Annotated in this window: 108 protein-coding genes, 4 tRNA genes, 1 other RNA gene and 1 pseudogene (1 of these 114 running past the window's edge); 20 read left to right on the top strand and 94 right to left on the bottom strand. The window is 44.8% G+C overall.

Translation table 11 applies throughout. The features are described 5' to 3' along the window. The 16 genes from ftsH to DESDE_RS00475 all read right to left on the bottom strand — a co-directional run. On the bottom strand, nucleotides 1-910 hold the beginning of the coding sequence (gene ftsH / locus DESDE_RS00550; protein ID WP_014792104.1) for an ATP-dependent zinc metalloprotease FtsH. Its footprint begins 1064 nt before the window's first position; 910 of the gene's 1974 nt are visible here — the first part of the coding sequence; its start codon is at nucleotides 908-910; its stop codon lies beyond the left edge, outside the window. A gap of 164 nt (nucleotides 911-1074) precedes the next feature. Then, nucleotides 1075-2493, bottom strand: coding sequence for a tRNA lysidine(34) synthetase TilS (gene tilS, locus DESDE_RS00545; protein WP_014792103.1), 1419 nt, complete (start codon nucleotides 2491-2493; stop codon nucleotides 1075-1077). A gap of 25 nt (nucleotides 2494-2518) precedes the next feature. Continuing rightward, nucleotides 2519-4624, bottom strand: a complete 2106-nt coding sequence (locus DESDE_RS00540; protein WP_172637573.1) for a SpoIIE family protein phosphatase — start codon at nucleotides 4622-4624, stop codon at nucleotides 2519-2521. 259 nt (nucleotides 4625-4883) lie between these two features. Further along, on the bottom strand, nucleotides 4884-5270 hold the full coding sequence (locus DESDE_RS00535; RefSeq protein WP_014792101.1) for a S1 RNA-binding domain-containing protein: 387 nt from the start codon (nucleotides 5268-5270) through the stop codon (nucleotides 4884-4886). Between the two features lie 123 nt (nucleotides 5271-5393). Further along, nucleotides 5394-5705: an FtsB family cell division protein gene (locus DESDE_RS00530; protein ID WP_019849135.1), complete on the bottom strand. Its 312-nt coding sequence runs from the start codon at nucleotides 5703-5705 to the stop codon at nucleotides 5394-5396. Beyond that, nucleotides 5689-5928 (bottom strand): sigma factor-like helix-turn-helix DNA-binding protein, encoded by a 240-nt coding sequence (locus DESDE_RS00525; RefSeq protein WP_014792099.1) that lies wholly within the window; start codon nucleotides 5926-5928, stop codon nucleotides 5689-5691. Before DESDE_RS00525 ends, DESDE_RS00530 begins: the two co-directional genes overlap by 17 nt. 179 nt (nucleotides 5929-6107) lie before the next feature. Next, nucleotides 6108-6596: a spore cortex biosynthesis protein YabQ gene (gene yabQ / locus DESDE_RS00520; RefSeq protein WP_014792098.1), complete on the bottom strand. Its 489-nt coding sequence runs from the start codon at nucleotides 6594-6596 to the stop codon at nucleotides 6108-6110. Nucleotides 6597-6671: 75 nt separating this feature from the next. Beyond that, complete coding sequence (yabP, locus tag DESDE_RS00515) at nucleotides 6672-6941, bottom strand: sporulation protein YabP (RefSeq protein ID WP_014792097.1); 270 nt, start codon at nucleotides 6939-6941, stop codon at nucleotides 6672-6674. Nucleotides 6942-7831: 890 nt separating this feature from the next. Then, a complete protein-coding gene (locus DESDE_RS00510; RefSeq protein WP_014792096.1) occupies nucleotides 7832-8104 on the bottom strand; it encodes an RNA-binding S4 domain-containing protein in 273 nt (90 codons plus the stop codon). Between the two features lie 176 nt (nucleotides 8105-8280). Continuing rightward, nucleotides 8281-8556, bottom strand: a complete 276-nt coding sequence (locus DESDE_RS00505) for an HU family DNA-binding protein (protein WP_005814866.1) — start codon at nucleotides 8554-8556, stop codon at nucleotides 8281-8283. 57 nt (nucleotides 8557-8613) lie between these two features. Further along, nucleotides 8614-10095 (bottom strand): bifunctional methyltransferase/pyrophosphohydrolase YabN, encoded by a 1482-nt coding sequence (yabN, locus tag DESDE_RS00500; RefSeq protein WP_014792095.1) that lies wholly within the window; start codon nucleotides 10093-10095, stop codon nucleotides 8614-8616. Between the two features lie 132 nt (nucleotides 10096-10227). Continuing rightward, on the bottom strand, nucleotides 10228-10770 hold the full coding sequence (gene spoVT, locus DESDE_RS00495) for a stage V sporulation protein T (RefSeq protein WP_014792094.1): 543 nt from the start codon (nucleotides 10768-10770) through the stop codon (nucleotides 10228-10230). 310 nt (nucleotides 10771-11080) lie between these two features. Then, nucleotides 11081-12031 carry a peptidylprolyl isomerase gene (locus tag DESDE_RS00490; RefSeq protein ID WP_014792093.1) on the bottom strand — a complete coding sequence of 317 codons (951 nt, stop codon included), beginning with the start codon at nucleotides 12029-12031 and terminating at the stop codon, nucleotides 11081-11083. 36 nt (nucleotides 12032-12067) lie between these two features. Continuing rightward, nucleotides 12068-15661, bottom strand: a complete 3594-nt coding sequence (gene mfd / locus DESDE_RS00485) for a transcription-repair coupling factor (protein WP_014792092.1) — start codon at nucleotides 15659-15661, stop codon at nucleotides 12068-12070. Between the two features lie 152 nt (nucleotides 15662-15813). Beyond that, complete coding sequence (locus DESDE_RS21950; RefSeq protein ID WP_019849129.1) at nucleotides 15814-15990, bottom strand: hypothetical protein; 177 nt, start codon at nucleotides 15988-15990, stop codon at nucleotides 15814-15816. A gap of 76 nt (nucleotides 15991-16066) precedes the next feature. After that, nucleotides 16067-17056 carry a PstS family phosphate ABC transporter substrate-binding protein gene (locus DESDE_RS00475; RefSeq protein ID WP_014792090.1) on the bottom strand — a complete coding sequence of 330 codons (990 nt, stop codon included), beginning with the start codon at nucleotides 17054-17056 and terminating at the stop codon, nucleotides 16067-16069. Nucleotides 17057-17364: 308 nt separating this feature from the next. Between DESDE_RS00475 and DESDE_RS00470 the strand changes: the two genes are divergently transcribed. Further along, a complete protein-coding gene (locus tag DESDE_RS00470; protein WP_014792089.1) occupies nucleotides 17365-17817 on the top strand; it encodes a YtoQ family protein in 453 nt (150 codons plus the stop codon). Between the two features lie 94 nt (nucleotides 17818-17911). On the opposite strand, the pseudogene DESDE_RS22285 reads toward DESDE_RS00470, so the two are convergent. Together DESDE_RS22285 and pth are read right to left on the bottom strand one after the other, a co-directional pair. After that, nucleotides 17912-18063: pseudogene (locus DESDE_RS22285) on the bottom strand (Uma2 family endonuclease); the annotation flags it as partial. 139 nt (nucleotides 18064-18202) lie between these two features. After that, the gene (pth, locus tag DESDE_RS00465) at nucleotides 18203-18760 is read right to left on the bottom strand and encodes an aminoacyl-tRNA hydrolase (protein ID WP_014792088.1); all 558 of its coding nucleotides are present in this window, start codon (nucleotides 18758-18760) and stop codon (nucleotides 18203-18205) included. Nucleotides 18761-18859: 99 nt separating this feature from the next. Between pth and DESDE_RS00460 the strand changes: the two genes are divergently transcribed. From DESDE_RS00460 to DESDE_RS00445, 4 genes are all read left to right on the top strand, one after another. Then, nucleotides 18860-19735, top strand: a complete 876-nt coding sequence (locus DESDE_RS00460) for a PRC-barrel domain-containing protein (protein ID WP_014792087.1) — start codon at nucleotides 18860-18862, stop codon at nucleotides 19733-19735. A 217-nt stretch (nucleotides 19736-19952) separates the two neighbouring features. Next, nucleotides 19953-20747: a DUF3102 domain-containing protein gene (locus DESDE_RS00455; protein ID WP_014792086.1), complete on the top strand. Its 795-nt coding sequence runs from the start codon at nucleotides 19953-19955 to the stop codon at nucleotides 20745-20747. A gap of 84 nt (nucleotides 20748-20831) precedes the next feature. Beyond that, on the top strand, nucleotides 20832-21059 hold the full coding sequence (locus DESDE_RS00450; protein ID WP_014792085.1) for a DUF1659 domain-containing protein: 228 nt from the start codon (nucleotides 20832-20834) through the stop codon (nucleotides 21057-21059). A gap of 37 nt (nucleotides 21060-21096) precedes the next feature. Further along, nucleotides 21097-21336, top strand: a complete 240-nt coding sequence (locus DESDE_RS00445; protein ID WP_014792084.1) for a DUF2922 domain-containing protein — start codon at nucleotides 21097-21099, stop codon at nucleotides 21334-21336. Nucleotides 21337-21440: 104 nt separating this feature from the next. Here DESDE_RS00445 and DESDE_RS00440 read toward each other — a convergent pair whose 3' ends face one another. Continuing rightward, a complete protein-coding gene (locus DESDE_RS00440) occupies nucleotides 21441-21650 on the bottom strand; it encodes a helix-turn-helix domain-containing protein (protein ID WP_014792083.1) in 210 nt (69 codons plus the stop codon). Nucleotides 21651-21922: 272 nt separating this feature from the next. Here DESDE_RS00440 and DESDE_RS00435 point away from each other — a divergent pair, with 272 nt between their 5' ends. Together DESDE_RS00435 and DESDE_RS00430 are read left to right on the top strand one after the other, a co-directional pair. Beyond that, complete coding sequence (locus DESDE_RS00435; RefSeq protein WP_014792082.1) at nucleotides 21923-22291, top strand: helix-turn-helix domain-containing protein; 369 nt, start codon at nucleotides 21923-21925, stop codon at nucleotides 22289-22291. 59 nt (nucleotides 22292-22350) lie between these two features. Next, a complete protein-coding gene (locus tag DESDE_RS00430) occupies nucleotides 22351-22746 on the top strand; it encodes a LytR/AlgR family response regulator transcription factor (RefSeq protein ID WP_014792081.1) in 396 nt (131 codons plus the stop codon). A 223-nt stretch (nucleotides 22747-22969) separates the two neighbouring features. Here DESDE_RS00430 and DESDE_RS00425 read toward each other — a convergent pair whose 3' ends face one another. From DESDE_RS00425 to DESDE_RS00375, 11 genes are all read right to left on the bottom strand, one after another. Further along, nucleotides 22970-23656 carry a response regulator gene (locus DESDE_RS00425; RefSeq protein WP_014792080.1) on the bottom strand — a complete coding sequence of 229 codons (687 nt, stop codon included), beginning with the start codon at nucleotides 23654-23656 and terminating at the stop codon, nucleotides 22970-22972. A gap of 52 nt (nucleotides 23657-23708) precedes the next feature. Then, nucleotides 23709-26063: an ATP-binding protein gene (locus DESDE_RS00420; protein WP_014792079.1), complete on the bottom strand. Its 2355-nt coding sequence runs from the start codon at nucleotides 26061-26063 to the stop codon at nucleotides 23709-23711. Then, the gene (locus DESDE_RS00415) at nucleotides 26044-27000 is read right to left on the bottom strand and encodes a polyprenyl synthetase family protein (protein WP_014792078.1); all 957 of its coding nucleotides are present in this window, start codon (nucleotides 26998-27000) and stop codon (nucleotides 26044-26046) included. The genes DESDE_RS00420 and DESDE_RS00415 overlap by 20 nt, the downstream gene beginning before the upstream one ends. 5 nt (nucleotides 27001-27005) lie before the next feature. Beyond that, nucleotides 27006-27203, bottom strand: a complete 198-nt coding sequence (locus tag DESDE_RS00410; RefSeq protein ID WP_014792077.1) for a hypothetical protein — start codon at nucleotides 27201-27203, stop codon at nucleotides 27006-27008. Between the two features lie 496 nt (nucleotides 27204-27699). Further along, the gene (locus DESDE_RS00405; RefSeq protein WP_014792076.1) at nucleotides 27700-28641 is read right to left on the bottom strand and encodes a ribose-phosphate diphosphokinase; all 942 of its coding nucleotides are present in this window, start codon (nucleotides 28639-28641) and stop codon (nucleotides 27700-27702) included. A 14-nt stretch (nucleotides 28642-28655) separates the two neighbouring features. Continuing rightward, nucleotides 28656-30017 (bottom strand): bifunctional UDP-N-acetylglucosamine diphosphorylase/glucosamine-1-phosphate N-acetyltransferase GlmU, encoded by a 1362-nt coding sequence (glmU, locus tag DESDE_RS00400; RefSeq protein WP_014792075.1) that lies wholly within the window; start codon nucleotides 30015-30017, stop codon nucleotides 28656-28658. 194 nt (nucleotides 30018-30211) lie between these two features. Further along, entirely contained in the window at nucleotides 30212-30466 is a 255-nt protein-coding gene (spoVG, locus tag DESDE_RS00395; protein ID WP_005814955.1) for a septation regulator SpoVG, read from the bottom strand. Nucleotides 30467-30609: 143 nt separating this feature from the next. Then, a complete protein-coding gene (gene purR / locus DESDE_RS00390) occupies nucleotides 30610-31437 on the bottom strand; it encodes a pur operon repressor (protein ID WP_014792074.1) in 828 nt (275 codons plus the stop codon). A gap of 11 nt (nucleotides 31438-31448) precedes the next feature. Further along, nucleotides 31449-32168 (bottom strand): GntR family transcriptional regulator, encoded by a 720-nt coding sequence (locus DESDE_RS00385; protein ID WP_014792073.1) that lies wholly within the window; start codon nucleotides 32166-32168, stop codon nucleotides 31449-31451. After that, nucleotides 32161-33033 carry a 4-(cytidine 5'-diphospho)-2-C-methyl-D-erythritol kinase gene (gene ispE / locus DESDE_RS00380; RefSeq protein ID WP_014792072.1) on the bottom strand — a complete coding sequence of 291 codons (873 nt, stop codon included), beginning with the start codon at nucleotides 33031-33033 and terminating at the stop codon, nucleotides 32161-32163. Before ispE ends, DESDE_RS00385 begins: the two co-directional genes overlap by 8 nt. Before the next feature lie 150 nt (nucleotides 33034-33183). Beyond that, nucleotides 33184-33840, bottom strand: a complete 657-nt coding sequence (locus DESDE_RS00375) for a MerR family transcriptional regulator (protein WP_242831296.1) — start codon at nucleotides 33838-33840, stop codon at nucleotides 33184-33186. Nucleotides 33841-34019: 179 nt separating this feature from the next. Here DESDE_RS00375 and DESDE_RS22935 point away from each other — a divergent pair, with 179 nt between their 5' ends. Together DESDE_RS22935 and DESDE_RS00365 are read left to right on the top strand one after the other, a co-directional pair. Continuing rightward, on the top strand, nucleotides 34020-34205 hold the full coding sequence (locus DESDE_RS22935) for a 4Fe-4S binding protein (RefSeq protein ID WP_427846208.1): 186 nt from the start codon (nucleotides 34020-34022) through the stop codon (nucleotides 34203-34205). A gap of 60 nt (nucleotides 34206-34265) precedes the next feature. After that, on the top strand, nucleotides 34266-34718 hold the full coding sequence (locus tag DESDE_RS00365; RefSeq protein ID WP_014792070.1) for a DUF4405 domain-containing protein: 453 nt from the start codon (nucleotides 34266-34268) through the stop codon (nucleotides 34716-34718). Nucleotides 34719-34845: 127 nt separating this feature from the next. Here the strand turns inward: DESDE_RS00365 and cphA are convergent, their stop codons facing one another. Next, nucleotides 34846-37497 (bottom strand): cyanophycin synthetase, encoded by a 2652-nt coding sequence (gene cphA, locus DESDE_RS00360; RefSeq protein WP_014792069.1) that lies wholly within the window; start codon nucleotides 37495-37497, stop codon nucleotides 34846-34848. 113 nt (nucleotides 37498-37610) lie between these two features. After that, on the bottom strand, nucleotides 37611-38420 hold the full coding sequence (locus DESDE_RS00355; RefSeq protein ID WP_014792068.1) for a cyanophycinase: 810 nt from the start codon (nucleotides 38418-38420) through the stop codon (nucleotides 37611-37613). 135 nt (nucleotides 38421-38555) lie between these two features. Here DESDE_RS00355 and DESDE_RS00350 point away from each other — a divergent pair, with 135 nt between their 5' ends. After that, on the top strand, nucleotides 38556-38903 hold the full coding sequence (locus DESDE_RS00350) for a L,D-transpeptidase (protein WP_014792067.1): 348 nt from the start codon (nucleotides 38556-38558) through the stop codon (nucleotides 38901-38903). A 349-nt stretch (nucleotides 38904-39252) separates the two neighbouring features. Here DESDE_RS00350 and DESDE_RS22235 read toward each other — a convergent pair whose 3' ends face one another. Next, nucleotides 39253-39402 carry a hypothetical protein gene (locus DESDE_RS22235; RefSeq protein WP_207636038.1) on the bottom strand — a complete coding sequence of 50 codons (150 nt, stop codon included), beginning with the start codon at nucleotides 39400-39402 and terminating at the stop codon, nucleotides 39253-39255. 265 nt (nucleotides 39403-39667) lie between these two features. Then, nucleotides 39668-40501 (bottom strand): sporulation peptidase YabG, encoded by an 834-nt coding sequence (gene yabG, locus DESDE_RS00345; RefSeq protein ID WP_014792066.1) that lies wholly within the window; start codon nucleotides 40499-40501, stop codon nucleotides 39668-39670. 157 nt (nucleotides 40502-40658) lie between these two features. Here yabG and DESDE_RS00340 point away from each other — a divergent pair, with 157 nt between their 5' ends. Both DESDE_RS00340 and DESDE_RS00335 read left to right on the top strand, forming a co-directional pair. Further along, nucleotides 40659-41507, top strand: a complete 849-nt coding sequence (locus DESDE_RS00340) for a glycosyltransferase (RefSeq protein WP_014792065.1) — start codon at nucleotides 40659-40661, stop codon at nucleotides 41505-41507. Nucleotides 41508-41654: 147 nt separating this feature from the next. Then, nucleotides 41655-42413 carry a heparan-alpha-glucosaminide N-acetyltransferase gene (locus tag DESDE_RS00335; protein ID WP_014792064.1) on the top strand — a complete coding sequence of 253 codons (759 nt, stop codon included), beginning with the start codon at nucleotides 41655-41657 and terminating at the stop codon, nucleotides 42411-42413. A 56-nt stretch (nucleotides 42414-42469) separates the two neighbouring features. On the opposite strand, the gene DESDE_RS00330 is transcribed toward DESDE_RS00335, so the two are convergent. Further along, on the bottom strand, nucleotides 42470-44197 hold the full coding sequence (locus DESDE_RS00330) for a hypothetical protein (protein WP_014792063.1): 1728 nt from the start codon (nucleotides 44195-44197) through the stop codon (nucleotides 42470-42472). A 35-nt stretch (nucleotides 44198-44232) separates the two neighbouring features. Then, complete coding sequence (locus tag DESDE_RS00325; protein ID WP_014792062.1) at nucleotides 44233-45234, bottom strand: hypothetical protein; 1002 nt, start codon at nucleotides 45232-45234, stop codon at nucleotides 44233-44235. A gap of 283 nt (nucleotides 45235-45517) precedes the next feature. Here DESDE_RS00325 and DESDE_RS22930 point away from each other — a divergent pair, with 283 nt between their 5' ends. Then, nucleotides 45518-45652, top strand: a complete 135-nt coding sequence (locus DESDE_RS22930; protein WP_427846207.1) for a heparan-alpha-glucosaminide N-acetyltransferase domain-containing protein — start codon at nucleotides 45518-45520, stop codon at nucleotides 45650-45652. Here DESDE_RS22930 and DESDE_RS00320 read toward each other — a convergent pair. After that, nucleotides 45642-47408 (bottom strand): methyl-accepting chemotaxis protein, encoded by a 1767-nt coding sequence (locus DESDE_RS00320; protein ID WP_014792061.1) that lies wholly within the window; start codon nucleotides 47406-47408, stop codon nucleotides 45642-45644. The two genes, DESDE_RS22930 and DESDE_RS00320, sit on opposite strands and share 11 nt — an antisense overlap. A gap of 242 nt (nucleotides 47409-47650) precedes the next feature. Then, the gene (locus DESDE_RS00315; RefSeq protein ID WP_014792060.1) at nucleotides 47651-49417 is read right to left on the bottom strand and encodes a methyl-accepting chemotaxis protein; all 1767 of its coding nucleotides are present in this window, start codon (nucleotides 49415-49417) and stop codon (nucleotides 47651-47653) included. Nucleotides 49418-49842: 425 nt separating this feature from the next. Between DESDE_RS00315 and DESDE_RS00310 the strand changes: the two genes are divergently transcribed. Continuing rightward, nucleotides 49843-51429 carry a methylenetetrahydrofolate reductase C-terminal domain-containing protein gene (locus tag DESDE_RS00310; protein WP_014792059.1) on the top strand — a complete coding sequence of 529 codons (1587 nt, stop codon included), beginning with the start codon at nucleotides 49843-49845 and terminating at the stop codon, nucleotides 51427-51429. Nucleotides 51430-51535: 106 nt separating this feature from the next. Here DESDE_RS00310 and rsmA read toward each other — a convergent pair whose 3' ends face one another. The 8 genes from rsmA to metG all read right to left on the bottom strand — a co-directional run bounded on the left by rsmA (nucleotide 51536) and on the right by metG (nucleotide 60748). After that, nucleotides 51536-52393 carry a 16S rRNA (adenine(1518)-N(6)/adenine(1519)-N(6))-dimethyltransferase RsmA gene (gene rsmA / locus DESDE_RS00305; protein WP_014792058.1) on the bottom strand — a complete coding sequence of 286 codons (858 nt, stop codon included), beginning with the start codon at nucleotides 52391-52393 and terminating at the stop codon, nucleotides 51536-51538. Continuing rightward, complete coding sequence (rnmV, locus tag DESDE_RS00300) at nucleotides 52356-52964, bottom strand: ribonuclease M5 (RefSeq protein ID WP_014792057.1); 609 nt, start codon at nucleotides 52962-52964, stop codon at nucleotides 52356-52358. The genes rsmA and rnmV overlap by 38 nt, the downstream gene beginning before the upstream one ends. Before the next feature lie 174 nt (nucleotides 52965-53138). Next, the gene (locus tag DESDE_RS00295; protein WP_014792056.1) at nucleotides 53139-54299 is read right to left on the bottom strand and encodes a glycosyl hydrolase family 18 protein; all 1161 of its coding nucleotides are present in this window, start codon (nucleotides 54297-54299) and stop codon (nucleotides 53139-53141) included. A 540-nt stretch (nucleotides 54300-54839) separates the two neighbouring features. Next, nucleotides 54840-55556, bottom strand: a complete 717-nt coding sequence (locus tag DESDE_RS00290) for an N-acetylmuramoyl-L-alanine amidase family protein (protein WP_014792055.1) — start codon at nucleotides 55554-55556, stop codon at nucleotides 54840-54842. Nucleotides 55557-55767: 211 nt separating this feature from the next. Continuing rightward, on the bottom strand, nucleotides 55768-56937 hold the full coding sequence (locus DESDE_RS00285) for a 3D domain-containing protein (RefSeq protein ID WP_014792054.1): 1170 nt from the start codon (nucleotides 56935-56937) through the stop codon (nucleotides 55768-55770). 93 nt (nucleotides 56938-57030) lie between these two features. Beyond that, nucleotides 57031-57918, bottom strand: coding sequence for a G5 and 3D domain-containing protein (locus tag DESDE_RS00280; RefSeq protein WP_014792053.1), 888 nt, complete (start codon nucleotides 57916-57918; stop codon nucleotides 57031-57033). Between the two features lie 131 nt (nucleotides 57919-58049). Further along, the gene (locus tag DESDE_RS00275) at nucleotides 58050-58811 is read right to left on the bottom strand and encodes a TatD family hydrolase (RefSeq protein WP_014792052.1); all 762 of its coding nucleotides are present in this window, start codon (nucleotides 58809-58811) and stop codon (nucleotides 58050-58052) included. Continuing rightward, nucleotides 58808-60748, bottom strand: a complete 1941-nt coding sequence (metG, locus tag DESDE_RS00270) for a methionine--tRNA ligase (protein WP_014792051.1) — start codon at nucleotides 60746-60748, stop codon at nucleotides 58808-58810. The genes DESDE_RS00275 and metG overlap by 4 nt, the downstream gene beginning before the upstream one ends. 395 nt (nucleotides 60749-61143) lie before the next feature. Here metG and DESDE_RS00265 point away from each other — a divergent pair, with 395 nt between their 5' ends. Next, nucleotides 61144-61413 (top strand): AbrB/MazE/SpoVT family DNA-binding domain-containing protein, encoded by a 270-nt coding sequence (locus tag DESDE_RS00265; RefSeq protein WP_005815009.1) that lies wholly within the window; start codon nucleotides 61144-61146, stop codon nucleotides 61411-61413. Nucleotides 61414-61546: 133 nt separating this feature from the next. Here the strand turns inward: DESDE_RS00265 and rsmI are convergent, their stop codons facing one another. The 11 genes from rsmI to DESDE_RS00210 all read right to left on the bottom strand — a co-directional run bounded on the left by rsmI (nucleotide 61547) and on the right by DESDE_RS00210 (nucleotide 73992). Next, nucleotides 61547-62404 carry a 16S rRNA (cytidine(1402)-2'-O)-methyltransferase gene (gene rsmI / locus DESDE_RS00260; protein WP_169314442.1) on the bottom strand — a complete coding sequence of 286 codons (858 nt, stop codon included), beginning with the start codon at nucleotides 62402-62404 and terminating at the stop codon, nucleotides 61547-61549. A 5-nt stretch (nucleotides 62405-62409) separates the two neighbouring features. Beyond that, entirely contained in the window at nucleotides 62410-62721 is a 312-nt protein-coding gene (locus tag DESDE_RS00255) for an initiation-control protein YabA (RefSeq protein ID WP_014792049.1), read from the bottom strand. After that, nucleotides 62718-63566, bottom strand: coding sequence for a PSP1 domain-containing protein (locus DESDE_RS00250; protein ID WP_014792048.1), 849 nt, complete (start codon nucleotides 63564-63566; stop codon nucleotides 62718-62720). The genes DESDE_RS00255 and DESDE_RS00250 overlap by 4 nt, the downstream gene beginning before the upstream one ends. Nucleotides 63567-63579: 13 nt before the next feature. After that, nucleotides 63580-64428, bottom strand: a complete 849-nt coding sequence (locus DESDE_RS00245) for a DNA polymerase III subunit (protein WP_014792047.1) — start codon at nucleotides 64426-64428, stop codon at nucleotides 63580-63582. Nucleotide 64429: 1 nt separating this feature from the next. Beyond that, on the bottom strand, nucleotides 64430-65848 hold the full coding sequence (locus tag DESDE_RS00240; protein ID WP_014792046.1) for an aminotransferase class I/II-fold pyridoxal phosphate-dependent enzyme: 1419 nt from the start codon (nucleotides 65846-65848) through the stop codon (nucleotides 64430-64432). 66 nt (nucleotides 65849-65914) lie between these two features. Beyond that, nucleotides 65915-67156: a Ger(x)C family spore germination protein gene (locus DESDE_RS00235; RefSeq protein WP_014792045.1), complete on the bottom strand. Its 1242-nt coding sequence runs from the start codon at nucleotides 67154-67156 to the stop codon at nucleotides 65915-65917. Continuing rightward, complete coding sequence (locus tag DESDE_RS00230) at nucleotides 67123-68223, bottom strand: GerAB/ArcD/ProY family transporter (RefSeq protein WP_014792044.1); 1101 nt, start codon at nucleotides 68221-68223, stop codon at nucleotides 67123-67125. The genes DESDE_RS00235 and DESDE_RS00230 overlap by 34 nt, the downstream gene beginning before the upstream one ends. Continuing rightward, complete coding sequence (locus DESDE_RS00225) at nucleotides 68224-69804, bottom strand: spore germination protein (protein ID WP_242831294.1); 1581 nt, start codon at nucleotides 69802-69804, stop codon at nucleotides 68224-68226. Between the two features lie 141 nt (nucleotides 69805-69945). Then, nucleotides 69946-70428 (bottom strand): demethoxyubiquinone hydroxylase family protein, encoded by a 483-nt coding sequence (locus DESDE_RS00220; protein WP_019849106.1) that lies wholly within the window; start codon nucleotides 70426-70428, stop codon nucleotides 69946-69948. Nucleotides 70429-70679: 251 nt separating this feature from the next. Further along, nucleotides 70680-71885: an FMN-binding protein gene (locus DESDE_RS00215; protein ID WP_014792041.1), complete on the bottom strand. Its 1206-nt coding sequence runs from the start codon at nucleotides 71883-71885 to the stop codon at nucleotides 70680-70682. 34 nt (nucleotides 71886-71919) lie between these two features. After that, entirely contained in the window at nucleotides 71920-73992 is a 2073-nt protein-coding gene (locus DESDE_RS00210) for a reductive dehalogenase (RefSeq protein ID WP_014792040.1), read from the bottom strand. Between the two features lie 183 nt (nucleotides 73993-74175). Between DESDE_RS00210 and DESDE_RS00205 the strand changes: the two genes are divergently transcribed. Continuing rightward, nucleotides 74176-74787 carry a Crp/Fnr family transcriptional regulator gene (locus tag DESDE_RS00205; RefSeq protein ID WP_242831293.1) on the top strand — a complete coding sequence of 204 codons (612 nt, stop codon included), beginning with the start codon at nucleotides 74176-74178 and terminating at the stop codon, nucleotides 74785-74787. A 106-nt stretch (nucleotides 74788-74893) separates the two neighbouring features. Here DESDE_RS00205 and DESDE_RS00200 read toward each other — a convergent pair whose 3' ends face one another. The 10 genes from DESDE_RS00200 to DESDE_RS00160 all read right to left on the bottom strand — a co-directional run bounded on the left by DESDE_RS00200 (nucleotide 74894) and on the right by DESDE_RS00160 (nucleotide 84600). Continuing rightward, a complete protein-coding gene (locus DESDE_RS00200; RefSeq protein ID WP_014792038.1) occupies nucleotides 74894-75205 on the bottom strand; it encodes a hypothetical protein in 312 nt (103 codons plus the stop codon). 13 nt (nucleotides 75206-75218) lie between these two features. After that, complete coding sequence (locus tag DESDE_RS00195) at nucleotides 75219-76610, bottom strand: reductive dehalogenase (RefSeq protein ID WP_014792037.1); 1392 nt, start codon at nucleotides 76608-76610, stop codon at nucleotides 75219-75221. A gap of 243 nt (nucleotides 76611-76853) precedes the next feature. Then, the gene (gene nifJ, locus DESDE_RS00190; protein WP_014792036.1) at nucleotides 76854-80384 is read right to left on the bottom strand and encodes a pyruvate:ferredoxin (flavodoxin) oxidoreductase; all 3531 of its coding nucleotides are present in this window, start codon (nucleotides 80382-80384) and stop codon (nucleotides 76854-76856) included. A gap of 460 nt (nucleotides 80385-80844) precedes the next feature. Continuing rightward, a complete protein-coding gene (locus tag DESDE_RS00185; protein WP_014792035.1) occupies nucleotides 80845-81099 on the bottom strand; it encodes a pro-sigmaK processing inhibitor BofA family protein in 255 nt (84 codons plus the stop codon). A gap of 89 nt (nucleotides 81100-81188) precedes the next feature. Then, a complete protein-coding gene (gene recR / locus DESDE_RS00180) occupies nucleotides 81189-81785 on the bottom strand; it encodes a recombination mediator RecR (protein ID WP_014792034.1) in 597 nt (198 codons plus the stop codon). A gap of 10 nt (nucleotides 81786-81795) precedes the next feature. Further along, nucleotides 81796-82128 (bottom strand): YbaB/EbfC family nucleoid-associated protein, encoded by a 333-nt coding sequence (locus DESDE_RS00175; RefSeq protein ID WP_014792033.1) that lies wholly within the window; start codon nucleotides 82126-82128, stop codon nucleotides 81796-81798. Nucleotides 82129-82147: 19 nt separating this feature from the next. Beyond that, on the bottom strand, nucleotides 82148-83818 hold the full coding sequence (dnaX, locus tag DESDE_RS00170) for a DNA polymerase III subunit gamma/tau (RefSeq protein WP_014792032.1): 1671 nt from the start codon (nucleotides 83816-83818) through the stop codon (nucleotides 82148-82150). Between the two features lie 60 nt (nucleotides 83819-83878). After that, nucleotides 83879-84141: signal recognition particle sRNA large type (gene ffs, locus DESDE_RS20865), an RNA gene on the bottom strand. Nucleotides 84142-84214: 73 nt separating this feature from the next. Continuing rightward, nucleotides 84215-84308, bottom strand: a tRNA-Ser gene (locus DESDE_RS00165). A gap of 121 nt (nucleotides 84309-84429) precedes the next feature. Next, on the bottom strand, nucleotides 84430-84600 hold the full coding sequence (locus DESDE_RS00160) for an aspartyl-phosphate phosphatase Spo0E family protein (protein WP_014792031.1): 171 nt from the start codon (nucleotides 84598-84600) through the stop codon (nucleotides 84430-84432). Between the two features lie 156 nt (nucleotides 84601-84756). Here DESDE_RS00160 and DESDE_RS00155 point away from each other — a divergent pair, with 156 nt between their 5' ends. Further along, a complete protein-coding gene (locus tag DESDE_RS00155) occupies nucleotides 84757-85518 on the top strand; it encodes an N-acetyltransferase (RefSeq protein ID WP_014792030.1) in 762 nt (253 codons plus the stop codon). 45 nt (nucleotides 85519-85563) lie between these two features. Here DESDE_RS00155 and DESDE_RS00150 read toward each other — a convergent pair whose 3' ends face one another. The 10 genes from DESDE_RS00150 to DESDE_RS00105 form a co-directional block, all read right to left on the bottom strand. After that, a complete protein-coding gene (locus tag DESDE_RS00150) occupies nucleotides 85564-86901 on the bottom strand; it encodes a B12-binding domain-containing radical SAM protein (protein WP_014792029.1) in 1338 nt (445 codons plus the stop codon). A gap of 3 nt (nucleotides 86902-86904) precedes the next feature. Then, nucleotides 86905-87369, bottom strand: a complete 465-nt coding sequence (locus DESDE_RS00145) for a hypothetical protein (protein ID WP_014792028.1) — start codon at nucleotides 87367-87369, stop codon at nucleotides 86905-86907. After that, nucleotides 87366-87572, bottom strand: a complete 207-nt coding sequence (locus DESDE_RS00140) for a helix-turn-helix transcriptional regulator (protein WP_014792027.1) — start codon at nucleotides 87570-87572, stop codon at nucleotides 87366-87368. The genes DESDE_RS00145 and DESDE_RS00140 overlap by 4 nt, the downstream gene beginning before the upstream one ends. Nucleotides 87573-87850: 278 nt before the next feature. After that, nucleotides 87851-88681, bottom strand: a complete 831-nt coding sequence (locus tag DESDE_RS00135; RefSeq protein ID WP_014792026.1) for an FMN-binding protein — start codon at nucleotides 88679-88681, stop codon at nucleotides 87851-87853. A 133-nt stretch (nucleotides 88682-88814) separates the two neighbouring features. Then, nucleotides 88815-89666, bottom strand: coding sequence for a dimethyl sulfoxide reductase anchor subunit family protein (locus DESDE_RS00130; protein ID WP_014792025.1), 852 nt, complete (start codon nucleotides 89664-89666; stop codon nucleotides 88815-88817). A gap of 15 nt (nucleotides 89667-89681) precedes the next feature. After that, complete coding sequence (locus DESDE_RS00125) at nucleotides 89682-90227, bottom strand: 4Fe-4S dicluster domain-containing protein (RefSeq protein ID WP_014792024.1); 546 nt, start codon at nucleotides 90225-90227, stop codon at nucleotides 89682-89684. Between the two features lie 3 nt (nucleotides 90228-90230). Then, nucleotides 90231-92573, bottom strand: coding sequence for a molybdopterin-containing oxidoreductase family protein (locus tag DESDE_RS00120; protein ID WP_041917176.1), 2343 nt, complete (start codon nucleotides 92571-92573; stop codon nucleotides 90231-90233). Nucleotides 92574-92641: 68 nt separating this feature from the next. Further along, entirely contained in the window at nucleotides 92642-93775 is a 1134-nt protein-coding gene (locus DESDE_RS00115; protein ID WP_014792022.1) for a YncE family protein, read from the bottom strand. Further along, nucleotides 93762-94436: an ABC transporter ATP-binding protein gene (locus DESDE_RS00110; RefSeq protein WP_014792021.1), complete on the bottom strand. Its 675-nt coding sequence runs from the start codon at nucleotides 94434-94436 to the stop codon at nucleotides 93762-93764. Before DESDE_RS00110 ends, DESDE_RS00115 begins: the two co-directional genes overlap by 14 nt. 2 nt (nucleotides 94437-94438) lie before the next feature. Beyond that, nucleotides 94439-95638 (bottom strand): ABC transporter permease, encoded by a 1200-nt coding sequence (locus DESDE_RS00105; RefSeq protein WP_014792020.1) that lies wholly within the window; start codon nucleotides 95636-95638, stop codon nucleotides 94439-94441. 226 nt (nucleotides 95639-95864) lie between these two features. On the opposite strand from DESDE_RS00105, the gene DESDE_RS00100 reads away from it, so the two are divergent. Next, nucleotides 95865-96272 (top strand): DUF4418 family protein, encoded by a 408-nt coding sequence (locus DESDE_RS00100; protein ID WP_014792019.1) that lies wholly within the window; start codon nucleotides 95865-95867, stop codon nucleotides 96270-96272. A 142-nt stretch (nucleotides 96273-96414) separates the two neighbouring features. Here DESDE_RS00100 and DESDE_RS00095 read toward each other — a convergent pair whose 3' ends face one another. From DESDE_RS00095 to DESDE_RS00085, 3 genes are all read right to left on the bottom strand, one after another. Then, nucleotides 96415-96861, bottom strand: coding sequence for a C-GCAxxG-C-C family protein (locus DESDE_RS00095; protein WP_014792018.1), 447 nt, complete (start codon nucleotides 96859-96861; stop codon nucleotides 96415-96417). A 242-nt stretch (nucleotides 96862-97103) separates the two neighbouring features. Continuing rightward, a complete protein-coding gene (locus DESDE_RS00090) occupies nucleotides 97104-98261 on the bottom strand; it encodes a DUF4179 domain-containing protein (protein ID WP_014792017.1) in 1158 nt (385 codons plus the stop codon). Further along, on the bottom strand, nucleotides 98245-98790 hold the full coding sequence (locus DESDE_RS00085) for an RNA polymerase sigma factor (RefSeq protein WP_242831421.1): 546 nt from the start codon (nucleotides 98788-98790) through the stop codon (nucleotides 98245-98247). The genes DESDE_RS00090 and DESDE_RS00085 overlap by 17 nt, the downstream gene beginning before the upstream one ends. Here DESDE_RS00085 and DESDE_RS00080 point away from each other — a divergent pair. Beyond that, nucleotides 98771-99784 (top strand): class I SAM-dependent methyltransferase, encoded by a 1014-nt coding sequence (locus DESDE_RS00080; RefSeq protein WP_242831292.1) that lies wholly within the window; start codon nucleotides 98771-98773, stop codon nucleotides 99782-99784. The two genes, DESDE_RS00085 and DESDE_RS00080, sit on opposite strands and share 20 nt — an antisense overlap. Before the next feature lie 394 nt (nucleotides 99785-100178). Here DESDE_RS00080 and DESDE_RS00075 read toward each other — a convergent pair whose 3' ends face one another. The 14 genes from DESDE_RS00075 to dnaA all read right to left on the bottom strand — a co-directional run bounded on the left by DESDE_RS00075 (nucleotide 100179) and on the right by dnaA (nucleotide 114764). After that, entirely contained in the window at nucleotides 100179-101027 is an 849-nt protein-coding gene (locus tag DESDE_RS00075) for a MerR family transcriptional regulator (RefSeq protein ID WP_014792014.1), read from the bottom strand. Nucleotides 101028-101218: 191 nt separating this feature from the next. Beyond that, nucleotides 101219-102579 (bottom strand): IS3 family transposase gene (locus DESDE_RS20860; protein WP_085938402.1). Its coding sequence is split into 2 segments (ribosomal slippage): nucleotides 101219-102123 and nucleotides 102123-102579, totalling 1362 coding nucleotides; the frame shifts between segments, so codons are not numbered across the junction. 392 nt (nucleotides 102580-102971) lie between these two features. Beyond that, a tRNA-Ser gene (locus DESDE_RS00060) sits at nucleotides 102972-103060 on the bottom strand. Between the two features lie 57 nt (nucleotides 103061-103117). Beyond that, the gene (gene tadA / locus DESDE_RS00055) at nucleotides 103118-103564 is read right to left on the bottom strand and encodes a tRNA adenosine(34) deaminase TadA (RefSeq protein ID WP_014792011.1); all 447 of its coding nucleotides are present in this window, start codon (nucleotides 103562-103564) and stop codon (nucleotides 103118-103120) included. Between the two features lie 15 nt (nucleotides 103565-103579). Beyond that, nucleotides 103580-103658 (bottom strand) — tRNA-Arg (locus DESDE_RS00050). Between the two features lie 175 nt (nucleotides 103659-103833). After that, nucleotides 103834-103922 (bottom strand) — tRNA-Ser (locus DESDE_RS00045). A 241-nt stretch (nucleotides 103923-104163) separates the two neighbouring features. Beyond that, the gene (serS, locus tag DESDE_RS00040; RefSeq protein ID WP_014792010.1) at nucleotides 104164-105429 is read right to left on the bottom strand and encodes a serine--tRNA ligase; all 1266 of its coding nucleotides are present in this window, start codon (nucleotides 105427-105429) and stop codon (nucleotides 104164-104166) included. Nucleotides 105430-105459: 30 nt separating this feature from the next. Beyond that, nucleotides 105460-106026 carry a pyridoxal 5'-phosphate synthase glutaminase subunit PdxT gene (gene pdxT, locus DESDE_RS00035; RefSeq protein WP_028305407.1) on the bottom strand — a complete coding sequence of 189 codons (567 nt, stop codon included), beginning with the start codon at nucleotides 106024-106026 and terminating at the stop codon, nucleotides 105460-105462. A gap of 80 nt (nucleotides 106027-106106) precedes the next feature. Further along, complete coding sequence (gene gyrA / locus DESDE_RS00030) at nucleotides 106107-108584, bottom strand: DNA gyrase subunit A (protein ID WP_014792008.1); 2478 nt, start codon at nucleotides 108582-108584, stop codon at nucleotides 106107-106109. Between the two features lie 13 nt (nucleotides 108585-108597). Continuing rightward, a complete protein-coding gene (gene gyrB / locus DESDE_RS00025) occupies nucleotides 108598-110532 on the bottom strand; it encodes a DNA topoisomerase (ATP-hydrolyzing) subunit B (RefSeq protein WP_014792007.1) in 1935 nt (644 codons plus the stop codon). A gap of 151 nt (nucleotides 110533-110683) precedes the next feature. Beyond that, nucleotides 110684-110941, bottom strand: a complete 258-nt coding sequence (remB, locus tag DESDE_RS00020; protein WP_014792006.1) for an extracellular matrix regulator RemB — start codon at nucleotides 110939-110941, stop codon at nucleotides 110684-110686. Nucleotides 110942-110944: 3 nt separating this feature from the next. Further along, nucleotides 110945-112033, bottom strand: a complete 1089-nt coding sequence (gene recF / locus DESDE_RS00015) for a DNA replication/repair protein RecF (protein WP_014792005.1) — start codon at nucleotides 112031-112033, stop codon at nucleotides 110945-110947. Between the two features lie 14 nt (nucleotides 112034-112047). Beyond that, complete coding sequence (gene dnaN / locus DESDE_RS00010) at nucleotides 112048-113151, bottom strand: DNA polymerase III subunit beta (protein ID WP_014792004.1); 1104 nt, start codon at nucleotides 113149-113151, stop codon at nucleotides 112048-112050. A 254-nt stretch (nucleotides 113152-113405) separates the two neighbouring features. Beyond that, complete coding sequence (gene dnaA / locus DESDE_RS00005) at nucleotides 113406-114764, bottom strand: chromosomal replication initiator protein DnaA (RefSeq protein WP_014792003.1); 1359 nt, start codon at nucleotides 114762-114764, stop codon at nucleotides 113406-113408. 365 nt (nucleotides 114765-115129) lie between these two features. Between dnaA and rpmH the strand changes: the two genes are divergently transcribed. Further along, nucleotides 115130-115264 (top strand): 50S ribosomal protein L34, encoded by a 135-nt coding sequence (gene rpmH, locus DESDE_RS20855; RefSeq protein WP_014792002.1) that lies wholly within the window; start codon nucleotides 115130-115132, stop codon nucleotides 115262-115264. Nucleotides 115265-115343: the final 79 nt, after the last annotated feature.

Genomic DNA, 115343 nt, shown 5'->3' with positions numbered 1-115343 from the left:
GGTTGGTGGCAGCAATAATAATGATCCCTTCATTCCCGTTAAAACCGTCCATCTCAACGAGAAGCTGGTTCAGAGTCTGCTCCCGCTCATCATGGCCGCCCCCCAGGCCGGCACCTCTTTGACGACCTACGGCGTCGATCTCGTCAATAAAGACGATACAAGGGGCATTCTTCTTGGCTTGTTCGAATAAATCACGAACCCGGGATGCTCCCACCCCGACGAACATCTCCACAAAGTCTGAGCCACTGATACTAAAGAAGGGAACCCCAGCCTCCCCTGCCACAGCTCGGGCCAGAAGAGTTTTACCGGTTCCGGGAGGGCCAAAGAGAAGAACTCCTTTGGGAATTTTAGCTCCCAATTCATTGAACTTCTTAGGAAACTTCAGAAATTCCACAACTTCCTCAAGCTCTTCCTTCACCTCATCGGCTCCCGCCACATCGTCAAAGGTGACCTTTTTCTTTTCATCCGTAACCAGCTTAGCCCGGCTTTTCCCGAATTGCATAACCCGGTTGCCGCCTCCTTGGCTCTGCTGCATCATAAAGAAGAAAAAGCCCACGATTAAGAGAATCGGCAGTAAAGTAGTAACCAAACCGGCCCACCAAGGTGTCGTAGCCGGCGGATTGGTCCGCATGCTCACATTATGTTCGAGCATTTGCTGAGACAGAGCAGTGTCACCCGACGGACCGAGTACCACATGCTGTTGACCATCTTTGGTTTTGACTTCATAGGTATTGACATTATCATCGGTACTGATTACAACTTCCGCAACCTGATCTGTAACCACCGCATTATAGAACTTGGTGTAATCCATATCTAAGGGCTGAGTTGCCGGTGGGTTGGCCCATCTTATGAGCATAATCGCAATGAGAATAATCAGTAAATAAACCGCAGCGTTTTTGAAAAATTTCAAACGTCTGGTCCTCCCCTCTTCTGAGAAAAAAATGTCTCATTTTACAAAGACAATATTACATATTATACCACGGGAAAGCCCCTTTTACAACGAATCCGGCCCTTCTTCTTCCCTTTCCTTTTCCCAAGCTTCAAAAAGCTTATCCTTAGATGCTTTGCAACATCTCAGCGTTTAACAAGAACACCAACAGCTCCCCCTCCCTGGCGAAGGGGATAACGATCTCCCCTCTTCACTCCAGGTATCCAGAGAATCTCATTCTCCAGTGCCAGAAGAGGAATCTCCTGTCGTTGATTAGCCGGTACTTTGGCATCCTGGAAAACCTTTTTGAGGGACTTATGCCCTAATCCTGCAATCCACAGGCTGTCTCCATCCCGCCGATACCGCCATTGCAGCTTGTCACCGTTTCTTATTAAACCTTGCCCATCGAAGAAGACTTTATCCACACATTGACCTGGATAATCTTCGTCATCAGCTTCATTTTCCAAGCTGAAAAGACCAACCTGCCAATTCTGCCCCTCTCTATCCCGCCAAGGGATCCATTCACCCCAATTGGCGTCTATAGGTAAAGATGGGGATAGAATACCCGCGGATTCATTAATATATTGCCCCCAGTCCGCCCTTTGAAACCATACCCCTTGATAATCTATCTCGATTTTTAGTCCCGGCAGATCCTGGCTCCAGCCCACCTGGCCCTGAGAAGCCATAACCTGCTCTACATAGTGAAAGGCAATTCCTCGGGGTTCTCCGGAGACCAGCGTGGCAGCTCTGCGAATCAATCGGGATAACATGGCTTTGGGAAGGTCGAAGATTGTCCCCCTCAAACCCACCCTATGCTCTGTGCTAAAGATAGCAAACTTTTTCCAAGCGGCCCGGACTCCCTCTTCCAGGTATTCCTCATCCCAACGTAAAACCTCAGCCGTACGCCCTAGAGTCTCTACAATCTTAGGGTTGTATTCCCGCTGAAGTTCCGGTAACAGCTGTAAGCGGATTTTATTTCTGGCATAGATGGGCTCCTCATTAGAGCAATCTAAAGCATAAGGTAAGTTCTCATTTCGACAATATTCTAGGATATCCTCCTTAGTCACCGAAAGAAGGGGACGGATCAGCTCACCCTTTTGCGGATAAATTCCCGCCAAGCCCGCTGTACCGCTCCCCCGCAGGAGGCGGTAAAGTACGGTTTCTGCTTGATCCCCGAGATGATGAGCCGTCGCAAGCAGGGTGCAATTTTCTTTCCTCATATCTTCCTTCCAGCAGGCATACCGCCATTCACGAGCAGCGGTCTGAAAGGATTTTCCCACCGACTTAGCATATTCTTTGGAATCAAAACGATGAATAAGACAAGGGATCTCCCAATCCCTTGCCATGCTTTTTACCATCTTCTCTTCATCATCCGATTCCTCACGTACCCCATGATGGACATGAGTTATAACGAGAGTGATCTTTTGCTCCTTCATTTCCTTAACATAACGCCACAGTATGTGGGCAAGAGCCATAGAATCGGGCCCTCCCGAAACAGCCATCAAAACCCGGGAGCCGGGCACAATGAGCTGTGGCAATACCTGCTGCTTTAGTTTTTCATACAATGCCCCTGACCCTCCCTGCGGTTATTCAAAAAACGTTCTTTTTCACCACCAGGACGACTCCATCGTCCGCCATGTCATTGCCGCTCATGGCACGCGCTTCCCCCACGATAGCCTCAGCCAATTCCTGGGCGGTCTGTGGATGTTGGCGATCCAAGAACTTTTTCAACCAATCCTTCCCATCTTTTAGTATATCCTGAATTCCGTCCGTAACAAGCACTAAATACTCTTCAGAGCGTAATTTTTCTTCGATAACCGGAATCTCCACATGGTTTAATATCCCTACAGGCAGACTGGAGGACTGAAACATATGAACTTTATCCTCGCGGACAATATAGGAAGGGCAGGCACCTACTTTAATCAACGTAAGATCATCGGACTCACAATCGATGATACCGATATCCAAAGTAACAAAGCTCTCCTCCGGGGAACGCAGGACCAAAATGGAATTCAACGCCTGAATAGCACTTTCCGGTTCAAAACCTGTGGTCAGGAGCTGCTCCAAAAGATTCAAGGCTGTGGAGCTCATCTTGGCAGCCCCCTCCCCTACACCCATGCCGTCACTGACGATGAAGGCGTGCTTGGTGGGGGAAAAGGCCAATGAGGCATAATTATCTCCGGATATACTGTTCCCTTTCTTCGTAAAAGCGGCCACTCCCACATCCAAGAACTGTTTGCGCCGCCGGGCCAGACTGGCCGGTTTGACCTGCTCCACATTGTGGCGGGCATTAAGCTCCTTGGCCAAGTGGCCGATGACTTGGGAAACACTTTGGAATTGACGGGCTAAGGCTTCCTGATTAGCTGTCAGCCTGGAGCGCCAGGATTCTATGCTTTTTTCATGCTCCATAATAAACTGGACCCCCAGCAGCATTTCCTTAAGCTTCCCGCAATGACGCTTCCATTCCACAGGGAGATTCTGTACATTAATATCTTCCTCCCGTTCTACCCATTCGAACAGATTGAACAGCAGGTGGTAGGTCCGATAAAATTCACGAGTCCAGCAGGTGTCAAGGGTGGGACAATTCTTGCAGACTCGTTCCACTAAAACATTCATCAGTTCCGGAATCTCCGGTTTGGACTTTCCTACTTCAGCCTCTGCTGCCTGGGCACTGTAAGCAATTTGATCAAAAATGTCCGCTACCGTCTTCACCTTCGTCACTGTGGACTCTACTTCCGGCATGGGCTTGTCCTTCAAAAAATCGTGTTGGGAGGTTGTGCTGGGGAAAAGCAAAAAGAGCAACAGACCAATCCCCGAAGATAACAACTGTGAATAAAGCACCTCCGGCTGAAGGTAGACAGTGAACATCAGGGTAATACTCATAAAGGCGACCCCAAGCCCCAATTTTCCCAGCTTCTGAAAAGCTCCTGTACCAAAACCCGCCAGACCATAAATTCCGGCAGCCATTAGGTTCTGGGGATTAAACTCCAACTGAGGGAGAAAACCCAACATGGCTCCCACCCCAGCTGCTGCCCCTGCTCCAAAACGCTGGGCAATGAAAAGAATGAAAAAGCTCAGAACCACTACCGAGAAGTTAATCTCTTTAAACATAATGCCATGCAAGCCGCTCAACACCCCGATAAGAATGAGCAGCCAGGCCATTCCCTGTTCACGGGTAAAGCTTCCCCGCCAGAGGGCATCTTGATAACGCAAAGCAAACCAAAAAACCACCGTCAGGCCACCATTAAGGATGCCGAGTACTGCGGCTTTCATCCCCAATGAGACTTCGAATTGTCCGAAACTCAGCACCGCCAAGGCAACACCCCCCGTTACAAGGGCCGTGGAAAGCCCGAGATAAAGGCTCTCCCGTTTGTTGCCGCGAAGCCTGGGCACGAAAAGACTCAGGATGAGCAGAGTCAATAGAATCTCCAACCCGGAAGCCAAGTCCTTCAGGAACAAGGAGGTCACTCCCGCCGTCACCCCCAGCAGTCCCATGATGGTGCCTTTGCGTCCATGAAGCATTAATGCCGCTCCAAAGGCTATCCCAAAGGGGTATAACCCCAAGATACTTCCGCGGGCTATCAGCAATCCTAATAAAAAAGGCCAAAAATGTCCCTCTAAAGTCAGCTTTTCCTTGCGCAAACCCTGCTTGGGTTTCAACGTCGCCCATTCAGCCATAATCTCACCTCTTACCATATAATACCAACATTATACCTGATGACTATGGCAAAGCTTGTCTAGGGAAGGCAGGGATTTGGATTACTTTTCGACTCATTTCATGAATATCGCCTTAATCCTTGTCTTTTCACTCTCAACCTTCAGAATTCTACAACAAAAGATCCTCCGCTCATGTTCAGCATGACACCGTAATGACGGTCTAGTCCTGCTTAACAGAGCGAAGGATGCTAAAAAGACCGCCTTTCAGCGGTCATTTATTCTATAGCACCTCAAGCTTCTAGTATCGGCTTGATCCTCTTCCCCCGCGCTTTGATTCAGTGGCACGACGGAATTCCAGCTGCCGTTCATCGCTATCCTTAATAAACTTGGCTAGTTTGTCTTCAAAGGATACGGTTGGCTGGCGACGTTCCCGTGTCGTATTTCTTGGGCTCGGGTTAGCCTGTTTAATCGATAGTCCAATTTTCCCTTTTTCATCCACATGGATGACTTTGACCTTAACACGATCTTGTTCCTTCAAATAATCCCTAACATCTTTAACATATGCATCTGCAACTTCTGAGATGTGCACGAGGCCTGTGACTTTCTCGGGTAATTCCACAAAAGCACCGAAATTGGTAATTCCCGTTACTACACCCTCAACTATAGTGCCAACCGCAATGGCCATACGAAGCAAACTCCTCCTTGTGATGATTTAAGTCATTATTTTTATTATATCTGTCTGCTGAGAGGACTGTCAAGATAACAAGTCCTGAACAGCTTTACATTTTATACAAAACCCTGGGGTATTTTATTCCATTTTAGGTGCAATACGAATCTCACCCTTACGGACTAAACCTAATTGCTCCCTTGCCAGCTGTTCGATATAACTGGGGGTGTTCAATCGCAGAATTTCTTCCTCAAGGAGTTTTTGTTGCTGAAGTAAATTCTCCTTCTCCTGATTAAGCTGGGCAACGCTCTGATTAACTTCTTTACGGAGTTCGTAAAGCTGATAAGCAGAGCTCAATAATACAAAAAAGGCAAACAAGACAACAAGCGCGGATAGAGGCCGGAAACGGCGCTTTCTGGTCTTGGGGCGGGACTCTTTAATTGTCGGATTCATCTTCGTCAAAATCAAACCCTCCTAGACCTAATTCAGCCTCCGGAATAATACACACAATCTCATAGCCCTTCCCCTTAGCCCGATTAAGCAAGGTTGCTACGGAGCTGGGACTGAGATGCAATTTCTTGGCAATCTGTTCCTGAGACTTTCCGCTTTCCTTTAAGATAACGGCTTGACGTTCCCTAAAGCTCAGCTTCTCCAAACCCCGAATTTCTAAATGCACAACATACACCTGTCTTATGCAAATTATGTCATCTCTATATCCATTCCCACAAGTTATCCACAAGTTGTGCTTAACTTGTGGACAAAATATGGACAAACTGCGGACAAAGACACTACAAACTGTGGACATCTTCTATTATACAGATGCCCACCCCTTTAATCAATCCTCTTCTGTTAATTTTACCCATTAGTCCTAGGCGGAAAGAGACGATCCCAAAGACTTATCATTTTTTTGCGGGTTTTCGCTATGGGTTCTCCAAAGAATGCCTCCGCTATACGAAAAATCAATAGACTGAACCACCGTAAAACAGCATAGGGAGGGATCATGAGTACAGCCAGTATCTTAAAGGGAAACTTCAGCACCTGCAGAATAAGCCAGGCACACCCTTCTATGAATCGGTAGCATTTAAAAAACAACCAAAGAATTATCTTGCTGAGGATTCGTGTATACAGAAACAACCCCAATACACTTCCCCACACAATATAAAACCGAAAATCCAAATGATTGGCCCTGAGAAAGAATTTAAAAAGAAGGAACAGTGCCACAACAGAGAAGATCAAATCTCCGACCATTGTTGTTATTTTTCCCCACCTCAGCCATTTACCCAAGGAGCGATAAAAATCAAAAACAAAGCCCACTGCCGCACCGGCTGCAACGACCCAAATCAAGGCTTCAAAGTCAGAAATCTTTCTCCCCCCTCTCCTTCCCTATCCAATCGCCCTCAGGCATGTCTACCTAGGCAATCAGCGGAAGATTTTAGCCCAAGCATTTTGTCTCGATCCTGAATTGCGGGGATACACCAAAGCATCGATCTGGCCCTCCACCTCCACTTGTCCGGCTTTGAGATCCAGATGCTTAATCCCTAATTTATCCCCTTTGATGCTCAGTACCCCTTGAATGGTCTCCAACAATATTTCCTTCGGATCAAAGGATTGCACTTTGGACACCCCAGTTAATGAAAGGAATTGCCGATTATCCATGGTCAGCCGGTGATTGGATGGATTTTTTTCCATTCCTCCCAGCCCTCCTTTTTCCATTTTTCTTCTTAAACCATATTCCTGGAAGGGCTAATTTATGCCATATTTAGAGCAATACAAAAAAACAAGGCCAGTCTCTCCCTTCATCCGAAAATGAGAAACTAACCTCGTTTATAGCCGGTCACTGAATATACAGCGCCCTTAGGGCTGCTCTGAAAGAGACCTGAAAGCTGATTTTCCAGGATTTTGCTTTCGGCGTTCACTCCATAAGCTGCGCGGAGCAATCTAATCGCTCAAGACCTCCGCTTCGTCGGGTACACCTGCGCCGCTAAGTAGTCTCTGTGGCATTGGCGGCTTGGGCGAAACCCTCGCCCGGGTTTCGTGGCTAAATCGGCTCCTGCCTCATAGCCGGTTGGAAACGTCCTGTTTCCAACCCGACTCCGCTGCAGTCTTTTCGCGAAGATTGCTTACCCGCTCGCTTAGAATCCGTTCTCTGCCTGAAAGCAAAATCCTTGGGCTGCCTTTCAGGCTTGAGCGAGCGGGACGTTATGGGAAATGTGGGGCAAGCCGCCTGACCCGAGCCGCTTTTTCCGTCTTTACCGACGCCGCTTGAGCGGCATGGTCGGCTACCTTAAGAAGGACCTTACAAAAGGCCCCAGGACACCAAGGAAAAGCTGAAAAAGACCCGCAAGCGTAGCTTTACGCACAAAAGCGAACGGCTTTTAGCGGAGGGGCGGTCGGGTCAACGAGGCTTTCTTAACGTAGTGGAGCCACTGGTTCACATGCAGAAAGCAGCGGGGTTTGGCGTAGCTGTTAAGAAAGCGAGTTGACCAGCCCTGGAGCTATAGAGAGAGCGTTGTGCGTAAAGCTACGCGACCCGAGCAAAAGCTTTCATCCTCTGCCGGCACTCAGCATGGCCGGTTGCTTCAGATATCCCCCTGCTCCCCACGCTTTTCATCCTTCAGCACCTCATAAAGCAAATGAGCCTCATTAGCCTTGGCACTGTTGGGCGTGGAAAGAACCCGCACCTCCAGAAGATGGCGCGCCATCTCAAGGGTCACGATATCCCCTGGCTTAACCTCAGCCGACGGCTTGGCAATCCGACCATTAAGCCGGATTTTTTCTCCTTCACAGATGTCTTTAGCCACCGTTCTGCGTTTAATCAACCGGGAAACTTTTAAATATTTATCAATTCGCATGGTAATCCCCTCAAATGTCGTGTTATCTCGACCCAGCGGTCTATAGTAAAGAAAACCCGGCTTCGCCGAGCATTAAACGCATGCTTGCAAATGAGGCGAAGTCGCTGGTTGCACTTATACTTTCTGACAGTGAGAAAAATCAGGCCCTGACGGACCTGATTTATTTCTCAAAAGATTTATTGTTGGACAGCGTCTTTTAAAGCTTTTCCTGCTTTAAATCCAGGAACCTTAGAAGCTGGAATAACAATAGCTTCTTTGGTTTGAGGATTTCTGCCGGTACGCTCTGCGCGATCTTTCACTTCAAAAGTACCAAAACCAACTAATTGAACCTTCTCGTTTTTTGCCAATGCTTCTTCGATTGAAGCAAATACAGCGTTGACTGCCTTTTCAGCGTCCTTCTTGGATACTTCGGCTTTTTCTGCAACAGCAGCCACTAAATCAGCCTTATTCAAAACGATTCCCTCCCAAATATGTATTGAGTTTCAGCGTTATATTTTCGCGATAAATATTCAAACTCCTGCTTTTATTTCTGGATTGTTACCAATCTCTTTGTTTTTTTCTTTGCTTTTGGACATTTCCCAATAATGATCCATCTCTTGGAGAGTTAAATCTCCTAGTTTTTCTCCTGCACGAGCCGCTAATTTCTCCATTTCCAGGAAGCGCAATTGAAATTTTCGGATCGTTTTGCGCAAAGAATCTTCCGGGTCACACTTTATGAATCGGGACAAATTAACAAGAGCAAAGAGTATATCTCCGAATTCCTCCTGGATTCCTTTTTGTTCCGCCATGGCCTCTTCTAATTCCCTTAATTCCTCATAGACCTTGGCTAAGGGGCCGTTAACATCCGGCCAGTCAAAGCCGAATTTAGCCACTTTCTTTTGAGTCTTCACCGCCAACATCAAAGCAGGCAGACCCTTAGGAAAATTAAATAATCCTTCTTCAGCATGTTCCCCCTTTTCCTCTTTTTTAATCTGATCCCAATTGCTGAGAACCTCGGCAGAGTTCTTTACCCGGACATCACCGAAGACATGGGGATGGCGGCGAATCATCTTCTCAATGATGCTCTTGAGAACATCTCGAAATTGGAATTCTCCCGCCTCCTGAGCCACTTGAGCATGGAATACTACTTGTAATAATAAGTCTCCCAACTCTTCAGCCAAATTATACATATCCCGGGCCTCAATAGCCTCAAGAACCTCGTAGCTTTCCTCGATAAGATAGGGTTTGAGGGAATCATGAGTCTGCTCGGCATCCCAGGGGCATCCCCCCGGACCCCGCAGGGTACTCATGACCTCCAAAAGCTTGGTCATCGAAATACCCTCATCATAAGGAGGGACAACTACCGTGGTTAAGTGGTCAAATTTCTGATGATCCAACTGATACAAGGGACATTTTAAAACCTTTTGCATTTTTGTCCCCAGAGCCTGAACTACATAGAGTTCAACCTCATCCGGATAGATATCCATTAAATCCAGCTTCACCTCTGAAGCAATAAGACCATCATAAACCTGGGGTACAATCAGCCATTCCTTACCGGTAATCCCGCTTCCTTTAAGGGCATCATAATTGCGCAGCAAAAAACCTTCCACAGGATCCATAGGTATCGCCGAGAAAAGGGGATCGAGAAAGCTCAAGGCCGGATGCACCTTAACCTGAAAGCGTTTCGACAGTTTGTCCACCAAAAGCACAACGCTGCGTTCGGCTACCGTAGGATGACCCGGAACCCCATACACTACTTCAGGGTATCTCTCACACTCCTTCTCCAAACGGTTGACAATCTCCTCATAGACCCTCTCAAAAGAATTCTCCTGCTCATAAAGATAGTCAAAGGATTCCACTTGAAGCCCTTCTGCAAGCAAATCCTGAGCACAGGGGTGGTTGACCGTCCGGAAAAAAATTCGCTGGGCCTGCTTAAGCATCCGATAATCACCAAGGGTCATGGATTCCAGTCCTGCCGGTCCCAAGCCCACCACATGCAATACATTACTCATCGACATCCCTCCTAGACTTCCTCTAGTGTATCACATCCTTATCCCTTAATAAAAATTCATTAAGAAGAGGGTGAGATGGTTATCATAAAAAAAATTGAAGCGGCCTGCTGCCGCTCCAATCTCTGTAAACCATTATTGTTCCATTTGCTTGGCTAGAAAACCAGCAGCTGTCTCCACTAATTTTAATTCCAACTCACCCATCTTCACATTCGGGTCCTTAGACATCAGAATCACTGCCCCAATGGGATCACCTTCAGCAATGACCGGAGCTATCACTTGGTTCGTCAGCTTACCATGTTCTTCCTCTTCATCCGGCTTACCTTCACCAGCTTTAAGCTGCATGGTCTTCCGTTCAGCCATAGCTTGCTCTATGCTGGTCCAGATGGGCTTATTTAAGTATTCTTTCTTGGAAGCACCCGAGACAGCGATAATCACATCCCGATCGGCGATACATGCGATATGACCGGTTGCCTCATAAAGAGAATCCGCATATTCCTTGGCGAAGTCACCCAACTCACCAATGGGAGAGTACTTCTTAAGGATCACTTCCCCTTCCCGATCTACGAAGATCTCTAAAGGATCTCCCTCACGAATGCGAAGTGTCCGACGTATTTCCTTTGGAATAACAACACGACCAAGATCATCAATTCTTCTTACGATGCCTGTTGCTTTCATGTACGCTCTTCCCTCCTTATAAGTCACTACGAGCCACCTAGTATGGGGCCGTTACAGACACAGCAAGACCACACTAAAGCTTGAGTTAATCCGACAACTGTCCTGCCTGTGGAAAATTTTGCGTTGTCTTTAACTTCATAGATAGTATATATCTGGTGATTCTCTATTATTCATTTTTTTCCATGAAGTTACTAAATTGGATGAGGAAAGTTTAGGGAGTGAAAAAAAGATATACTTAAAAAGAATCTCTTCTTTCTAAATATATCTTCATGAGTCGTCAACCATTCATCTTGTTGAGAATCCTTATCCTTTAAGACGCCGGTTTATATTTCTCTGAGTACTCGATATTGGCCTCTGCCTTGGTCTGCAGCTCGGAGAAATAACTTTCAAATTTCTGAGCCTTGGCATCCGCTAAAGCATCTTCCGCCACTTGATCCTTCACAGCTTCATAATCCGCTTTGGTAGCAGCCTTGTGATCTTCGACTAAAATAATATGATAGCCAAACTCGGACTTAACGGGTGTTTTCGTATAGGTACCTACCTCTTGAGCAAAAGCAACCGCCTCAAACTCGGGAACCATTCTTCCCTTGCCAAAAGATCCCAAATATCCGCCGGAGCTTTGGGATCCGGTATCGGTGGACTTTTCTTTAGCCAACTCTGCGAAATCCGCTCCGCCATCCAGTTGTTTGATAATGGCTTTGGCTTCATCTTCCGTCGGCACCAGGATGTGACGAGCTTGAACCTCTTCTCCCTTACCGCCGTAAAGCTCTTGGTTATTGTCAAAGAAGGTTTTCTCTTGTTCTTTGGTTACCGTCACATCTTTGGTTATTTCAGCGGATAAAGCAAAGTAACTCCTCACTTCATCTTCCGTCATGGCCTGTTGTTTAAGCCATTCTTGATATTGAGTTTCATCCCCAACCATTTGAATAATATTTTTTTCCTGCTCCAAGATCGATGGATCATTGGGATCCAAACTAAGTCTTTGAGCTTCCTGTATGACAAGCCGCGAAGCAATCATCGCTTCAAGAATCTGGCTTTTCACTTCTTCTAACGCCTCTTTGCCTTGTTCGGTGCTAAAGTCCATTCCCATGCCTTCATAAGTCTTTTGCACATTGGAGACTCGAGCTGCAAAGTCCTGCTCTGTGATGGTTTCCCCATTTACTTTGGCAACCCACTGATTCCCACCTGCAGAAGAACATCCAGCTAAGATTAAAGTAGAAACCAGCAACGCTGCAATTATTCCATTCCGGAAACTCCTCATTATTACACACCCTTTCATCCGTTAAAAGCAATTATATCAGGATGCGGATTTTGACGCAATACCATTAAATACCATTAACGTTTTGTGAATAGCCTCTAAAATCTCCTCTTGAACCACAGAGCGCAGACGGACTTTAATCTCAAGATTGCCATTTCCTGTGGTTCCAAAAGAAACCGGATAGGGAGATTGGGTCGCCATGGTCATCAGCATTTCCCCGGATATGCCCGGGTCGGCCGCAAAGCGGAACACAACCTGCTGCTTGACCTGCTGGATCTGTTCGATCTTCATCCTTGAGGCAATCCATTTAATCCGAACGATCTTCAAGAGGTTCTCCACTTCCCGTGGCGGGGTACCGAAGCGGTCGATCAATTCATCGATCATCAGACTGAGATCCTCTTCATTATCAATGGAGACCATCCGCTGGTAGAGGGCTGCTTTGAGCTGACGCTCCCCAATATAGATATCCGGCAGATAGGCATCCACCTGAACCTCGATACTGGTCTCGATTTTTTCCTCCACCTTCTCACCCTTAATCTCTTGGACGGCTTCCTTAAGCATCTGACTATAAAGTTCAAATCCTAAGGCAGCCAAATGACCGTGCTGTTGAGCTCCAATCAAATTCCCTGCCCCGCGGATCTCCAGATCCCGCATGGCAATTTTAAGACCGGAGCCAAACTCGGTAAATTCCCGTATGGCTGCCAGGCGTTTTTCAGCTACTTCTGTCAAAACCTTCTGGGGTTTATATAAAAAGTAGGAATAAGCTCTCCGATTGGAGCGTCCTACCCGTCCCCGCAGCTGATAAAGCTGCCCCAGACCAAGGCGATCCGCTTCATCAATAATCAGAGTATTGACATTAGGCATATCCAAGCCCGTCTCAATGATGGTGGTACACACCAGGACATCGCTTTCATGCTCCAGGAAAGCCAGCATCTCCTGCTCCAGTTCTTTTTCACTCATCTGCCCATGGGCGATTCCATAGCGCGCCTCCGGTACCAGCTGACTGAGGAAATGAACCACCTGCTCCATATCTTCTACACGGTTATGGACAAAAAAGACCTGACCGCCCCGCTGGATCTCCCGGCGAATGGCTTCCCTCACCACATCCGGCCGGAATTCTGCCACATAGGTCTGGACGGGAAAACGATCCTCCGGCGGGGTCTCGATAACACTGAGATCCCGAACCCCTACCAAGGACATATGCAAGGTCCGTGGAATAGGGGTGGCCGACAGAGTCAAGACATCCACATTGGTTTTTAGAGTTTTCAATTTCTCTTTATGGGCAACCCCAAACCGCTGCTCTTCATCGACGATCAAGAGTCCCAATTCCTTGAACTTAACCGAATCCGCGACCAACTTATGGGTCCCCACCACGATATCTATGGATCCTTCCTTTAAACCCTGAAGAATCAGCTTCTGCTCCTTGGCGGAACGAAAGCGGCTCAGCATCTGGATGCTCACGGGATAGCCCATAAAGCGCTCCTGAAAGGTGTTAAAATGCTGCTGAGCAAGGATGGTGGTAGGAACCAGGACCGCCACCTGCCTGCTGTCCATAACCGCTTTGAAGGCCGCTCGCAAGGCCACCTCAGTCTTCCCATATCCCACATCTCCGCAGAGCAAGCGATCCATAGGACGCTGACGCATCATATCCTGCTTAACCTCGATGATGCATTGCATTTGATCCGGAGTCTCCTGATAGGGGAACTTTTCCTCAAATTCCTGCTGCCAAACATTATCGGGGGAAAAGGCGTAACCCTTGGTAGCCTCCCGTTGGGCATAAAGTTTAACCAAATCGAAGGCCATTTCCTTAATAGCACTTTTCGCCTTGGATTTGACCTTTTTCCATTCGGAGCCCCCCAGCTTATAAAGCTTGGGCAGGGTCTCGGCATCACTTCCTAGATATTTTTGCAAAAGGTTAAGCTGATCCAGAGGAACATAGAGCTTATCCTGACCTGCATATTTTACGGAAAAATAGTCCTTATCCACTCCCCCTACGGAAATCCGCTCAATGCCAATAAATTGACCAATCCCATGATGAACATGGACCACAAAATCTCCCGACTTAAGATCCGCAAATTGCAGCCTTTGCCCCGTCTTCTCAGAGGTCTTTCTTCGTTTCATCGGAGCTTTACGCTCCCGTTTATAAATCTCCGCCTCACTCAATACAATCAGCTTGCTTAAGGGGAGTTCAAACCCTTGATCAATAGAGGAAGGATAGACATAGACCCCACCCTCCTGAACCGGCTCGTTGAGTTCATGTTTCTTGGCCAGAGCCCCTCGGTCCCTTAAGCCTTGCAGCATCCGATCCGCATGCTCCTCATCCCCGACAAAGAGAGTCACAATATGGCCGGATTTTTGCCAATGCTCAATCTCATCTACCAAAATTCCGGTTTTCCCCATAAATCCCGTCAAAGGCCGGGCATTTAAGTTGAAGATCCGTTTTGGAGCAACCCCGGGAATTTGCCTGGGTAAGGTGGAGATTAAAACAAAAGGATGCTCTTCCCCATAGTTCAATAATTGTTCATAGCTTACGAATTGATCCTCAGGGCTATAGAATTCCTCACCTTTGGCCAAAGCCTGAGTATATTCCTCAAGCCTTTCCTTCTGTTGGAATTCGAGCTGTTCTTTCAGTCGTAAGGGTTCATCCAAAATCACATAGCGATCCTGGGAAAGCAAGGAGAAAAAAGGCTCCAAGGGCTCCGAAAGGAGGCTTAAATAAGGATAGATGCTTTCATCCACTCTACCCGTCTTCAGCCTTTCTTCAATCCTCTGAGCTTGTTTCATAACCTGCTCGGCCACATCGGAGCGGCCGCTACGACTTAATCGTCCGGCTTGTTTTCTGGCTTGAGCCCGAACCTCCCAGCCCAGCTTTTCAAATTCCTCAGGACGAATCACTACCTCCAAGGCAGGGGCAATTTTAATACTTTTTAAAGTCTCGGTGGATTTTTGGGTCTCCAAATCAAAGACCCGGATGGAGTCCACTTCATCATCAAAAAACTCTATCCGTAAAGGTTCCCCATCCAAGGGAGCAATATCCATGATCCCCCCCCGAATAGCGAATTGGCCTTTGCCGTCAACTACATCCAGCCGCTCATAACCTGCCGTGATCAGCTTCTGAGCAAGGTCCTTCAAGTCATAGGATGTCCCTTCCTTTAACTCCAGTATGTACTCCTGCCAGCGGCTGGGGGAAAAACTCCGCTGATTCACCGCCAGTACCGGTACGACCACCGTACAGTGATTATCCTGTGCCAAACGATTCAGAACCCGAATTCTCTCAATGGTGGTTTCCCGGCTTTTTCCAAGCACTTCAAAAGGCAGCCACTCCGAGGCCGGAAAATAGAGCACATCTTCCTCCGGAAGCCAGGAACGCAAATCATTGACCCATTTTTGCGCAAGCTCCTCCGAATAGGTAATAACCAAACCCGGTTTTCCCCTTTTAAGAAGCTGGGCTGCAAAGGCAGGCTTCTGACTTCCTGTTAAGTTATAGATCATTTGCGGCCATTCCTTATAGGAAATCGCCTTGTCCACTGCCTCAATATCGAAGCCTAAACGCAGATAGTGGCTGAGGGTTTTCAAAAAATCCTTCCTTTCAGGCAACACAAAAACATGAACGTCCGCCAAGGGGACCCCCATTGTAGCCTAGTTTTAAGCATGATTTAATGTAATTATTCAGATATCGAAAGAACTGTAAAGATTAGGGAAACACATACAAGTGCAAGTGTGGACAAGGCGGAGAATAGGGAAATTTCACCCTAAAGAAAAGCGGTAAAGCTTGCTTGCTCCGCCTAGTTTAATCGGCGGTACTCTCCAACTTCCAATTCACTCATACAGTCTGGGCAAAGGGCATAGGCCACATTCCCAATGATATTTATTATAGAGTCGGGACGCTCAGAGGTCAAGTCATCCAGCTCCATCTCCCCTAAGACTTGATCACAGACCTGACAAACCCTCATCACCAGCATAAAAGACACCTCCCAGGAATAGGTTTGCCTGAGAGGTGCAGGGTTATTCATCCTATTGGAGGCTCTCCTTTGTAACTCACTTTAAAGGAATAAACCCCCGGTCCCTTACAGCGGCGGCTCCTTCATCCGATTGCAGCCATTTTATGGCCCCTCTGGCACTATGTCCTTCAGGCAAATCCTTTCTCACCACGGCATAATACCCGTCGGCCAAGGAATAAGAACCCTTGGCAATATTCTCTTCCGTAGGCTTTACTCCTTCAAAGGAGAGGATTTTCAATCGCGAACCGACTCCCGTCACTTCATTCATATTCTGGAGATAGGTATACAAGGTATAGCCTAAGGCATAGCTGTCGGTGGGCTTGCTATTCAAACCCCCGTTATGATAAAAAGCTACCAATTCGAGCATTCCCTCCATAGTCAGCTCAACATAGTTCTTTTGGATATTAGGGTGCATAGGCTGATCATATAAAATCAGGTTATCCAGCTGAGATTGACTGCCGCTGTCGGCATTCCGACAAATGGGGATCAATTCCTTATCCGGTCCTCCCAGCTCAGACCAATTTTTTATTCCATAATCAAGATAAATGGTTCGTACCTGGTCCCCTGTGATACTATCTGTAGTGTTCTCCACCGGTGTAATAAAGATGAGGGCTTCCGCAGCCACAGGGTAGAATTCCAATTCCACTCCGGATTTTTGAGCTAAAGCCAGGACCTCCGAAGAAGCGTAAGGCACAATAATCAGATCTACTTCTCCGGCGATTAGGCGTTTATAGGAGGGCACCGTCTTTGAGACATCCTCCGGCCTATTATCGTTTTCCGAGTAACGATACATGGCCCGATTGATAGCCATGGCGATTCCTTGAGTGGAAGTCGAGCCATCGATGCGGGGGTAGTTCTCATGGGTAATGCCATATTGAGCAGCTGTTTCACTCATGGTGTTATAGACATTGTCCGGTCTCACTTCCTGTGTCGGCACCGGATGACCAGATACAGCCCTTTCCTGATGGGTGCAACCGCTCAGAAGCACAGCTGTTATAACTATAAGGATCAAAAACTGTCTTTTCATACGAACCTCCAATTTCTTACCCCGGCGACATCGGCAAAGCCTCGCCCCGAAGTCTTGTCTGGGTAGCCACAAACACCAAATGATTGAGCGTTGAACTCAACTTTTCCAGTTGAATTCTGCAGCAATGATCTGTTATCCTCCTCTTTTGGAAGATTCATGGTGATCCCTCAGAAGCGAGGGAAAATCGCAGCCTCAATTCCCCAGGATTTACTCCAGATAAGTCCTGGAAAAACTTCATGAACTTTACTTCCTAGCTTAAGTAAGCTAAATTGAATAGGAAAACATTATTACCTTGGGGGTGCAATCAAATGAACCTTATCGTTTACCTGGCTGGTGAAATCCACACACAATGGCGTGAAGAGCTTAAAGAAAAGGCTGCTGCACTTGATTTGCCTATTGAATTTGTAGGTCCCATGCAGGATCATGACTATTCAGATAGTGTCGGTGAGCAAGTTCTCGGAACTCAACCCAATGCTATTTTTCGTGATGAGACCGCTTCAAAGATTAACAACTTAAGAACACAGATTCTCTTAGGAAAATCCGATCTGATTATTGCTCTTTTCGGAGAGAACAAATATCGGCAATGGAATACCGCAATGGATGCCAGTACCGCCATTGCGCTGAATAAACCCCTTATTATTATTCGTCCCGAAGCACTTCACCACCCGTTAAAAGAACTTTCCCAAAAAGCCAACGTAACGGTTGAAACCATCGATCAAGCGATAAAGGTACTTTCCTATATTTTTGAGACAAAAGCCTAATTCCTAACTATAAAAAGCTCGTGTTAAAGAACTGCAAGTTCTCTGACACGAGCTTTTATTTTTAAAAACTCCATAGCAAACTGAGTCTAGGAACCTGAGCCAATAGACCAACTAATATCTCTTGGTGAACAGGAGATGGCGCCGCCTGCCTATATGCTGTGCCGTCAATGATCTCCCAGCGTTCATCTTCAAGCCAAGAAAGATAATCGGCGTAGGTATAGCTTCCTTCTCTTGTGGCAGTGGCATTTAATCAGTCCACTCCTTATTATAATTTTCTACTCTACTCCGGAAAAAATCCTTCACATAGACTCAACATGAGCCTTTGGTGATGCTGCTCATGCAGCCCGAATTGATATCCACATTATACCGAATTTTCTTATGAATTTCACCTATTATACAAATTCATGGCCTTATCCCCATCTCCTTTGGCCCACAGGGCTACCGCCTTCATCCCCTTATCCAGGCTCTCTTCCAGGACGGGGATCTCCTCTTTAGTAAAGGAAGCCAGCACATAACGGGCAGAATCCCAGCCGGCAGGGGGTCTACCAATGCCCACTTTAAGCCTCCAAAACCCCTCTGTTCCCAGTTCAGCAATGGTGGATTTGATGCCGTTATGGCCGCCGGCACTTCCCGAGCTTCTTAGGCGCAGACGCCCTAGAGGAAGATCCATATCATCGTAGACCACTATAATATCCTTTGGGGTAATCTTATAGAATTGAGCCAACTCCCGAATGGAGCGGCCGCTTAAATTCATAAAAGTCTGAGGCTTGAGAAGATAGACCTTCTCTCCTCCCATCATTGTCTCTGCCACCAAGCCTTGAAACTTGGGGCGAAAATCCAGTTTTAATTCTTCAGCTAAGCAATCCAGGAGGAGAAATCCGGCATTATGCCGGGTCTCCGCATACTGTCCTCCTGGATTGCCCAGACCTGCTATGAGCTTCATGAAACTCCACTCCTCTAAGCATATTGCAGACATCCCGTGAATACATTGATGATAGCAGATTTATGTGTTTTTGCACAGGAAATAAAGGGGGTATTACGATTGAAACCAAGTAAACAGTTTTTATCCTTACCGATCGTCTCCCTAAGCGAAGGACAGCATATTGGATATGTGAAAAGCCTGGTCATAGACTCTCAGTCCAAAGCCCTGGCTGCCTTGGTCATTGATCCCAAGGGATTTTTCAAAGACCAACGCATCATTCCCTATGCTAAAGTCGTCAGCGTAGGGGCGGATGCCATTACCATTGACAAAGGCTCCTATGTGGAAAAGTCCGCCAGCTTACCCGAGATCTTAAGCCTCATCAAGGAAAAATTGACCATCATCGGCACCCGGGTCATTACGCAAAGTGGTAAAACTCTTGGCGTTGTGGAAGAGTTTTATGTGGACCCGGATACAGGCAAGATCACTCAGATGGAGATCTCCGGCGGAAAAATAGAAGGGTTCTTCAGTGGCAAGGCCATCCTCGATGCTGATTATGTAGTCACCATCGGTCAGGATGTTATCGTGGCTCAAAAAGGCTGCGAAACCAGCCTCATGATAGCCGATAAAGGAATCAATGATACCTTTAAATCCGTTTTCCGCTCCACCTCCAGCCTTGCCTCCGGAACGGGCCAGGCTTTTGGAAAAATGCTTAGTAAGAATAAAAATAAGGACCTATCTAAGCACCATACCAAGGGAAAACACAAAGGTAAAGGAAAGAACATAGAAGCTGAAAGCGTGAACCCCATACAGGATCCTCCAGCCTCAAAGGATGAGGATATCCTGTCCCCTCCCAACAACCAGCAAGTCGATGTAGCCATTTTGGATGAACCTTCTCCGGAGTCTCCAGATGCTTTTCCTGCTGAGCAATCTCCCGAAGTTAACCCGGAGCAGAGCCAAGTGGCTGAAGCCCCTTCGACAAAAGAACCTGTGGGATAATGGGCTGATGCAAAAAAGCAACTATATAACCCCAATAATAAGGAAATAGATCACTCCCCTTATAGCTAGTGTACTCAAAGTACACTAATCTATAAGGGGAGTGTACTATTGAGCGCATTAATATCCTCATTGTCTCATGGTGGCCTTGCCTTCACCATCCAGAGCCCGTCTACATATCTTATAGGTAGATTGACAAATGAAAGGACGGGCCGGCAAAATGAATGCTCCAAACACCGAACGCACGCCCCCTGTCATCGCGGCGGAAATTAACGCGATTAACCTGGAGTCCAGAAAAATGCTGCTGAAGAATGCTATCGAGGTGGGCCGCCGTCTGAAAGAAGCCAAGGAATTGCTCAAACATGGGGAATGGCTGAAGTGGCTTAAGGAGTCGGTCAATTATTCCAAGAGCACAGCTGCAAACCTGATGCGTCTATATGAAGAGTACGGATACCTGCTCCTCAACCCCTCTGAAGAGGACCCAAATTTCCAAGCGCTTGGAAATTTGACCTACACTCAGGCGGTTCTGCTCCTGGGCCTCCCTGAAGAAGAGCGCGAGGAATTTGTAGCGCAGAATGATGTTGCAAATATGACGTCCCGGCAATTAAATCAGGCTGTCAAAGAACAGAGCGAGGTCGCTCCGGCGAAAGCGCAACCCCAAGCTGAGCCGCAAGCCCAGTCCATGCCCAAAATTCCGGAAGATATCCAAATCCAATACGTCAGCAAAACCATCAATCCCCGGAGGGGAAGGAGCCGGGAAACCGCCCCCTCCCCCTCCCTTATCGTGAACTATGAAGAAAAATGCACCGCTTGCTGTAAAACCATCGCCGACACCTTCCAGGAACTGCTGACCGCACTGGGCCAGCTATCCAGGCTTGATCCACAGGTCAAGGAAAAATGCAGCCAGGACGCCGGCCAACTGGCCGCCTATATGGTGGAAAGGCTTAAAGACTGGCCCCCTGTTGCCGGATCAAATATGGCGGGGATTGAAAGGTACTCCACCTATGAATGGTGATGAACTTGTCACCCCTGTCCACCCGGAAGCATAGACTGTACGGACGGCATAACCGTCAAGTTTCGAAGAAGGGAGGCGGGAAGAATGCCCGTAAATTCACTGCCTTTAAGGGCGGCAATGGTGGTCTCTTTTCAAACTGGGCTTTCTCCGACCGGGGTTCCGATCATCCGAAAAAAAACACTGGGCAATGTACGGTTTAACGCGGCTGAACAAGACATTTATGACGTAGCCCATGCCCTGTTCAGTTTAACCGAACATCCGGCACTGGATGTGGTCCTGCGGAAAGAGTTTGACCTTGTTGATGAGGGGTAGTCTGGAGGAAAATACGATATGGGAGGGAGGTTAGCCCATGCCCATTTCAACCAACCGTGTACTCCGGCTGACGTTCGGCACAACCGGTGGCGGTACGGCCTCCATTACCCTGGCCGATCCTCGGTCGGATTTGAATCCGTCCGAAGTGCTGGAGGCTATGAACACGGTGATCAGCCGAAATATTTTTGTTTCGCCTGCGGGTACTCTTACAGGCGTTCGTGATGTCAAAGTAATTGACACCACGACAAACGACCTGTTTGATCCGCAACAGGCTTAGAACAGCGAAGCTGCCAGCGGATTTTGCCGGCAGCTTCGTTTGGCTTGGGGCTTGTTAACCGAACCCTTTTTTATTCATTCAAACAAATACCTGCCGGCGTGTGTTCATTTTCCATCCGGCACATATTCAAGTAAATCCTCTATCTTACAGTCAAACACAGCACAAATCTTATCAATCTGCTCAATCTCAATTCTTTTGGTTTCTTCGTAATACATCTTGGATAAAGTTGCAGGCCTGATTCCGGTGAGTGCTGACAACGTCTTCTGATTCATTTTATGTTTCCCGAGCAGTTCGGACAGTTTGATTCTAACCATGGGAACACACTCCAATATCTTTGTCTTTTGGCTTGATTTTATCAGCAAGCGTAATAAAAAAGTACATTTACGCATCAATATAACCTCAGCGGTAAATTAATGTGGAATAGAAGTAACATCCATGTTATGATTACCTTAACAGTCATTATATTTCTCTTAGCGTTATTCAAATACTGCCTTAGTATTCTCACAGAATCCCCCACAGTATTCTTTCCGCTGATGTTCAATCCGCTGCGGATTCTTTAAGATTACTATAGGGGAGGCTTGAGGAAATGGAGCTGAATCCCAAAAGGCTGGGCGGGGCCATCAAAAATGCCCGCTTAGAAAACAACTTAACCCAGGAAGAACTGGCCGAGCGGGTGGATATTGCCACTGTCCATATGAAACAGCTCGAAGCCGGCAGCCGGAAACCTTCGGTCGATGTCCTGTATAAGCTGGCCAGGTTCCTCAATTTCTCCGTGGATGCCGTATTCTTTCCTGAGCGGACGGAGGGGCGGGAGCTGCAGCGTAAAATTGAACGCAGCCTGAATAGCTGTTCCCTGCATGAACTACATGTCATTTACAGCACTATGATTGAATTGCGACGAATCCTGTCCTCTCTTCAGTCCCAAGAGGCTCAGCCGCCTGAACGCCCGGAATAATGCAAACAAAGCCCCGCAAGCGCGGGGTGAAATAGATGTAGACAAGGAGAATTCGCCTTATGAAAATCGCTCTATGTGACGACATCCCGCTTCTGCGCCGGATACTGGAGGAGATAATCAGGGAATACGAAGCCGGGAGGAATGTGCGGTTTCAAATCCACCAGTTTGGGAGCGGCGAAGAGCTACTAAGGCAAGCAGAGAAAGAGCAAATCCGTTTCGATCTGATTTTCCTGGACCAGTGTATGAAAAAGCTCTCCGGCGCGGAAACAGCGCTGCGCATCCGGGAGTATGACACGGTCTGTCAGATCGTGTTTTGCACCGGATCTGGGGCTCACCCACAGTTCGCGGAGGCCTCACCGCTGAGAATCCTGGAGAAGCCGATCAACATGGAAGATATCTACGCCATCCTGGATAAGGTAATAAGCGACAGCAAACCACTAGGGAATTCCTGGTAGTTGCATTTGGGTGCCATTTATAGATTCCGCCGTAGAAGGCCGATTATAACTTTTAACATACTGAAAATGATAAAGTGCGCTTCCGTAATTTGGAAACGCACTTTTTATTACCTTTGTATTCATTTTAAGCAACAACAACTTCCGTATTTTTCATATTCACGGGGAAAATCTGATCTTAAGCCCCGAATGAACAGCCCAACCGGTGCGGACAACCCTTTAAAAATTACCCGTCAACATAAGCCCAAGATAAGACGGCTTCCAGACGTGTGTTGACCCCAAATTTGAGAAGGATAATCTTCACCTGAAGATGAGCCGCCCGGACGGTTATCCCTAAAGCTGCGGCAATCTCTCTGTTATGGAGACCCTTTGTTAAAAGGCACATAATTTCTTTTTCTCGAGGCGTTAACAGCCTTTTAAGAACTTCGGCAGGCTTCACAGGGAAATACAAATCATTGAAATCTATTTCAACTTTGGGAAACGCCGACGGGCTTGGAGAAAAATATACGCCCCCTTTAGACACGCTTAAGACAGCCTGTATCATTTCCTCGACGGCACAGGTTTTCAACAACAGCCCTTCGGCTCCTTTCCGGCTTGCCGCCAGAACATAGCCCTCCTGGCTTTGTTCCACCATCAGAATAACCTTTAGATCGGGGTGGGCCGCTTTTATTTTATCCATTAAATCCAGTCCGCCGATATCCGGAAGATAAAAATCCAATAAAACAACATCCGGCACGGAATCACAGAGAAAATTCAGACACGAATTTTTATCCCCGGCAATTCCGATGGTCACTATGCGCGGTTCAAAAGACAGCAACGCCCTGGTCCCTTCCGCAAAAGGCCGGTGACTGTCCACGATGAGCAAATGTACCTGTTCTTCTGTCTCTTTTGATTTTTCCCAATGAATGGACATCCTATCTCACGCGCCTTCATCCATATTTGGGGTCCCGATGTGGGTTTTCACATTATAAAACTGGGATAAGCGCCTTAAGCGTTGTTCCGCGGTTTATTCCCGAAATGATCTGAAGTTCCCCATCCAGGCTATCAATGCGCTCCTTCATTTCAGCCAGGCCGAAGTGGGTCCCTGTCAATAACCAGTTTTCTATCTGGTCGGCGTCAAAGCCCCGGCCGGAATCACTTACTGTCAATTCAAGCCCGGTTTCGTTCAGGGCTATGTGAACTGTTTGCATATTGGAGCCGGAGTGCCGCACCGAGTTCATGATCCCTTCCTGTAAAAAACGATAGGCGGTGACTTCCACATCCTCTTTAAGCCGGCTTTGATGGTCCAGTCCGCTGATTTTCAGAGAAATCAGGGACAATTCTTCTGTCATGATTTTCTGACACAGCCATTGAACTGCAGGAACCAGTCCCAGGTGGGTTAGAATCGGGGGGCCCCAAGCATTGACAATACCATTGAGTTCATAATTCAGATCCTCCGCTCGTTCCTGCAGATAAGAAATCACCTTCAGCGTCTTGTCGTCGGCGGGGCATTCCGTTTTCAGGTATTTCAGCCACCGGCTCAGGTCCATGCTCCACTGCAAGGGACCGGCGCAGATTTCGTCGGTGAGGAGTTTCCTTTTTTGCTCATCCTTACGGAACAACGCGTTGGTGATTCCCTGGAGCTCCATTTTTCTTCGCTGTGAACGCCCGGAACTTTTGGTCAGGAAATGTATTTCTTTGGTCAGCTCGCCGATCACCAGCGACATAATGATCTGATACTGCAACTGACCGGCCAGCAGGGTAAGAAAAGGCAATTCCGATTGCTCAAATTTGATGCGGGAAGAACGCCGGCCAAAGAAAATTCCGCAGGTAGAGTCTTGGGCAATAAATGGGACATAAATCCCGGCCGGGCAGTCGTCGGGCAGCATTTTGGCTTCCAGATCAAGCCTTTGATTCTGATAAAAAAAGTTCTCCAGCATCTCCAATTCCCTGGGATTCTCCTTAAAACGTCCCGCCGCTTTTTTCAGACAGCCGATCTGTGCATTCTCCATAATCATAAAAATCCCGTCAATGCCCAGGCTATTAATCAGCTCATCCAATATCCTATCCTCGGCCAAAAGAGAGGAGAGATTTTCATTCAGGGCAGCCATCTTCTGCTTGAAAGCTTGTTTGTCTTGGGAAAAGCGGCTTCTTTCCCAGAGCCTGTTGATGCCAATCCGGATAAAATGAAAGCAAAGAATAGACAGTAATGTGAAAAGCAGCAAAGCCGAATAGATTTCAAAATAGATCGTGGGCACGATTTGCAGGAAAAAAAGCGCCAGGAAAACAACCAGGCTCAGGATAGCTGCCGCACCGATATAAGAAAGGGCTGTTTCATAAAGCCGGCGGCTGTCTGGCAAATATTTGTTGACAATTATATAGTATAAAGAGACTGGGACAGCAGCTACGAACAAGGAACTCACTTGGGTATAAAGCAATTGTTCAAAATTTAAAATGATTGGAAACGCGGTCAATAATACGAACGGTAAAAAGCCGATCCCAATCCCTAATAGGATAATACCGACTTCATTCTTTTTGGGATGATCTTTGGGCAGCTTTATGAGTAATCCAAGATTCCAAAGCGTAGAAAGAATGCCGATGATCATATTGAATAACATTAATCTTCTTATTAAGCTAACGAGATGAACAATACCCAAAGAATGCAGGAATAATAAGCCAAGAATAGTCAGGAATAGGATGATTGTAATTTTGTAGCTGATTTTATTTATTTTATTTTGATTATAGGCAGGAAAAACTGAAATAAAAGCAATAAGGAACACAGGGACCAACGAAAACGTGATGCTCTCCAATTCTTTAGCCAATAATAAACAACGGCTGGAAGCGTGTGCTAAGACAATCGCCAGGCCAATTATCCAATTCATCCAAAATAAGGTGCGCGCCTGTTCCAAAAAAGGACGCTTGTACCAGGTCATAAACCCTAAAAACCAAAAAGTAAACCCCAGGATGACCAGAGGGGCTTCGCTAAATACCATCAACAGAGCAGGTTGTTTGGATATAGTAACGGTTTGGGCCGTCAGTTCATCCGGTTTCCGAAACTCAACCGTTGAAGCCCCTTCTGCCTCTTCCCATTTGTGGACAGAACGGTGTCCACCGGCATTCACCCCGTTGATTTTCAGGATTTCGTCCCCCACCTGGATACCTGACCGGTACCCCTCGCCATAAGGATTAGCGGTTGTCACCAGCCATTGTCCATTGATGTTCTTAAGCCCGAGACCTATGAAGGGTTGGGTCAGACAAGCAGCAAAATATCCCAACCCCAACACAATAAAGACAATACTGGCAATATAATAAATTTGCCGTTTAAACACTTTCTCCAACAAGTTCTTTCATGTTCTCCTTATACTTTTCGGGAACAGGAATTCCCTCCAAAATTTCCCTCGCTTTTTGGCAATAGATTTCAAACATCACGGTACAGTATTGCGAAACGCCTTCTTCAGCAGCCAGCTGCCTGACATATTCCCTTTCTTTATCCCCGAACCCGTGCGATCCTTCGCTACCCCCTTGCGTCAGCTCTTTAAACCGCTCGGCGGTTTCATCTTTAAGGGTATTTAACAGGTAAACATAGGGCAGGGTTTTTTTATTATTCACAAAATCTTTTTTTCTGGAAAAATCCAGGAAATCATTTAAATCGTTTTTGATTTGATTCAGGATCCCAAGGCTTATCCCAAACTGTTCCAATGAATGGACCACCGTTTCTTCTGCACCGCCTAAGACGGCTCCGATTCTACAGGCACAGGCAGCCAAACTTCCGGCCTTTTGTTCCGCCATCTCAAAATATTGCTCAAAAGACACCTGTTGCCGGCCATCAAATAAAAACTCCTGAAATTGCCCATGGCTGGCGCGTATTCCTGTACAGTGTAAGGTTGCCGCAACTTCTCGAAGCATCCTGTTGTCCGGGATGACGGAAATGGCCTCATCACTGAGCATGAGCAGGCAGATGGCCAGATTGATGGCCTGAGCGTCCGGAAGCTGGCGCCAGGGCATATGCTCATTATCCTGGTCCTGCACGTCATCGAAAATATCCAAGGCCAGAGCAAAAAACTCCATCCCAATGGCACCCGGCAGCACAGCTTCCAACTCCCCGCCCGCACATTCACAACTCATACGCGTTAAATGGGCCCAGCGAAACAATTCCCCCGTAGGGCTGTCGGCATTGAGGCATGCGCGGATCATTCGATCCATTTCCGCACCCAGCCGAACTTTTGTCAAAGTACTATCGATTTCTTTTAAAAAAATCTGGTCAAGCTGAAGGTTCATCAAATTTACCACCACAAATCTAGAGGAGTGGGTCCAATCGCTACAGTGCCCCCGGATACTTCATGCCGGGAAAATACATTTTGAATAACAGAAAATTCGCCAGGCTTTATTTTGCTTTCGTCCGACTTTTCATCTTGCGTTACCAAACGCGTGGGATTTTTGACAGATTCATGGACCAAATTCGCGATAGCTGCATAATTCATCTTAAAACCCCTTTCTGATTAAAACGTAACCTACAGTTTTCCACAGTGTCGCTTAATTACAAAGATGTCCTTCAGCTTGATCCTATACTCACTGTACTTCTCTATTTTACTTATTTTTCCTCTATCGAAATTTAGTTTATTGTGTCGTAATTTGCTTTGGCTCAATTGCCGATTCCCGAAAACTTTACTGATAACATTTTTCGAGGATGAAAAAAGAGAACTATTCTTTTTCTCTCTTCCTGCTCTTACTCTTTTGACTATGTTAAGGCATCTCGGACTTGTCGTGGGCCCCTTGGTACACAATGTGGGATCGGTGGGTGTTATTATCAATTCATCCCTGTTATTAAAATAGAGGAAAACCAAGTGAGAGCTTTGATAGATATAATCCACGCAAAAAAAATCAGAAGGAAGGGTTTTGTCCCTCACTTCTGATTTTTTTATCTAAAATATCAACTCTCCCTGACATTCACGGCCTTTCGGACCTAGGGGATAGAAATTAACTGAACAGCTTACTCACAGAAAGGTCCTCATGAATACGCACGATGGCCGCTCCCAATAAAGGAGCCACCGAGAGGGTTTTAATCTTGGGGATCATGTTTTCCGGATGAACAGGAATGGTATTGGTAATGACCACTTCTTTGATGACGGATTTCTCCAGGCGTTCAAAGGCCGGTCCCGATAAGACAGGGTGAGTACAGCAAGCGTAGACCTCCAACGCACCGCGATCCATCAGGACTTGGGCGCCTTGAGTGATGGTCCCTGCTGTGTCGATGATATCATCGATCATAATCACATGCTTGCCTTGAATATCGCCGATAACGTTCATAATCTCTGAAACATTGGGTTCCGGACGACGCTTGTCGATGATGGCCAAAGGCGCTCCGATGCGTTCCGCCAGATTGCGAGCCCGTTGTACCCCTCCATGGTCCGGAGAAACAACCACTACATTCTCCAATTCCTTGCTCTTAAAGTACTCAGCCAGGATGGGAACACCAGGGAGATGGTCTACCGGAATATCAAAGAAACCTTGAATGGCCGGGGCATGGAGATCCATGGTTACGACCCGGTCGGCACCTGCAGTGGTAATCAGATTAGCCATGAGCTTGGCAGTGATCGGATCCCGGGCCTTGGATTTCCGTTCTTGACGAGCATATCCGTAATAAGGGATAACTGGAGTGATGCGGCGAGCCGACGCTCTTTTCAGGGCATCAATCATGATCAAGAGTTCCATGATATTATCATTGGTCGGATTACAGGTGGGCTGAACCACAAAGACATCCGCCCCCCGGACGCTTTCATCAATGGCGATGGTAATTTCCCCGTCCTTAAAGCGTTTTACTTTAGCTTCTCCCAGAGGAACCCCCAGATAATCAACGATTTCTTCCGCTAATGCTCGGTTGGCATTGCCGCAAAAGATTTTCAACTCCTTGACAGACATTCCAAAATATCCCCCTACTTTTTCTTATTTCGAACCCAATTTTCGATATTCTTTTGAGTACTGCGCTCTACGGCTAAGGTGTGGGCCGGTACATCCTTGGAGATAGTGGATCCCGCTCCTGTCACAGCACCTTCACCGATTTCCACCGGAGCTACAAGATTAGTATTGCTTCCCAGAAAAGCCTTATCCCTGATAATCGTTTTATATTTATTGACCCCATCATAATTACAGGTAATGGTTCCTGCCCCTATATTCACAGATTTCCCCACTTGGGAATCTCCTACATAACTAAGATGAGGAATTTTTGACCCTTCACCGATCTGGCTGTTTTTAATCTCTACGAAGTCTCCCACTTTAACCTTATCCTGAAGAACCGTACCTGGACGCAGGTAAGCATAGGGGCCAATGGTGCAATGGCTGCCGATAACGGCTTGATTGCCCACGGTATGAGATACCTCTGATCCTACTCCCACAGTGCAATCCTTTAAGGTCGTACTGGGACCAATGACTGCATCCTCCGCCACCAGAGTCCTGCCCTGAAGAATAGTAAAGGGCTGAAGTACCACATCCGGTTGAAGCACTACCTCGGCTTCGATAAAAGTGGAGTGAGGGTCGATGATGGTCACCCCTTCCTCCATCCAATAGGACAGAATCCGCTGGTGAACCACATCCTCGGCTGCCGCCAACTGGGCCCGGCTGTTTATCCCCAGCGCTTCATGGACATCCTCAGTGCAGTAGGTACGGATGACTTCCCCTTGAGTATGAAAAACAGAGAAAACATCGGTTAAATAATACTCTCCTTGAGCGTTCTTGGGAGTTATGTTCTTTAGGGCATCCCTAAGCTTGGCAACATTAAAGCAATAGGTTCCCGTATTAATCTCTTGAATCAGCCGTTCCTCAGGAGTGGCATCCTTCTCCTCCACCACACGCAAAAACTTATCTCCCTCTTTAAGAATCCGCCCTAATCCGTAAGGATTCTCAAAGCAGGCCGTTAAAAGAGTAGCTGCCGCATTATTTTCAGTATGAATCTTTACCAATTGTTTGAGGGTCTCCGGCCGGATGAGGGGCTGGTCTCCACTTAAAACAATAATATGATCAACCTCATGGCAATGAGGTATTGCTTGCATAATAGCATGTCCCGTTCCACATTGTTCCTCTTGAACAACCACTTCAGTCCGGTCATCCAAAGTGGCCTCTATCTGTTCTCTGCCATGACCTAGAATAACCATAGAACGGGGAATCTCCACGGAGCGAACACAATCCAAAACATGTTGAAGCATGGGTTTTCCGGCAAGTGTATGCATGACCTTAGGCAATTTGGACTTCATTCGGGTACCTTTGCCTGCAGCCATAATCACCGCAGCCCAATGTGGCATAAACTTCGCCTCCATCAATAGTTTACCCTGATTAATATTCAATACCCAAAAAACTTTAATTCGTCAAAAAACAGCAAATTCCTCTTTCATTATACATCTTCTCTGCCTGTTTTTCATCTTTCTATGGAGTCTTTTCCCTAACTCATGAGCAAAAGAGACCCCTATACAGGGTCTCTTCCTCCCAAATGCTTGTCTTACATTGCTTCCTGGTAAGCTTTTAATACTGCGTTTTGAATCACTTCGCGGGCTGCAGAAGAGATAGGGTGTGCTATATCACGGAATTCACCTTCCGGAGTTTTCCGGCTGGGCATAGCAACGAAAAGCCCGTTTGTCCCTTCCACTACTTTCACATCGTGAACGACAAACGAATTGTCGAATGTAACAGAAACAACTGCTTTCATCTTGCCCTCGACATTCACCTTCCGTACCCGTACGTCAGTAATGTTCATTATGAATCACCACCCTTCTCATCCGGTGACCAGCAATATTCTTACCAAACATATTCTCTATATGGTAAAAAACTCCTTCTTTTAAGCGAAAAAATTCTTTTTTTCGCTTATATGTCCCGATCTTTCTGTAAGGGAAGCGTTTTTTAGAGTGATAAGTAACTATTCTGAGGAATCACCTGGACGACTCCCTTAAAAGGATCCAGCTCCCTGAGCTGAAGAAGGGATAGATAATGATCGACAAGCTTGGGTTCTTCTTCCCGAGGTGTCTCCATCAAGACCCCTAGTCCGACCACATCGGCGTCAAACTCCTTCAAAAGATTGATCATTCCTAAGGCAGTTCCGCCGGCCTTCATAAAATCGTCAATGACTAAGACCTTCCGCCCGGGCTCTAACGCTCTTCGTCCAAGAGTCATGGACTGAATCCGTTTTGAAGAACCGGAGACATAATTGATACTGACAGAAGTTCCTTCCGTGACCTTGTTACCATGACGGATGATGACCATAGGTACCCCTAAGGCCTCTGCAGTAACCAAGGCCAGGGGTATGCCCTTCGTCTCGATCGTAACCACCACATCCGGTTTTTTCTCCCGAAAAACACCGGCAAAGATTAAGGCTAAAGGACGTAAAATAGAGGGGTCGTAAAGAAGATCCGTCATATAGAGGAACCCACCGGCTAGGACCCTGTCCTGACTGCTTAAGCGCTCCGCTAAATTGACAAGAAATTCGCGGGCTTCCTCTGCTGAAATCTCCGGAATATAACGAACTCCCCCGGCAGCACCTGACACAGTCTCCAAACGTCCTTGACCTGTGCAGCGCATGCTTTCCTTAACGGCCAGCAGATCTTCACTGATGGTGGATTTGGCAGCCCCAAAGCGTTCAGCCAGCATGGTCAGAGGAATCAACATATTAGGTTTTGACATGAGTACTTGCATCACAGCAACCATTCGCTCAGCGCGTTTCATCTTTTCCACGGACTAACCCTCTATTCTTTCTCAGAATTGGCTTCACTGCTCTCCTTAGAGTCTCCCAGTTCCTTGGAAAGGCGCAGGGCTTCAAACATAACATTCTCAGCCGTCACAATATGAGCCGTCGCTAACGTTTGTGCCTCTTCCACATCATGGCGGGCTAACGCCTCCACAATGTTGCGGTGTTCATCGATGGCATTCTTAAGCCGTCCCGGAACGGACAGGGAAGTAGCACGAAACCGTTGGATCTGCTCCCGCAAATTGGCCAGGATCTGAATCAGGCGCTCGTTGCGGCTGGCCTTATAGACCAAAGCGTGGAAATCCGTATCCGAGTTTACCATCTGCTCCAGACTCATCTCTTGCCCTTCATAATAAAGGAGGAACCGTTCCATCTCTTCAATTTCCTGATCTGTAGCCCGTTCTGCCGCCAGTCCGGCAGCTAAGCCTTCCAGAGCGGAACGGATTTCAAACACATCCGCCACATCCTTATGGGACACTCCGGCCACATAGGCTCCTTTACGTGGAATCATGACGACGAAGTTTTCCAGCTCCAGCTTACGAATCGCTTCTCTGACCGGGGTGCGGCTTACCCCCATTTCTTCAGCCAATTGGATCTCCATTAAGCGTTCACCGGGTTCAAGAACTCCATTGATAATGGCCTCGCGCAAGGATTCGAACACAATCTCTCTTAAGGGTTTGTAACTATCGAGTTTTACTGGCACCAGCTTTCTACCCATAAATATTTCCCCTTTCTATAGTATGCGTTATCCAGACATTATATTGTCTTTCTCTCCATATCGCAGCAATTCTTTCCGCTTGTTCCGCAGCTTCAATGATTCCAAACACTGCGGATCCGCTGCCGGACATTAAAGCTCCCAGACATCCGTTTTGCTTCATTAATTCTTCTTTGACCCAGGCTATTTCCGGGAGAATCTTCATGGAAGCCGGCTCTAAATCGTTATACAGGAGGGGGATAAGGCTTTCTGTTCTTCCTGATGCCAAAGCCCCTTGCCACATTGCATAATCCAGATGAGAGAATCTTCCTTCCTGGTCAAAGGTACGGTAGGCTTCGGCAGTAGTTACCCCTTGGTCAGGTTTAATGAGAATAAGATTGATTTTCGGAGCATAAGGTAAATCTCTTAATTCTTCACCCACACCGGTTGCCCATTGGGTCCCACCCTTCAGACAAAAGGCCACATCCGCACCCAGCTGGGCGGCAAAGCTCTTCAGTTGCTCCTGAGTATAGGGCTCCTTAAAGAGTTTATTCAGAGCCTGCAAGGTTGCCGCGGCGTCTGCGCTTCCTCCACCTAATCCTGCTTGAACAGGGATATTCTTCTCAATTTCAATATAAATACCCTGGCTGCTCCCCAGCCCGCTTAAAAAGGCTTCCGCTGCCCGGTAAGCCAGATTCTCCGGGCCGCTCCATACTCCGCAGGAGCACTGAATTCCACTCTCCGCCAAGGTCACTCGTATCCGATCATAGATTCCTATGGACTGCATGACGCTTTCCAACTCATGATACCCATCGGGACGACGGCCTGTTATGGCCAGAGCAAGATTTATTTTGGCGTAGGCGAACATTTCAACCTGATTCTTAATCATTACCCTATCCCTTCCGAACGTTCGAATAGTATTTCTATTTATTATACCCTAAGATAACCCGGTTCTTCTAGTATCTGTCTTATTTAATTATTTAACTCAACTTTTGCACCGTGAAAGGTTCTTATTCCATGATGGCAAGGAAGAATATACTTATTCATTCTCTTCTTTATAAATTAATTGCATGTATTTATTTATCAAATAACCAAAGATCGTCTCAAGCTCCTTACGCATAGCTTTTGTAAGTTCTTGTTCTTCTTCCGAGTCTAATCCTTTTGCATATTTGTGATAGAGTTCATGAATCTCATATGCTAATGTTTCAGTTTTATCAGCTAATTTTTTAATATCAGAAACTGTAATCCCATAGTCTTTCAGCTTTTTAAACGCATTTGCTACAAGCAAGTCTTCATTGCAATATAATTCACTTCCTGATGGAAAAAGCAATTCGCTGTTTTCCAATTGGCGAATTTCATGAGATTCCAGGTTTGAGATATTTATGAATTCTTTGCTATTATAAAAAACATGATCTTCCTTTTGCTTGAGCGGGCTTAGGAATGTTTCATAATAATGAATCGCATTTTCTGTTGTAAATCTTTGAAAACCAATATTATCAATTAGTTGTTTTATAATACCCAAAGGCAAGTGCATTTTTTCCTGGAGATATCGGATTACAGGGATAATATCAAGATATATAGCAGGATAATATGCCATGTTTTTTGATGTTCTTATTGGATCCGGAAGTAGGCCTAAGGATAAATAGTATAAAACTGTTGACTTGTTAATGCCGGTATTTTTGGTGATTTCGTTCATTCGAAATTGTTCTTCCAATTAGATCTGAACCTCCACTTATCAGAATTATACACTTATTAGAATTATACATTGACAAGTTAAAAATAACAATTTAATATAGTAATCGATAAGTGTCACTTTACACTTTATAGTATGGGGGGAATGCTTTTTGCACAATAATTATTTAGTAATTAACACAAATCTCTGCAAGGCCATGTTGGAAATGTATCCTTTCCTGCAAGAAGAAGGTACTTGGAAAAGTTAATCTGCCTTTTCACAAGCATGTTAGGTTTGCTCATCCCGACAATTGTGTTGGTTGCTATCAATGTGAAAAAGAATGTGAATTTGGAGCCATCATTAAATATTCAAAAAAGGGGGATGAATGAGCTTTTTGGCCAGGGGAAGATGTTTAATTTAGACACCAAACACAAAGGAGGTAAAGAGTATTGAATAAGAAAGAGAAAAACCGCCGAATAAATATATTCCTTCTTGCAGTATATCTTGGTGTGTTTGGTACAGGGTTAATAATGTTTTTAAAATTCCACGTGGGTGACGGCAGCATACGCGAAACGTTTATAGGTGTGCAGAAGTCAGTATGGTTAAATACCCACAGAGTAATGGCGATCGCATTTCTGACTGGTTGTATAATTCACAAGAGACGCTATTGGAAACTCCTGACTAGGCATCGACTTCTTTTCATTGAATCAATTCTAGTAATGGGAACTGGTTTTTACGCTTGGATAGCTCTATCCCAGGCAGGAAGCATTTTTCAGGAATCAATACAACATCATCGCTTGATTGATTCGCATAACATTATCGGTCTCTTTCTACTTTTCAGTCTAACAGTACACATCAAACGGCGCTGGCATAGGTTTTTTCACATGCAAAAGAAAATTTGAAACAATTAGAAGACTTAAAATGAAAACGGTGATTGTATTCAATCACCCTACCGTTTCCAAGCACGCTCTCCTCCTGCCAAGCACTTTAGCAGTAAGGAGAGCATGCTTCATTGCGATAGCTTTGGAACTAGATGGCTCCTAGATTACCTACTTCAAGAAACCCTTCTTTAGTTAATTGGCCGCATTCGAGACGGAGGGCGATTTCTTCCTCAATAGGCTCCAGGTGTTCATAGAACATTACGAAAATCTCTCCGGGTTTGCAGGTATCCAAGCCGTGGCAGAAAGCTTCCCGTTCTGGAAGAACAACGGAAATTCTTCGGGGATCCATACCTGAAGCAATAGCTTCCTCCATGATAATCCCGGCAATTTCACCAGGCTGCCGTCCCCTCAGATCCCCATCCTCGCGAATAATCAGCCGATGAAAACCTCTGGCCGCTACCTGGGCGACTTCCCGGATGGTTTCATCCGGCCGGTCTCCTGGTACGGTCACACAACCCACCACTGCGGGAGCCTTAAACTTCCTCAAGGTCTGGGCAATGGCCTTAACCCCCGCCGCATTATGACCATAGTCGATGAAGACCTGAACTCCCCCAATCGTATAAGGGTTCAAACGTCCACGATTGCATTCCGGATCGGATGTAAACTCCGACAAAGAAGTGCGGATTCCCTCACCCTCAAGCCCCAGGGACCATCCCACGGCGATGGCCGCTAAAGCATTCTGTAAATTATGGAGGGCCTTCCCATTCCAGGTCACCGGCAGATCTTTTACCCCGCAAATCTTATGGGACTGCTCCCCTTGGCAAAGGAGAATATTCCCCCTGCGTACGAAGACGGCGATCCCTCCCACAGCCAAATGCTTGCGTATAGTAATGTTATCTTTTTCGGTACTGAAGAAAATAACTTTGCCTTTAGTTTTCCGGGCAAAGGAAGCAACTAATGGATCATCGGCGTTGAGGACCACATAGCTATGGGGACGAACGACCTCGGCTATAAGACTTTTGACATGAGCAATATCTTCTAAGCTTTCCATTCCATACTGGCCAAGATGGTCGTTGGCTACATTGGTCACTACTGCTACATCGGCATAATCATAGGCCAGCCCGGCTCTCAATATCCCGCCTCGTGCCGTTTCCAGCACAGCCACCTGAACATCAGGGTGACGAAGAACGATCTGAGCACTTTCCGGTCCGGTGGTATCTCCCTTGAGAAGGAGCTTACCCCCTACATAAATACCGTCTGTGGCGGTCATTCCCACTACTAAATCCCGATTCATCAGCATTTTTCCGATCATCCGCGTGGTTGTCGTCTTACCATTGGTTCCGGTAACCGAGATGACGGGAATTCTTCCATTTCCCTTGGGCAGGACACGGTCAACGATGGTCTTCCCCACATCCAAAGGCCGGCCCACGGTTGGGGATTGATGCATTCTTAAGCCCGGAGCCGCATTGACCTCGATAATCGCTCCACGTTGCTCCTGGTAAGGCTGCTCAATATCCTCCAGGACCATATCTACCCCTGCAATATCCAACCCAACGATTCGCGCAGCATACTCGGCTAAAGCAGCATTATCAGGGTGAACTTGATCCGTAACATCCACGGAAATTCCCCCTGTGCTTAAGTTAGCGCTATCTCTCAGATAAACAACCTCCCCATCGGCAGGTACGGTCTCCAAAGAGATCTGCTTTTGGGTCAAGGTCATCAGGACAACAGGGTCAATTTTTATCTTGGTTAAGGCCTTTTCATGGTCCTCTCCCCGCTGGGGATCGGAGTTGGCGAGATGAACAAGCTCTTCCACCGTAGAAGCCCCATCTCCGATGACATGAGCCGGAATACGCTCGGCAGCTGCCACCATTTTTCCACCCACCACAAGCAGCCGGTAGTTCTTTCCTTCAATATACTCCTCGACGACCACTTGATCCCCATAGGCCTGAGCCACTCGAAAGGCCGCCCGAACCTCAGCCTCGTTCTTAAGCTTCAGGGTCACACCTTTTCCCTGGTTTCCGTTATAAGGCTTGACCACGACAGGCTGAGCCAGCTGGTGAAATCCTTCCACTGCCTCTTCTTCATCCCAGGCAATCACCCCATCGGGAACGGGAATTCCCCCTTCATAGAGCAGCTTTTTCGTCAACCCTTTATCACAAGCAATGTCCACACCGATACAGCTGGTCTGGTCACTCATAGCAGCCTGAACTCTCCTTTGGTTGCGTCCATAGCCCAATTGCAGAAGACTGCTGTCATTTAAACGTATAACGGGAATACCCCGCCCTGCGGCAGCTTCAATAATTGCCCGGGTAGAAGCACCCAGCTCAAACCTTCGAATAACTTCCTTAATGCTCTCGATCTTGCTTGTGACAATGGGTTTTTGTCCGGATAGCAACTCTTGCACCAGGTTATAGCCTTGCTTGAAGCCTTCGATTCCTCCTTCAAGTGAATCGTAATTGAAAATGATTTCATAATGACCTGGATGTTCAGGCAGACATAGGGTTTTCCCATAAGGAATATTCTGTCCTGCACGAGTGAGGAGCTCGATGGTTACATGTTCAATAATATGTCCGACTAAAGTTCCCTCATTCAACCGTTCTACAAATCCTCCCGGTTTGCCCCGGGAGCAAAAATGCTCGTAAAGAGTGGGCAAACATTGAACCAGACGGGTATTAAAGTCTCCAAAGGTGTCGCTTGTTCGTTCTGTCCATTCCTGGAGATCCACGACGGCCCGGATGACCGGTCGATAGCTGTAGACATTAGCTCCCGGGATCGCCTGGATTTTCAGTATCTCCATTGTGCTATTTGTCCTCCTTCAACCTATGGGAAAAGTACACCTCTAGTATTTTTACCTTTTTCCGGCACAATATTCTTTTTTCCCATTTTTCCAGATGTTCTAAGGTAAATACCCTAAGTAAGATTTATGTTTGCCGCTCTTCTTTTGAGGTCGAAACGATAGCCATCGGACAAGATATGCATGAGAACAGGGGTAAGAACGAGGGCTTGGCCCGGCGAAATTTCCGATACATTGCTGGCCATGGTAGGGGAAGCATCCACCACTGTAACGGTCTGGTTACCTACCACAGTAAAATGCCCATCCGAATAGACAAGAATGGAGGTATCTTCATCAATACCCACCCCGAGAACATTAGGGTTTTGGGCGATGGCTGAAAGCAGTCGACCGATACGACCCCTCTGGGCAAAATGTTGATCCACGACAACTGAATGAAGCAGACCAAGACCAGGCGCCATCGTTAAGGTATCTTTTTTGGGCGTACCCGCCTCCCCGCCCACGATCATAGTATCGGACATGGCTGAAGCCCCGGCACTGGTTCCGGCAATAATGACTCCTCTTTGATAAAGGCTATGTAAGGTTGTCCCTAAACGGGTTCCCCCTAAAATTCCTGTGATGCGCAGCTGGTCTCCTCCCGTGAAAAAAACCCCGGTAGCCTTTTGCAATTCCTGAGATACGGATTCCCGATTGGCTGAGACCCTTTCGTCTATATCCAGGACCTGTACCTCAGGAGCCCCTAAGCTTTCAAAGAGCTCCTTATATTCAGAACCTACCTGCTCCGGCATTTCCGTGGCAGCGGTCAAAACCACCACACGGCTTTCCTTTCCCCCCGCTTCTTGGATAAACCGCTTCAGTATTTTACACTCTCCCTTTTTGTCTTCGGCTCCACCGATGATTAAGAGCTTGCCCTCCACGTAATGATTCATGAAATTCCTCCCTTTGCTTGCTTCTCTTATTTTCCGCTTTAACCCCTGCGGATTATTCAGAATCTAAAAAGATTGAGTTTCCTTTACCTTCAGAAAACATACACTGATTAAAGGAATAGGGAAGGAGGTAACCCGATGAATCCGATACCCCAGCGAAAAATTATGATCCGTCGTTCCTCGCGACAAATAGAGCTCTATGATGGCAATCAACTCTTAGCCTGCTATCCTTGTGCCGTAGGCAAAAACGCAACCCCCACTCCTCTAGGGAACTATGCTGTGTCTACTAAGGTTATTAATCCCGGCGGAGCCTTCGGAACCCGTTGGCTTGGCCTATCCCTCCCGGACTACGGGATTCATGGAACAAACAAGCCCTCCAGCATCGGTACTCAAGCATCCTTAGGCTGTATTCGTATGCATAATCATCATGTGGAGGCTCTTTATAACCAAGTCGGCGTGGGGACGCCGGTGGTTATAACGGAGTAGCTGGCCATACCGTGTCCAGGGCCAGTAAAGGATGAAAAGCGTTGTCTGGGCGGGTAGCTTTACGCACATCGCTCACTTCATAGCTCCAGGGCTGGTGAACTCGCTTTCTTAACAGCTGCGCCAAACCTTTGGGTAATACCTGATGTGAACCGTGGCTCCGCTACGTTAAGAAAGCTTTGTTAACCGGTCGCCCCTCCGCTAAATCCGTTCGCTCTTGTGCGTAAAGCTACACTTGCGGGCCTTTTTTAGCACTTTTTCCGGAGCTTTTTATAAGCCTCTTTCAGGGTAGACACCCATGCCGCGGGGTGGCACGAGCAAAGGATAAAAATGTTGCTCGGGCCGTGTAGCCTTATCCTACATCCGCGCCGCTCAGATCCGAAAGACAGCCCAAGGATTTTGCTTTAAGGCAGAGAACGGATTCTAAGCGAGCAGGTAAGCACTCTTCGCGAAAAGGCTGCAGCGGAGTCGGGTTGGAAACAGGACGTTTCCAACCGCCCATTGAGCAGGAGCGATTTGGGCACGAAACCCGGGCGAGGGTTTCGCCCAAGCCGACACGCCACGGAGACTACTTAGCGGCGCAGGTACGCCCGGCGTAGCGGAGGTCTTGAGCGATTAGATTGCTCCGCGCAGCTTATAGAGTGAACGCCGAAAGCAAAATCCTGGAGAATTAGCTTTCCGATCTTTTTCAGAGTAGCCGGCCATGCCTCAGGGGGCTAAAAATGTAATAAGCGCCTGCGTGGATGAATGCAGGCGCTCTTCCATGATTAGTAAGGGCTTCGCGGATACCCCTTGCGGAGATGACCCCGGGTCTCGATTCCGCCAAGGCCGTCGGTACCGGTGACCGTATGCTGAATGATTTCCTTCAGGGATACCATCTGATCAATGGGAGTAAAGGCGATTCTCTCCACGATAAAGACCGGATCAAAGGCATGAATCAAAGTCCTTTTGGGAGAGGAAGCAAAATTAGCTCCTGCTCTGATAATGGCTTCGTAATTGGATTGGCAGGCCCCGGCAAAAATTACCAGGGCATCCCGATTAGGCTGGAAGCGGCGGGCCTCAATGACGGATTGGACGAAGAAGCGGGAACTCCGATAGCTGTCAAGGCTCTTGAAATCCTTTTTTCCTTTGAGAAACCCGTCATGCCCCGTGAGGACCACGATATCCGTAGGATTTTCCTGAAGAATCTGCCGTATCTTCTTAGGCTGCTCCACTTCAGATATGCAGATTCCTTTAGCGTCCAGTCCCAGCTGTTGATATGTCTTGATGCATTGACTTAGATATTCCTCATCCCCATCCAGGTGAAGCACCCGCCCTGGAATTTCATAGAATTCATCCTGAGCCTCTGGAACATATTTACGCTGATTGACCACTATTTTCAGCTTATTGTATATATCCTGGTAATCTTCCCGTTGATAATGAGCGACTTCTGATGGGTTTTTTTCCACCAAATCCTGAAGAGGTGCATCAGCTATAAGCCTAAGATTAATTCCCTTTAAGATTGCAATCCGCTCTCCCTTAACCGACATTATTTGCTCAATACGGAAAAATAAGTCTTGTTTATGGGATTTTCTAGCTACAACGTCGCCAACTTTTAACATTTGCGCCCTCCTTCCGACCTCTTCCCTATATCCTATGACCAAAGAAAAAAAAAGGCATATAAATATAGAAAACTCTGCTTGGAAAGTAAGGTTTACAATACTATTCTTTGAAAGACATTCTGAACAGCTAAAATAAGCTTCCCTGAGGAGGGATAGCATGTACGATGTGATCATTCCCGCCCAAAACGAAGAAAAAAGCATCCTGGCTGTCTTAGCAACCGTATTAAGATTGCCCATAAAAAGAGCCATCTTGGTTCTCAATGGATGTACCGATCGGACTCTGGATTTGACCCGCTCCATCCTGGATCAGCGCATCCATACCATTTATTTTGCTGACCCCCTGGGCATCGATGTCCCCCGGGCCATTGGGGCTCTTTATGCCCGTTCCCTTAATACTCATGGAGTCCTTTTTGTGGATGGAGATACCTCGGGAGATATTTATGACGGCTTATCAAGACTCCTGGCCGCCTTAGACGAAGGTACGGATGTAGCCTTAACCAACTGCTATCCTTACATTACTCACCGCGCTAAGCTGGCTAATCTTGTCCTGCGCTTTAGGGGAAGTTTGAATAAGGAATTAGGCTACTTTCAGTTTTTAGGAAATGCTACCCCTACCCATGGACCCCATGCCTTATCTGCTCGGGCACTGGAACTGCTTATCCCTGAAGCAATCGCTATTCCTCCCCTGACTCTGGTCTTAGCCAAGCGTTTCGACCTCAAGGTTAAAGTAGCCACCTCCATACGCCATCAAGATCTTAAATCCCCTCGCAAGCACCGCCGCCATGCTCGTCTCATCGCCGAGACCATCATCGGCGACTGTGTGATGGGGCTGACTTTGGCTCGTAACGAAGAGGTCACACGTTCTCTGGGAAAACACAAAATGCTGGGATATCATCCCGAACGGCGCTTTGATATTCTCCAGCTTTGGGCAGAATCTTTAAACGCCTCTCATTCCTATTGTGAAAATCATTTAATCATTCCAAGAGATGTACAGTTTAGCGGATAATTTATGAAACTGGTACCTTGGTGTTCACTTTCTGACCTGATATAATATGAGTAATATAGAAAATCCGGCGTCGCCTAAAGGCATTGCCTTTTCAAAAGCCCGTCATGACAATGGCAGGCTTTGATTAATTGTGAGAGGATGAAGCTCTTGTCCCCAAACCGTTTTCCCGTCATTGATAGTTTACGTACTCTGGCTCTTGCCTTAATGATTACTTATCATCTCATTTATGATTTAGATCAATGGACCAATTTGGCTGTTGATGTGAATAACCCTTTATGGTTTATCATCGGTAAAACGGCTGCTCTGCTTTTTATTTTCCTTTCCGGCCTAAGCAGCGGTTTAAGCAAGCATCCCCTTAAAAACGGACTGCGGGTTTTATTTTTTGGGATGATTATTACCCTGGTGACCTATGTCGCCTTTCCCGGGGAATATATCCGCTTTGGAATTCTCCATTTCTTAGGGGTTATGATGGCTCTCTATCCTCTAATTCGAAAACTTCCCAATAGCGTACTCCTTCTATGCTCGGTTCTGTCCATAGGCATCGGATTTATTATCAAGAACCAAGTAGTGAACACCCCTCTTCTCCTTCCTCTGGGGTTCATCTATCCTGACTTTTCCACTTTGGATTTTTACCCTTTATTTCCTTATAGCGGGGTAACCTTCTTGGGAGTTCTCTGTTATCGTTATTTCTTTGCGAACCGAAGCAAGGCAAAAACCTCCGCTTCTTCGGCGAAAAAGAGCAAGAAGAATCGCGATAAATCAGGTCAAAAGGACGCTCAAAAACAAAGGGCAGCCTCCCCCATGGTTACCTGGGTCAGCCGCCACTCTTTATGGATTTACTTGATACATCAGCCCATTTTGCTTGGGCTTGTTTTCGCCTTGAAGGCCCTTGCCTTTATATCTTGAATCTGTGAAGCGCCTGCTTCTCAGTCGAACCCGACACCTCTTTTTGTTTTATCCCATCAATTATCTTCACTGAGAGTGGGCATTTCAATCAACGGCTCTTCTGCCTGAGCAGATGACTCCCCAAATTCGGCATGACTGTCTTCTATCTCAATCAGCTCCGCAAATTCTGTTAACTCTTGTTCACTAATTGCACCTTCAGCAGGGTCTAAAGACACATTATCTTCCAAACTATTACCTTCAAATAAACCCATGCTTGAACCTTTCCCATCAAGAATAGTTGAAGTTGAAGTATTTATCCACGCAGTAAACTCTACACAAGCAGAAGAGACACTAGAGATAGGAGTGCCGGTTCTTAGATATATTTTATCCCCATAGCTCAAGGGAAAGTCACAAGGTAATGTTGTTGTAGTAGTTCTGGTAGTGCGAGTAGTACTGCTAGTAAAGCTTGGGCTTGTTGAATGCTGATACCAAACATTTGGCTTTACATAATGAAAAGAATATTTACCATCTTTATAACCTAATCCTACTCCTGATGGTGCAGGGCTTAGTTTAGGCAAAGTTATTTTTTTAATCTGGGAAGCAGACTGTGTACCTGTGGCCTTATAGCGCACTTCAAATTCCACAGTTTTTTGACTGCTCATTCGTGAATATACCGATAAGCTATAACTGCCTGTACCGGTTAAAGAATACCAGGGACCTCCATCATAGCGATATTGCATGGCGGAGGTTATAGGAGATACTGAATGATTATTATATGGGTCATACGAAACGGCAGGCGCAGCTGGAGATTGATCTGTAAGGGTCCAGCCCCCCCATAAACTCGCGGGCTCATTTTCCTCAGCTTTATACCTAAAATCAATTCTTGCTGTCTCTCCATATTCGAGACTCTGAATGATTGATAAAACACCGTTAAGTAGTATTTCCTCAGGGATCGTCCTATAAATCTGACCGTCGAGACGCATTTCCATATTTTCTGTTAATCCGGTAATCATTCCGGTAGTCCTATTGAGAGATATGTTGCTTGGAAATGGCCCGCGTGGTTTTATCTGTATTATTTTAGCAGGAGAAGCACTTTCAGTATCTGTCTGAGCGTAACGAACCCAAAACAATTTATCGGAAACCGCCAGGGGAACCTGAATGGCACTGCATGTCGTCCAACCGCCGCCGGTAAGCTGATATTCCATTGTAGTGTCCGTACCTACTGCAACGGCATAGTCTGGAAAGGTTTCACTATTATAAATAACAGAAACCGGAGGAGAACCTGCTGGAGAATTACCATACCAGGTTATAGACAGGTTAGCCTCAAGAGTTTTATATAAAGGCGCCCTAGTATCCATTAATTTGATATTATATCTGCTTTGGTTGGTATTAGGGTTTATTTCAAAAACATCGTACATTATAAATCCATATGCCATCCCGTAATTTATAACATTGCCATCTTCATCGAGAAAATGCAATACATTTGAGGTGACCGGAGCGCGCCCATCAAGGGTGTTCGACTGGCTGCCTACTAAATTTCCCATTTGTTTATAATCAATACGAACATATCTTTTTTCACTTGGTAAATTTTTGCTTACATTCGTGCCACTTGCTGTCAAAGGATATTCCCACCATCGATCTTGCCCTGGGCCTGGTAAGGTTTCGGCATATGCATAATCACTTAAATGAACACTTGTTATCTCCAAAGATTGTAAAGGAAGTGCAGGTCCCGCTTGTACAGGCGGCGGCAGAACAACGCTCAATATTAAAGCGCATAATAAAACAAATGTAATAAACCTTTTCATAACCACATTCTCCTCATCTTTTCTATTCGGTCAAATTAATGAGTTGTAAACCAGTCGTCAAAGGCATCCTCCATAGGCCCCTTGTCATTTAGATGCTGCAAATATTGCTTGATCCATATCTCGAAGTCAAAACCAGAATCGTAGCGGCCATTAGCTCCTCGCGACATCCCAAAAGAATCTTTCATCATACCATGTACATCTTCCGATACTGAATGCCCAACAAGTTTTCGAGCATCAAGGTAAAAAGCCATAGCTCCGGGATCCAGTTTCTGATCCAATAGCCATTCTCTGAATGCAAGTTTTGCCTCAATGCTCTGGGGCGTGTGCTTCGAGTTATCATACATACTCGACAGCATATTGGCCGTATTATGGACTAAGAATCGTAGCTGATAATCATCGACATCTGATCGCAACAATTCACCGCACATCGCCATCGTCTCCCGAAAGGTCTGCTCTGCCAAGGGCGGATATTTGGATTTGATAGCCTTGGTGATTTCTTCAAACGTCATGCTCCCATAAGTGGCCTTTCGGGCAACACTGTAAATCTGGCTGGGGCTGTCAAACTGCTGGCGGAGCTCATTATTGTAGGATTCCACTACGTCTTTATATGCTCCGTTGGTTTGAATAAAAAAATTAAAAGCATTAGATTCACGCATGAAGTCATTGCCAAAAACCTGCGTATAGCGTGCTGTGATGGTCTGGTAAATTTCCGTATCACTCATACCGGAATAATCAACCGATTGTGCCTGTTTCCGAACTTTAGCCAAAGTGTGCGATATCTCCCCTTGATCCATCGTAAAGATATTGGGGTCATTCGTCTTTTCGCTTTTCTGACTGAGGTCGGCAATATTCGCCTGCCACCGGCCCAAAGCGATATTATAGTTCAAATACTTATCAGAGTCATTTAAAGCGGAGTGACCGGCTTTCCGGAGGTAGTCTACACCATCCCTCTTATTATAACTCCCGCCATTTACAGATCTTTTTTGTACGACAGATAGTAGATCAATATTTGATGCTTTGATTGAATTAATGAACATTAGATTTCTCCTCTTTTCATTGTAGGTGATAAGTAATACATTACAGGAACTAAGCAGTGAATCGATTAGCCCTAAATGTCACCAGAACAATAACTCTCTCCTTCCCTGTTCCATATTCTTTAATCTTGATACCTCCTTGCCATATTTAAGATAATCCCCTATAAAAGTTATCGTAGAAAAAAACATCAATCTTTAGGATATATATACTAAATTTCAAATATTATCCTTATGTTGCTTTGTTATCCTTTTTCCGACAAATTTAGCGCACACTAGTTTCAATTAGCTGGCGCACAAAAAAAGAGCGGCTTACCCCATGTTTGCATGGATCAGCCGCCACTCCTTATGGATTTATTTAATACACCAACCCATTTTAGTTGGGCTTATCTTTACCTTAAAGAACTTCGCCTTTATATCTTGAATCTACGAAGTGCCTGCTCCATATCCTCTGTCATTTTGGCCAGCATTTGGCTGGAGGAGGCGATCTCTTCCACAGAGGCTGATTGCTCCTCAGTCGAAGCCGACACATTGAGAGTCTGTTCGGCAATGGATTTGCTGATCTGATTGACTTCATGAATGGAGGAAACAATCCGTTCATTGCCATGGGAAATTTCCTCAATCTCATGGGAGATACCCCGAACTTGCTCGGTGACCTCTTGAATAAGCCTGGCAATCTCTTCAAAAGCGCTGCCTGCCTCATAGACCACCTTGGACCCTATCTCAACCTCTTGTGTTCCATTCTTCATAGAGTCTACAGCTTTATGGGTATCCTCTTGAATCTCCCCAATGAGATCGGCTATTTGTTTCGCTGCAATCTGGGATTGCTCAGCCAGCTTCCGAACCTCTTCAGCAACCACCGCAAATCCTCTTCCTTGTTCTCCGGCCCGTGCTGCTTCGATAGCTGCATTGAGAGCCAAAAGATTGGTCTGATCCGCGATCCCGGAGATGGCCTCAACGATCTGTCCAATTTCTTGGGAACGAATACCCAGTTGCTCCACTAAAGAAGCACTATGATTAACCGCTTTTTGGATATGGTCCATTTGATTAATGGTTGTATGGATAGATTGTTGACCTTTCTCGGTGGCTTTTGCTGTTCCCTCAGCTGAACGAACCACATATTCCGTATTGTTTAACACTTGCCCCATTCCCGCTGCCATTTCTTCCACCACGGCAGCCACATCATTCACTGCGGTCATCTGCTTTTCTGTCCCCTGTGCAACCTCAGTGATAGCACCTGCTACCTCATTAGAAGCCTGGGCTGATTGTTCGGCCCCAGCAGATAATTGTTGAGAAGAAGAGGCGATGTGTTCCGAAGCCAGAGAAACCTGTTTGACCAATTGAATAAGATTCTCCGTCATATGGTTAAAATCTTGAGCCAATTGACCCAGTTCATCCTGTGAATCCACTTGGATTTTCTCAATATTTAGATTGCCCTGTGCAATTTCATTGGCGCCCTGTGCCACGATTTTAATTCTCCTGGCGAAATTCTGGCTAAGCTTAAAGGCAAATGCACTCACCAGGGCTAAACCCAAAATCATGGCGACGGCAATCCGGATAATATCATTTAACATCTGATCTTGATAGATCAGCTCTTGTTTAACAACCTCCACCTCAATATCGTCCACCCAGTTGCCGGTTCCTACCACCCAGCCATAGGGTTCAAAGAGCTGGGTATACCCTCTCTTGGGTTTAGGCTCCGTCTCATTGGGTTTGGCAAATTCATAATTGGAGAAGCCCCCACCAGCCAGTGCATTTTTAACAAATCCATCCCGCACATAAGCATAACCGTTCGGATCTACCGCATCAAGACGACTTTTTCCTTCTGTATCCCGCCCCAGAAGAACCACATTAATTCCTTCAGTGGTATCGACCCAGAAGTAATTCTCCCCTTCAAAGCGAAGATCCCGAACTAAGTCGGCGGCCTTGACCTTAGCCTCTTCCTCTGTGAGCAAACCTCCTTGCTGTTCCTTATATACCTTCTCAATGACGCTGATAGCAATTTCTACATCCGTTTTAATTCCCCGGTCGTATTCGGCAAAGAGGGTCTCCCTGTAGGTTGCTACATTCTTTTCTACCATATCCATCTGCCGGTAAATATTATAGCCCCCAACAACAATGCTCATTAGTACTGATGTCAAGATAAATGCTAACGTTAGACGTGCCCTGATACTTTTCAATTTTCTTGCTCCTCTCTTTAGTTTTTACTCTTTTTTGTAATACAGGCATTAATTATGTAAAAGTTGGCGGTCAGACCCTTAAACCATTATTCATTATTTGCTTCCATAATGCAACATAATTTTATTAATTTTGCTTATTGCCAATAGTCATTATTTTGGGAATATTCGACGATTAATACAAAAAGGTCACAGCTAAAGCTGTGACCTTTAATATAAAACTCCAATTTTTTAAATGATCTCATTCACACTTTGAATCTTGCCAGGATCTTTTCCAATTCAATGGCCATATTCTCCAACACCTGACAGGAGGAGGCAATTTCTTCTACAGAAGCAGACTGCTCTTCAGTGGAGGCGGATACACCATAGGTCTGATCCGTAATCTCCCGGCTGATCTGATCCACTTCTTCCACCGCCCGAATAATCCGTTCATTTCCGTGGGATATTTGCTCAATCTCAGCAGATATACCCCTGACTTGTCGGGTTACTTCTTGAATGAGCTGTGCAATCTCTTCAAAAGCACTTCCCGCCTCGATGACCACCATTGCCCCTTTCTCTACTTCATGGGTTCCATCCTGCATAGCCTCTACAGCTTTCACTGTATCCGTTTGGATTTCCGAGATCAGAGCAGAGATTTGCTTGGCCGCCCCTTGGGATTGTTCCGCCAGCTTCCTTACCTCTTCGGCAACCACGGCGAACCCTCGCCCTTGTTCACCCGCCCGGGCAGCTTCAATGGCTGCGTTCAGGGCCAGGAGATTCGTCTGGGTCGCGATGCCGGAGATAGTCTCTATGATTTGACCAATCTCCTGAGAGCGGAGCCCCAGATGTTCCACTAATTCCGCACTATGGTTAACCACCCTTTGGATATGATTCATTTGCTCAATAGTGGTTTGTACCGACCCCTGACCTTTAGCAGCAGCTTGAGAGGTTCCCTCAGCTGAACGAACCACATAGCCTGTATTGGTCAAAACCTGCGCCATCCCTGCCGCCATTTCCCGCACGACTTCGGAGACCTCGCTGACAGAACTTATTTGCCTTTCCGTACCTTGTGCAACATCGGTGACTGCCGCGGCAACCTCCATAGCCGCTTGCGCAGACTCTTCAGCACCGGCTGAAAGCTCTTGGGAGGTCAAGGATACTTGCTCGGAAGCGTAGGCAACCTTCTTCACTACTTCCGCCAGATTTTCGGTCATTTGATTAAAGTCCTCAGCCAATTGACCCAGCTCGTCTTGAGTGTCCACCATAATCTTTTCAATGGTCAGATTACCCTGAGCAACCTCTCTCGCCCCCTGGGCGATTCGCTGAACTCTTTGGGAAATGCGCTGGCTGATGACAAAAGCCAGGACGGCAACCACTCCTAGGCCAATAACCATGGCGGACACTACTTTAATAATATCTTTCAACATTTGTTGTTTATAATAAACTTCTTTTTCACTAACCTTGGTTTCGATATCGTCGACCCAGTTCCCTGTTCCCACGATCCAGCCATAAGGCTCAAAGAGCCGTGTATAGCCCCGCTTTGGTTTAGGCTCTGATTCATTGGGCTTGGCGAATTGATAATCCGTGTACCCTCCGCCCTCCTGCATCCCGTTCTTGATCAGTTCTTTTATATAAAGGAAGCCAGTGGGGTCTACTGCATCAATCCGGCTTTTTCCCTCGGAGTCTTTACCCAGATAGGCTACATTGATTCCCTCGACAGTATCCACCCAAATATAGTTTCCATTATCGTAGAGAATCTTACGCACCAGAGCTGCGGCTTTTTCCTTAGCCTCGGCTTCAGTCAATAACCCCATTTGCTGCTCCTGATAGACCCCTTGGATCATGCTTATGGCGATCTCCACATTCATTTTGATCCCTCGATCGTATTCCTCATATAAAGTTTTGCGATAGTCATCCACATTTTTTTGCGTCAACACCGTTTGGTTATAGATATTAAACCCGCCAACAATGCCGGCCATCATAATGGATGTCAAAAGGAATACCAAAATCAATCGAGTTCTAATGCTTTTCAACCGCCATCCCTCCCTTTCCTGTCTTCACTTCAATTGATAATTCTAACTTTTGAGAATTCTCTTGAGCCTGATGCATTGAAAAGATGTTATGGGTGGTGTAATATTTGGGTAGATTCGTTCATTCCAGATTTTGTCCCTCAACAAAACTGGACAAACCATTTAAAATTAGAATAGCTATAGTTTACTATGTATTATTAACCAAAACATTCACTTTGGCAAGATTATTATAAAAGTTATTTTTAAACGAAAATTTTCTCGAAAATAATGCATTTTTTAATTGAAAGAATTGTCTAAATTGTTATACAATCTTATTGACATGCTTTGCCTGGGTTTATCTCTATGAGGAAGGAGGCAATACGGAATCCTAGAGACTAAATCCAATAGATAAGGTGGAAAAAACACTTAGAGAAGGGAAAGGGATAGAAATGGAGAACCGTTTTAAACAGTCTTTATTGGACCCTAACACCCTCTCCGTCACTTGGGAACTGGTCCCTGGGAGAGGAGCACGTGAGAAAGCTCAAGAAAGCGCATTGCTTGCTGCAGAACAGGCAGCTAAGGGCGGTAAGGTTCATGCCCTGACCATCACCGATAACCCCGGAGGAAACCCTGCTATTCTCGCCGATTATCTTGGTCAGGAGATTCTCAAGCTGGGAATAGAGCCCCTTGTCCATTTTACCTGTAAGGATAAGAACCGCAATCAGATGGAGAGCCAGCTTTATGCTCTTGATCGGGCAGAAGTCCGCAGCCTCTTGGTAATGACCGGAGATTATACGGTCTCTGGCTTTAAAGGCCGCCCCAAGCCGGTCTTTGACCTTGATCCTACCCATGCTTTAGAACTCATCACCCAAATGAATCAAGGGCTTGGTATTCCTGGCCCTAAGGGAATGTCTTATCACCAAACCAGTGATTTCTTTGCCGGTGCCGCCGTTTCTCCCTTTAAGGGCACGGAAGCAGAGCAAATGGTCCAATATTATAAACTGAAGAAAAAAGTGGCCAGCGGAGCCCAATTTATTGTCACCCAGCTTGGCTATGATGTCCGTAAAATCCATGAAGTCCTCCAATTCATGAAGCTTAATGATCTGAATGTTCCCCTTGTAGGCAATATCTATATCCTCCCCTTCGGTGCAGCCAAGATTATGAACCAGAATCAGCTGCCGGGCTGTGTTGTCACGGATAAGCTCCTGGCTGAAATTGATAAGGAAAGAACAGCCGAGGATAAAGGGGTCGGTGCCCGCTTGCTGAGAGCCGCTAAGATGTACGCTCTCATGAAAGGCATGGGCTTTGCCGGAGTTCATATCGGCGGGCATAATATCAAATATGAGCAAGTGGAATATGTGATTGAAAAGGGCGAGGAGCTCAGCAAAGACTGGATGGCTCTGATTCCTGAGTTTGATTATCCTATGCCCAATGGTTTCTATTATTATGAAAAGGATCCCAAAACCGGCCTCAATACCACCACACCTGTCAATCGGAAGAACTTGCCTCTGGATGCCCCTGTGGGAGTAGCTTACAGCGGTATGAGAATGATGCACAGCATGCTCTTCACCCCCGGCAAAAACTTCTTCCCCGTCATGCGCAAGATTTATAAAGGACGTAAGGATAACCGCAAACACGGCTTTGAACACCTGGCAAAAGTCATCACCAACGACTGTAAGGACTGCGGGGACTGTGCTATGTTCGAACTGGCTTATCTCTGTCCTATGTCTCAATGTCCCAAGAACCAAAGGAACGGTGCCTGCGGCGGAAGCTATCAGGGCTGGTGTGAGGTTTACCCCAACCAGAAGCAGTGTATTTATGTCAGAGCTTATGCCCGCTTGAAGAAATATAGTGAGGAAGGGGATCTGGATTCTCATCATATTCCCCCGGCCAATTGGGATTTGTATCAAACCTCCTCATGGTCTAACTTCTTCTTAGGACGGGATCACTCTGGAGAAATCTTGGGTATTCCCACTCCTGAAGAAGAGGAGAAGGCTAAGAGCGTAGATTCGACTAAGCAAGACGTGTCTAAATAAAAAACTATAAATAATAAAGCAGCAAATTCTTTGTAATTTGCTGCTTTTTCTATCACTTTTTCCATAGCTATTCGTTATCATTTTCAAAATAAGTAAGGCCAATGCCCTATTTATTGAGTTCTGCCACTTTGACCTGGATTTTTAAAACCGCTTCCGTCACAGCTTGAAACTCCTCTATGCTTAAGGTTTCCGCTCTCCTTTGTTCATCCACTCCGGCTGCGGCGAGAATCTCACCGACCTGCTGCTTAGGGATGCCAAGTCCTCCGGCCAAGGAATTTCCTAAGGTTTTGCGCCTTTGACTGAAAGAGGCCTTTACTACTCGAAAGAAATCCTTTTCCTGTACCCGGAATCCCGGGTAAGAGCGCAGGTCAAAGCGCACTACTGCTGAAGTGACTTTAGGTGCCGGCCAGAAAGCTTGGGGCGGGACTTCAAACAGTTTCTCCGGTTGGGCTGAGACCTGGGCCGCTATAGAAAGCACTCCGTAGTCCTTTCTGCCAGGTTTGGCAACCAAACGATCTGCCACTTCCTTTTGGACCATGACCACCATACTATGCAAGGAGTCCTTTTGCTCCAAAAAATGCATAAGCAAAGGGCTGGTAATGTAATAAGGGAGATTCCCCACCAGTACCCCTTTCTTTGTTCCCCAGATGTCCTTTAAGTTCAGCTTTAATGCATCCATATTGAGAATCTCTATCGGTAATCCTTGCAGTTCCTTCTGCAGTACATTCACTTTTCCCTGGTCCAGCTCTACCGCCCATACCTTCTGAGCTTTTTGGGCCAAGACCCGGGTAAGGACCCCCAGTCCCGGTCCAATCTCTACGATGGGGATTGCCGGCTCTTTGACACTGGCTGCCACTATATTCTCAATGACCCGGTCATCCATCAAAAAATTCTGCCCTAAGGATTTATGGGCTTTAGCACCGCCCTTAAGGATGCGCCGGGTATAATTCGCTGCGTTCTCCATGAATAGCCTCCCTAACCGCCTTGTCAAATTCCTCATGGGTAATCCCAAACCGATTTAAGCGATGTAAAAATTGCTTGCCATTAGCATCCCCAATACCTAAGATTTTCCCCACAGCCAAGCGTCGTTCTGCAGAATGGTTCAATCCCACCAGCCCTGCTTCCAGCAAATCTTTTATTTCAAACAGCACCTCTTTAACCTGAACTCCACTGTTATTTTGTTCAGAATGGAGTGCATCCGTCCTAATCTTCTGGAAAGCCTTTTGAATATCCTCGGGGCTTGCATTTTCTACGCCAATATCATCATCTTTTGGGGAACGGGCATCTTTTTTGGACAAATAAACATGCTTGGCTTCCGGCACGTATCGCCGGATTCGTTCCCGGATTTGCTCCCCCACGGAGTCAGGATCCGTAAACACGATCACTCCCCGGCGCTTTGCCATCTCGGCGATGTAAAGCAATTTTTCCTGGGTCAACCCATAACCTTCCGTCCAAAGTACATCCACATTCCCTAAAGCTCTGCGCACTGCATGAGCATCATTTTTACCTTCCACTACGATTAACTCTTCAACCATGTTTTTCGACAATTCCTCCCGGGACTATAAATCAAATGAATGTATGTATTATTATCTTTTCTATCTTAACCTACCTTCACAAATTTCACAAATAGGCACCTACAAAAAAGTGAAAGGAGCAGAAGAGATTCTTCTGCTCCTTACGTGTGTCCCGTTTCGGATCTGCCTGGTTAGCTATTTCTTATTTTTATTGGTTCCGTAGGTCTTAACTAAGCTGTCCCAAATTGCCGGATCTTCCATCCCTATTCTCCAGATAGCCACGCCATGGAGTTTATGCTCCCGGGCATATTCCATCTTGGGTTGTAAGCTTTGCTTATTTTCAAAGTATACTTCATGACGAACGCCATTGGCTGTGTAGGTATACCAGGGAACTTTATGCTCTTCATCGTATCCTACCTGTACCCCATGCTTTTTCGCACGGGCCATGCTTTGATCAAAAGAGAGATAATCGGGCATGGTGGGCTTGTTGGATCCCCAGTCAAAGGAGTAGACAGGAAGTCCTAAAACGATCTTTTCCCTTGGGATTTTGGTGACGGCATAGGAGATCACCTTATTCACCCAAGCGTGGGAAGATATCGGTCCGGCGGTGGTTCCCAGTCCATGCTCATCATAGGTCATCAGCACGATTTGGTCGGCATTTTTACCGATGGCTGCATAATCGTATGCACCAGACCAAAGGTCGGATGGATAATCGATGAACTTAGCCGGAATGGACACGTTGAGCACTTTGTCTTTGGCTTTTAAGGCACCATGGAGTTCCCCTAAGAAGGTTGTGAAGTTATTGCGGTCGGCGGGTGGAGTTTTTTCGATATCAATGGCCACTCCATCCCATTTTTCATTCAGCGTCAATTGCACAATATTATTGACAAATTTGGACCGGGTCTGAGGATTGGCGAAGACACTGTGAGCCAGATTGGCATCGAAGAGACCGCCACGCATATTATGGATCAAAGCGTAGGCTTTAGCCCCATTCTTTTGCGCTGCTTCTTTGATGCTGAGATCCTTTTTCCCTGTGGTGAGGATTTTTCCATTGGCATCAAAGGAATACCAGAAGAAGGAAACCTCATCCATCAATTTGATGTTCTTCATCATGGATTCTTTGGATCCGGGAATTTCCCCTTCAGGATCCGTATAAAAGCCCATGACCACACGCTTCTCGTTTCCTAGAACATCCTCACGGGTCTCTGCCTCAGCTTTTGGAGGTTCGCCGCTTTCAGTAGCGATCTGATTCGGCGCTTGGGTGCTTTGCTGTTGTTGTTGAGGTTTATTACACCCGACTAAGCTAAGACTCAATACCAGAACAGCTATTAAATTTAAAGTCAGAAACCGCTTCATTCTGAGATCAACTCCTTCATCTTGATTCGGTCACTGACTTTATTGTCCCCTCTTCAATTGTCCTTATGTATAAGTATTGCTGGAATACCAATCCACTATTTTACATTAGAGATTTAACCTCATTATAAAACAACAAAAATACGGCGCAAATTCCTTGTTTCTAATGTTCCCGATAATAAGTTAACTATCCGGGAAACTATAAGCATATGAAAGAAAAGAAAAAAATAAAAGCTCCTCGGGCCAGTAGCTTATCCTATATACGCACGCTCAAACCCGAAAGACAGCCTAAGGATTTTGCTTTACAAAAGTGAGCTAATTTAAGCGAGCGGAAACAAAACTTCGCGAAAAGCACGCAGCGGAGTCGAGTTGGAAACAGGACGTTTCCAACCGCCCATTGAGCAGGAGCGATTTGGGCGGGGACTCGACGGAGCGGAGAGCTTGAGCGTTAGTTTTGTCCGCGCAGCTTATTGAGCGACCGGTGTAAAGCAAAATCCTGGAGAATTAGCTTTCCGATCTTTTTCAAAGCAGGATAGGGTAGCCTTAAGGCAAGCCGAAATAATTGGCCACGCCTTTAGCCACAGCCTGGGCCAACTGATCCTGATACCAGGGCTGCCGTAGTCTGGCAAATTCTTTAGGATTGCTGATATATCCTAATTCTACAATTACAGCAGGCATGGGAGCGTTTTTAATAAGATAAAAATCCCCCGGCTTGGCAATCCTGCGATTCATTCCCGGAACCTTGATAAGCTCTTGCTGAATCGTTTCCGCTAAGCGTTTACCCTCTTCAGAGTTAAAATAATAAAAGGTTTCGGCACCGGTATTTCGCCCTGAGGGTGTGGCATTCAGATGTAAGCTGATCAGAGCATTGGCCTCTGCTTGTGAGGCCAGGGCGATACGATAGTTAAGATCGGCCTGTTTCTTGGGCTGCCTGCCCCGGACCCCTTCTGGTACATAATCAATATCCTCTTCCCTGGTCAGAATAACCTCGATACCGGCAGGCCCCAGCAGCTCCTTGACACGCTTGGCCATTTCCAGATTTATTTCCTTTTCATAGATTCCTTGCTTTGTGATCGCTCCCGGATCATATCCACCATGGCCTGCATCAATCACAACCTTAGCCTTTGTTTCAAGAGGTCCCAGAACTGCTGCAGAACCTTGATAAAATACAGAAAGGACTAATCCAAGCATCACGGTCAAGACGATAATTACCGCCATGCCCTGAGTCTGCTTGCCAGGAATCACTACGGGTCTTCGCAATCCGCTCCCCCCTTGATTTTTTTGCAACTGCAAGCCGGTTTCCTATAGATAATATGATGCAGGAGATAAAAAAATGAGGCCCTTCGCTTTTATTTCGAAGAACCTCATGGTTTGATAACTCTATATGTTAATCTCGAAAGTTGTGTAGGTCACTTTCATTTTTTCTTTTCCTTGTTATGGAATGGTTTATGTATTGCCTCTTAATCTTGTCTTATCTTACATAAACCACTACGGAGCGAACGCCCCAAGACCAGCAGGCATCCTCCGTATTCATATATAAATCAACCCGGTTTCCTTTGATCGCACCCCCGGTGTCCAGTGCGACTGCCTCACCATATCCATCCACATAAACTTCTGTTCCTAAAGGAATAACGCGCGGATCTACGGCAATAACCCCGTAGCGAGTTTCATGTCCTGTTGCTGTCCTTCCGCCGCCGGAATAGGCGGAAGCTCTCATCACATAAGCGCGCTTAAATTCAATGGTTTTGCCACCACGGGAAATGGTGGTCTGTGATCCTCTCGAAACTACTTGATTCACAGGAGCTCGTAAAACCTCCTGCTTCAAGACCTCTCGTGCAACCTCTACCCCATCTTCCAAAGTAATCTTCATAGTTTGCTCATGCTGGCCGTTTACTCCTTTTGTCACGACCTTATCCGGCAATCCCACTGGAAAATCCGCCGGCTGAGCAACCGTCTGATAGGGAATGTCATTGGTCATTGTCTCAATCTTTTCCTCTACCCGAACCACTTGAATCTCGTCCTCGGCCTCTATCATTTGATTCATTGGTAGAGATACCTTATCCTTTTCGTTTAAAACAATATCAAGCTTCTCTAAAGTTTCTTCTACTGTGCGCGGGGCCAAATATGTATCGATTTCCTTACCATCTACTTTGACCTTAATGGGAACTGCCCGCCGGACTTCAAGTTTAGCATCGGCTACTAGCATAGCCTCCCGCTGGAGATTAACCTCATCCGTTACCTTGAGATCCAATCCCAAACGATTTGATAAATCGACCAGGGCCTCACCCACTGTAGATGCGGGAGTCCGAGCCGGATACACTTGTCCATCCACAGTCAACTCCACAGGGAGGCTTCGCGTAATCTTAACTTCTAATCCTTTCGTGATTCCCGTCTCGCGATTCGGCTTCACGATATCCTCAGGGTAAATACCAAGCTTTGAATGCTCAAGGGCTGCACCGACAGTTGAGTAGAGGGTTGTGAGGCTCTGTGTTCCTCCATCAATCACAACGGTGATGGTCTTGGCTTTCAACAAAAATACTGATGCTACGATGAATACTACAGTCAGTAACGTAACGGAGATTTGGGCTTTACGGGAGCTACGAACTAAGGAAAAAACCGAAGTTCGTGTCTTCTCTGACATCTCATCCCTCCATAATTTAACTCTGACCTACCCCATCATTTTAACCAAATCTCCCTCATCTGTCAAAGCTTTTTGGTTATATTTTCCATTTTCTTATGCATTTCCCAGTATATGGATAACTACCGGCCTTCTTCCCCATTGAATACATCGCTGTAAACTTGGAAAAAAGACATCAATAATATTGCCTTTAATCGCCCCTCCCGTATCAGCAGCTATGGCATAGCCATACCCTTCCACATAAACTTCAGTCCCTAAAGGAATCACGCGCGGGTCCACCGCAATCAACCCTTCTCGCGGCCAAACTCCCGTCGCCGTCGCGTTGCCTGTATAGGTATAGGCCGTAGCTTCCACCTCAAAGGTCTTGACGATACTGTACTGGCTGAGATCCACATCCTCCCGTTCTACAGGCTTTGTATTCTGGATTACCACCCTTTTCTTCGGGGCATTGAGCTCAAATTGATGAATGATGAGCTCATCGTTAATCTCCCCCCCTACGGTGGTGGTACGGATAACATGGCGCTCCATACCTACCTGGCCCTCTTCCTGAACCTGACTCGTACCAGGAAGCATATTATTCGACTCAATATACTCTGTACTGATGGGGATTTCCACATCTTCGATACGATAGGTCATGGCCACTTGACCACCGATAGTGGGAATGAGCGGTTCCCCATCCCCATGGACACTCTCCGTCACAGATCCCTCGGCAGCCCCTATCTCCCCTTCCGAAGAAAGAACCGTCCCCTCCGGATTCAGGAGGGTTCCCTCCCTTCCCAAAGCTGGGGCGTCGGGTATAGGAGATAGGGCTGGATTGTTTCTTTCGAACACAGGAAGTGTCAATTCGATTCTTTTGGGAAAGGCATCCGCTGGAGCATAGAGCAACGTACTTCCTGCCAGTACCAACGTCCCCCCCATGGTCAGACTACGATTTTTCGCTGAACGCCAATAATCCGTATAGGTAGCTATAGGTAATGAATACATACTATTCCCCCCTGCTAAAAAGGTATGTTAACCAAAGAAAAAAAAGAACATTGTAGCATAGAAAGCAAAAATCCCGGAGACATCCTCCAGGACTCTTGCTATTATATCCAGCTCATGCTGTGCTTTTAATCTTACAGCCCAAACAGCCTATTCCCATTCTCAAATGCCAGTCTTGCGACCTCCTCGGCCTCCAGACCCCGAATATCCCCAAACTTCTCCACCACCTGCCGCACATAAGCCGGCTCATTCCGCTTTCCGCGGTAAGGCTCCGGTGTAAGATAGGGAGAATCCGTCTCGACCAGGAAACGGTCCAGGGGGACCTTCTCAGCCACTTCCACCGTATGACGTGCATTTTTAAAGGTAAGGGGGCCCGCAAAAGACAGATAAAATCCTAAGTTAAGGATAATTTTGGCCATTTCCCAGGATCCCGAATAGCAATGGAACACTCCACCCTTTTTCGGGGTATGGGCCTTCACGATGTCTAAAAGATCCTGATGAGCATCCCGATTGTGGATAATGATGGGAAGCCCTGCTTGATCTGCCAATTCAATCTGGTGGATAAACACCTCCTGCTGAACTTTGCGCGGAGAGAGATCACGATAATAATCCAGCCCGATTTCACCCCAGGCGATGACCTTATCTTCCTGAGCCAGCTGAGTCAAACGTTTCCAGGTTTCTGACCTTGCCCCTTGAGCATCATGGGGATGAACCCCTATGGCGGCATAAATGGCATCATAGTGATGGGCTAAGCGAACGGAGCGCTCCGAAGAAGGCAAGTCATACCCTACATTGGTGACCCTGGTAATTTGGGCCTGGGCCATATTGTCCAGAACCCCCTGGAAATCCCCTTCATAGCGGGGATCATCCAGATGGGCGTGTGTATCCCAAATCATTTAACCCGTGCTCCTGCAGGAAGTTCCTTATCCAAGGTCAGGACTTCCAGAACTCCTTCATGGGAAGCTGCCAGAATCATCCCTTCCGAAGTGATTCCCCGTAATTTCGCCGGCTTTAAGTTGGCTACGATGACCACATGCTTGCCCACTAAATCTTCCGGTGCATAATGCTGAGCAATTCCCGAGACGATGGTGCGGGGTTTGCCTGCTACCTCGATTTCCAATTTTAAAAGCTTATCGGTTTTTTCTACTTTTTCAGCGTGGAGAACCTTAGCCACCCGAAGGTCAATTTTGGCAAAATCATCGATGGAGATTTCTTCTTTTATCGGTTCAAATTCCACTTTATTTTCTTCGATTTTTTGAGTTTCGACTTCGCTCACAGGTGCTTTCTCCTCTTCAACACTAAATTGTGCCATATCAATACGGGGGAACAAAGCCTCTCCCCGTTTCACTTGAATCCCTTCTCCTAAAACATCCCACCGTTTGGCATCTTCCCAAGCGAGCATTTCCTCACCGACTCCACATTGCTGGAACATCTTCGCCGTAAGCTTGGGCATAAAGGGTGCACAAAGAATACCCAGGATCCGAATCGCCTCAGCAAAGGTATGGAGTACTGTGTCCAGACGGGCCTGCTGATCCTCCTGCTTGGCCAGAGTCCAGGGAGCGGTCTCATCCACATATTTATTCATGCGGGAGACCAGGCGCCAAAGGTTTTCCAGAGCCCCTGCCGGATCATGAGCCTCCAGTCGCTCTTCCACTTTAGCAATGACCTCATTCCCCAAAGCCCTAAGCTCTGCTTCAAGCTCCGTGGGTTCGCCGGCCTTAGGTATCACACCGCCCCGGTATTTTACGATCATCGCCAGACTGCGGGAAACGAAATTTCCCAAATCATTGGCTAAATCACTGTTTAACCGTTCCACCAAAGCATCTTCCGAGTATGCGCCATCGGTCCCTACCTGCATTTCCCTCAGTAAGAAATAACGAATGGCATCGGAGCCATAACGCCGGATCAACTCGAAAGAATCTTGAACATTCCCCCGGGACTTAGAGATTTTACCCCCTTCTTTACTGAGGTACCAACCATGGCCATAGACCACTTTAGGCAGGGGGACTCCTAAAGCCATTAAAATAATCGGCCAAATCACAGCATGGAAGCGGACAATATCCTTGCCCATCAGATGAACTTCCGCCGGCCAATAACGCTGATACAACTCCCCGTCGGGATACCCCAAAGCGGAAATATAGTTGATGAGGGCATCCAGCCAGACATAGACCACATGCTTGGGATCAAAAGGAACCTGAATTCCCCATTGGAAGGTAGTACGGGAAACGCACAGATCCTCCAATCCTCCCTCGATAAACTTAACCATCTCATTGCGTCGGGAAGCAGGCTGAATAAAATCCGGATGATCCTTGATATAGCCTAAAAGAGCATCCTGATATTTAGAAAGCTTGAAAAAATAGCTTTCCTCCTTAAGCAATTCCACATCCCGTCCACAGTCAGGATTCGGGCATTTTCCGTCGATGAGCTTATTTTCCGTCCAGAAAGTTTCACAGGGTGTGCAATACCAGCCTTCATACTCTGATTTATAAATATCCCCTTGCTCATAAAGCTTAGTAAAAATCTTTTTAACCACCTTATGGTGACGATCTTCGGTCGTCCGGATAAAGTCATCATAGGTGATATCCAGCTCTACCCATAAGGCTTTAAACCGGTCCACCACCCCATCCACATAAGCCAAGGGATCCATTCCCTGGCTTTCAGCCGTACGAACAATCTTCTGGGCGTTCTCATCGGTACCGGTCAGAAAGTACACATCATGTCCTTTAAGCCGATGATAGCGGGCAAGGGTGTCAGCGGCTACGGTAGTATAAGCCGTCCCAATGTGGGGGCTGGAATTGGGGTAAAAAATCGGTGTTGTAATGTAATATTTCAATTTTAACCTTCCTCTCTTTCAGGACAGGCCACCGCAGTTTGTTCTGTTTACAGCTGTCCTGCTTATTAATATTATCATCCAGAAGGAACCCCTGCAAACCTCTCTGCAGAAAGTTTCTGTGCAGAGTCTGAGCCGAAAAAACTAAAAGCTGATTCTCCATGATTTTGCTTTTGGCGTTCACTCCATAAGCTGCGCGGAGCAATCTAATCGCTCAAGGCGGCATTCCCCAAAGCATGCTTATCCTCCGCCGTCTACAGATACTAATCCATAGGATAAGAAATATTCTGAAAAAAATTCCATTTTTATTACAAAAAATCATTGACTTTAAATGGTACCATTGGTATCATAAGGGTGTTACATTGTGTCGAAAGATGTAGTTTAGAGGAGGACTAGTCATGAAATCAACCGGTATCGTAAGAAAAGTAGACGAACTAGGTCGGGTGGTATTACCTATCGAATTACGCAGAACCCTGGGAATCGATGAAAAGGATGCTCTGGAAATCTATGTAGACCAAGAAAAGATCATTCTCAAAAAATACGAACCTGCTTGTGTATTTTGTAATAATGCCACAGATGTTCAGATTTTCCGTGGGAAAAATGTCTGCCGTGAATGCGCCACTGCCATGGGCGAAGCTGCATCCGGCAACCAACCCGAAGCCGTTTAATTTCACCTAAGACAGATAGAAGCTACCTCATTGGAAATTATAATTCTACATAATAGAAGGCGTAAAGCCTTCTTTTCCTTTTTATGCGCTTTTTCTACATTTTCTTAAAGTTCTTTTACCTAATGCCGGTCTCTCAATCCTTATTTGAGAGAACTGCTTGGTAAACCTCCCTCTTGCTCACTCCATACTTTTGGGCAACCATTTTCATGGCATCATTGGGCTTCATCCCCTGTTCAGTGAGCGCCCCCACTTCCTCACGCCATTCCTGTTCCCCTCCCACAGGCGGGGCAGGAACATAGGGTGAAGTCAACACACAAATTTCCCCTCGGGGGGAAGTGACCTTAAATTCATGGATAAGGGTACTCAAAGCACCCTTATGGACACTTTGATGGAGTTTCGTAATCTCCCGGACCACAGCCGTCTCCCGGTCTCCGAAAATCTCCAATAAGTCTCCTAAGGTTGCTACTAAGCGATGGGGTGCTTCATAGAAAATTTGAGTAAAAGGCAATTGGGCATAACTCTGTAATTCTTTCTTGCGCGCACCGGATTGGGAGGGCAAGAAACCATGAAATAAGAAATGATCATTAGGCATACCTGAAAGGAGCAAGGCCGTCAGTCCGGCATTGGCTCCTGGTAAAACATCCAAGGGTATTCCTTTCTCCAAACAAAGCTGAATAACTTCTTGACCCGGATCCGATATACCCGGCATTCCCGCATCCGAAATCAAAGCGATGGCTTCCCCTTGCTCTAATCTCTTGACCAGTTCCAGAGCTTTTCCTTTTTCATTATGTTCGTGATAACTGGTCAGGGGCGTGGTGATTCCAAAGTGATCCAACAGCTTTCGTGAATGACGGGTATCCTCCGCCGCAATGAGATCCACATCTTTAAGCACTTCTAAGGCTCGCAAAGTGATATCCCCCAGATTCCCGATCGGTGTCCCGCAGATATAAAGGGTGCCTCTCTGAACCGTAGCCAAAAGAACCGCTCCCATCTTACTCAATCTTTGCGTAAAAAGCCCATACAGAAGAGACAATCACCCTCCTCTAAAGGCTGTCCAAAATGAAGATGACAGACATGAAACCCTTCTTGATAGAGGCGTTCCAGGTTATCATGGGCAACGCCCTGAATATGTTCAGCATTAGCAATGACCCGTGACCTTTCCTTCTCCGGCAGGGCACATAGCTCACGCTTCAGCCTGGCATTCTCTTCTTCCAGGCTTTTAACATAGGGCAGCAAACTCTGCACTTCTTCAATCAAGGAGTTAAGCTTCTCCTCCACTTCCGTTAAGGCCTGGGTTAATTGACTCATACCTTCTCACTCTTTCCTCTGTTCTTTTCTCCTTTCTTATGGCGTCCTTCTTGACGCCCTTTGCCGGCGGCCGCTACGGCAGGACCACGTTCTTCCTTAAGCTCTTGATCCTCCAAAGCTTTGAGCACCGAATCCTCGCTGAGAACCAGGATGTCTTCTTCCCTTTGATGGCATTGTTTTCCGCACTGATCTTTGCAGTGAGACTCTTCATAAGCCCCATTCTCATATTTCAGACAGCACATAAGGCGTCCACAAATCCCTGATATTTTCGTCGGGTTAAGAGAGAGCTTCTGATCCTTGGCCATGCGAATGGATACAGGCTCGAAATCCCCTAAAAAGCTGGAGCAGCACAGCACTCTGCCACAGGAGCCGATACCTCCCAGCATTTTGGCTTCATCCCGAACACCAATCTGGCGAAGTTCGATGCGGGTCCGAAAAATCGATGCCAGGTCTTTAACCAACTCCCGGAAATCCACCCGACCTTCTGCAGTAAAGGAAAAGATAATTTTGTTCCCGTCAAAAGTATATTCCACATCCACCAACTTCATGGGCAGCTGATGATCTCCTATTTTTCTCAGGCATATGTCAAAGGCTTCCTTCTCCTTGTTTTGATTGGCCTGAACGATCAGTTCATCCTCAGTAGTAGCCTTGCGGATAACCGGTTTTAAAGGCATGACCACGTCTTCCTCTGATACCTGACGGGGTGCCAGGACGCATTCTCCATACTCGACTCCCCGCGCGGTTTCCACGATCACCTTATCATTGGCATTCAGGGCAAGATCCCCTGTAGAAAAATAATATATTTTACCTGCTCGCTTAAAGCGAACCCCCACGACCTCAACCATTCTGATTCCCTCCTTACCGGAATAATTTTAAGGCTAATCCTTCTATGACTAATCTGGGGTTAGCCTGCATTTGAATTTGATCTATAGCTTGCCCGATCGCCAACATAGCCTGTGGATTGACTTTATGTTTTCGAGCTACCCCTAAAGCCAAGATATGTAAATAGATCTCAGCTTCTTTTTTCTCCAGAGGGAAAAGAGGGAAAAGCTTGAGAAAATCCCCGTCCTCTACAGCCTGTTCGAATCCCTGAGTCCACTCCTTAACCTTTTCTACTCCCAGCGTCAAAATCTCGTAAGCCAATTCAGGATTATGGCTGCTCAAGCGAAAAGCCTCTTGGGCTTCCCAGGAATCTATGGATTCATCAAGGGATTCCAGCCATTCCTTCTCCCCTCGGAAGGGAAAATAAACTGCCTGGGCCCTGCTTTGAATAGTAGGTAAGAGAACTTCGGCATTCTGAGCGCTTAGAATGATAATGGTCCTTTCCGGTGGCTCTTCAATGACCTTGAGCAAAGCATTAGCTGCGGGAATGGTTAATTTATCAGCCTCTTCAAGGATAAAGACCTTATATTTTCCCTCATAATGCTTGCGGTATACCCGCTCCTGCCAGTCCAGAACCTGTTCGATCCCCATGGACATCTTGGCAGGCTTGACCACCTCCACATCCGGATGGTTCCCGGAAAGAATCTTTTTGCAGGAAGGACAGTGTCCGCAGGGCACCTCCTGATCCGAAGTGCAATTCATCCTCTGGGCAATCTCTAGACCAGCCTTACGTCTCTCCGGACTACTCCCTCCATGAAAGAGAAGCAAGTGAGCAAGCCGCCCATCCCGAGCAGCTTTTTCGATAAGATGAAGTGCAACGTTCACATTAAACCTCCTCAACAATCCAGACTTCTCGGCCAATATCCTCCCAGCCTTGCCAGCGTCCCCTATGCCGGGTCAGAAGCTCTAGGATCTCAGGAGTCATCTCCTCTCCCATAACGATCAATGGGATACCTGGAGGGTAAGGGGAAATGCTCTCACCCAATATTTTACCCACACTCTCCTCAAGGGGGATCTTGCGCTTCCGGGCGAAATAGGCCTGGCGGGGAGTAAGTCTTCCGGGGGGTAAAGGCATTTCGAAAGCTATCTCCTCAGCAGATGTCGTAATGCCCTTTCTTAAGCCCTCTAAGCTTAATAAACCCTTGGTCAGGATCTCCACCTCTTCGGGAGTATTGCCAATCCCTAACAGAAATAAAATATTCTCGTCATCCCATAATTCAGGGTCAATTCCATAATTCCTGCGTAAATGCTTTACACAAAAGGGGGCCGAAACTCCCAGTCTTTTGGTATTGATGAGGATCTTCGTCCAATCCAGTTTGGCAATCCCGTAAGTCCCCACATCCTGAGGGTTTAATATCCGTAAAAACCCACCTGCACGGCGATGGAGTTCCTGTACCGCTTCGTAAAGCAGCTCCCAGCGTCTGCTTTCTAAAGCATGCTCGACAGCCCTTTCCAGGGAGGCCATCAATAGATAGCTAGGGCTGGAAGATTGCAGAAGTTCAAGAGCCTTCTTAATAGCGGACAGGGGAACCCGCGATCCCTTTACATGAAGCATAGCTGCTTGAGTCAAGGCGCTTAAGGTTTTATGAGTGCTGCACAGCACCAGATCCGCCCCATATTCCAGGGCCCCCTTGGGGAAGAGTTCATGTAAATAATGGGAACCATGAGCCTGGTCCACCAAAATACTCACTTGAGGAGCCTGGCCATCTCTCTGGGCTGCTATCTTTTCTAAATCCGGCAATGTTCCATAATAACTGGGATAAGTCAGATGAACCCCGAGAAATTCACCCAAATCCACTTCATCTATGGATTTTAATCCCAAGGGCAGTCTGAATTCCGGATGAATCACACTGGGAATATATTCCGGTTCACATCCTGATAACACCAAGGCCGACAACACGGAGCGGTGGGATTGCCTCTCCACCAAAACCCTGGATCCCTGAAGGCTCTCCCCTCGCTTCCCGGTACCGGCCAAAGCCATGAACATCCCTTGGTTGCCCACTGTTGCCCCATTGATTAAGTAAAAACTGGCATCACTTTGATACACAGCGGCAGCCCGGGCTTGAGCCTGAGCAATCACTCCTTCGGGGGAGTGCAGCATATCCAAGCCCGGCAGTTCTGTAAGATCCTGACCGGGAAAATGCAAATCCGTAAAAAATTCCGATTTCCCTTTATGTCCTGGAGTATGAAAGGAAATCAGCCTTTGAGCCTCATACTGCAACAATTTATGGCCTAAATACAACACATTCTCTCCTCCAGGGTTGACAAAGGTAATACACATCATTATATCATAATATTTCCATTGAAGCACCTATTGAAGAGTATGGGAGCCTCCACTCGCTCCATTTTCTTGAGGGCTTACCGGTGAATTGCGAGCCAGCCCCGCATGCTTAATACAAACCTCGATATCATAAGCTACCGGAATATCTGCAACCCCTTGGGGCCAACTCCCCTTGATTTCTTTCCAGTACTTTGGTTTTTTAATTTCTATCTTTCGTCCAATCCCGATAAAATCCAGCTTAAGCTTTTCGCTTTTCGCCACAGCCGCTTCGCATTCTTCCTGAATTGCCTGAACCAATAGGGGTTTTAATTCTTCAGCAAATTGCTGCCAACGTTTGGTATTCATTTGTTCATGCGTCCCCATGATTTCATTGATTGCAACCTCGGCCTTAATTATGAATCGAATCCCCATTTTACCCTCGATGTTTTCGACCTTATACTTTGTTTTAGAGCTCAAGACCCAGGCCGTCACTTTGAGACCATTTCCATCTCCCTTCTCAAGAATCCGGCTTTGAATCTCGTCATCCAGCCAGAGATAACCCTTTGTTTCTTGGTCGTTAAGAGTCGCCAGTAATTTTCCGCCATCAAATACTGCCGATTCATGAATGAGGATTTCTTGCGCTCCTTCATCAGGATAGAATAATCCATGCTCCCCCGATTTGATACTCTCAACCAGAGGAATAAGAGGATTCTGGCTTTCCCGCCCTAAAACCGTCAGATAATGCCCTAAACGAGTTATAGGAAAAACCGACTGCCTTTTTTGCCCCTCGATGGTATCGAATAAACTTAAGCTGGGAATCTGTCTTGTGCGGAGCTCTGTCTCCATGATGTCTTTAGCTTTTCCTTTGGCGACGACAAGATAGACCGTCCTCCGAAACTCATAAAAGCGTTGGAAATAATCTAAAGCCTCATTGATCCCTGATTTAGCAAGATCTTCGCCAATGACAATGACCCGCACTGTTCCTGCAAAAGGCTGTTTGTCAAAAGCTTCAGCCACCCGTTCTGTCGTTGTGGCCAGACTCGGAGTTTCCACACTGATTGTCCAATTGTCAAGCTCTGCGGCCCCACCTCCGCTCGCTTTAGGTTGAGCGGTCTGCATGGTAACGAGATAGGTCCCCTCTTCCTTTCCTTTATCAATACCTATACCCAGCACATAGGCCAGTTCATCGGCTTCACGCTTCCCACCGCATCCTCCGAGGAACAGAATACTGATAATAAGGAGCAGTACGACGGAAAGCTTTAAATTGAGAGACTTTTCTTGCGACGCTTCCATCGATCCACCCCCCATACTAATGCTACCCATATAACTGTAAAGGGAAGAATTAAATAGTCATCTACTAACTGTATTTCCACTACTACATTGATACCGGTAAAAGCATATAAAGGGACCAGCACATAAATAATTCCTAAAACAACACCCACTTTACGGCTTTTTATGCCAAAAACACTTCGTATACCCCATACTCCTGCAAAAAACAAAGCTGTAACTTTTAAAGTTAAGGCGCCCGTCCAGATTAGAGTAAAAATCACCTCAACTCCGGTTATGGTCCGGGAGATCTCGATCATGTTCCCAAGAACCAAAAGGCCATAGGTAAGGCGGGCCGTTTCAAAAGGACCAAAGGTCATGATTTGAACCATAACCATCAATGTGTTTAACAAAATAACCATCAAAAAGGCTTTGAGGACACCCTTTTTTAATACTTTTAAATCATTTGCCTTACGCGGCAAAAAGGGTAACAGCCCTGCTAAAAAAAGAATATATTCCATAGGCCAAGGCGCGACTCTCAGCGTGGCCTCAATCAAGGGCGTGACTCCATTGTCTAGAATGGGAAAAAGCTCCCCTCTCTCAAAGCGAGGGATGCTGGATAATGCTATAAAAACTAAGGATAAACAAACAAAAGGAAATACAACTTCTGAAAAGCGGCTTAAGACCTCTATTCCACTAAAATAGAGGTAGGCAACAAGAAGGAAGGTTCCTAAAATCACTACATATTGAGGCATCAGGGGAAGAACACTGCGGTTATACATATCCACTCCCTGACCTAATAGGATTGCGCCAAAGTAGATCATAACAGCGCTGTAGAGAAGCCCCAACCCCTTACCGAGCCATTTCCCCAGAACCTTCTCTGATATCTCTATTAAATTCATATTAGGGTATTTGGGCATCAAGGAAAAAACCATGAAGGCCAGGGGGATCCCCAGCGCAAACCCGAACAGGATAGCCATCCAGCCATCCCTTCCTGCTGCTCCCGCCGTCATTGACCCAGCAACCATATAAGTTGTCCCCAGTATGACTGCAGCACTTAATATAGTAAATTGATGGGTGGATATGCGTTCCACTTATTTTTTCCTCCCTGACTTAGTATCGTGAACATCTACTAAATCCGGTACATCACCGGAAGCCCACCAGGGTGCCCTGACGAAAGTATCTTGAAGAAAGGCACGGAGTTTAAACGGGGCAATAGGACTAAGGTAAGGAGTACCAAAGGACCGCAACCCAAGCAAATGGATTATAGTAAGGTAGAGCCCGATTCCTAGGCCGAAAAAGCCCATCGTTCCCGACAAAATCATCAGGGGAACCCGAATCAGACGGATGGCAATCGCCAGGTCGTAGTAGGGAATAGTATAGCTGGAAACTGCTGTAAGACCGATAACAATAACCATGATAGGGCTGATCAGACCAGCCTTAACAGCTGCGTCTCCTATGATCAAAGCCCCGACGATCCCAATCGTCTGTCCGATGGGCTTCGGGAGCCGCAGTCCCCCCTCTTGAAGGATCTCCAGGGCAAGGAGCATGAGCAATGCCTCCCCAAGAGCAGAAAAAGGAACCGCTTCACGATTGGCTGCAATACTCAAGACCAAGGTCGTGGGCAGCACTTCCTGATGAAAGGTGGTTACGGCAATATAAAGGCTAGGAGCCAAAAGCGCTATAAATGCCCCCCAATATCTTATCGTACGTACAATAATAACAATCATCGCTCTTTGATAATAGTCATCATTGACTTGCATAAAGATGGGTAAGGTAACCGGAACGATCAGAGCGGAAGGAGTGCCATCCACCATAATGGCAACTCGCCCCTCCAAAAGGTCGGAAGCCACGATGTCAGGACGCTCCGTATTAGAGACCTGAGGGAAGGGAGAATAAGGATGATCCTCAATCAATTCCTCCAGCATGTCTCCCGAAACTATACCGTCGATTTGGATACGACTCAGTCGTCTAAGAACCTCCGAAACCACGTCCATATTGGCCATATTCTCGATATAGGCAATCACCACGTCCGTTTTCGAAAGATCCCCAATTTTCATGGAGACCAGCCGCAGTGACGGATGTTTAATTCGCCTTCTCAGCAAGGAGGTGTTGGTTCGTAGTGTTTCATTGAACCCTTCCTTAGGTCCACGGATGGAGGATTCATTCAGAGGAACATTTACTCCTCGATTTGCCCAGCCACGGGCACTAATCACAATAGCCTCTTGGCCTTCCTCAAGGAAAAGAACTGCATCCCCGGATAACATAGCATCAATGGCTTCCCCCAAGTGGCTTATCTTCTTCACTTCATTCGTCGGGGTAAACAGATCCAGCAATCCATCAAGGACATGTTCAAAAGTCATTGCTTGAAAGAGAGGATCATCGACGGCCTCGACCATGAGCGCCCGCAGTACATAAGCATCCAATATATTTTTATCAACTAAGCCATCGACTACCCCAAGCACACAGGGTATTTCCTCTTTAACCCGCAAAATGAACTTCCGAAAAATTATATCACTGCTTTTGGATAATTCTTCTTCAATCCGTGCAAAAGAAATGGGCTTATCCCATTCTTGATCTATGGGAGTCCTCTGGACAGGTCGTATTTTTTTCTTATAAGGACGCTGAGTTAGCTCCTTTATTACGGTAAAAAAACTTTTTGACAATAATACCACCCCCTCCTCATGTCCTTATTGTCCTCGAAAAGCTTTTCCCTTATACACGAATGCAGCATTTGAAAAAGGAGATAGAACCCCTTCTCAACAAACAGGTTCTATCTCCCCTAGTTTAAATTCAATAATTTTCATGCAAGAGTCTTATATTCCTCCAATCTTGTCCTCCATTAAGTTTTCCCTTAGGGTATCGAATAGCGCCGCATGCAGATGTTCATCAATGAAATTATGCTTCAGCTGAGTACAGAATTCCCCGCCTGGGTCTTCTCCCCCTGCGACCAAATCTTTAATCAATTTCTTATAATCACTCATGGCCTTTCTTTCCAGCTCAATATTCAGCTGAAGAGCCCTCTCCAGACCGGTTAAAGACATTAAATTACCTAAGGACATGCCGATGATGGGAGAAGCCACTTCTCCTAATAGTGTAGGGTTGCCCCCTAAACTCATAATGCGGCCGGCCACATTATCTACATGGGATTGTTCTATCGAGACCACTCTCTCAAAGACTTGCCCTGCATAGTGATCTTTAAACTGCTTGCTTTGCGCCTTATACACTTCCACTTGGTTCACCTCTAAGCTGTAGAACCAATTCAGCCTTCGTATCAGATCCTCCCGCTCCATGCCCATCTTCCTTCCTTATAGAAGCCTTTTTCATATACAATTTCTGATAGTTTAACTCCGCTTAGAAAGAATTATTCTTCTGAAAAGAGCTCCGGTCCAGACTCCCTGGGACATTTTGTCTTCGAATAAATTCCATACCTGAAGTTAATGAGCGGTGTAGGATAAGTTATAATCGGTTAATGTCTACAAAAGCTCCGCATTCTGGAGTAGAGCTATAAGAATGAGTATGGTACAGAACATGACAAATCCATCAAAGATTAAGCTTTTTCCTGATGGCCGGGTTCCAACTGAATTTGTCTCAATTGTTTTTGACTCAACTTGTTTTTCATTACCTTGCTGTCTATCCATTGAACACAACTCCTTCTACAAGTTACTAAAAAGTCCAAAATTCCTCCTACTGGGCAAAAGAACCGGCACCAGATCCGCAAGATGAATACTCCGGCAAACAGCATAACCGGCAGCATTAACCACTGGACTGCAGTTCCCTCCCAAGCAAAAAGCGGAGCAAAGATCTCGTAGCTGCTGATACTCGGGTTCATCATCAAAAAAGCAAATACTAAAGCAATCCAAGCTAAGAATAAACGTAGATGTTTAAATCTTTTTATACTTCTTTCACAGGGCTTGTAACTCGTTCGGCTAAACCTCCCGAACGCCCCCAACAATTCAGACAGAGCTCCATAGGGACATATCCAATAACAATAAAGATTGCGTCCAGTAATGAGGATCAGAGCGAACACTCCAATAAGCAAGATTAACCAGAAAGGCATATTCTGCCAAGATATATTCCCGGAGATTACTGAGGCAATATTACCTAACGTAAGAAGTGCCTTCTGCCAATAACCTATTAAGAGGAAACCAGCGATAAGAGTTACATTCCTTAATTTATTCAGTTTGAATTTTTGAAACAAAAACACTGCAAAAAGGAGTCCCAAAAGCAAATAATGCTCTAAGGATAGTTTCAAACTAGTTGTCTGCGGTACCTCCATATTTAATTGAGTCATTGCTATCGTATGAGAAGCCTTGCGTACCGCTTCGGCTATTGCCCTGGAAGTAAACGTGGCATTGGTTACGCCATCTAAATCCTGACCAAGTTCAAATTGGCTATTTGCTTTTTTACCAAGGATATTATCCACGAATCCTACAGACATAACTTTATTAAAAAATGAAGGAGTCTCAGTCTGCTGAACAATCTCCAGCTTTTTAAGCTGACCCTCTTTGTCGATGAAAACCAAAACATCCACAGGACCGGCATAGCCAATTGCACTTTGCAAATTGAAGTAACCAATAATCTCTCCCTGTTGTGAAGCTTCATAGATCTCTCCTGCGAGTTGCTTTACTTCACTTCCCTGTCCAGCCATTTCTCTCATCTTGGGCAGGTAATCTCCACCTGCCTGTACTTTATAAACTATTACACTGGCAGCAAGAATTAACAACGACATAAATAGCAAATACTTTTTTTTCATTCTAAACCTTTTTCTCCTTAGCGAATATTAAAACTTATTCCTTCTTCCACCAAGTTTTTAAAATATTTTCATTAATAATATATTTTTTGAAACCAAGTGCTGGCTCCGGCTTATTTTTTGAGGAAACCATAGACAGATTTGCCATAGATTCAGTTAGCTCATCAGCCCAACTTGTGTACTTATTGTAGGGACAAGAAATAATACACTTATAACATTTTGTATTATTCTCAACACAGTATCGATAGCATTTTTCGGTATCGACGCTCTTATCAAATTCAGAACCATTCGAAGAACTAGAAATAGCATGAGCCGGACATACCTCGGAGCAGATGGCACAGGAAACACAAAAATCTTTCAATCCAAAAGCTATTGGTATGTCGGGTTCTAAATCCAGATCCGTAAATATCTTACACAACTGAACTCTTGGCCCATACTCCTTGGTAACCAGTAGTCCATTTCTACCGCATTCACCTAATCCAGCCATTATTGCTAAAGGAATACTGGGTACAGTTTCATCGCCGCAGGGTTTAGCCTTGAAGCCTAATTCCCTAATAAATGTTGCGACTTTTTTTTCAGTTCCTGCCATTTGAGAATGGCCAAGGCCCGTTGAAGCGGTAGCTATTATCGAAGAGTTTATATAGCGGGTTTCATCTTTCATGACGAAGCCCATTACAATCACACTTTTAGGCTCGAAGGATAAGCCACTATGCATGTATCGCTTGTCATAATCGGCTATGCCGACTAGGTTAGCACCTAAAAACATGGCGGCTCTTTTTACTATAAAGGAAGCTTGTGTAGCGTCTTGAAATTTCATCTTACTCTGATTGTGTTTGCTACTCCATTCACATAAATCTTGTTCATGAATTACGAAGCAGTTATCTTTTGCTGTATAATCACTAATTGCCGCTGCTGCTTTACAGATGGCATAATCAACTATGTTGTATTCTCGTTTTTTTGAAGATTGGTCCGCCATTGAAGTTCCTGGCTCTGATGGAACAGTGTTCTTCTCTATGCCACTATCGTTCTTCTCAGCCTTCTTCACGGAGGGCTTGTCCCTTATGGATTCTTTCAATCTCTGGGTTAAACCATGATGCCAGCTGGACCATTTATTATATGGGCAACAAGCTATACAATTACTGCACTCTGCTCCGTTTAGTGCCCAAAATTTATAGCATCTTTCAGGATCGGTATACCACTTTAATACCCCATCGCAATTAGACATAGAGTCCCCGTACATTGTAGGCTTGGAATCTAAGGGAATAGCACCCGTTGGACAAGAATAAGCACACTTTTTGCACTTCATGCAGAACTGACTCACTCCAAAAGTGATGGGTTTATCTGGTTGCAAGGGCATATCTGTCAATACTTTTAGAAGTCTTACTCTCGGGCCATATTCTGGGGTAATGAGCATTCCATTTCGGCCCAATTCACCGAGTCCTGCCTGTATTGCAAGAGGAATGCTTATGGCGGTATCATTCCCACTGGGAATAGCATTATAGCCAAGCATACGAATGAATGTTGCCATTTTTCTAGCTGTTTCTGCCATTTTAGAATAGCCAAGTCCTGTGGCAGCACTGGAAATTAAGGAGGGTGACGTAAGGCATCCCCTATAATCAGTGTCTACCGCTATGACGATAACACTCTTAACTGGAAACGGAAACTCGGCAGGAATACTTTCTTTTGTAGAAAAATCGTACCAAGTGGAATATACCCATTTTTGATCGTATTCAGCTATACCCACCAAACTCGCACCCAGGAACCTAGCAGCATCCTTGACGATCAGGGAAGCCTCCTTTAAATCAGTAAAGGTTGCCTTCTGACGACTCTTTTCTTCATCCCAGGCATACAAACCGGAATTCGCGCAGCCGTATTCATTTTTCGGAGCATATTCATAACAGGTTGACCAGGCAGCGATATTCAGTGCTCTATCAATCACTGTAAATCCTTCTGAACCGTCACCTTGTTTGTATTTATTTTCCCTTATTCGCTGCCGAATTGGAATGACTTGCGAATCCCAAAATCCACGAATGGTGACTATCTCCTTTTGCTGCATTCGCCTAAAATCTTTTGCCAATACTATGGGCGCCTTACTATGCTCTATGATCATCAGAAATCCCTCCCATCTCCAAAGGAAATAACCAACTTAGGGTTCACCTGAAATTTTGGTGAGAATATGGTAAAATTATAATGAAGATTTTTTTTGGAAAGCGAGGTGTTGACCAATATGGAAGCTAAGCCTAATCACTTTCCTTATATAGATTCCAATAGGGTGCCAGCCTTTTTCCAACATGTGGGTAAGAAAATAAGATATAACCAAGGGGAAATTCTAATTTATGCTGATGATCAGGTTGAAGATGTTTACTTCTTATTAAGCGGTAAAGCCAAGCAATACGTCATGTCTGAGGAAGGACGCGAAAAAATCCTGTTTATCCTTCAATCTGGTGATATTGTAGGAGATTTCTCTATCTTTGAAAAAGGGGAGACTGGATTTTACGTAGAAGCCATCGAAGATTTAGAGCTACTACATCTTACCTTATCGGATCTCCAGGAGGCCTTGCGTAAATATCCGGAATTTAATTTATATATCCTTTCTTCATTAAGTAAAAAAGCGAGAAACTTAGTGGCTCAACTTGAAGATACTTGTTTTAAAGATGCTGAGACACGGGTATGTGATCTCCTTATAGAGTTGGCTTTTTATGAAGGCAAAATGGACAAGGATAATCCTAAAATCACGTTCCGAACCAGTCAGCAATTTATCAGCGATATGCTGGGGATCAATAGGATTACAACCGTTAAGATAATTAAAAACTTAAAGCTAATGGGATTGCTTGATGTAAGAGGCAATCAGTACACGATCAATGACCTTTCATTACTGCAAATGTACTCTTTAAAGGATTGTTAATATCTATTTTAGCACCAAAAAGCACATATTATATGTTTCAAGATTCGAACTTACAAGCTGTAAAACAATACAGGGGAAGACCAACGATTGGTCCTCCCTTATTTTTTTAAACTGCCTCTTTTGGCGTATTCTTACTTGTACCGGGAACCGGCTTGTAAAAGACAAATCTGTAGACCAAAATGGAGAAAATCAGGAACAATCCCCCGAAAATCAGTGTTGCCATTCCGGCAGCTTGAGGTTCTCCTTCAGCAAGACTGGTTCCGATAAATCCCAGAACAAAAAGGCCTGACAAATACCATATTGCTATGATAACCCATTGATATGCTTTCACACTTAATTTTCCAGCTTTAATGTTTTGGTAAAGTGCCAAAGAACCAATCCCTGTTAAAATACCTATTAACCATGTTAACACTATCATTATAGTACCCTCCTTACCACCATTTAGGGACATTTTTATCGGAATCCCAAAATTCCTTTGGATTCTTATCATGAGTACCATATCCTAGTGCATCATCTAGCGTAGCAAAAGTACTATTAAATACAGTTGTCTTAGCTGAAACTCCTTTTACTACATCATGAATCCAGGTTTTTGGTTTATTGTAAGGACAAGCAGATAGACAGATATTACATCCCCCTCCATTTTCCACCCATTGATTCAGGCATGTCCATGTATTAACATACCATTTTTTCATACCTGGGTTGTTAGAGGCGCAAGCGACTTTATCTGAGGGATCTTTGTCTTTGGATATAGACTCAGAAGGGCAGGCCTCAGCGCATTTCATACATGTGCGGCAAAACTCTGCGGCTCCAAAACTGATCGGTTTATCAGGTGCAATAGGAAGATCCGTCAATACTTTAGATATCCGAACTGAACTACCATATTCCGGATGTACCAGAAGTCCATGACGGCCCAACTCTCCAAGACCAGCATCAATAGCTATAGGTACACTTAAGGAAGCGTCATTCCCCATAGGGATTGCATTATAACCTAGGCCCCTAATAAATTCGGCCATCTTACCTGCGCTTTCAGCCATCTGAGAGTACTCGGTTCCTACGGTAGCCTCTGATAAAGTCGTCGGTGCATACTTTAACATGTTTGGATTCATAGGCGCCAACATAACAATGACTCTATTCATGGTTTTGGGGATATAGTAGGCTTCTTCAGTAATCGTAGGCTTGCTATGCTCTGTAGAGAAAACGTATGGTTTACCTTTTTCATCTTGGCTTAAGAACCATTGCTCATTTAAAACAGCGACTCCCGTGTCTCCAGACCCATATTCATTAGCAACCTTTTTTATATATCGATTGTTTTGCTCCGGGGTAGCTTCCCATTTACCTACCGTTTCAGCTCTTTTTATATTGCTAACTCCCAGAGGCTCCCAAGAAAAGAGCGGTGTTCCTTTGTAACTAGCCCAAGCAGCATCATAAAAGGCATTGTCCATAAGTGAATAACCAGGAACGCCTTCTTTAATAAACTTCACGATATATTTTTCTGCCTCAATATGCCAAGGGTTGCCTCCAAACTTGTCCATTGATAATTCCTTACTGTAGAAGGCATTTTTGCCCAGTTCATAACGCTTTAAATTTTCTGCGTTGGCAAACGGGGGCAAATTATAAGGTGACTGATCGACTTCTTGGACTGCAAAATTGACTATTGCAGATTCTGACTCCTGTCCAGCATAAACCGGCTGACTCTTAGTGACCAACCCCAGAGCAGCTACTCCAGCCGCAATTCCTGATGCCTTAAAGAAGTTCCTACGACTTATTCCAACGCTTCGCTTCTCCTCCTTTTGATCTAGAGTATTTTCCTTTTCACTATCCATTATAAAAACCTCCTTATACGTGAAAAAAATCCCATACACTACTAAAATAACATATAGAAAAAGTAGTCTAGACTACATATACGTACAAGGGACTGACCTTCTCAAGATTCGGCAAGGTAAATCCATAAACTGATACTTTATCATACCAACGTGCAAGTAAAGGGAGACCCTAAAAACTTATACTTTCCGATCAATCAAAAAAGAGCGGGACCAGCCCGCTCTTTTTGCCATATAGCATGAATCTTATTCGTATTTGTAACTTGCTAAGCGTTTGTAGGAATCCAAGCGAACCTTCGCATATTTCTCGGCACCTTCAAAGAGTTCTTCTGCAGTTTCCGGGAAGGTGTTAATCAAGGAGGTGTAACGAACTTCGCCCATGAGGAAGTCACGGAAGGAAGCTGTAGGTTCTTTGGAATCGAGGGTGAAAGGATTTTTACCTTGATCTTCAAGATCGGGGTTGAAGCGATAGAGATGCCAGTAACCGGCCTCTACAGCTTTCTTCGCTTCGGTAACGCTCTTCGACATACCGGACTTCAGTCCATGGTTGATGCAAGGAGCATAAGCAATGATGATGGAAGGTCCTTTGTAAGCTTCTGCCTCTTTCATCGCTTTAATGGTTTGAGCCATATTAGCGCCAAGAGCTACTTGAGCTACATAGATATAGCCATAGCTCATAGCCATCATACCCAGGTCTTTCTTGCGGATCTTCTTACCAGCAGCCGCGAACTTAGCAACAGCGGCACGAGGTGTAGCCTTGGAAGATTGACCACCGGTATTGGAGTACACTTCAGTGTCCATAACCAGGATATTGACATCGTCTCCGGAAGCTAAGACATGGTCTAAACCACCATAACCGATATCATAAGCCCAACCGTCTCCACCGACGATCCATTGGGATTTCTTAACAAGATGATCTTTTCTGCCTTTAATATCGGCAATCAAAGCGCTATCGCCTTCGTAAGCGTCCAGAGCCGCACGAACCTTAACCGTTGCAGCTTTAGAAGCATCTGCATCATCCATACCGGCGATCCACTCTTGGAAAGCTTCCTTCATGTCGCCGCTGATTTCAGTTTCGCAAGCTTCTTGCATCAACAGAACCAGTTTTTCCCGTTGTTGACGAACGCCAAGATACATACCGTAACCAAACTCAGCATTGTCCTCAAAGAGGGAGTTAGCCCAGGTAGGACCTTGTCCCTTAGCATTGACAGTATACGGTACGGAAGGAGCACTACCACCCCAGATGGAGCTACATCCGGTAGCGTTGGCAATCATCATGCGATCTCCATAAAGTTGGGTGAGGAGCTTAACATAAGCTGTTTCTCCGCATCCTGGGCAAGCGCCGTTGAACTCGAGGAGAGGTTGTGCAAATTGGCTGCCTTTGACGGTAGTAATATCAAAGCGCTCGGCTTTGTTGGATACGGTCAGCGCATATTCCCAATTACCGGCCTGCTCGGCAGTCTGTTCAGCCGAATCCTTCATGACCAAGGCCTTGCCTTTAGCTGGGCATACTTCGGCGCAGTTTCCGCAGCCTGTGCAATCCAGCGGGCTCACTTGAACGCGAAGTTGGAGGCCTTCAGCTTCTTTACCGAGGGCTTTCTTGGTCACGAAGCCTTCGGGAGCATTGGCAACTTCTTCTTCATTCAGCAAGAATGGGCGGATAGCCGCATGAGGACATACATAAGAGCATTGGTTACATTGAATACACTTTTCAACATCCCATTCAGGCACAACCACAGCAATACCGCGTTTTTCGTAAGCGGTAGTTCCTACAGGTACCGTTCCGTCTTCACGGCCTACGAAAGCGCTGACAGGAAGGCTGTCTCCTTCTTGAGCATTCATGACATTTTGGATGTTAGCCACATAATCAGGAAGATCCACAGTGGCAGCGGCTTCAGCTTGTGCATCGGCAGCATCAGCCCAGGATGCAGGAACATCAATCTTGACCAGGGAATCCACTCCACGATCAATAGCAGCATTGTTCATATCAACAATGTTTTGGCCTTTTCGACCATAAGTTTTGACTACGGATTCCTTGAGATAGCCGATCGCTTCTTCTACAGGAATAACATTAGCAAGCTTGAAGAAAGCAGATTGCATGATCATATTAATGCGGGAACCTAAGCCGATTTCCCGAGCGATAGAGACTGCATCAATAATGTAGAGTTTAATATCATTTTTAGCAATGAATTTCTTCATAGAAGCAGGAAGCTTTTCTTCCAATTCTTCAGGCTTCCATTGGCAATTCAGGACGAAAGAGCCGCCTTTCTTCAGACCTTTGGTCAGATCATATTGACCAACATAAGCTTGGTTATGGCAGGCAACATAGTTAGCATCGGATACATAGTAAGGGGATTTAATGGGTTTTTTACCAAAACGAACGTGGGAAATGGTGATACCACCGGATTTCTTCGAATCGTATTGGAAATAAGCTTGAGCGTACATAGTGGTGTGGTCACCAATAATTTTAATCGCTTGTTTGTTGGCGCCAACGGTACCGTCAGAGCCTAATCCCCAGAATTTACAAGCAATAGTGCCTTCAGGAGCAGTGTTGATGATTTCATCTTCCGGTAAAGATTTGAAGGTTACATCGTCCACGATACCGATGGTGAAGTCATTCTTAGGCTCAGCTTGGGCAAGATTCTTGTAAACAGCCAGTACTTGGGAAGGAGTCGTATCTTTAGAACCTAAACCATAACGTCCGCCCACGATAACAGGCTTTAATTCATGGTTGTAGAAGGAATCTTTAACATCCAGATAGAGAGGTTCACCGGTGGAGCCAGGCTCTTTGGTCCGGTCAAGAACTGCGATAGTTTTAACGGTCTTAGGAAGAACCTTGAACAGATATTTGGTAGAGAAAGGACGGAAGAGGTGAACCTTAACCACGCCCACTTTTTCACCTTGTGCTACTAAATAATCCACAGTTTCTTCAATTGTATCACAGACAGAACCCATGGCGATGATCACACGCTCAGCATCTTCAGCACCATAGTATTGGAATGGATGGTATTCACGGCCGGTGATCTTAGCATATTCGTCCATATAATGGGCTACAATATCAGGAACAGCATCATAATAACGATTCGATACTTCACGGCCTTGGAAATAGACATCCGGGTTTTGGGCAGTACCACGGAGAACAGGACGCTCAGGGTTCAAAGCATTATCCCGGAAAGCTTGAAGAGCATCACGGTCTAAGAGTTTTGCCACATCATCATAATCTGTCACTTCGATTTTTTGAATTTCATGGGATGTACGGAATCCATCAAAGAAGTGAAGGAAAGGAACTTTGGCTTTGATTGTGGCTAAATGGGCAATAAAGCCGAGGTCTAAAGCTTCCTGAACATTATGTGAAGACAATTGAGCAAAACCGGTAGCCCGTACGGACATAACATCCTGATGATCACCGAAAATGGAAAGCGCATGAGTAGCTAAAGCACGAGCACTAACATGGAATACGCTGGGCAAAAGCTCGCCGGCGATTTTATACATATTCGGAATCATTAAGAGCAAACCTTGAGAAGCTGTGTAGGTGGTGGTAAGAGCACCAGCCTGGAGGGACCCGTGAACTGCACCGGCAGCTCCTGCTTCAGATTGCATCTCAACAACTTTGACAGGTTGACCAAAAATATTTTTCTTGTTATGGGCAGCCCATTCATCTACCAATTCAGCCATGGTTGAAGAGGGAGTGATCGGGAAGATGGTTGCTACTTCTGTAAACGCATACGACGCCAGTGCAGCAGCTTCGTTACCATCCATTGTCTTCATTTTTGCCATTTGGTACATCCTCCTAAAAAGATAATTTAATAAAAGGGTTAGAAAAGAAATTCTTTTTTCACCCAAACCTTGCCCATACAAAAAGAATGAATAAATATAAGAAAAAAAGGATTATTCTTATATTAGACATATAAATAAAATTACTATTAATAAATAGCAAGTATCAATCAAGTGTTATTTAGAATTTTTAAAATTTCGGGATCTAAATGATTAAATTTTCGCAAAAATTCTATAAAAATGCATTGAGGGAACTATTTCGGTACCTAGACCGAAACGTCCCCTGCAGTCAGTATCAGTATACTCTCAGCCGGATAAATCCGTCAAGACGTAAAATGGAGCTAGAGCCATAATTCTGTAAAAAACTCGCAATAAATGAAACGAATCACATTTAAAAACCAGATCTTCTCTAAAATTTGGATAATTTCTAAATATAGTAGAAAAAAATAGAATCCCCAGCTTTTTAAATGCCTAAGACCTGTAGGCCCACTAAAGCCACGACTCCCGGAAATCCCAAAAGGCCGACCAAAGTTATGGTAAATACATTAATGGGAATACCGAATCCTACTACGCTCAAAACTAAATCAAAGATCCATAAGCCTACGATTCCCCCCAGGATATGAATCCCAGCCTTTAAGAACTTATTAGGTTGACCTAAGCTGCTCTTAACCACTAAAGCGATCAATAGAATGAATAATGCCAAAAAAATTAAGGTCATGACGAGTCCTCCTTTACCACTACTAGTCCACATTATGCAGAAAATGGATAAAGAAGAACTATTGACCTTAATTTTTGGAGAACCACTCTTTATATCTGGCGACGGCCTTCTAAAGCACGAGCAATGGTAATTTCATCGGCATACTCCAGATCTCCGCCCACCGGTAAACCATGGGCGATACGCGTCACCTTAATTCCTAAAGGCTTAAGCAGCTTGGATAAGTACATAGCGGTAGCTTCTCCTTCTACCGTTGGGTTCATGGCCATGACGACTTCCTTGATTCCTTCCAACCGCCCTAAGAGCTTAGGAATCGTGAGCTGCTCCGGCCCGATCCCTTCCAAAGGGGATATAACGCCATGCAAGACATGATAAAGCCCTTTAAATTCTCTTGTTTTCTCTAAAGAAACCACATCCCGGGGCTGCTCCACAATGCAGAGAAGGGAAGCATCCCTTTTCTCCCCGGTACAAATAGAGCAAGGGTCATGATCCGTATAGTTGCAGCATAGAGAGCACTGCTTGATTTCTTGCTGAGCCTTGATAATGGTTTCTGCTAAATTCTCGGCCACTTGGGGTTGCTGCAGAAGATAAAAAGCTAAGCGGCCTGCCGTTTTGGGTCCAATCCCAGGTAAGCGGGATAAACCCGCAATCAAATCAGCAAGGGGTTCAGGATAATTTAAAAAATCCATAGTTCCTCACTTAGAAGAGACCGGGAATTTTCAAACCATTGGTTAATTTGCCCATTTCTGAGGATACAAGCTCTTCCACCTTACGCAAGCCCTCGTTGACTGCGGCTTTGACCAAATCCTCCAGCATCTCCACATCATCAGGGTCTACAGCTTCCGGTTTAATCTTCAGCTCTACCAGTTCATTTTTCCCATTGACCACAACCTGAACGGCGCCCCCGCCTACAGATGCCTCAACTGTGCGAGTCTTAAGCTCCTCTTGAGCTCTCGCCATTTCTTCCTGGAGCTTCTGAGCTTGTTTAAGCATATTGCTCATATTCCCCATACCGCCGCCTTTAAATGCCATTTCAACTACACTCCTTACACTATTCTTCTTGAACAATCAATAAATCCGATCCAAATAAATCAGCTGCTTTTTTGACCATCGGATTCTCCTTTGATTTCTCAGCTTGATCTGAATCCTTGTTGCCTTTTACATATTCATTTTCCAACAGACTTTGCAAAGCATAGGCTTTGCCAAATAGACTCCCGAGAACCTCTTCGATTGTTTCCCTGTTTTCCTTCTGATTGACCTTATCGCGATGGAAAGAAAAACCTTCTTTAAATACGATAACCAAAGTATCTCCATCCAATTCAACGGGCTTACCTTCCATCAAAAAAGCATGGGTGGATTTTTTGCGTTTTCTTACTTGCTCTAAAACCTCTCCCCAATGCCCTTGGACATCCTGAAAGGACAGGGAAGAACTATCTTTGCCTTCTTGGGTACTTACAGGTTTATCCTGGACTGGAGACTCAACATGCTTTTTATGACTCGGTAGGTCGGAACTTCTCTCCTCGGCCTTCTTGGGTGATTCTACTTTACTTTCTTTGCGACTCTTCCCTGAAGAAAGGTTCTTGATCTCCTCCTCTAATTCCTGCAATCGTTCCAGAACTTGTGGAGATTCCTTGCCATAACTGGGCCCGGAGTCATAAATCACTTGAACCAAAAGAAGTTCCGCCGCTAAACGGGCATTAGCAGCATATTTTAACTGACTTTCTCCCTGAAGCAGAATTCCTATCCATTGCAATAGGGTTTTGAGTCCAATGGTTTCGCATTGAAAAGCCAAATGCTCCTTAAGATGGGGCGCAATATGAGGGAAGGCTTGAGTTGAAGTATAGAGCAAAGCTTGCCGCAGATAATCCAACAGTTCGCGGATAATCTGTCTGGGATCCATCCCTTGATTTATGCCTTCCCCTAAAAAACCTAAGGTCTTGGCATAGTCTCTAGCCAAGAGGTGATCCACAAGTTTGGCGCTGAATTCTTCCCCTACCATTCCCAGGACTTGATAGACCTGCTCCACTCCCAGCTTCCCATCCAGCAGGAGGCACTGATCCAAAATGCTCAAAGCATCTCTCAGCCCCCCTTCAGATTTTTGGGCGATAATCTGGAGGGCTTCTGAATCCACGTCCCGACCTATAGTTTGGCATACTTTATCTAAATGTTTGTAAATTTGCTCCAAGGAAATCCGATGGAATTCAAAGCGTTGAACCCGGGAAAGAATGGTTAAGGGGATTTTATGGACTTCCGTGGTAGCCAGAATAAACACCACCCGCTCAGGGGGTTCCTCCAGGGTCTTGAGAAGGGCGTTAAAGGCTTCGGTAGTCAACATATGAACTTCATCAATAATATAAACCTTATATTTGCTTTCTCCGGCACTTAAGCGAACCTTATCCCGTAAATCACGGATTTCATCAATTCCCCGATTGGAAGCTGCATCGATCTCAAAGACTTCCATCGCGCTTCCTTGATCGATGCTCAGACAGGAAGGGCATTGATTGCAAGGCTCAACCCCATCCCGGTGCTCACAATTTAAAGCCTTGGCCAAGACCTTCGCTGTAGTGGTCTTACCAGTCCCTCTCGGTCCACTTAAAAGGTAGGCATGAGCTACTTTACTCTGCACGAGAGCGTTCATCAACGTCTTTGTGACATGCTCCTGCCCTACCATATCTTTAAAATTCTTCGGTCTCCATTCGCGGTATAAGGCCAAATAAGCCATTGGGCTCCCACCTTACGCAAAAAAGATGGTACTAGACCACCTTTATGATAATATTTAAGGCCGTGCACCTTTACTCGAACAGACGCTTCCGGACGAATCCGAGATTCACTGCTCAGCCTAGGCGACCTTGCGGCACACAGAGTTTGCTCCTTAGTGCTGCTTCCGTCAGGACCTGACACGGTTCGAAGTGCTCTGTTGCGCAAGACCCAGACCTCATCACAATTAGCCCCGGCCGCTCCACAAACGCTGCCCTCATGCAGGAGTTCCACCTCGCTAAAGCGGGTTGCGAGTACAAGGATCCGCTACCTCCCCGTCTAGCACGGCCAAATCAATTATAACAAAATAAAAAGCCAAAGTCGAATACGAAACGAATCAAACTTGGCTAAAATGCGCTTATGGCGGAGAGAGAGGGATTCGAACCCTCGACACAGGTCAACCCCATGTACTCGCTTTCCAGGCGAGCGCCTTCGACCAGCTCAGCCATCTCTCCGTGTTCGTCTTGTCAAAAGACTATGAAATTTGGTGACGAAGCTTATTATAAGCTAACATTAGAGACATGTCAATAAAAGACGAATAAAATAATATTTCCGCCAATGGAATAAGCAGTAAAATCACCAAAAAGACATCTGTCTGTACTTATCCAAACGCTGATATTGATTCAAAAGATGATCCAGCTCTTGACTTAACTCTACGACCTCATCATCAACTAAGCTGCGTGTCGTAGCATATCGATACAATTTTCTACGAAGCACCTCAATCTTCTTTAATAACCTCTTTTCCACATTAATTCCTCCCGAAATTGCTTTCAAGAAGATTTTAATCGATTCACATGCAAATAACAACGAAATTAAATCCATAATAAGGTAAATAAATGTCGATAAGAGCAAGGAAAGCGGGTAGTCCTGACGAATATTAACCATGGGAGTGAGGTGGAATTTATGGAGTTTAAAAGATTAACATTGGACAATCTGGATTCCGAACATATTTGCTGTGCAATTACCGATAAAAAAGGAGAATCCGGGGTTTCATCAAAAAAAGATTGGCTCAGAAAACGCTTATCCGAGGGATTGGTCTTCGATAAATTAGATGTACGTGGAAAAGTTTTTATCGAATATATTCCTGCAGAAAAAGCGTGGTGCCCTATTGTGGCCGATAACTATATGTTCATTAATTGCTTCTGGGTTTCCGGACAGTACAAAGGTCAGGGATATGCTAATTTATTACTGGAACGCTGCATCAATGATTCAAAGGAAAAAGGGAAAGAGGGGATTGTTATTTTATCTACGGAGAAGAAAATGCCCTTTCTCTCTGATCCCAAGTATCTGAAATACAAAGGCTTTAAAATAGCAGATAAAGCGGTTCCTTATTATGAACTGCTCTATCTTCCCTTCAGTGCCCAAGCAAACATTCCCCAATTCAAAGAGTTTGTGAAAAACGACCTTATTGATCATAAAGGCTGGGTTATCTATTATACAAACCAATGTCCCCATACTGAAAAATATGTCCCGATCCTTATAAATCATCTAACATCAAAAGGGTTTGCTGTTCAAGCCATTAAACTTGATACAACGGAACAGGGACAAAAGGCACCCAATCCATTTACCACCTATGCCCTTTTTTATAACGGCAAATTTATTACCAACGAGATACTTTCCGAAAAGAGCTTCGACAAGCTTTTAATCAAAATGAAAATTTGCTGAGTTCAGGGTATCAGATATCTTTATCTCTCCGCTGGACCTATCATGTCATTTTACCCTATAGGAGATTCTTGCCGCTAGCCGCCCTACCGCCCCCATAGGGACGATCCGCGCCAGTGCCGATGTGAACCGGCCTAATTTGCGGTAAAAAATATTAAATAAGAGATAAGATTTTCGTTGTGCTCTATGCTCCGGCATACGGCGCAATATATTGGGAAAGGAGTAAAACTCCCGGTATATCCAAAGGTAACCCTCGTACAATTCCTCCGCTGTCATGCCTTTAGGTTGAAATACTACATGAGCCGTATTGTACTTTGACAGCTCATGATCAGTTATTCGTCCTTCATCTTTCATTCGGCGATATAGCTCTGTGCCGGGGTATGGAGTGAGAATATGGGAAGTCAGGGTTTCGATCTTATTCTTTACCAGCCAATCCAGTGTTCTCTGAAAAACATCCGGTTCATCCCCGTCCAGGCCGAATACCATGCTGGCATTGATCATAATGCCTCGGCTGTGAATTTCTGCGGCAAGCTTTTCATATTTCTCAAAGTGATTGTCCTTATTTACCCCATGTAAAGACGAGTTATTGATTGATTCAAAGCCGATAAAAAGACTTTGGCAACCCGTCTCAGCCATTAGATCCAGCAAATCGGGATGGTCGGCTATTTTAGTGGTCACAGCCGCACTCCATTTAAGGTCCATTCCCCGCAGCTTATTAAGTAATTCACAAGTGTAGGAAGGCACACCGATAAAATTATCATCAATAAAAAGGATATGCCGGGTTCCCAGGAATTCGATATCCCTGAGCACATCCTCGACAGGGCGACGGATATACATCCTGTTTTGGCAGCTGTTATAGCAGAAGTCACATCGGTTGGGACAGCCGCGGCTTGTGGTGATAACGTTTGTATAGAGGTAGCGGCTTTTATCGATTCTGTTGTAGGCCGGAGGGACAATCTCATCTCCCCGAAAATCCGCCATGTCATGATAAACCTGCTGAAGCCTGCCCCGTGCAGCATCTTCTATCATAGATGCCCATACCCGCTCGGCAGCGCCGATACAAACAGCGTCGAAATATCCGCTGCACTCATCCGAACTGCTCGTAACGTGAATTCCGCCTGCCACCACAGGTATTCCCAGTCGGCGGAATTTTTTCGCAATCTCTGCTGCTCTGGGCATGACATCCAAAGTTATGGTGATGCCGACCATCTCCGCACCGCAGTGATAATCTATTTTCTCCACATTTTCATTAACCATGATCACTTCATGACCCTCAGGTGTAAGACTCATCAGCGTAAGCAGTGACAAAGGAGGAGCCATACGAGTCTTCAAATCAGTATCCATAGGCCTTTTATTCATTTTAGGTTGAATCAGTACGATTCTCATATCCTATCTCCATCTGCATACCAGCACATAAACCAGGTCTGCCAGCACTACCGTTGTCCAGTGTATGACGATGAACAGAGTAAACTTTTCGACAATGCCGTTAGGCTCACTCAATATCATCAGATAAAATCCGGCAATGGCGGCAAGTGTAAGGATGGCAGCTACTGCAAGGCACTGGATAAGGTAGGCTGTGTGGTACTCATCATAGTGATGACGGCGAAAGATCAGCATAAGTACAACCAGTACGGTTATCCCTATTAAGGCATAAGCAATGTATGCGTGATGTCCGGAAGCCAGAAAATTGCTCCAGCCGGTCCAAAAGGGATGAATGGCCGTTGCCCGGTTGTAATATAAGAGATTTTCAAATTCAAGATGTCCGGAAGTAACAATAAAGATTAACCCGTAGAAGGCGGTAAATAGGCTTAATCCTATCGCATTGACTGCCGGGTTTTTGAGAAAATGCTTCATTTCCTATCCTCCTCTTTGAACAGAAACAGCGCCTCAATGGTTACACCAAAGAATTGCGCCAGATCATACGCCAGCCAAATGGATGGATCAAATTTGCCTGTTTCTATGGCATTGATGGCCTGTCGTGAAACTCCCACATGCTCACCCAGCTCTTTTTGAGTTAGTCCACGCTCTTCCCGGAGACGCTTTACATTATTTTGCACGGCATTACCCCCTGCTATGATGTCAGGTACACCTTACATTAAAAATAGCAGATCGGCGGTATGGTGTCAAGTTAACCTTACACCATAGATAAAAAAGTGCTTAAGCTAGGAAAATGCTCCAAAGGGTACATCTTTTATTCCCCTCCAGTCCTTGGCCGTCGCGGGAGAGATCGGAGACTTCGGTTCTGGAACCGGGCATTTTACACTACAAAAGAGGGGGAACACGTTAAAATCCCCCTCCTTGTAGGCAGTGCTATTAAAAAAGCTTAATCGCCGATTTATTCCTCATTATATTTTTCTATTGAATCCAATACCGCTTTTCTGACTCCCTTAATAATGCCTATGGAGGTCATGCTCGAACCGGTAATCGCATCAACCTCTAAAGTTTGTTGCTTTAAAATTGCAGCCGGAATTACAAGCATGGCCTCTTTGTAGTATTTGGAATCCACCTCAAAATGCTGCAGAATCTTGATCTTCTTGACGAAATTATCCTCAATGGTGACCTCTAATTTCAACCCGGGACTATAACCGGTACTTTCAGTTATATAGGTTCCATTGGCCAGCTCTAGCCCTTTAAAAGAAAAATAATAGGGTAAATCAGCTTGGTTAGGGGCGGGATTAGAACTTGTATTATTACTGGTGTTGTCTTCCTTTTGCTGCTCTTCTACCATTGCTTCATAGGTAACATCACTATTCATTTCGGATAGTATTCGAAAAATATTAATACCTCCGACATCAACAATATGCCAAACGAGGGTTACTACAAAAAGAATTGTTAAAGCTTGATGTATAGGTAGCCATTTAGTTTTTAAATTCTTACAAACCCAACTGATGCCTAAGGCAATCGTCACTAACCAGTTTAAGGTGCCGATATTCACACTTAGCACCGGATCAGAAGAATGTGCCCCATGAATTAAGCTTATGACAATAAGGACAAAGCCTAAGACTATATGAGGGGTCTTTAGATATCTATTAATTTCAACCAACCGGGAACGCTTTTCCCCTTGAACTTTGGGTATTAGTTTTCGGAATAAATACTTCGAGATCAAAAAAATTCCAATTAGAACTGCTAGCCAACCAAATACATAATCCAGAATAAAACCTATCATAGCTATACTCCCGAGAATTATTTTTTTAATCATTCAAAGGGCAAAAAAATTAATAATAACCAACAACCAAGAAAGCCTTTTACTTCAAAGTTGTTGGTTATTATTTTTTTAGAGTGATTATTAGTTTAAAATTTTAGAACCAGGGATATTGTCCCATTACAGAAGAATAAAATAGAATACGTCCTGTTACCTCCCCGAGAACCACTCCAACCAGGGTTAAAGCAGCAAATGTACTGCTGGATTTTTGGTTAGCGATAAATACTCCTGCAAATACCATGGGAAGTAGAATACCGATCATTAAGCGCACAGCGAAGAAAAATGAAGCAAAGGTTGCTGCAACTGCGGCAGATTGTTCAGCCGATGTACCATAGGTTTGAGCGAAGGACCCCAGTACCAAACCCACAAGTACAACAGCAGCTATAACGAAGATACCCAGTGTTCTTCTAACTTTCTGACCGGCTTCCCCTTCAATCTTACTTAGAAGGAAAGCTACAGATACAGATCCTAAAAGTAAAGCTGTAAGAACAAAGGCTGCTGTAGTTTGCCAAGAATTCCATGCTAATCTAGCAGGTAAGGCATAGACTTTGCTGGAAATTACTATTGCTATTAAACCAACACCACTAAGAAGTAGACCCACTATTTTTTTGGAAGAACTAGCCGGTGTTTTCCACCACATATAGCTGTAGATAAGAGCCAAAACTCCTACAATCACGAAGGCCAGAATCTCCATACTTAATTTGGAAACTCCAAGATTGCTAATAGCTTTCATAGCACTAAGGGGCTGGCCTAAGTGGAATACGGAAAAGATTATACCTAGACCTACTAATGGTAAAACAGAGATACCGCCCACCCTTAATTTTTTCAAGGAAGCTTCATCTAAATCTGAGGAAAACATATATTCTACTAGTGTGATAGTTAGGGCTAAGCCGATAGCCCATTGACCAAGAACAGTGAATAATACTAATGGGAATTCCCATGTGCCCATTTAAAGCCCTCCTCTCTATTTTTTAAATGCTTTCGCAGGATTGATGATAATAGCCGGATTTGTGATGCTTGCAGAAGGTGTTATGGGTAGTTCTTGAACTCCGGAATATTTAGCCTTTAATTCTTCAATATCGCCGGCAACCAGGTTACCCCCGGGGCAAGCTTCTACACAGCGAGGCTCTAAGCCTTGTTCAATACGTTCTTTACAATAACTGCATTTACTGGTTTTACCCTCTTCCGGGTCATACTGAGGGACACCATAGGGACAAGCCATGACACACATCCTACAGCCGATACATTTGCTATGATCTTGGTAAACTATGCCATTATCTAATCTGGTATAAGCACCGGCCGGACAGTTAAGCAAACACTGCGGGTTCTTACAATGGTTGCATCCCATTGAAATAGTTGCATGGGAGGCAGGATTTTCGGTATCGAATTTACGGACTTTACGCCATTGAACACCGGGAGCAGTTTTTTGCTCAGATTTACATGCTACCATGCAGGTTTGGCATCCGTAACAGTTTGCCATATTAATATAGAAGCCAACTTGTTTAGCCATGGGTTACGCCTCCTTCCTAATTTCTACTAAGGTATTGTTACAACTGTGGCCACCACCAAGTGGTTCGACAAAGTCACTTGTTACATAGCTGCTGCTGCCGCCGTGTTGTTCCCACCACCCGTTTTCCAAAGCTACGATGCCTTTCTTAATGTGGTCTTTAACAATAGCAACACATTTGTGTTCGCCACGGTCATTAAAGGCTACTACCCGATCTCCATCATTAATACCGCGAGCTGCAGCATCTTCCGAATGAATAAGCACATGTGGTTTATCACCGCAGGTTTCCAAAATCCAGGGTAAGTTACCAAAGGTAGAGTGAATAGTACGATTGATTTTTCTTTGTACAGCCATCAGTGGGTACTTGGCAGCCAACTCTTTATCCCCGTGGATAAATTCGTTGGGTCTGATGTAGGTAACAACTGGATTAAAGCCTTTTGACTTCCACATTGGCATATATAATTCAGCTTTTTGGGTCGGTGTTTTAAATATACCGTCTTTGTAGGGTATATATGGATCAGGGGTCCCCAGCACTGGCCCTTGCTTCAACTGTTCTAGGGTAATGCCTGTGCCTTCAAGACATACTTCGATCAACTCTTCCGGAGTTTTATCAAAGGCTTCACCGAAACCCAACTTTTTAGCTAACATAGTAAAGATCTCCAAATCGGATTTTGCTTCACCCGGTGGTTCAACCGCCTTTTCCATAAGCTGGACATAATGGCTGCGGTTATTGGCTAACAAATCTGTATACTCAAATACGGTGGTGTTGGGCAATATCAGGTCCGCATATAAAGCCGTAGGAGTCATCAAGCTATCCACGACTACCACGAAAGGAATCTTCTTTAAGGCTGCTTTTACGGCATTGGTATTGGGGAACTGGGTCATTAAGCTTGTCGTCATTACCCAGAGGAAGCCGATCTTATTGGGCTTGTCGGCTAAAAGATACTCACCAAGTTTTGGTGATGGAATCGATCCGAACTCGCCTTGAGGTTTTGGGGATTTGATGGGAGCATTAATCTTAAGATTAGTTTGTACCCCGCCCGCATCACAAACACCATTGCCTGGTTTACCCCAGTTACCCGTGAAAACTGAAAGGTAGAATTGAATGCCTACTGCATAGGATCCGTATTCGGTACGTTGGAAACCACCCATGTTGGTGATCATCATGGCAGGTTTGATGGTTGCATATTCATGTGCAAGGCGAATCACGGTTTCAGCCGGAACGTCTGTCTCTTCTTGAACCTTTTCTGGGGTCCAGATCTTCGTCTCTTCATAGATCAGGTCAAATACTGTGGTATATTTTTCCGAAATTTCGGTGTTTGCCACGCTGAGAGCCGGAGAAATTCCTTTTGCATCATGGGCCACTATGCTTTTGCTAATTTCATCATATACCAGATAACTTGTTTCGTTATCATCTGCTTTAGCCTGATCTCCGGTAGCCTTATCTACCAAGAAATGAACACTACTATGATTCTGTAAGAAATCAAGATCATATAACTTCTCTTCGATAATAATCTTTAACATACCTAGACCGAGTGCTGCATCGGTACCCGGCAAAATCGGTATCCACTCGTCGGATTTAGCTGCTGTCTCACTAAAGCGCGGATCAATCGTAACCATTCTGGCACCATTACTCATAGCGTCCATATATCTATACATGTATGATTGCATGGTTACTGCCGGGTTTGTTCCCCAAACCAGGATGTATTTGCTATCTTGAATGGTATCTCTGGTATCTTCGTAACGGGAACCAAGCATGGGTGGCATGGTCGTCGTTACTACTTGGCAACATAAAGATCCGACAAATGGAGTAGATCCCCCAAGGTAATTAAAAAACGCACCTGATAGTGGATTGACTAATTGACCAAAGTTACCGGACCCACCCTTATAGGCTATCCCTTGGTTACCCAGTTCCTTTTGAGTTTCTTTAATCTTGGTTACGATTAGATCGGTGGCTTCGTCCCAACTAATTTCTTTCCATTTGCCCTCACCTTTTTCACCGGTTCTCAGCATTGGCATTTTGATTCTGTCGGGATGATTGACCCATTGCACCCGGCTCAAACCTCTCAAGCAGGCTTTTGTAGGATCATCTGTATTAGCCTCCACTTTCACTAGTTTTCCGTCTACTACATAACCTTTTAAGTTATGGTGCAGGCACTCCATGGTACAGCTGGAAGTGAATGTTTTAGCATTTGTTAGATCTACCGGAGCTCCTTCTGCGACATCAGCCCAAGTACCAACTATTCCCGCACTACCAAGAGTAACTGCAGCTGCCGCAGCACCGGAACCTTTGATAAAGGTACGTCTTGAGATTTTTGTGGCTTCTTTTCTTTTATTCTCAGTTGTCATGACCATTCCCCTTTCCTTAATTTCTTTTACTGTGTTACTAGGACAAAATTATTGGACATAAAAGCGTGCTAATGATTGACATAGACAAGAGCTTTCGGTGTCACACCGGCCTGAATAGTATCCAAAATTGTATAGTTACTGGTGTCTACTACAAAAACGGTGCCCTCCAGCAAATTAGCAATATAAGCCTTTCTTCCATCTTTCGAAAGAACTATATCCCCGGGCTGACCGCTTAATGGGCAATTATCGATAACCCGACCCGACTCAGTGTCTAGCCCAACACATTTTGCTTCTTCTTCCGTAACCACATATAAAACGGTGTCATCTGCAGAAGAGGTAATACTAACCGGCTTCCCACCGACTTTAAGCTTGTCTACATTACCACCCCCTTTCAATTCCATGCTTAAGATAAAATCATTGATATCTATTTCATTACCGGCGGCAGAAACATATAATTTGTTATCCGTGCCGCTAAGAATCATCTCATTAATTCCAAAAGTAGCGTCAAAGGTTGCGACTTCTTTTTCCTCTTGAAGGTCAATAACTGCGATATCCCAGGTACCCATATTCCCAACATAAATCTTTCCTTTTGCCTCATCCAGCACTATAGCTGAGGGCTTGCGGCCGGCACCCAGTGGCTCTCCGAATATATCATTGCAACAATCTGGTGGCTCGATCCTTTCTTCGAACCCAAAAGTATTTAAAGGGTAAAAGCCTATCATTGAACGAATACTTAAATCAACAATACTTACTCTGTTTAAGTAATAATCAAGGGCATAGAGGACTTCGCCGGTTGAGTTAATCGCCATTGCCACCGGTTGATTACCAATAGCAATCTTAGCTTCTATCTCTCCAGTTGAAGTGTTTATCCTATAGACATCACCGGAGCCGCTATTGGCTACGTAAATATATTTTTCATCCGGCGACTTTAATAAAGCCATGGGCTTAGCCCCAACGGGAATTTCCTTGACTATTTCACCGGTTGCTAAGTCTATTACTGCTACCTGGTTTGTTGTGTATCGGCAGACATAGAGCGCTTCCTTAGGCATCTCCCTTTGCTCATCAGCAGGATCCTTGGCGGGAGCTTGGGCAATCTTTTCTCTCTGAACCGGTTCTGTCTTACTTACTGGTTGGGCACAGGCAGTCAATGCTAGTGAAATTACTAAAAGCAATAATAGGATTATTTTGTTATGCTTGATCATGCTTCACAAGCCTTCCTTCTTGCATAAGATAGCGTTTATTAGCTTTTTCTGCCCAGTGGGAATTATGAGTAACCATAACCACAGCACCACCACGTTCTACGACCCCAGCCAAAAGAGACATAATCTTCCCTGCCCACATCTCATCCAAGTCATTCGTCGGCTCATCGGCCAGGACAAGCTGGGGGTCGTTGATTAATGCCCTGGCCACAATCAGTCTTCGACGCTGTCCGACACTTAGTTGGTTAGGTAGAAAATTTCGCCTTGAACTCAGTCCTAATTCTTCTAAATAGCGAGAAATTTTTGCTTCATCCGGTTTTCTATCCTTACCTACACTTTGGACAAACCGTAAATTGCCTTCCACTGTTAAGGCTTGAAAAAGATTAGTTTCCTGGAACACAAATCCTACAAGGTCTCTTCGCAGCTCAGTCACTTTGGCATCTGACAAGCTTCTAAGATGATGATCCTTTAAGAAAACTTCTCCCCCTGTAGGCATCAATAAGCCACACATGATGTACAACAAAGTGCTTTTGCCTGTACCGGAAGGGCCTTCGATGGCTAGGAAATCACCCTTTTCAACCGTCAGTGAGACTTCATTGAGTGGGCAAACCACTTCACCCATTTTGTAGGATTTACTGACCTTTTCAAGTCTGCAAAGGCTCATATCTAGTCTACCTCCCCCCTGGCAATTGCTTCTTGCGGATCAAGTCTCGAACTTTTCCAAGCCGGATACACAGAGCCTACGAACCCTAAAAGCAATGCTACAAAGATTCCTAACACACCGCTCCCTAAGGCAGAGCTCCAGGACCACTGACCCATCGGCAAGCCCATCGAACTTCTCAGTGTCGTTAAAATCGAACTAACTCCAAGGGCGCCAAGGATGCTGCCTGCTATACCACCCGCGCCTGCCATTAACCATGCTTCTAACAGTATCAGCCTGAATACCTCTGTTCTTTGAACTCCGATTGCTCTAAGGAGTCCGATTTCTTTTTTTCTCTCCCGGGCTAGGGCACTAAAGCGACCAATTAAAGCCAAGCAGGCAACAAAGAATACAGCCAGCCATAAACCGAGGATTAGCTTCGTGACAATGAGTATTTGCGATCTCATGGATGAGACTACTTCACTAGTCGCAACAGCTTCCACGGCAAGCCCTAAGTTATTTATGTCTTCTGCCACTTGAGCCGGTTTATATCCCTCGGAGATCTTAATCAAAATGGCTGAAATGAGCTTTTCTGGGGATTCCTTTTTCCATAGTCCCAGAAGATAAGGGCTATCTTGGGCTAACTGCCTGGCAACATTAATGTTCATGAATAGTGTTTCGTCCATCCCACTTCCCGTCGGGTATAAGTTACCTACGACTGAGAACACACCCCCTAATACTGAGGCTTGGTTACCAAGGAAAGCAGGAATGTTACCACCGATTATTATTTGGTTATCTTCCAAGTTCGTAAGGTTATGTTCATTTAGCCAAGGTTTCAAAATAAAATCCGTTGCAGGATCGTAACCTACTAAGCGAGTTGCCCCACCTATCGAACAGCAGCTCTGATCCAAAGTCTGAGTAAAGAACTGCGAAGTCAGTTGCTCTATCCCCTTGACTTGAGCAATTTGCTGGGTAATATCTTGATTCATATAAATATTAACGGGCTCGGCCGTAAAGATGGTTTGGAAGGCATCAGCGTTACTTTTGTTAGGTAAAACAATAATATCTGCGCCTAATCGGTCATTGGATAGCTTTAACCCCTCTTGCAAGGTAAATAGCACCGAAAAAGCTAGAACAAAGGTTAACACGGTTAATCCCGTTATTAAAACTGTAAGTATGGATTGTCCTTTACGACGCATAACATTTTCCCAGGCTATAAACCACATCCTATTACACTCCATCCTGTGAAATCGTTCACATTCCAATTCAATAAGTTATTAAAACTATCTAAATACTCTTTAAAAAACTGTTTCACCTATATAACGTTTTAAATTCAAAAACCTTTCGCTTTTTCCCCACGAGAAAAAAATATTTTTCACTTGACTTCATTGACGATGGATACTAATTTAGGGGTAAGCAGATAACTCAAAATAATCGAAAGAAGGTATATCAATGAAGTTTTTCACTCAGAAACACCTTGCCTATGGATTGCTGGCTATTATTGCGATTGTGATAGGAGCAATTTATATTTGGGCGCCGGTCTGTGACGGGTTACTGGAATTGAAAAATGGCAATATGGTACATATGAAGTGCTTTTATACTGCCCAAGCCTCCACCATCATTGCGATACTCTTATTGGTACAGTCAATATATACCATTATCACCAATAAAAAGAATCCCTTCATGGTCATTGCCTTAGGGATCATGCTCATCTTGGTAACTTTTGAATCAATAATCGGGATTGGCGTCTGTAAAAAAGTCATGGCCTGCCATGAGACAGCATTCTGGTTAAGAGCCAGTGGCACCTTAACCATCGTGATCGGACTAGTCTCTCTCTTTAAAAAAGAGCTCGATACTTAACCCCTTTCTCTACACATCCAGTTGGTGTTTAGATCCATAGGCCTTAATACCTTTTCGAGTAAATAAAAAAGATGCCTCATTTTTATTTCTGAATTGAGGTATCTTTTTCTATGATCGCCTTGTGAAGTTGAATTGACCTGGGTCACTGTGAATCGGCTAGGAGATTCTTTTCCTGAAGAAACTCCATTAGGAGTTTTCCGGTTCCCCCTGTTATTTTGAGACAATTTCGCAGATGCTCCGGTGAATCAAAAACATGGGAGTTGAGCGCTCGACAACATGTTGCTCCGAATTTTGATTCAAAACGATCATGAAATTCTTTCGACAGCTGATAAACACTATCCCTACTCTCCGTCGTCTGGGTACGTCCTTTTAATATCCCAAGTACCATAGCTGAACCCGCTAATGCTCCACACATACATCCAGCATGGCCAAGTCCTCCGCCAAAACCTGTCGCCAATTTTACGACCTCAGGACACATGGGGTTACTACACATTTCGTTAAAAGCCTTGACGATCGACTCAGCGCAATTAAATCCTTGTTTGAAGTTGTCGCCCGCTCGATTACGAGCTTCCAAAGATAAATCTTCCATCTCTTTCTCCCTCCTATTTCTTATCTTTATATTGATAGTATATTCGAAATTTTCAGTAATATAAAGGGGAAAGTATAGCGGAGATTTCAATCAAATCATTGAGGTTCATTTTTATTGTTTTCAATGGCCCATATATCATAGAGTATTTAGCCATTTGAAAGCAAATAGGGCAGAGGTTATTGCTTCGTCAAGCATTAATTTCTGCCCTTGTTTTTGCCGAAAATGTTAACATGCTTTGCGAGTTAGTCTCTTTCTATAAAGATACCGCCGTCGTCGCCAACAGTAACATCATAACCCTCTACCGGGGAAGAGATACTCGTCTCATAGCTGCCATCCACATGTTCAATCAGGGTGAGCGTACCGCCATTTTTAATATCTTTTAGGTTGCTATCAAAGCCGCGGCGGTCAAGCTCCATTGCGGATTTTGAATACTTACCCTGCTCGACCAATGCTTTCATTTCGTCAAGTTTCTTATCTGCCCAAGCTTTGTATTCGCCATAGGACATGACGTGTTTTGTACCAGCTTTGACCTCTGATTTACTGTTATTGACAATCGGGGCGTTGGTTATAAATTCGCCGAGCACTTCATCAAGATATGTTTGGGCTTTTTCGGGGTTAGCCATTGACTTATCAATCGGCAGGTCAAACACGACGCTTGCCCCGTCAAAATCCGGGTCGGCTGTCAGCATACCCGTATTCTCATCATAGTTGAACGCCTCTGAATTGTAGAACGAGCCGGTATTGACGCCGAGATACAAGCCTCTGTCGGCAAACATGGCTACTTCGTCACAGTCAATGATTCGATACATCACGCCGTCCACGACATTTTCGATATAGCCGCCGTTCAAGGTATGGGCATTGACCTGCCACGGCTTCAGCCCCTTGATATAGGGGGAAACATAGAAGGTTGGGTAATTCTCATCCTGCGCAGTTGGCATAGGGCTCCCGTCTTTCTTTTGGATGGCAACCACGGTGTAGGTGCGGTCGCCGAGAATATCGCCGTTGCTGTTGTAGGCCGGGTTATCGGTAATGTCTTTGCCCGAAACAAGGCCGAGCAGGGTAAATGTATAATCGCCTGACGTAATGGACTGATTGATATTGACGGCTGTTGGGCTGTCGAAGGCAGCGGAGAGCGTCTTATCGCCAAGCTGATTGGCAACATCGCTGGGCTTCAGAAAATATGACGCGGCAAACGCGGTTGTGGCGAAGATGACAAGCGCCATAGCAGCGGCGGCAACCGTGCTGAAAGAACGCCTGATGGTTGATTTTCTCAAAACAGGTTCCTCCTTAACATACTGGGATTTTACTTTTTGAATGAGCTCCGGGGTGGGCTTTTCAGGGCTGGTTAGGGCTTTTCGGAGCAATAAATCCACATTGGACTTTTCATTTTTTATAGTCATAATGAATCGCCACCAATCCTCTCTCGACAAGTTTTCTCGCTTTGAATAATCTGCTCTTGACCGTACCGGCCGGTAATTTCAAGGTTACGGCTATATCCGGCACACTCATTTCCACCGTATAGTACAGGATTGTCGGGATTTTGAATTTATCGGGCAAGGCTTCAACCAATTCCTGGACGATACGAATTTCCTCCTGCTCCATAAAGCTAGCTTCCGTGCTGACGCTACTCGGCACATTTTCGTCTAACGGCTCTGCTGGAGCCAAACGGTTGCGGCGGGCATATTTGCGTTTCCAGCTTTTCCAGATAAACACTGCTGTGGAAAATATAAAGCCTTTTGGGTTGTCCGAATCGTTTAATTTCGGTAGCTGTTCAAATATCTTAGAAAATGTTTCTTGAAATAAATCGTCTGCATCCTCTCTGGAGTAAGTAAGGCTGAGGCAAAATTTATAGAGGGAATCGCCGTACTCATCCACGAGGTCGGCAAGCATATATTGGGGGGTTGCTTGATTGACTTTTATTGTGCGCACAAGTTCCAATGTAGACCTCCTTTCGAAATCCCGTACACCTGTAAATAGTCACGGAAACATAAACGGTTCATTTATATATAAAAATTTTCCTGATCAAAGGTTTTTTATTGTAAAACTTTGTCCAGATTATTTTAGGTTTTATACTTCTTACAAGTTCACAAGGCAAGAAAACGGCATAGAATACCCTATACTAAACCAGAAAGGAATGAAAATTGTAATGAAAGAGACTGTAAATATAGAGGATATGAACTATCTTGATTTATTGGGCTGGCTAGGTATAGGTAGTTCTCATCCCGGAGGGTTCCGTTCAACGAAGCTCACTTTAGCAACGTTAAAAATAAATACCTCAGACTATGTTCTTGATGTCGGATGTGGCAGCGGCCTAACTGCATGTCATTTGGCCAAAACTACAGGGACCAAAATTATCGGTATTGATATAAATCCCCTGATGATTGAAAAGGCGTGTCTTAGGGCAGAGCAGGAAGGAGTAACCCATCTTGCTGAATTCAAATTAGCAGATATATATTCACTGCCCTTTGAGGACAATGTATTCGATTGGGTCATTACCGAATCTGTAACAATATTTTTAGATAAATTTAAAGCGTATAGTGAGATTTACAGAGTACTTAAACCCCAAGGTCAGGTTGCTGATCTTGAAATGATAAAGTTAAAGGAATTACCTTCTGATGTTGAAACACAAATGAAAGATTGCTTTGGTGCTGACACAGAACCTTTGTCTATAGAAGAATGGTGCGGTATTTTATCAAAAGTTGGGTTTATTCATGTAGAAATCAAAAATAAAAGGCTTCTAAAAACAGGCTTCCTAGGTATTGACTTAAATAAAATAAAAGAGGACTGGCTACTGCTAAGGGACCTTAGGTACAAAATAAGTGATCATCCGGTAATATTACAAAGATTAAAAAAGAATGCCGTGTTTATTAAAAAAAATAAGAAATACTTTGGATTTGGTCTTTTCTATGGACAAAAACCATAAAGATTATCTCCTAACTTGTAAGTAATTACAATTACTTCTCATTTTAACTTAGTTGCATATATAACACTTATAACAAAAAAAGGAAGGTTCAAACCTTCCTGTGAAGCCAATTAAAGACTGAAATATTTTAGATGAAAAAGAATGGAAAGAAGAACGGAAAGAAGAATGGATCACGCCACCGTGCTCTTCTATAATAAGGCATTTTGGCTACCCCCTTTCTTTAAAAAGAATAGCAGAGCAAGCATTTAGATAAAAAGAATATCTTTTTAAGCCATTTTGTTTCTTTCAAAGATTGAAATAGATATTTGCTTCTCTGAAATACTATATGAAAGATAGCCCTCTTATGGAACTTATTGGTAAAGTTTAACAAGTATTATATTATATTTTTCACGGTTTATAACCTGTGGGATGCTTTATCATTATACTCCATGGCCTTTCCAACAAAAACAATCGAGCCATTACCATAGATTTCATCCATCATTTCTATTACCTCTCGGCTATTCATATAGGCATGATATATACGCCTGAATGCTTCTGAAATGTCATCCTTCTCAGATATTTCTTTAAATGTTTCCTTCCACTCATCTACAAGTTTTTGAATTTCGGGATTGCTTACATCTCTTCCTTTATGGGCTGTAATCTGCTTAACAATACCATCAAGCTTTAATTGTAACTTACCCATTCCTTTTTCCGGCAAGGGTTCTTTTTTTAATGATTCGATATACTTATCAATACTTCCATAATGCTTCACGGCAGATTCTTTGATTTTAGCTTCGTTTTTCATCATACTCTCAATACATGCCTCAATGCTTCCATATTGGCTTATCAAACTCTGCTGGTAATATTCATCCAATTGCATAATCCGGCTTCTGAAAACTTCTTCTAATTCATTATGCTCAAATACTTTAAAATCCATGGTGTTGTCCCCTTCCAGAATCTGTTCCATCTGTTCAATCAACTTATTTAGGCGATTTCTTTTTGCAACCAAAAAGTCTTTCTGATCTTTTATTGCAGTCTTTTGATCGAACGAGGACTGATTCATAATATCCTTTATTTTCTTAAGCGGTAGATCCATTTCTTTATAAAACATTATCTGCTGCAAACGCCTGAGCGAATCATCGTTGTATTTCCGGTATCCATTTTGCTCAATGCAGCAGGGTTTCAACAGATCTATCTTATCATAATAGTGCAGTGTCCTTACGCTGATCCCACTGTAATTGGCCAATTCGTGAATCGTCATCATATAGCTTCCCTCCTTTCAATGTCATACTACACTATGACCTAACGTTATAGTCAATAGCATTACCTTGACGAATTACTGAACAGTTCGTCATCTATTTTAGTGGCAAAATATAATTTATTGGCATGAAATAACCTCTAAATAAAAAGCGCCGGCTTAGTGAAGTTACCCCATAAAGTTAGACAGGTTTATTATTAGGCAACCTGTTGGGCATGAGTTCGGTATTGTACCGGACTCATGCCTTTTAATTTTGACTTAATTCGTTTGTTGTTGTAGTAATCTATATAGTTAGCAAGTTCTTGCTTAAAGTGTTCAACACTTTTAAACTCTTTTAAATAAAGAAGTTCCGATTTCATAATACCAAAGAAATTTTCAATAATAGCGTTATCGTAGCAGTTGCCTTTACGAGACATACTCTGTGTAATACCACGTTCTTGAAGGGCATGGCTATATTGCTTCATTTGATAGTGCCACCCTTGATCAGAGTGAATCAAGAGCCCGTTCCTATCCGTTAACCGTTCAAATGCTTGATCTAGCATCGTAGAAACGAGGGTATAGACTGGCCTCGAACCGATTGTATAAGTAATAACTTCACCATTAAATAGATCCAGCATCGGGGACAAATATAATTTATCTCCAAATAATTTAAACTCCGTTATATCCGTAACCCATTTCTCATTTGGCCTTTCAGCATTAAAGTTGCGTTCTAAAATATTAGGTGCAATCTTACCCACTGTCCCTTTGTACGAGCGATATTTCTTCATACGAACAAGGCATTTTAAGCCTAATTCATTCATGATACGTTGAATTTTTTTATGATTGACCTTTTGTCCTTGGTTCTCTAATTCATCTTTAATTCGACGGTACCCATAACGGCCTTCATGATCGTCATAAATTGTTTGAATCAATACTTTCAGTTCTGCATCTGGATTAGAACGATCCAGATTTTTGACCCAATAATAATATGTGCTACGCGCAATATCCGCAAGCTGGAGAAGTGCTTTCACCGAAAATTCTTGCCTTAATTCATAGACTACTTGAACTTTGTCTTGTTTGGTGATTTTTTCTTGTTTTGAACTAAGGCATTCAACTTTTTTAGATAGGCGTTCTCCATACGTAAACGTTCATTTTCCAGCTGTAATGCCTTTATTGATCCTTCGGCCGGAGTCTCATTTTTTTCTATATTATTATTTCTTTTTTTCATGGGTGGACGCCCCTTTTTCTTTAGTTCAAGGGCGTCTAATCCCTGCGTTTCTAGTTGTCGCTTCCATTTTAATATCGTGGAAGGTGCAGGGATGTTAAAGATTGCAGCCGTTTGTTTGATAGACGTCCCTTGTTTGTTCATATAGTTAAGTACGTCTAGTTTATATTCTAAAGTATACGATGTATAGTTCTTTTCAAAAGCTTTTTCTCCATGAAATTGATACTGTTTAATCCATGTCTGAAGATTGGAATTATGCACCCCGATAGATGCTGAGATTTCTCGTTGACTTTCTTTACCATATAAATAGCGTTTTACAGCTTTTAATTTCTCTTCAACTGTAAATTTGGCCATAAAGAAAAGCACCTCCAACTGTTAGTGGATGTCTAACAATTGGGGTGCAGTTCATAGCCGGCACTTTTCTTTATTTCATAGTAAAACTAAATTGCGAAGTTTGGTAAATAGAGATGTCAATACTTTGATACACATTATTCTTATTTTACATGGTTCATGTCGCAGTTTCCGTCTTTGTAATCAATCACTATCTTTTCACATTTTCGACAACAAAAAGGTTACAGAGGTGGGATTCGCTCCGCTCGGGTACCCTCGCTATCACGCCGGGTCGGGAAAAATGCTTCCAAAGGGCGCATTTTTTATTCCCCTCCCGTTCGAATCCCACCTCTTCAACTATTTTCATTCCAATTAAAAAAACCGTATTGATTTACTAATACGGTTTTACTTTCAAATGGCGGAGGAGGTGGGATTCGAACCCACGGACGGTTGCCCGTCAACTGATTTCGAGTCAGCCCCGTTATGACCACTTCGATACTCCTCCACACTATAAAGCTTAAATGACAATCAACAATCTATTCTCACTTAAGCAAATTAAACCTTACCTCAGCTTTCGGAAAAAATCCTTCAGAATCTGAGAACACTCTTCTTCCAGTATCCCCGCCACGACCTCCACACGGTGATTCCAGCGGTTTACATCCAACACATTGGTCACGGAACCTACCGCCCCACCCTTAAGATCAGCTGCCCCAAAGACAAGAGTCTTTAAGCGAGCCTGGACCAAACTACCGGCACACATAGGGCATGGTTCCAGAGTCACATAGAGAGTAGCTTCAGAAAGACGCCAAACTCCCAAGGCTTGAGTTGCCCGCTGCACAGCCAAAACTTCAGCATGGGCTGTGGGGTCCTGCCTCAATTCCTTTTCATTATGGGCTTTAGCGATAACCTGATTATCATGTACCACTACTGCCCCGATAGGAACTTCCCCATATTCAAAGGCGATTCGTGCTTCTTCAAGGGCTAAGCGCATATAGTCTTGATGATTCATAGTACCTCTGTTTAATGGTGGCCCCGGGAGGACTCGAACCCCCGCAAGACAGGGTTTAGGAAACCCCCGCTCTATCCACCTGAGCTACGAGGCCAAATATCTACTTACACAAAGCACCTATACTACTCCAATATCAACAGTATTGACAATTGGTGCTTATAGAAAACTCGGCTTTACGCCGAGAAAAGTTACTGCTTACATAAATGATCCTACTTACTGTTCAGCCACTTACATACCAAGTATATAAAAAATAACAGATTAGCTTTTAATGGCGGAGGGGGTGGGATTCGAACCCACGGCCCCTTGCGGAGTCACCGGTTTTCAAGACCGGCTCCTTAAACCACTCGGACACCCCTCCGTATAGGAAACTTACTTCAGGTGGAGTTTTGACTCCACCTGAAGTTTAGTTGACTTATCCAGGGACTTAGCGCCACTTATCCCGTCCTCACCACTTAAGCTTTAGTGGAGGTTAGTCATCGGGCAACGTGACGAAATCTAGTATATCACAAAATTTTTTATGTGTAAATGTTTAAGCCCTATCTAATTTTTAGGAAATTTTCATGTCACCAGATAAAAACAATCTTAGAGCATAATGACAATTATCCAATGTATTCTACACCCATATAAGGTTGTAAGGCCTTAGGAACTCTTACTCTTCCATCGGCTTCCTGATAATTTTCAAGAATAGCGGAAACAGTGCGGCCAATAGCTAAGCCGCTGCCATTAAGGGTATGGAGAAATTCAGGCTTGGCTTTTGGTGCCCGGCGGAAGCGAATATTAGCACGACGAGCCTGGAAATCTTCAAAATTACTACAGGAAGAAATCTCCCGGTATGTATTAAAACTGGGGAGCCATACTTCCAGATCGTAGGTCTTCGCTGAACTAAATCCTAGATCTCCCGTGGACAATGCCATAACTCGATAAGGAAGCTCAAGCTCCTGCAGAATGCTCTCTGCGTCTCGGGTTAATGACTCCAGCTCCTCATAGGAGTTTTCAGGCAGGGCAAATTTCACCAGTTCCACTTTATTGAATTGATGCTGCCGAATGAGACCGCGGGTATCCCTGCCTGCAGAACCCGCTTCAGCTCGGAAGCAAGCACTATAGGCACAGTGATGGATCGGTAATTGATCGGCTTCAAGGATTTCTTCCCGATACATATTTGTTACAGGGACTTCAGCTGTAGGAATTAAAAAATAATCTGTCCCAGCAACCTTAAAGGCGTCTTCTTCAAACTTGGGAAGCTGCCCGGTACCAATCATGGAATTACGATGAACCATATAAGGGGGAAGAACTTCCACATATCCTTTCTCAGTATGCCGATCCAGCATGAAGCTAATCAATGCTCTTTCCAGCTTAGCTCCCAAGCCTTTATAGAAGGTAAAACGAGCTCCCGTAACTTTTCCAGCCCGGGCAAAGTCCAATATATCCAGCTTTTCGCCAATTTCATAATGAGGCAAGGGTTCGAAATCAAAGGATCGCGGAGCCCCCCAGGAACGGGCTTGAATATTCGCCGTTTCATCAATCCCTACTGGAACGGATTCATGAGGAATATTAGGAATTTCATAGAGTACCGTTTCCATGCTTTTCTCGATATCACCTAATTTATCTTCGAGATCCTTAATCTCTTGTCCCACTTCCCGCATTTCTATAATAAGCTGCTCGGCATCTTCGCCATGTTTTTTCCGACGGCCTACTTCTTCAGAAACCGTGTTTCTTTTGGCTTTTAATGATTCCACCTCGAATAAAAGCTTACGGCGATCTTCTTCTTGCTTTAAAAAACCTTCTAAGCTGACATTGGAATTTCTCTTTTTAAGAGCTTCCTTGATAATTTCGGGGTTCGTGCGCACAAACTTGAGATCTAGCATCTGAAATCCTCCATATCTGACCACTTAGTTTCAAATTTCTTCATTGACAATATCCAGAAAATAACGGTAAATACGATCATCTGATGTTTGTCCAGGATAAAAGGTGCTGGCCAACATATTCCCCTGTCGTACAAACACTATTTTACCATTATATTCTGATAAAATCCCTACATTTGGGGCAATTTCCTGGATACAAGGCGCCTCACTGAAGATAGCCTTCATTGGGTTGACCCCTAAGGCAGGGATGGATAAATAAGCCTCCGTTCTCCCCGCCATAGGTTCCTTTGCTACTGTCAGATCCATAAGTCCTAACTGACCCTTCTCATAACCAAGAGATCCTTTACACAGTAAAACCATTCCTGCACATAGTCCAAAGATAGGAAAATCCATAGCCGCTAATTCCTTGATCCTATCCCCTAACCCACTTATTGAAAGGCTGTTCTCTCTATTTCCTGGGCCTGTAATAATTAAACCCTGAATATTGATTAAATCCTCTCTTTGTTGAACCTTGATCACTTCGCACCTAAGTTCCTTCAAAAACTGGCAAGGATCATTATCGGTTCCCTCAAGAGACAACACTCCAATCCTCTCGTTCATGGATAATCAGCCCCGTTCTGCATATCTCTCTGCACAGTGAGATGGTTCATGCTTAACACTGGCCTTATATTATATTTAGATTATTCCTCAGATTCTATTTCTTCTAATTCTGATTCCTCATTCTCTTTATTGTCAACTACGGCAATGGCTACCACTTTACTTTCACCGGTTCTCATGGCCATGACTCCCTGGGCTGAACGGCCTTGTTTAGAAATACCGGATACTTCTTGGCGGATAATAATTCCATCTTCAGTAATGATCATGATATCATCTTCAGGTCTCATGACCTTGAGCCCTACCAGTTTACCTGTTTTAGCATTTAACTTCGTGGCAATGATACCCTTCCCGCCCCGTCCTTGCACTCTATACTCGGAAGGACTGGTCCGTTTGGAGAATCCATGCTCTGTCATGGATAGTATTTCTGCTTCTTCTTCGTATATCACATCCATGCTCACAACAAAGTCCTCTTTTTCCAAAGAGATTCCTTTGACCCCATGAGCGGTTCTCCCCATTTGACGTACATCTGATTCTATAAAACGAATACATAGACCATTCTTAGTAGCCATGATAATGTGCTCATCGGCCTTGGTTAAGCGGACACCAATAAGTTCGTCATCACCGCTTAAGCTTATGGCAATTAAGCCATCTTTACGTGGGGAGTCATATTCCTTCAGCAAAGTCTTTTTAACAATCCCATTCTTGGTCGCCATGAAAAGATGGAAATCCTCATTATATTCTCTTATCGACAAAACGGCTGTAATTTTCTCTTCACTGGGATTGATACTTAAGAGATTGACGAGGGCTGTTCCTTTTCCTGTACGGCCTGCTTCAGGTATTTCATGGGCTTTTAGGCGATACACCTTGCCTCGGGTGGTAAAGAACAGAATATATTGATGTGTGGAGGTGGTAAAGATTTGCTCCACAAAATCCTCTTCCCGGGTGGCCATGCCATGAACTCCTTTACCTCCACGCCGTTGGCTTTTGTAGGTATTCAGGGGCATTCTCTTGATATATCCCCTGTGAGACATGGTGATGACCACTTCTTCATCATCAATTAAATCCTCTATATCCATATGGGTAGCATCAAAGGAAATTTCCGTGCGTCGTTCATCACCGAATTTTTCTTTGACTTCTTGCAGTTCCTGCTTAACAATATCAAGAACCATTTGTTCCGAATCAAGAACTGCTTTTAAATAGGCAATGGTCTCTTGAATTTTTTTATACTGTTCTTCAATCTTCTCTCTTTCCAAACCGGTGAGTCTCTTCAGTCTCATATCCACAATGGCTTGGGATTGTTTATCGCTGAGCCCGAAACGAGCCATTAAATTTTCCTTGGCGTTTTGCTCATCTTCGGAGGTGCGAATTATATTAATGACCTCGTCGATATAATCCAAGGCAATTCTCAAGCCTTCTAAAATATGGGCTTCCGCTTCCGCTTTATTCAGTTCAAAGCGGGTTCTGCGGGTAATCACATCTTTTTGATGCTCGATAAAATAATGAATAATTTGTTTAAGATTGAGAACTTTGGGTTGACCGTCCACTAAGGCTAAAATATTGACCCCGAAGCTGTCTTCCATCTGGGTATGCTTATAGAGCTGATTGAGAAGCACCTGAGGATTCACGTCCCGGCGCAGTTCCATAACAATCCGCATCCCTGTCCGATCCGATTCATCCCGGAGATCCGTAATGCCTTCGATCCTTTTCTCGCGAACCAGTTCAGCAATTTTTTCAACCAAGCGGGCCTTATTCACCATATAAGGAATCTCGGTCACGATAATCCGCATTTTCCCGGATTTCTCCATCTCCTCAATATGGGCTTTGGCACGGATTCTAAAGCTTCCTTTACCGGTTCTGTAGGCAGAGATAATTCCTTCCGTTCCCATAATGGAGGCACCGGTAGGAAAATCAGGTCCCTTGATATAGTTCATCAGTTCTTTAATCTCGATCTCGGGATTATCGATCTGAGCAATCGTTCCCTCAATCACTTCTGTGAGATTATGGGGAGGGATATTCGTAGCCATCCCGACCGCAATTCCTGCCGAACCGTTGACTAAGAGATTAGGGAATTTTGCCGGCATAACCTTGGGCTCTTGTTCCCGTTCATCATAGTTGGGTTGAAAATCCACGGTATCCTTATCGATATCAGCCAGCATATATTGAGTGATTTTAGCCATTCTTGCTTCAGTATAACGCATGGCAGCGGCAGAATCACCGTCAACAGAGCCAAAATTGCCATGTCCGTCGATCAAGGGATAACGGGTGGAAAAATCCTGTGCCAACCGAACCACAGCATCATAGATAGAGGAATCTCCATGGGGGTGAAATTTCCCCATGCAATCCCCCACCAGACGGGCCGATTTACTGTAAGGCTTATTGGGAGTCATCCCTAATTCATGAAGGGTATAGATAATGCGCCGATGAACCGGTTTTAAACCATCCCGTACATCCGGCAAAGCCCGGCTGACGATAACACTCATGGAATAATCGATAAACGATTTTTTTAGTTCCTCCGATATTTCGATAGGGAGAATCTTTCCTCCCTGAATTTCAGTCGACATGTGCTATCCTCCCTTAGACGTCCAGATTACGGACATATTGTGCATTATCCTGGATGAATTCACGCCTTGGCTCGACCACATCACCCATGAGAATGGTAAAGAGCTCGTCCGCTTTAATGGCATCCTCCATGGTCACTTGCAGAATAGTTCTTTTAGCCGGATCCATGGTGGTTTCCCAAAGCTGTTCCGCATTCATTTCCCCTAAACCTTTATAGCGTTGAATTTCTACTCTATCGCGGCCAATTTCATCTTGTAACTTGGCTAATTCTTCATTGCTGTAGACATAATGGATATCCTTCCCCTTCTTCACTTTAAACAGAGGGGGCTGGGCAATATAGACATAATTGTTCTCAATCAAAGGTTTCATATAGCGGAAGAAGAAGGTCAGGAGCAAAATCCGGATATGGGCACCATCCACGTCGGCATCGGTCATAATCACCAATTTATGATAGCGGGCTTTTTCAATATCAAAATCCTCAGAAATCCCCGTACCCATCGCTGTGATCATCGCTCTGATCTCAGCATTGCTTAGAATTCGATCCAAACGAGCTTTTTCCACATTGAGAATTTTTCCACGCAAGGGCAGAATAGCCTGAAAACGGCGATCCCGGCCTTGTTTTGCCGAACCCCCCGCACTGTCTCCCTCCACGATATACATCTCACAAAGCTCTGCTTCCTTCCAGGAGCAATCGGCTAATTTCCCCGGCAAAGCGCTGACTTCCAGAGCGCTTTTGCGCCGGGTTAATTCCCGGGCCTTGCGGGCTGCTTCCCGGGCCCGGGAAGCCTGAATGGATTTTTCAATGACTTTCTTGCCTGTGGCGGGATTTTCCTCAAGAAAAACGGTTAAGCCTTCTCCGGTGATGGAATCCACAATAGAACGAATTTCTGAGTTCCCCAATTTGGTCTTGGTTTGGCCCTCGAACTGAGGTTCAGGAACTTTAACCGAGATAACAGCGGTTAAACCTTCCCGGATGTCCTCTCCCGATAGATTGGCTTCATTGGCTTTAAGAATATTATTTTTCCGGGCATACTCATTAGCCACTCGGGTCAGAGCCGCTTTAAAACCGGATTCATGGGTTCCCCCTTCATGAGTATGAATATTATTGGCATAAGAAAAAAGATTTTCCACATAGCCGTCATTATATTGCATGGATACTTCAACCTGAACCCCATCCTTTTCTGCTTCAAAATAAATGGGCTCAGGATGAAGAGCTTCTTTGGAACGATTGATATACTTTACAAAATCATAGATCCCACCGGTATGATAATAAACCTCTTTTTTGTCTTCTCTTTCATCGATCAAGGTAATCGATACCTTTTTATTCAAGAAAGAAAGTTCACGAAGCCGGTGAGCTAAAGTATCAAAGTGGAACACGGTGTCCTCGAAAATTTCCGGATCTGGGGAAAAAGTAATGGTGGTTCCGGTCTGATTTTGATCTATCTGACCAATCACCGCCAGTTCTGTTTTGGTTTTACCGCGCATAAACTCCTGATGATAAATATTCCCGTCTTTCTTAACTTCCACATGGAGCCAGGTGGATAAAGCATTGACCACGCTCATTCCCACTCCGTGAAGTCCCCCGGATACTTTATAAGCGCTGCCGCTGAATTTTCCTCCGGCATGGAGAACCGTTAAAGCCACCTCAACAGCCGGCTTGCCTAATTTAGGATGAATATCCACCGGAATACCCCGGCCATTATCCACCACTGAAATACTATTATCTTTATGAATCGTGACTTCAATGGTATCGCAGTAGCCGGCCAAGGCCTCGTCGATACTATTATCTACGATTTCATACACCAAATGATGTAAACCGCGAGGACTTGTAGAACCGATATACATCCCCGGTCTTTTTCTAACCGCTTCTAACCCTTCAAGTACCTCAATCTGCCCTGCATTATAATCATTGGTTGGAATAGTATCCTTAATTTCGGCGTTTTCTTGCAAAGCTGATCCCTCCCAAATTCCCTCTACTTATACATCTAACCTTTTAATTATACGACCTTTCAACGCTTTATTCAAATAAAGGAGTCTCCAGGGCTAAAACGAATCAAAGAAACCTCACATTCCTGGAGAGGTTTCTTCTTTTTAATCCTTACTATTCTTCACCGATAATCATGGAACTGGATCGTTTTAATAGTGTGGTTGATGAGATAGGGGAAAAATAATTTCCATCCCTGGCAATGACTAAAGATTTTTCTTTACCTTTTTCCGAGATATAGTTTATTTTTTGTTTTTCTTTAATTTTATTTAAGAAACTTTCTGAGGTTGAATTAGTCATAGCCGTCTCCAAATCCAGAATTGCAATGATCTTTTCCTGATTAATCAGTACATCGCCACCTAAATGTAAAAACATTAATTAATCAATCCTCCCAATCTGCCCTTTTTCTACTTTAAGCATTAAGGATGCTCTATGAGTAAGGGTTTCCGCACTGGTCATGGTCATAATGGTTTGTTGTAAAGATTTAATATAATCTAACAAATAGTCTCTCCTAAATCGATCCAATTCAGACAACACATCATCCAGCAAAAGCAATGGATATTCCCCTTTTTCCTGGTGAATAACCTCCAGTTCAGCTAATTTTGTGCTCAAAACAATGGAACGCTGCTGACCTTGGGATCCATAGAGACGGGTAGAACGATCATTGAGTTTAAAAAGAATGTCGTCACGATGGGGCCCAATTAAAATCATCTTTCTTTCAATCTCCAAAGGCATTTTTTCCTCTAAGAGTTTAGGAAAACTAGCTAAAGCTTCTTCCAGATTATTTTTTCCTAGAGAATGATATTCCATAGTCAGCTCTTCTTTCCCTGAAGAAATCTGTCCATAGATTTCTTTGCTCTTTCGGGAAAGCAAACCTGTAAATTCCCAACGATTCTTGATGATTTCTGAGCCAATCCGGAGGATTTGTTCATTCCACAGCTCAATTTGACTTTTAATCCCTCCTTGTGAACGTTTAAGAAGGGCATTTTTTTGCTGAAGTACCTTGTTATAGGCATTAAGAAGTTGAATATGTTTCGAATGATGCTGGGCAATATGCAAATCCAAAAAACGTCTTCTTTCAGCAGGCCCACCTTTGACCATAACCAAGTCATCCGGTGAAAAAAAGACCACATTAATTGTGCCAACATATTCAGATAGTTTTCGACAAGGAATTTGATTAATCTTAATAATTTTTTTCTTATCCTTATAATGGCTTTCTAAACATAATTTTCGCCGCTGAACAATAAAGTCACCGTAGAGATGGAATTCATTTTCTCCCCAGCGGGCCAGTTCCTGTTCCCGGTGGACACGGTAAGATTTTCCAGTCAGAAGATAATAAATACCTTCCAGTATATTGGTCTTACCCTGTCCATTCTCCCCTTGCAGGACATTTAAACCTGGCTGAAAATCCACTTCTTGATCATCATAATTTCTAAAAGACTTTAAATGCAGCCATTTTATTTCCATGCTTATAGGCCAACTTAAGATGTGCGTACAGGTAAAGCAAGATAGAGATAATTGGGATCATCTACTGGACGAATAATTCCCGGGCTATAAGAACCCGATAATTCAAAAACGATCTCATCGGAATCAATAATCTTAAGAACATCCAATAAAAATTTGGAGTTAAAAGCAATTTTGACATCATTACCCTCTTTTTTAACTTCCATCTGCTCAGAAATCTTACCTAATTCCGAGGTTTGATCAATGGATAATCGTTCTGTATCAACTGAGAGTTTGATGATACTGGTATGGCTCCCATCCCGGGCTAATAAAGAAGCTCTTTCCACAGAGTCTTGGAAGAGTTTTGCTGATAATAAAATCTTTGTTTGACAGGATTGGGGGATAACTTGTTTATAATTGGGGAATTGTCCTTCAATTAAACGGGAGAGAAGATGAACGGATCCAAACTGAAAAACGATTTGAGCTTGATTAAAGCGGATGGATAAATGTTCGTCTTCATCTTTAAGCAGGCGGTAAATTTCCCCTAAAGTCTTGGCAGGAATAATGCCTTGGAATTTTATATATTCAGGATTAGAAATTTCAGCGATCCGATAGGCTAAGCGATGAGTATCTGTGGCGATCAGACGTAAATTAGAATCTTCAATCTGGAGAAGACAGCCTGTAAACACTGGGCGGCTTTCTTCTGTAGAACAAGCAAAAATAGTCTGCTTAATCATCGTTTTAAAGATGGACACAGGTAAGTTAAAGGTTTCTGCATCAAAGAGGTCCGGTAATAAAGGAAATTCCTCCGGGTCATATCCTCTGAGAGATAAATCCGATTCATTATAATGAATATTGATCACATCATCCTGCAATTCCAACTCAATTAAAGCGTCCGGAAGTTTACGTACCAGATCAGAAAAAAGTCGGGAAGGGAGAACGATAACTCCTTCTTTTTCCACTTGGGCTGGGACCACACAGCGGATTCCTATTTCTAAATCCGTCGCTTCAAAAATCAAAGATTGTCCTTCGGCCTTAATCATAATTCCTTGGAGAACAGGCAAGGTGTTTTTATTCGATACTGCTTTTTGGACAGTATTTACCCCCGTGATAAGGGAATCCTTGGAACAATAAATTTTCATAAAAGCAGCCTCCTCAAAAACTTATCAACAGTGGAATATTTTTAAGAGAATAATAATAAGATATTAATTTAAGTCGTATTAGTACTATAGCTTGTCTCAATGTGGATAATTCAACTTATCCCTTAGCAGAGTATGGTTTGAAATGAGTAAAAACATGTGAATTAATCATTGAATTTATCCACATGTTAACAAACTCATTTTATCTAAACTCTATCCCAAAAGCATTAACACTTTATACACATAGATAACCCCAGTTATAGGGATTGGATAATTTGAATGATTTCATTAATTTTTCTATCCAGTAAAGGATCATTACGGCGTCCCTCGGAGATTTTTTCATGGGCATGGAGGACGGTGGTATGATCTCTTCCTCCAAACTCATCACCAATTCTGGGCAAAGAATTATCGGTAAGCTCTCTGGATAAATACATGGCGATTTGGCGTGGAAAAGCAACAGCCCGTGTTCTTTTTTTGGCCTTAAACTCACCTAAAGACAGATGATAAAAATCTGCTACTGCCTGCTGAATCATTTCAATGGTTATTTCCTTAGGCGTGTTGACAGGTATGATATCCTTAAGGGCCTCGGCTGCTGTCTCAACGGTTATGGGATTGGAAGTTAAAGATCCAAAGGCCATGACCCTAATTAAGGCTCCTTCAAGTTCCCTGATGTTGGAGTGAATTTTATCTGCAATATAGACCATGACTTCATTGGCGACCTGCAGGTTTTCCAGCTTTGCTTTTTTTCTCAGGATGGCGATTCTTGTCTCCAGATCCGGTGGTTGAATATCCGTTATCAATCCCCACTCGAAGCGGGAACGCAAACGATCTTCAAGGGTGGGAATTTCTTTAGGGGGACGGTCGGAGGAAATAATAATTTGTTTATTGGCGTCATGAAGTGCGTTAAAGGTATGGAAAAACTCCTCTTGGGTACCTTCCTTACCGGCAAGAAATTGAATATCGTCAATCAGCAAAATATCTACATTGCGATAATGATTGCGGAATTCGATAGGATTTTGATCACGGATGGACTCAATGAGCTCATTGGTAAACTTTTCACTGGATACATAAAGTACCCTGGTACTGGGAGAACGCTGAATGACTGCATTGCCGATAGCGTGCATAAGGTGAGTTTTGCCCAGTCCGACTCCTCCATAGATAAATAATGGATTATAAGCAAGAGCAGGAGATTCAGCCACCGCCAGAGCAGCCGCATGGGCAAAGCGGTTGCTGTTGCCAATGACAAAGGTATCAAAGGTATATTTTGAATTTAAAGTTTTATTGTCAGGGGAGTCAGGGGATTCTGTCTTGGTATCAGAAGGAGTTTCAGCTTGATTGTCCCCTTGGCGAAAAGATTCGTGCATTGAGGTGACAACAAAACGCAAATTCATGGATTGCCCAAGGATGGATTGAACAGTAGAGCGAATGATGGGGGCATAGCGGCTTTCCAACCAATCCTTAGCGAATTCATTAGGCACACTGACGATCAGAGTGTCTCCTTCGATATCGAGGAGGTATGTGGAACTGAGCCAGGTTTCAAAACTTGGTTTGGAAAGTTCATTTTCCAGTTTTGATAGAGTTTCTTGCCAAAGTACTTGTAGAGAACGGGGTGGCATTCAGTGGACCTCCCTTTGTCTAATTATGTAGAAAATATGACAATAAAAAAGTTATACACAAACTTATGCACATTTGTGGATAACTCAATAAAATTATTGCTGTGTACAAATGATTTAAGCGAAAGCGTGGTATTTAAAGGCGGTGTAAAATCATAATACCAATTTTTTTTGGGGTTATCAACAGGAAGTTAGTCCTAATAAAAATTTATTAACAAGTGGATAACTTTTTTAAGGGTAAAGTTATCCACAATATTATTGCATACTCTTATATACTCTGCTTGACAGGGCCAAAAAAGTTAGAGTATAATCTCTAGAGATGTGCAATTTTTATTTGTTTTTTCCCTTGAAGGAGGTGCAATAGCTGTATGAAACGGACTTGGCAACCGAAGAATCGTCGTCATAAAAGAGTACATGGATTTTTAAAGAGAATGAGCGATGCAACAGGAAGAAACGTGCTTAAACGCCGTCGTTTAAAAGGGCGGAAGAAATTATCAGCTTAAGGCCGCAATCTTGTGGCCTTTTTCAAATTGATAGGGATATTTCGGCATTTTTTATTCTTAAATTAGGTTTATTCTGGAG

Origin of the sequence: Desulfitobacterium dehalogenans ATCC 51507, assembly GCF_000243155.2 — a bacterium.
Classification (GTDB): Bacteria; Bacillota; Desulfitobacteriia; order Desulfitobacteriales; family Desulfitobacteriaceae; genus Desulfitobacterium; species Desulfitobacterium dehalogenans.
The sequence above is the reverse complement of the archived record's forward strand: the minus strand, read 5'-3'. Positions and strand labels throughout refer to the sequence as shown.

Coding starts and splice junctions, on each gene's coding strand:
- DESDE_RS00540 (WP_172637573.1), bottom strand. CDS start 4,624: ATGGTAAGAGGTGAGATTATGGCTGAATGGGCGACGTTGAAACCCAAG.
- DESDE_RS00535 (WP_014792101.1), bottom strand. CDS start 5,270: ATGGCCATTGCGGTTGGCACTATAGTTGAGGGTGTAGTAACGGGAATT.
- DESDE_RS00530 (WP_019849135.1), bottom strand. CDS start 5,705: ATGAATCCGACAATTAAAGAGTCCCGCCCCAAGACCAGAAAGCGCCGT.
- yabP (WP_014792097.1), bottom strand. CDS start 6,941: ATGGAAAAAAATCCATCCAATCACCGGCTGACCATGGATAATCGGCAA.
- DESDE_RS00510 (WP_014792096.1), bottom strand. CDS start 8,104: ATGCGAATTGATAAATATTTAAAAGTTTCCCGGTTGATTAAACGCAGA.
- yabN (WP_014792095.1), bottom strand. CDS start 10,095: ATGAGTAATGTATTGCATGTGGTGGGCTTGGGACCGGCAGGACTGGAA.
- spoVT (WP_014792094.1), bottom strand. CDS start 10,770: ATGAAAGCAACAGGCATCGTAAGAAGAATTGATGATCTTGGTCGTGTT.
- DESDE_RS00490 (WP_014792093.1), bottom strand. CDS start 12,031: ATGAGGAGTTTCCGGAATGGAATAATTGCAGCGTTGCTGGTTTCTACT.
- mfd (WP_014792092.1), bottom strand. CDS start 15,661: ATGGGGGTCCCCTTGGCGGACGTTCATGTTTTTGTGTTGCCTGAAAGG.
- DESDE_RS21950 (WP_019849129.1), bottom strand. CDS start 15,990: ATGCTGGTGATGAGGGTTTGTCAGGTCTGTGATCAAGTCTTAGGGGAG.
- DESDE_RS00475 (WP_014792090.1), bottom strand. CDS start 17,056: ATGAAAAGACAGTTTTTGATCCTTATAGTTATAACAGCTGTGCTTCTG.
- DESDE_RS00470 (WP_014792089.1), top strand. CDS start 17,365: ATGAACCTTATCGTTTACCTGGCTGGTGAAATCCACACACAATGGCGT.
- pth (WP_014792088.1), bottom strand. CDS start 18,760: ATGAAGCTCATAGCAGGTCTGGGCAATCCAGGAGGACAGTATGCGGAG.
- DESDE_RS00455 (WP_014792086.1), top strand. CDS start 19,953: ATGAATGCTCCAAACACCGAACGCACGCCCCCTGTCATCGCGGCGGAA.
- DESDE_RS00450 (WP_014792085.1), top strand. CDS start 20,832: ATGCCCGTAAATTCACTGCCTTTAAGGGCGGCAATGGTGGTCTCTTTT.
- DESDE_RS00445 (WP_014792084.1), top strand. CDS start 21,097: ATGCCCATTTCAACCAACCGTGTACTCCGGCTGACGTTCGGCACAACC.
- DESDE_RS00440 (WP_014792083.1), bottom strand. CDS start 21,650: ATGGTTAGAATCAAACTGTCCGAACTGCTCGGGAAACATAAAATGAAT.
- DESDE_RS00435 (WP_014792082.1), top strand. CDS start 21,923: ATGGAGCTGAATCCCAAAAGGCTGGGCGGGGCCATCAAAAATGCCCGC.
- DESDE_RS00430 (WP_014792081.1), top strand. CDS start 22,351: ATGAAAATCGCTCTATGTGACGACATCCCGCTTCTGCGCCGGATACTG.
- DESDE_RS00425 (WP_014792080.1), bottom strand. CDS start 23,656: ATGTCCATTCATTGGGAAAAATCAAAAGAGACAGAAGAACAGGTACAT.
- DESDE_RS00415 (WP_014792078.1), bottom strand. CDS start 27,000: ATGAACCTTCAGCTTGACCAGATTTTTTTAAAAGAAATCGATAGTACT.
- DESDE_RS00410 (WP_014792077.1), bottom strand. CDS start 27,203: ATGAATTATGCAGCTATCGCGAATTTGGTCCATGAATCTGTCAAAAAT.
- DESDE_RS00405 (WP_014792076.1), bottom strand. CDS start 28,641: ATGTCTGTCAAGGAGTTGAAAATCTTTTGCGGCAATGCCAACCGAGCA.
- glmU (WP_014792075.1), bottom strand. CDS start 30,017: ATGCCACATTGGGCTGCGGTGATTATGGCTGCAGGCAAAGGTACCCGA.
- spoVG (WP_005814955.1), bottom strand. CDS start 30,466: ATGAACATTACTGACGTACGGGTACGGAAGGTGAATGTCGAGGGCAAG.
- DESDE_RS00385 (WP_014792073.1), bottom strand. CDS start 32,168: ATGGGTAGAAAGCTGGTGCCAGTAAAACTCGATAGTTACAAACCCTTA.
- ispE (WP_014792072.1), bottom strand. CDS start 33,033: ATGATTAAGAATCAGGTTGAAATGTTCGCCTACGCCAAAATAAATCTT.
- DESDE_RS00375 (WP_242831296.1), bottom strand. CDS start 33,840: ATGAACGAAATCACCAAAAATACCGGCATTAACAAGTCAACAGTTTTA.
- cphA (WP_014792069.1), bottom strand. CDS start 37,497: ATGGAGATACTGAAAATCCAGGCGATCCCGGGAGCTAATGTCTACAGC.
- DESDE_RS00355 (WP_014792068.1), bottom strand. CDS start 38,420: ATGAATCATTACGTGGAGGGCAAGCTCTTAATCATCGGTGGAGCCGAA.
- DESDE_RS00350 (WP_014792067.1), top strand. CDS start 38,556: ATGAATCCGATACCCCAGCGAAAAATTATGATCCGTCGTTCCTCGCGA.
- DESDE_RS22235 (WP_207636038.1), bottom strand. CDS start 39,402: ATGGGCGGTTGGAAACGTCCTGTTTCCAACCCGACTCCGCTGCAGCCT.
- yabG (WP_014792066.1), bottom strand. CDS start 40,501: ATGTTAAAAGTTGGCGACGTTGTAGCTAGAAAATCCCATAAACAAGAC.
- DESDE_RS00340 (WP_014792065.1), top strand. CDS start 40,659: ATGTACGATGTGATCATTCCCGCCCAAAACGAAGAAAAAAGCATCCTG.
- DESDE_RS00330 (WP_014792063.1), bottom strand. CDS start 44,197: ATGAAAAGGTTTATTACATTTGTTTTATTATGCGCTTTAATATTGAGC.
- DESDE_RS00325 (WP_014792062.1), bottom strand. CDS start 45,234: ATGTTCATTAATTCAATCAAAGCATCAAATATTGATCTACTATCTGTC.
- DESDE_RS00310 (WP_014792059.1), top strand. CDS start 49,843: ATGGAGAACCGTTTTAAACAGTCTTTATTGGACCCTAACACCCTCTCC.
- rsmA (WP_014792058.1), bottom strand. CDS start 52,393: ATGGAGAACGCAGCGAATTATACCCGGCGCATCCTTAAGGGCGGTGCT.
- rnmV (WP_014792057.1), bottom strand. CDS start 52,964: ATGGTTGAAGAGTTAATCGTAGTGGAAGGTAAAAATGATGCTCATGCA.
- DESDE_RS00295 (WP_014792056.1), bottom strand. CDS start 54,299: ATGAAGCGGTTTCTGACTTTAAATTTAATAGCTGTTCTGGTATTGAGT.
- DESDE_RS00285 (WP_014792054.1), bottom strand. CDS start 56,937: ATGTCAGAGAAGACACGAACTTCGGTTTTTTCCTTAGTTCGTAGCTCC.
- DESDE_RS00280 (WP_014792053.1), bottom strand. CDS start 57,918: ATGTATTCATTACCTATAGCTACCTATACGGATTATTGGCGTTCAGCG.
- DESDE_RS00275 (WP_014792052.1), bottom strand. CDS start 58,811: ATGATTTGGGATACACACGCCCATCTGGATGATCCCCGCTATGAAGGG.
- DESDE_RS00265 (WP_005815009.1), top strand. CDS start 61,144: ATGAAATCAACCGGTATCGTAAGAAAAGTAGACGAACTAGGTCGGGTG.
- rsmI (WP_169314442.1), bottom strand. CDS start 62,404: ATGGGAGCGGTTCTTTTGGCTACGGTTCAGAGAGGCACCCTTTATATC.
- DESDE_RS00255 (WP_014792049.1), bottom strand. CDS start 62,721: ATGAGTCAATTAACCCAGGCCTTAACGGAAGTGGAGGAGAAGCTTAAC.
- DESDE_RS00250 (WP_014792048.1), bottom strand. CDS start 63,566: ATGGTTGAGGTCGTGGGGGTTCGCTTTAAGCGAGCAGGTAAAATATAT.
- DESDE_RS00235 (WP_014792045.1), bottom strand. CDS start 67,156: ATGGAAGCGTCGCAAGAAAAGTCTCTCAATTTAAAGCTTTCCGTCGTA.
- DESDE_RS00220 (WP_019849106.1), bottom strand. CDS start 70,428: ATGGGCATGGAGCGGGAGGATCTGATACGAAGGCTGAATTGGTTCTAC.
- DESDE_RS00215 (WP_014792041.1), bottom strand. CDS start 71,885: ATGAAAAAAAAGTATTTGCTATTTATGTCGTTGTTAATTCTTGCTGCC.
- DESDE_RS00210 (WP_014792040.1), bottom strand. CDS start 73,992: ATGATCATAGAGCATAGTAAGGCGCCCATAGTATTGGCAAAAGATTTT.
- DESDE_RS00200 (WP_014792038.1), bottom strand. CDS start 75,205: ATGATAGTGTTAACATGGTTAATAGGTATTTTAACAGGGATTGGTTCT.
- DESDE_RS00195 (WP_014792037.1), bottom strand. CDS start 76,610: ATGGATAGTGAAAAGGAAAATACTCTAGATCAAAAGGAGGAGAAGCGA.
- nifJ (WP_014792036.1), bottom strand. CDS start 80,384: ATGGCAAAAATGAAGACAATGGATGGTAACGAAGCTGCTGCACTGGCG.
- DESDE_RS00185 (WP_014792035.1), bottom strand. CDS start 81,099: ATGACCTTAATTTTTTTGGCATTATTCATTCTATTGATCGCTTTAGTG.
- recR (WP_014792034.1), bottom strand. CDS start 81,785: ATGGATTTTTTAAATTATCCTGAACCCCTTGCTGATTTGATTGCGGGT.
- DESDE_RS00175 (WP_014792033.1), bottom strand. CDS start 82,128: ATGGCATTTAAAGGCGGCGGTATGGGGAATATGAGCAATATGCTTAAA.
- dnaX (WP_014792032.1), bottom strand. CDS start 83,818: ATGGCTTATTTGGCCTTATACCGCGAATGGAGACCGAAGAATTTTAAA.
- DESDE_RS00155 (WP_014792030.1), top strand. CDS start 84,757: ATGGAGTTTAAAAGATTAACATTGGACAATCTGGATTCCGAACATATT.
- DESDE_RS00150 (WP_014792029.1), bottom strand. CDS start 86,901: ATGAGAATCGTACTGATTCAACCTAAAATGAATAAAAGGCCTATGGAT.
- DESDE_RS00145 (WP_014792028.1), bottom strand. CDS start 87,369: ATGAAGCATTTTCTCAAAAACCCGGCAGTCAATGCGATAGGATTAAGC.
- DESDE_RS00135 (WP_014792026.1), bottom strand. CDS start 88,681: ATGATAGGTTTTATTCTGGATTATGTATTTGGTTGGCTAGCAGTTCTA.
- DESDE_RS00130 (WP_014792025.1), bottom strand. CDS start 89,666: ATGGGCACATGGGAATTCCCATTAGTATTATTCACTGTTCTTGGTCAA.
- DESDE_RS00125 (WP_014792024.1), bottom strand. CDS start 90,227: ATGGCTAAACAAGTTGGCTTCTATATTAATATGGCAAACTGTTACGGA.
- DESDE_RS00120 (WP_041917176.1), bottom strand. CDS start 92,573: ATGACAACTGAGAATAAAAGAAAAGAAGCCACAAAAATCTCAAGACGT.
- DESDE_RS00115 (WP_014792022.1), bottom strand. CDS start 93,775: ATGATCAAGCATAACAAAATAATCCTATTATTGCTTTTAGTAATTTCA.
- DESDE_RS00110 (WP_014792021.1), bottom strand. CDS start 94,436: ATGAGCCTTTGCAGACTTGAAAAGGTCAGTAAATCCTACAAAATGGGT.
- DESDE_RS00105 (WP_014792020.1), bottom strand. CDS start 95,638: ATGTGGTTTATAGCCTGGGAAAATGTTATGCGTCGTAAAGGACAATCC.
- DESDE_RS00100 (WP_014792019.1), top strand. CDS start 95,865: ATGAAGTTTTTCACTCAGAAACACCTTGCCTATGGATTGCTGGCTATT.
- DESDE_RS00095 (WP_014792018.1), bottom strand. CDS start 96,861: ATGGAAGATTTATCTTTGGAAGCTCGTAATCGAGCGGGCGACAACTTC.
- DESDE_RS00090 (WP_014792017.1), bottom strand. CDS start 98,261: ATGACTATAAAAAATGAAAAGTCCAATGTGGATTTATTGCTCCGAAAA.
- DESDE_RS00075 (WP_014792014.1), bottom strand. CDS start 101,027: ATGATGACGATTCACGAATTGGCCAATTACAGTGGGATCAGCGTAAGG.
- tadA (WP_014792011.1), bottom strand. CDS start 103,564: ATGAATCATCAAGACTATATGCGCTTAGCCCTTGAAGAAGCACGAATC.
- serS (WP_014792010.1), bottom strand. CDS start 105,429: ATGCTAGATCTCAAGTTTGTGCGCACGAACCCCGAAATTATCAAGGAA.
- pdxT (WP_028305407.1), bottom strand. CDS start 106,026: ATGAACGAGAGGATTGGAGTGTTGTCTCTTGAGGGAACCGATAATGAT.
- gyrA (WP_014792008.1), bottom strand. CDS start 108,584: ATGTCGACTGAAATTCAGGGAGGAAAGATTCTCCCTATCGAAATATCG.
- remB (WP_014792006.1), bottom strand. CDS start 110,941: ATGTTTTTACATTTAGGTGGCGATGTACTGATTAATCAGGAAAAGATC.
- recF (WP_014792005.1), bottom strand. CDS start 112,033: ATGGAAATAAAATGGCTGCATTTAAAGTCTTTTAGAAATTATGATGAT.
- dnaN (WP_014792004.1), bottom strand. CDS start 113,151: ATGAAAATTTATTGTTCCAAGGATTCCCTTATCACGGGGGTAAATACT.
- dnaA (WP_014792003.1), bottom strand. CDS start 114,764: ATGCCACCCCGTTCTCTACAAGTACTTTGGCAAGAAACTCTATCAAAA.
- rpmH (WP_014792002.1), top strand. CDS start 115,130: ATGAAACGGACTTGGCAACCGAAGAATCGTCGTCATAAAAGAGTACAT.